The sequence below is a fragment of the Rhodococcus sp. NPDC049939 genome, from assembly GCF_040656415.1.
Classification (GTDB): Bacteria; Actinomycetota; Actinomycetes; order Mycobacteriales; family Mycobacteriaceae; genus Rhodococcus_F.
In genome coordinates, this window is the sequence record NZ_JBFAMC010000005.1 from 1 (window position 1) to 115343 (window position 115343).

The window sequence follows — 115343 nt, forward strand, 5'->3', positions numbered from 1 at the left end:
TTCATCTCATGGTCAGCTTTCGTCAGACCCCGACAGGGGTAGGAGAATTCGGCCTCATCACCGGCACCACACAACCCGTACCGCTACTGCACCAGTCCCTTAATCCCCGCCGGCACCTCCGCCGACTCCGGATCGGCCGCGGCCTTCTCCCAGCCCCCGGACGCGGAGACCAGGAACAACTCACCGGCATCGGCGAGCCAGAACTCTTCGGCATCGGCCGCCCACTGCACCGCCGCCTTGTCACCGACCGGCATGCTCGACAGCACCGAACCCGACTCGTCCGTGATCACCACCTGCGACGAAGACACCGTCGCCACAAAGCTTCCCGACGGCGACACATTCTCGATCCCCGAACCACCCGACGACACACCCGCACCAGCATCCGCGCCCGCGTCCGCGTCCGACTCATCGGTGGATTCATCCGCCGACTCATCCGCGCTACCATCCGACGACTCGTCCGTCACATCCTCAACCGACTCATCCGTCGCGTCCGACGACTCGTCCGTAGCGTCCTCGACCGGCTCGTCCGTCGTGTCCTCAGCGGGCTCGTCGGTCCTGCCATCCGTCGGCTCATCCGCTGTGTCCTCGATCGGCTCCTCGATCACCTCTGCGACCGGCTCCTCGGACGCCAGCTTCGCCGACGCCAAGCTCAGGCTCTTGCCAGACGCGCTCTGCTCGTTCTCCCAGGACTCATTGGCGTCGTAGATTTCGCCACCGTCACAGTAGGTGCGAGTAACTGTCTGCGCCCTGACCTTCTGACCGCGATAGCCCGACGAAGTCCTCGGGCCGTTCACGGTGTGTATCTGGACGTGAGTGAGCCTGCCGGTGTCGTCGATGTCGAGTCTGATCGACGTATCTGTGCCAACGTTCTTTCTCATGTAGACGTGGCCACTGTCACTGGAGCGGACCACAACAACCTGGTACTCGTAGTTATCCCCCAAGGGGGTCTTCCCGAGGCTGTCCCAGGAGACTATCGCGTCCCAATCGAAGAAGTTGCCTTCGTCCTTGCAGCTCGTGTCGGTGACCACCGGGGTGGGGTAGAAGTTCGCGTTCGCACCGAACGTGCTCGCCACCGACCCGGTATCGGTGAACGCCGCAGCCGTACCCGAAGTGGTCGCCATCAAAGCCGCCACACCCACCGCACCGAAGGCCATCAACGGCCGCGCCGGCAACGCACGCCCCGACAACATCCGGGACGCCAAAGTCCGGGTCTTGGTCACCGGAGCAACCGGCATCTCGAACTGCTGCGTCGGAGCATCATCGAAATCGAAGTCCCGCACCGACGCCGACACAGGCTCGGCAGGCTTCTCACCCCCGGACGCGCCGGAGTCGTCACCGCCCTGATCCTCGTCATCCTTACGCGCGGCAGGCCGGAACGCGACCACCATCAGGCTGCCCACAAACGCACCGCCGAGGAAGATCGCCGTCGGCGACGACAACCACGCCACCACATACCCGAGCGAGGGAACACTGAAGAACACCCGGTCCGCCTCCGTGACCGTGTACGGCGAGAGGTCCGCATCCTCGTTCGCATCACCCTTGAGGATCAGCACCGACGCGTTCTCATTGGACGAGACGATCTCCTGGACCCGGTGCGTGATCCGGGTGCCCTGCTGATTCAGCACACTGACCACGTCACCGACCGCCAGATTTGAGGCGGGCACACTGCGCGACAACGCCAGCGAACCGGTGGTGATCTCCGGCGACATCGAACCCGACCGGAACACCAACGGCTTGATCCCGAAGAAAAACGACGCCGACGCGGCCAGCACACAAATCAAGCCGGCGATCGCCCCCACGTTCAGTGCGATCTGGCGAACAGAAAATTTATTATCCGATCCAGTCGGATTTGTTTGTGCAGTCATGATTCTCAGGCAGTCGTCGCGTGGAAGTTGAATGCAACGTCCACGGACTTGCCCTCAACACTGTTGTTCGTATCCGCGGTATCCGCCGCGTCCGGGTGCAACCTGATCTGGAAGCACACGTACTCACTCTCCCCGGGCTGCAGCGTCCTCGGCCCGTCTAGCGCCTCCACCTCGCCGCCCTTTACCAGTCGGTCAACCGGCCCGAGATTCTCACCACTGCACTTGTTACCCGACTCACCATTCGGCTCACCATCCTTGAGCACAAACACCATGTGGTCGGCCAAGTCCGACGACGACGCCGACGCCGTAATCGTGTAGTTGAGCGGCGTCGATCCCGTGTTCTGCACCGGCAACTTCGCACTCGACCGCTCGCCCGGGTACAAACCCGACTTCGACCACGACGTGAATGCGTACGCGTCCGGATTCGCTTGCTGACCGTCGATCTGCAGATCGATCGAACCGGTCGAGAACACACCCGACGTCGCCGTCGCGGTATCACTCCACGCCGCCAGCGTCCCGAACGCACCGAGGCCGAGCACGATCCCCAACGACGCAATCGCGCGCGGTCTACCACCCGACATCAACGACCGCGCACGGGCACCGAACCCCGACGCCGAACTCGAAATCTCTTGACGAGACATTGTTGCTGAGCCTTTCCTCATCCATCTAGCAGGCGCCAGTGCGCCGGGGTACTACCCATGTGCAACCAAACCTGGGGTGCGGCCGCCACGGTCCAAACCTCGAGAGCGTCGGTGGCCGACCCTGACCGGGTCGACCACCGACGCGCTGGGTGCCCATCCGAAAATCGTTGGGCGATAACGACTAGCTGTCCTGGCTGTCTCCGGTGACGGAGTTCTGCTCCAGCGTGACGCTGAAGTTACTGAGATCGACGGAAAGTCCCTGAGTGTCGTTGCCCGCATCCTCGAAGCTGACCTCGACGTTGACGCTGACGGTCTTGCCGTTGTCGTCGCTGTCGATGGTGCCGTCTACGAGCTCCTCGTCTCCGATCGTTGCAGTAGTCTCCAGCACCAATGCCTCCTTGAGGGCATTGTCAGGGCTGATCGAGCCCTTGTCCGCCGACAGCGTCGCGGACAGGTTGTCACCCTCGGCACCGATCAGGAACTCAGCGCTGTAGGTGAGGACGTCACCGGGCACGGCCTTGAAGCTCGCGATGTCCTCGATGGCAACGCCGTTGCTGTCCTTCCAACCAGCGTTCTCCCCCTGAGTGAGCGAGAGGGTACCGGACTTGACGGAGCCACCGCCGACCGATTCCGAGGCGTTCCACGCGGCCATGGTGCCCGCTCCACCGGCGAGCAGGATCGCGGCGGCACCGGCGGCGATGGCACCCTTGGTCTGCTTGTTCATGTAGTTGCCCAGCTTTCGTCGAACCCCGTCGCGGGGTGTGGATTATTTCGGTCTCGGATCGGAGTTTCGTTCGCCCAAAAGAATGGGCAGAGTTTCGTGGCATCCGTCTCCGTGGTGTCGCTCATCGCTGTCGGTAACCCGGAGAACCCGAGTACACCGCTTACGATGCGTTGAAGTTCTACCACGGTGAACGGACATTCGCGTACACAATCCGACACTTTCCTGGAAAACACCTGGTCGCTTGTCCAATATTTTTTTCGATCGGATGGTGAGTCGACCATTTTGTGATGGACCAGCGGATCGTGACCGCAACCGCTCACGCGGCACAACGACGGAAAGTGATGCAGGTCGGGATGTCCGGAAGGAAGGCAGGGTGTCGGACAGTGTCGTAATTCACTGTGCGCATTGCCTTGTGGCGGCACGGCCTCGCCTCGCGCTATGTGATGTCGGCTACTGCCGCCCCTGGCGTGTCGTGCCGGTAGCGACGGAAGCGGCCCCGGAGTCGTCAGGTCTCCGGGGCCGCTTCAACATTGTCACGTGACGAGTGGTCTACGTATCAGCTGAGATTCTCGAAGAATCGGGTGATGGTGTCGCCGAGGATATCGGCGATCGAGCCGGTCGAACTGAGCTGGCCCTCCGACGAGCCCAGGCCGCTGTCTTCCAGGCTGCCGCTGACAACCTCGCCGGGGTTCGCGTTGCGTACGGTGAAGCACACGTTCAACGCGTCTTTCAAAGAATGATCCATGCTGAGGGTGCCAGTCGTCTTGATGCCACCGCTGGTGACGGCGGTGCCGACCGGGAGATCGTCGGGGACCTCGTAGGTCATATTCAGCGTCACCGGGTTGCTGGCGTTCATGGACCATCCGGTGCTACTCACCTTGTAGCCGGAGCCGTCCGGCACCGGTGTGAATTCCGCCGTTTCCTGTCCGCCGATCACCCTCCTCTTCACGGTCGCCTTGACCGGCGCTCCGAAGCCGGCAGGCGGGTAGTCAGTGATGCTCTGGAGGTACGGGATGCCGCCGCTGGTGCTGACGACGGTCTCGTAGGTGACCAGGGTGCCGGGGGCGGCGTCCGTCTCGGTAACCGTCTTGACATAGCTGTAGGTGCGGCCCACCGTGGACTTCTTTGTGGCTTGGGCGGACTGTACGCACTCTGCGGCGCTGGCCACGCCCGCTCCGATGCTCGTGGTCAGACCGGTCGCTACCAGTGCGGCGGTAGCAGCCACGACAGTGGCGCGGCGTATCGGGGTTTGGGACACGTGCGATCTCCATTCGATTGCTTGCAGGGCCGATCGCTTCACGCCGAGACGTCAACGATCCACAGGCGCAAGACGATCGGGAGTGTGCAAATGACCGTCGAGAATTGGGAGATGCTATCGCACGAGGGGTTGGTCCGGCATGTATTCAGCGACACAACGTGACTGCGAAGAATCGATCGAGCCAGTCGGAAGTGCGATCTCGATCGCTCGGCCTAGGCCAGCAGCGACGCCAGCTTGCCGGCGAGCACGTCCCACCGCCACTCCGTCCTGACCCACTCGCGGCCCGCCGCGCCCATCGCGGCGGCGCGGTCGCGATCCGACAGCACGTCGATCACCGAACGTGCCACGTCGGCCACCGACGTACCGTCCACGATCAATCCGGTTTCGCCCGGCCGCACCGTTTCCGGAGCACCACCGGATTGTCCCGCGATGACGGGAACACCGGTGGCCGACGCCTCGAGGAACACGATTCCGAGGCCCTCCACGTCCAGTCCCGCACCCCTCGTCCTGCACGGCATCGAGAACACGTCGGCGATCGTGTGGTGGGCAGCCAACTCGGCTGACGGCACGGTACCCGTGAACACGACATGCTCGTCCACGCCCACCGACCGCGCCAGCGACCGCAGTCTGTCTTCGTATGGTCCGCCACCGACTATGACCAGAACGGCACCGTCGATCTGTTCACGGATACCAGGCAGTGCCCGAATCAGGACGTCCTGACCCTTACGCGGCACAAGCCGCGACAGGCACAGAATCGTCGGCCGAGCACCGAGTCGGTACCGGGACCGAAGTTCGGCCCGAGCACCACTGTCCGGAGCGAAACGTGCAGTGTCCACCCCGGGCGGTAGGTGTTCGAGCGCCGCACTCGAGCCGAACGCGGACGCGAATCGACGTCGCGTGTAACGGCTCACATACGTGACGGCATCGGTCTGCGCGCCGATTCTCCCGAGAGCCTGTCTGGCACCGGGCAGCATGGACCAACCGACCTCGTGCCCGTGCGTACTCGCGATCACCCGCTCCGCTCCGGCTCGACGCAAGGTCGGGGCCAGCAGCGCTAGTGGAGCAGCCGCACCGAACCAGACCCCCGTACAGTCGTGTTTCGCGAGCAGTTCGGCCGCACGCCGCGCGACGAACGGGGTGGGCACCATCAGCGTTGTGGGATGGCGCACTACCTGAAACGGTTGTCGCGCATCGAACTTGGTGTGCGAGTCGCCACGCCAGCGCGGCGCATAGACGACGAAATCCTCTGCGGGCAGATACTTTGCGAAAGTGTGCAGGTACGACTGAATCCCGCCGGGGCGCGGTGGAAAATCGTTCGTCACCAACAGGGTTCGGCGCATGTGATCACCGTAGGCGGTTCACCGCAGGGTGGCCGACGCAGGGTCACCCCAACTGAGCGCTCACCCACTGGGACCAGCCGTTCCGGAACTGATCGGCACCCACGGCGAGGACATCCGACAGGCGTTCGTCCAGCGTCTGCGGATCCACCTTCCCCACCGACAGTGCTCGGTACAGCTCGGTCAATCGGGCTTCTCCGAACTCTGCGGCGACGAAGGCGTTGATCGACCACGCGGCCTCGTATGCCTGCGACCCATGCTTGCCGGATACGGCGAAGTCGCTGTCGCCGGGGAAGTCACGCGGGGCACCTTTGGTATCCACCCGAGCGGCCAGCGTCGGAGCAATCTGCCGTTCGGCCGTTCCGGTACCCCGGTGTGCCGCGTACTCGGCGTAGCCCTCGAGCATCCACATCGGCGAACCGTCCACCGTGACCGCCCGCGTCGCCACATGGGTCAGTTCGTGTTGCAGAATCTCGCGCGTGGTGACGCCGGTGAGTCGTTCCGCCGCTTCCGGGCTGAACACGATCCGCTGCCCAGTCACCACGTCGGAATCCGGGTCGACCGCGTCCGAGAGCGCGACGGCGGCGATATTGCGGCCATCGTGTTTCGGACCGACCAGAGCCGTGAACTCCTCTTGCGATCCCGCAACCCAGACAAGCGCGCGTCCCGCCCAGTCCGAACCCCACAGCTGCGAGACGTCGGCGACGGCCGCAGGGAGTTCCTCTGCCAGACGGTCGACCATCTCGGCGTCCCAGGGATGCCCGAGCACCACAGACGTTCGTCCCTCGCCCGTTTCGACGCGCTGTGAGACTAACGGCCCGAAATCCCAAGGGCCGCGCCATGTCCGAAGGTTTGCATCCACCGTGGCGCTGTCACTGACCAGGGTCCAGCTGGCGCCGCGCCGGGCCACGACAAGCGATACCGGCTTGCGCGTGGGACGCTCGTCCACCCCTGCGATCGCGTAGCGGAGTTGAACAGCAGGTGCCCACACCTCATCCGCGCGCAGTGCGGTGACGACACTGGGCGGAACCTCACTCTCGCGTCCGGCGAGAATCTCATAACCCCAATCCGAGAAATCGACTCCCGAAATATTGGCTGCTCGTAGTGTCTGTGCGGCGAGGAAGCCGGGCGTCGCCGACGCGTCTACCAACTCCGCCAATTCGGCGGCGTCATTGCGTTGCAGTGCCGTCGCCCAGCTGTCGAGGAGTGCTTGCACCGCCACCACACGAGAGCGCTGGTCGGCGTTCAACTTTCCGGCGGACGCGTCCGCATCAACATCGCCGCGCACGAGACCGGTCAGTCCGAGGACGGCGACAACGGCGACAACGAGTCCGACCAGCGCTACCCACTCCCACACGCGTACTTGGCGACGTGGAGTCGGATCCGGTGCGGGTCCCGCGGCTCGCGAGTCTGGTTCAGCCACGCGTGCGAGTCTATGGGCACCGCCTCGGCCAGGCGGGTTGATACTCAGTAGCGGCGCGCTCCGTAGAACGGCATCCTTGCCATCGACTCGACCTTGACCGGGACTCCATACGTCGAGGCGTGGATGATGTTGCCGTCCCCTGCGTAGAGGCCGACGTGGGATGCGTCGTTGTAGAAAATGACCAGGTCGCCGGGTTGCAGGTCGTCGCGGGACACCGGCATACCGCCATTGGCCTGCGCTTGACTGGACCTCGGCAGGTTCTTGCCGACTTGTTTGTAGGCCCACACCACCAGTCCCGAACAGTCGAACCGGTCCGGCCCGGTGGCGCCCCACGAATACGGGTCACCGATGCGCGTCATGGCAGCCTGCAGTGCGCTCGAGCCCGCGCCTGGGGTCAGATGGGCGAGGATCGTGGCCGGATCGACTCCGGGCGGGAACGGCGTACCCGCGAGCTGCTGGCGTTCCTCAGCGCTGAGGTTGCCGAACGCTTCCAGCACGCCATCGATTTGGGCCTGAAGATCGCTCTGCTTGCGTTGCAGGTCGTCGCTCACGGCCCTTGCCTGCTCTGCAGCAGCCCGCGCCGCGTCCGCTGACTCCTTGGACGCCTCTGCCGCTCTCGAGGCATCCTCGGTCGCGGACCAGAACTGAGCGACTTGGTTGCTCGTGTCCTTGGAGATGACATCGAGCAGTGACATCTGGTCGAGGAGTTGCTGCGGCGAGTCGCTGCTCATGAGGGCGAACAGGCGACTGGTCCGAGCACCCTGGTACGTGGCCGTGGCCAGCTGGTTCACCGCAGGCCGAAAGACGTCGACCTGCGCCCTCGCGGCATCGAGTAAATCTTGATCTGCCGTCGCCTGTGCTTCGGCCTCACGTTGCGCCGACTGTTTCGCTTCGAGATCGATCTGAGCGTTGAGCAGCGCCTCGTTCGTCTGCTCGGATTGACGAGACAGCTCACCGAGTTCGGCCATCGAGTCGGTCGGATCGGTGAAGACCGGGTCCGCGCCCGCCTGGACCGTGGGCAGTACCACGAGCCCCAAAGACAGCACGGTTGCCGTCAGGACCCTACGCACGGAGCGCTTCATCGTGTGTGTGGCCACGGACGCGTTCTCCGATCGTAGATCTCCACCAGCTGAGTCGACTGTCCCATCGGTTCGGAGGCATCCCCGGTTCGAGCGAACATGGCGTGGCTGAAGCGGCGGCGACCCGCGCTGCCGCCCGATTGCACGACATATCTCCGCAAGGTCTCGTATAGGTTACGAAATGGCATACGCCGCGTCCACCCAGTATTCGGTCTCGACCCTGACGCCTGCGCTTCGCGCAAGGTCAGAAGCGGCGCGCCTCGTCGACGGGCATGGACGCGAGGGGTGCCAGCTTGACTGGCTGGCCCGAGGTGGAGGCATGGATCACGTTGCCGTTGCCTGCGTAGAGACCTGAGTGCGAGCCGCCGTAGAAAGAGATCACGTCGCCGACGCGAAGATCGGACATCGGCACCACCGCGCCGGCTGCGGCTTGCTGATAGCTGGTGCGCGGCACATCCAGGCCTGCCTGCTTGTACGCCCATTGAACGAGCCCGGAGCAGTCGAAGGAGTTGGGACCGGCGGCGCCGTAGGAATACGGGGCACCGAGCTTGGTGTGGGCGGCCTCGACGGCCCTCTCCCCCACAGTGGTGTTCATGGGCGGGGCGACCGGCCCTGTTGGCGCTCCCTGCATCTGCGGGAGCACCAGCCCGGGGATCTCGAAGGTTCCGATTCCGGGGATCTCAATGGGGGCCGCGGCCGCGGGGGCGGCGGTAGCGGTAAGTGCTCCGATTGCAAGTGTGCCCGCAACGACGACGTTCCGTACATTCCGCTTGAGAACTTGTGATTCCACGAAAGGGGTACTCCGTTTCTTCCGCTCTCCGCCGACCGAGTTGGCTGACGGGTTCGGGCTGGGAAGATCAGCCCGGTGACCAGTGGTGCTGCCCAGGAATGGGCTGCAAGTCTCCGCTTGGTCTCAAAAAGGTTACGAACTGGAATACCTACCTGTCGACCAAGCGCAACGGCGCGGGGCCACTTCCAGCCAATTCGCGAGGGCGAAGAAACCGTTGGTAACGGTCGGATAACAAATAGTTCGTTTTCAGCCAGCACTTCAGGTGCTTGGGTTATTAGTCGGCGACTCAACCTGCGTTGGCTGCGACCCTGAGCGATGCGTTTCTCCTGCTCAAAGGACATCTGCACCCGGATCGTTCGGCGCCTGCCCACTCGGCGACCCGAAGCCTCCGCACGAATGGGAGCCGACGCTCGGAGATCGGCTTTCCGACACACGCCGGGCCTCGTCGCCGCCGTCTGAAATCAGTCGGTGTGATCCTCGTCTCTCACAGCTCCGAAACCCCTTCTGTCGGTGCTCGCCCATACGCTCTCGAGCTGTGAGCGTGCCCGGTGCCCCTGTGCAGTTGAGCTTCGACGAGCTCGACACCCCACTGCGAGAGACCACCTTCGTGGTGGTAGATCTCGAGACCACGGGAGCGAGACCGGGCCTCGACGCGATCACCGAGATCGGCGCGGTGAAGATCCGCGGCGGCGAGGTGATCGGAGAAATGGCGACCCTTGTCGACCCGGGACGAGCGATCCCGCCCCACATCGTCGAGATCACGGGCATTACATCCGCGATGCTGATCGAAGCTCCGCGGATCGAGGCGGTTTTGCCCGCTTTCCTCGAGTTCGCGCGGGGGGCAGTGCTGGTCGCACACAACGCCCCGTTCGACACCGGCTTTCTCCGAGCTGCCGCGTCCGACACCGGCACACCGTGGCCGAACTTCACAGTCCTCTGCACGGTCAAACTGGCCCGACGAATTCTCACCCGCGACGAAGCACCATCGATGAAGCTGTCGTCGCTGGCCCGGCTCTTCAAGGTGGGAACCACGCCGACACACCGGGCACTCGACGATGCCCGCGCTACTGTCGACGTCCTGCACGCCCTGATCGAGCGAGTCGGCAACCAGGGAGTGCACAGCCTCACCGAACTTGTCGACTATCTTCCCGACATTTCGTCACATCAACGGGCGAAACGCTCCCTCGCCGGCCAACTCCCCCACTCTCCGGGCGTATACATGTTCCGCGGTTCGTCCGACGAGGTCCTCTATGTCGGGACTGCGACGAATCTGCGACGACGCGTGCGCAACTATTTCACCGGGTCGGAGTCCCGCGGCCGGATGAAAGAAATGATCGCACTGTGCACCCGGATCGACCATGTGGAGTGCGCCCACTCACTCGAAGCCGGGGTCCGCGAGCTCCGACTACTCGCCGCACACACTCCTCCATACAACCGGCGATCGAAGTATCCGAAACGCGGGTGGTGGATCACGCTCACCAAGGAGGCGTTCCCCCGACTGTCGGTGAACCGCACCCCCAATGCCGATTCGCTCGGACCCTTCCGGTCACGCTCGACAGCGGTCGACGTCGCCGACACCCTTGCCGAGTACTGTCCTCTCCGCACCTGCACCAGCCGCATACCGAAGGGGCAGGTACACGGGCCGAAGTGTCCGTCGCGGGAGGTGGGGCGCTGCCCCGCCGCCGTCCACGGCCTCGAAACCGAAACCGCCTACCGCCAAGGTCCCGAACAATTCCGACAGCTTGTACGCGGCCTCGACGACACACCGCTGCGCCGGATGCGTGCGAGGGTGGAGGAACTGGCAGCCCAGGAATTGTTCGAGAATGCCGCACGCCTGCGCGACCGTACGGTTGAGACGGTTCTGATGCTACGAAAGATGCAACGACTCGCTGCTCTGACCGCCCTCGATCAACTAGTCGCCGCGCACCCGGCAGCGACGGGCGGATGGGAATTCGCCGTCATCCGCGCAGGTCGACTCGCATCTGCGGGATGCGCGCCGCATGGAGCGCCTCCGATGCCAGTGGTGGACGCGCTCGTCCTCACCGCGGAAACAGTCGTACCGGACTCGTCGCCCCTGCGGGGCGCGTCCCCCGAGGAGGCGGGCCTCATCGCTCGCTGGCTGGATCGGGAGGGCACACGCATAGTCAGTGCCTCTTCCGGCTGGTGCGAGCCCGCACAGGGGGCCGGCTCCTGGACCGGCTGGTGCGAACTCGCACGGGCCGCGAGCGCCACCGAACACGACGCCGACCACCCGCGCCGAATTCCATCCACCACCACATAGGGTGGCGATCATGATCAACGCCATCGTCCTGATCCACGCCGAAGCTCACCGTATCCCTGAGACTGCACAGGCTGTCGCCGACATCGCCGGTGTGAACAGGGTCTATTCCTGCGCCGGTGATGTGGACCTGATCGCGATCGTGCGAGTCCGCGACCACGCCAAGATCGCCGAAGTCGTCACGGAGGGGATCAACAGGGTCGAGGGTGTGTCCAGGACGGCCACGCACATCGCATTCCAGTCCTACTCGAGCGCCGACGTCGAAGCGGGCTTCTCCATAGGCGAGTGACCTACCCGCAAGCGCTCTCGTTCGGAACCGAATCTATTTGGAGTCCGGTAGCGCGGAGGTCACGTCGACCCACTTGTCGAGCAGCGTCGAAGCGGCGCCGCTGTCGATGGCCTGGGCCGCTGTCGCGAAAGCCTCTGACAGCGCATCTTCGAGTGTGCGGCCACCCAGTCCTCGAAACGCCGCGATCGCTCCGGCGGCGTTGAGCAACACCGCATCGCGCACCGGTCCGGTCTCGCCCGCCAGGAGGCGTCGCGCCACCGCCGCGTTGACCTCCGCATCGCCGCCGCGCAGTTCTTCGAGGGAGACCCGTGCGATCCCTATGTCGCGGGGATCGAACTGCCGGGTTGTCACCGCCCCGTCCGACACGACGTGCACGGTCGACGTGGTCGACGTGGTCAGCTCGTCGAGGCCATCGTCGCCGCGCACCACGAGGGCGGAACTGCCGCGCTGAGCCAGCACGCCGGCCACCACCGAGGTCAGCGCAGGAAAAGAGCACCCGACCAGACCTGCACGCGGACGCGCCGGATTCGTGAGCGGTCCGAGCACGTTGAAGACGGTCGGGATGCCGATCTCCTTGCGCGGCGACCCCGCGAAACGCAGAGCAGGGTGGAACACGGGGGCGAAGCAAAAGCCGATCCCGGTCTCCCGGACACATCGGGCTACCTCGTCGGGACCGAGATCGATCCTCACTCCGAGTGCCTCGAGAACGTCCGCGCCGCCGCTCTTGGAGGACGCTGCCCGGTTCCCGTGCTTGACGACGCGAATTCCGGAGGCTGCAACCACGATGGACGCCATCGTGGAGATGTTGACCGTATTGGACCGATCACCACCGGTTCCGACGACGTCGACGACGTCGGCGTCGATCGGGACCTTGCGTGCGTGTCCAAGCATCGAATCGGCCAAACCGCGCACTTCCTGCGCAGTCGCGCCCTTCATCTTGAGGGCGACACCGAAAGCCGCGATCTGTGCGGAGGTGGCGTTGTCGGACATGATCTCGTCCATCGCCCAGGTCGCATCCTCCACAGAGAGGTCGCGGCCCTCGGTGAGGACGCCGAGAACCAACGGCCACGTGCGCGCCGGTGGCAGTCCGCTCTTCGTCTCCTGAGCAGTCGGGCTCTGCATCGTCGTGTCCTCTTGTCCTAGTGCCGGATCAGATCCATCGCAGCCTAGCTATCGGGCAAATCGGGCTCGCGCGCCGGTTGCATCGCATCCCATCCGACCGCGGAACCACCGAGCCGCTGGGCGAGTCCGACCATCCTCGACCGTTCCTGCGAGCAGTGCAGGGCGTCGAGGATCTGAGTCCGCTGCAGCACCAACTGCACCGGCGCGGTCGCATCCGCGGGCCCTGAGTCGGAAGGCTCCTCGCCCGAACCTTGCGGGCGGTAGCCGTCCTGCGCAGCGATCGACACCGCCTCCGCCACCGCCGAGGCTGGGAGTGTCAGATGATGCCTGAGCACGGCCTCTGCATCGGCAGTCCACCGCGGATGCTCGGCGGCGGCCCGCCCGAGCGTCGTCGAGCACGCCTCCACGTCGTCGAAGCATGACGCGACAACCACGAGATCATGCCTGTCCGGGTCCAACGGGAACTGTCGTCCACCCCCGAACAATCTCCGCAGCCACCCTCGATTGCGCCCAGTTCCCATCCCCCCACCTTTTCACGGTCCGCGACCAGCCAGCCAGCAGGGATAATCGGACACTCCGGACGCCAGAGCGCACCAAGAGCGGACCCGAGTACTCACCTCTTACGACAAGACGTCATACTTCTGTCTGTGACGAGCGCAGTAGGGACTTCAGGATCAGCAATCACCCAACGCGTGCACTCGCTGAACCGACCAAACATGGTCAGCGTTGGCACCATCGTGTGGTTGTCAAGTGAGCTCATGTTCTTCGCAGGGCTCTTTGCCATGTATTTCGTGGCACGAGCACAGTCGTACGGAAACTGGCCGCCGGAGCCGACCCATCTGAATCTGTTCCTGGCCGTTCCGGTGACGCTGGTGCTGATCGCGTCGTCGTTCACCTGCCAGATGGGTGTGTTCGCGGCTGAACGTGGCGACGTCTTCGGTCTGCGCCGGTGGTACCTCCTGACCCTGGCCATGGGCACCTTCTTCGTCCTCGGGCAGGGCTACGAGTACTTCGCCCTGTTCGGCGAAGGCACGACCATCTCGAGCAGTGTGTACGGCTCGGTGTTCTTCATGACCACCGGCTTCCACGGGCTGCACGTTATCGGCGGCCTCATCGCGTTCGTCTTTCTGATCTTCCGCACCAAGGTCAGCAAGTTCACGCCTGCCCAGGCCACCGCAGCCATCGTCGTCTCGTACTACTGGCACTTCGTCGACATCGTATGGATCGCCCTGTTCGCGACGATCTACTTCATCCGATGATCAGCTGAACGCCCCCAGGCAGCCCCCCTGACGTCCAGTCCGTCCCGACATACCAAAGGGATACAGATGAGTCCATCCCCCCCTCCCACATCCGACACCACGGCGTCGGCCGCCCAGGCACGGCGTCGGCGGAAGCTACGCAGGCGCGTCACCGGTGCCCTGGTCCTCATGATGGGTCTGGTCAGCGCCGGTTTCCTCGCGTCCGCGTTGACGCCGACTCCACAGGTCGCCACCGCGAGCGATGATCAGGCAGCACTGATCCGCGAAGGCAAGCAGCTGTACGACACCTCATGCGTCACGTGCCACGGTGTGAACCTTCAGGGTGTCCAGGATCGTGGCCCCAGCTTGATCGGTGTCGGCGAGGCCGCGGTGTACTTCCAGGTGTCGTCGGGACGTATGCCCGCAGTCCGCAACGAGGCGCAGGTCATTCGTAAGCCCGTCAAGTTCGACGCACAGCAGACAGACGCCATCGGTGCCTACATCCAGGCCAATGGAGGCGGACCGACGGTCATCCGCGACGAAAACGGCGAGATCGCGCAGTCCTCGCTGCGCGGTGGCGATATCGCACGCGGCAGCGAACTGTTCCGCCTCAACTGCGCTTCTTGCCACAACTTCACCGGTCGGGGCGGTGCACTGTCGTCCGGCAAGTTCGCTCCGGTACTGGACCCGGCCAACGAGCAGCAGATCTACACGGCAATGGTCACCGGCCCGCAGAACATGCCCAAGTTTTCCGACCGTCAGCTGACCGTCGAGGAAAAGAAGGACATCATCGCCTACGTCAAGTCGGCGAGCGAGGTCAAGCAGCCCGGCGGCTACGGACTCGGCGGTCTCAATACCGCCTCCGAGGGTATCGCCATGTGGATCGTCGGAATTATCGCTGTCGTCGGTGCAGCATTGTGGATCGGAGCAAGGACATGAGCGACGCTGGCCAACCGGACGGCGCCACGCCAAAGAAGGATCACACGGATGAGGAACTCGAGAACCTCAGCCGCGACGAACTAGTAGAACTCGGCACCAATCTCGACGGTGTCGACGTCGCGTTCCGCCGCGACCGCTGGGCGGTTTCGGGGACGAAGGCGGAGAAGCGCGCCGAACGATCGGTTGCCTTCTGGTTCATTCTCGCGGCTGTCTCGGCGATCGCCTTCATCGCGATCTACCTGTTCTGGCCCTGGCAATACGCAGGCGCAGGCGACGAGAACTACTCGGCCTACAGCCTGTACACGCCGCTGATCGGCCTCACAATGGGCCTTTCCATCCTCAGCCTCGGCTTCGGAGCGGTGCAGTTCACCAAGAAGTTCATCCCCGAAGAGGTGTCCATCCAGGACCGCCACGACGGTAAATCGTCCGAGACCGATCGCCAGACGACCGTGGCATCACTCGGTGACTCGTTCGAGACGTCCACGATCGCACGACGCAAGCTCCTCAAGCGCAGCGCCATCTTCGGCGGCGGCGCCCTCGGCATCATGACCCTCATGCCGCTTGGTGGCCTGATCAAGAACCCGTGGGCCGAGGGTGACGATTCGCCGCTGTGGGTGTCCGGCTGGACCCCCCGCTACGAGGGTGAAACCATCTACCTTCGCCGCGACACCGGCCGACCTGAGGACGTCGTCCTCGTCCGGCCGGAAGATCTGGACGCCGGCTCCATGGAGACCGTGTTCCCCTTCCGTGAGTCCGACCGGGGCAACTTCGAAGCCCTGCTCGGCGGACTTCGCGGCGCCCGCAACTCGACCATGCTCATCCGTCTCCGCACGGAGGACACCGCGAAGGTCGTCAAGCGCAAGGGTCAGGAGAGCTTCAACTACGGGGACTACTTCGCGTACTCGAAGATCTGCACCCACCTCGGCTGCCCCACCTCGCTGTACGAACAGCAGACCAACCGAATCCTCTGCCCGTGCCACCAGTCGCAGTTCGACGCGCTGACCTACGGCAAGCCGATTTTCGGTCCCGCTGCTCGTGCCCTTCCGCAGTTGCCCATTACAGTGAACGAAGAGGGCTTCCTTGTCGCCGCAGGTGACTACATCGAAGCTCTCGGCCCGGCATTTTGGGAGCGTCGACCGTGACCGACAAACCATCCAAACTTAACTCGATGGCCGCAGGCCAGGCCGAAGCGATGGACTCTCGGTATCACCTCGCTGCGGGAATGCGACGGCAGATACACAAGGTCTTCCCCACGCACTGGTCCTTCTTGCTCGGCGAGATCGCGCTGTACAGCTTCATCATCCTGCTGATCTCCGGCGTCTACCTGACCCTGTTCTTCGACCCGTCGATGGCGCACGTCGTCTACAACGGTGCGTACGAACCACTTCGTGGCGTCACCATGTCTCGTGCGTACGAGACCACCCTGAACATTTCGTTCGAGGTGCGTGGTGGCTTGTTCGTCCGTCAGATCCACCACTGGGCTGCACTGATGTTCGCGGCGTCGATCGTCGTACACCTGGCGCGCGTCTTCTTCACCGGTGCGTTCCGGCGTCCACGTGAGGCCAACTGGGTCATCGGTAGCCTTCTGCTGATCCTGGCGATGTTCGAGGGCTTCTTCGGATACTCCCTCCCGGACGACCTGCTCTCCGGCACCGGTGTCCGCGCCGCTCTGTCCGGCATCACGATGAGCGTCCCGATCGCAGGCACCTGGTTGCACTGGCTGATCTTCGGTGGCGACTTCCCCGGTGAATTGGTCATTCCGCGCCTGTACGTCGGACACGTCCTGCTGCTTCCCGCCATCATCCTCGCGCTGATCGCAGGGCACCTGGCACTCGTCTGGTACCAGAAGCACACGCAGTTCCCCGGCCCCGGACGCACGGAGCAGAACGTCGTCGGTGTCCGAATCCTGCCGGTCTTCGCTGTCAAGTCCGGCGCGTTCTTCGCCATCACGACCGGCGTTCTCGCCCTGATGGGTGGACTGCTGCAGATCAACGCAGTCTGGACGATCGGCCCGTACAACCCGTCGCAGGTGTCGGCAGGCGTGCAGCCCGACATCTACATGATGTGGACGGACGGCATGGCCCGTCTGTGGCCCGCGTGGGACATCTACCTGTTCAACCGGTACACAATTCCGTCCGTATTCGCTGTGGCTGTGATCATGGGCGTGGTGTTCACCCTCCTGATCTCCTACCCGTGGATCGAGAAGCGTCTGACCAAGGACGACGCTCACCACAACCTGCTCCAGCGTCCACGTGACGTTCCGGTGCGTACGGCGATCGGTGCGATGGCGATCACGTTCTACGTCATCCTGACGCTCTCGTGCATCAACGACATCATCGCGTACCACCTGAACATCTCACTGAACGCCACGACATGGATGGGCCGCATCGGCATGGTGTTGCTGCCTCCGATCGCCTACTTCGTGACCTACCGATTCTGCCTGGGTCTCCAGCGCAGCGACCGTGAGGTGCTCGAGCACGGTATCGAGACCGGCATCATCAAGCGGATGCCGAACGGTCAGTACATCGAGATTCATCAGCCGCTCGGCCCGGTCGACGACCATGGTCACCCGATCCCGCTCGAGTACCAGGGTGCGGCCCTCCCGAAGAAGATGAACAAGCTCGGATCTGCAGGCAAGCCCGGCTCCGGTAGCCTCACCACGGCCGACCCGGTCGAGGAGAGCGCGGCTCTCGAGGCCGCCCTGCACGAGGGCGAACACAAGCAGCTGACCATGCTGCGGGAATACCAGGACCAGGTACACGGCAACGGCTCGTCCGGAAACGGCGAAGCCCACTAGCCTCATCCGAAGTCCATCAGGGGCCCCGAACCAGATCTGGTTCGGGGCCCTGCTCGTTTCTCAGTCCAGGATGTGCACGCCGCTCGAGGACTGAGTAGGCAGCAAGTTTGACCCGATCCTCGACGAGGAACCACAGCAGGGCGTAACCCCAGACGACGGCGACCCAACCCCAGCCCAGCGGAGCCATCAGCAACCCGAATCCGGCGATCAGGGTGGCGATGACTTGGGTGCCGACAACAGCGGCCAACAGTACGCGGGCCGGCGCGGGCCGCGACCAGAACGGGCCACGGGTACGGGTGACGAACACCGTGAGATGGCCCGAGACAGACAGCTTCAGGTAGATGAGGGTGCGGATCACGTCGTGGTCGAGACCGAAGGCTTTGTCGGCGAGCGTGAACAGCAGGAACGTCTCGATCACGCCCAGAATGCCGAGGACGGTCGCGATGGTGAGCACGGTGCGCATGTCCCATGCCGCCGGACTCGGTGAGCCCCGCACACGGTCGAAGGCGATGGCGAGGATCGCACCGTCGTTGAGGATTGCGAGCAGCACGATCATGATCGCGGTGACGGGGAAGAAGTTCATGGTGACGACGGCAAGGGTGACCAGCAGCAACACACGGATGGTCTCGGCTATCCGGTAGGTGGCGTAGTTGGTCATGCGAACGAAGGTCTCCCTGGCCATGCGGATCGCGTGCACGATGACCGACAGTCCGGGGGCAAGCAGCACGACGTCCGATGCAGCCCGAGCCGCCTCGGTGGCCCCGGCTACGGCGATACCGGCATCGGCTTGCTTCAGCGCAGGGGCATCGTTGACACCGTCACCGGTCATCCCGACGATGTGTCCCCGCTGCTGTAGCAGGCGCACGATCCGATACTTGTGCTCCGGGAACACCTGGGCGAACCCGTCGGCGCCTTCCACGAGATCGGCTACCTGCTCGTCAGTGTTGCTGTTGTTCTGCAGGATGTCAGCAGGCAGGATGTGGTCACCGAGACGGAGCTGGCGGGCGATCTCGGCGCCGATGGCCACCTGGTCGCCGGTGACCATCTTCACCTGCACACCCAGGCCACGGGCGTCGCTGACCGTCTTTGCGGAGTCAGCGCGTGGCGGATCCGCCAGCGGCAGCACTCCGAGCAGCCGCCACCGGGAATCGGATGTCGTGCGTGCCACCGACAGCGACCGATCACCGCGGCGAGCGTACTCCTCGACATGCTCCGCGGCGGCTGCACAGGCGGGATCGTCTTCGCAGAGTTCGGCGATAACCTGTGGTGCACCCTTGCTGACGCGGTAAACAGTTCCGTCACCGCCTCGAACTGTGGCCTCGGTCCGTTTCGAAACCGGATCGAACGGCATGAATGCCTCGACCTCGGCACCGGGTACCGGCATGATGTCCCCGGCCGCGGTAAGCACCGCCAGATCGATCGGATCCTGATCCTCGGCGCGTGATGCAAGCGCGGCTGCGGTGAGAAGGTCCGCTCGTGTGGCTCCCGGTGCACGCCAGGGGTCGGCGACCGCAAGCGCGTTCTGTGTAAGGGTGCCGGTCTTGTCCGAGCACAACACATCGATCCCGCCCAGTTCTTCGACGGCGGGTAGGTGGCTGACGACCGCCTTGCGTTGAGCGAGTTGGCGCGCCCCGATGGCCATCGTCACCGACAGCACAGCGGGCAGTGCGACCGGCACGGAGGCGATCGTGACCACGAGCGCGAACTCGAGCGTCTGCAGTGTCGGGTTGCCTCGTAGCAGCGATACCGCCGCGGTCAGCGCTACCAGGGCTACCGCGATCATTATGAGGAAGTTCCCGATACGTAGCACTGCCTTCTGAAAATGGCTGGTCGTGCCTGCGGTCCGGACCAGCGCGGTAGTGCGGCCGAAGAAGGAGTCCTCGCCGGTGGCGAAGACCATTGCGTCCGCCTCGCCGCGGGTAATCACCGCCCCGGAGTACAGGACTCCGCCGTGCGCGCAGGTCACCGGAAGTGACTCGCCGGTCAAAGCTGACTGATCGACCTGCAGCGGACTGTCGTCCAATAGCCGCGCATCGGCGGGGACCACGTCCCCGAGGCGAATGCGGATGATGTCGCCGCGGACCAGCTCCCGGGTAGCCACCGTGACCCATGCACCGTCCCGCAATGCGCGGGCACTCGTGGCCAACTGCTGCTTCAGCGCGGCGATGGCGTTCGCGGCCTGCCGTTCCTCGGTGAAGGCCACCACACCGTTCATGCCCAACAACACGCCGATGATCACGGCGTCGGTCCAGTGCCGAGCTAGCAGCGACAGCAGGAGTGCCGCCTCGATCATCCACGGAATCGGCGCCCAGAAGTAGCCCGCGAAAGTCAGCAGCGGATTTTGTCTCCGCTCGACGACTTCGTTCGGACCCTCCTCCGCGAGCCGCGTGGCCGCATCCTGTGCGGTCAGCCCATCGGCCGGCACACACAACTCGCTCCGCAAGACCTCGAGCGGGACTTTCGACAGATCGACCACCGGTGTCATGAGTGGCTCTTCTTCCGTATGCCTCTCTTCCGTCCGCCTCCATCATGCACACCCGTAGCGATTCGCGGCCCACGGCCACCATTCCCCCTGGAACCGCGTAAGGCGCCGAACCCCTTCGGGGTCCGACGCCTTGCGCTCTCGGTTTGTAGGTGTGGGCCTAGTGCTTCTCAGGGCCTGCGTAGTACTCGAAGACCATTCCCGCGGCCGCGGCGAGTACGGCAACCACCGCAACCACCACCAGCCAGATCTGGAAGAACGCCAACGAGACGGCGGCCAAGGCTGCTGCGGCAGCACACAGGATCGGCCAGTAGCTGCCGGGACTGAAGAAGCCCAAATCGCCTGCACCGTCAGCGATCTCTGCGTCTTCGTAGTCCTCGGGGCGGGTGTCGAGACGCCGGGCCACGAAACGGAAGTACGTTCCGACGATCAGCGTCAATCCCGCCGACAGGCAGATGGCAGTCAGACCCGCCCATTCGATGCCCGTTCGCGATACGGCGGTAAACACGCCGTAGACGATCGCGACGAGAATGAAGAAAACCGTCAGGATCTCGAAGAGCTTCGCTTCGATCTTCATATCAGCACTTGTCCTTGGTCAGTGTGGTACCGGCAGCAGTTTCAGATGCCGTCGACACCGCTCGCCTGCCTGTAGCCGCGATCGGTAGTAAAGGGGGACGTCGACGTGGCAACAGGGGATTCACCGATTTCCTGCAACGCTTGCGCCGTGTTCAGGCCTTGGCCGCCCTCCGCTTCGGGCGTACGCAACTCGATGTACTGCGCGAACTTCTCCGGCGTGACCGCACGTACCTCGAAGTTCATCATCGAGTGGAACGTGCCGCACATCTCGGCGCAGCGTCCGACGAATGCACCTTCCCTCTCGATTTCACTGATCTGGAAGGAATTGTCGGAGTGGTTCTCCGCCGGGTTCGGAAGCACGTCTCGCTTGAAGAGGAACTCCGGCACCCAGAACGCGTGGACGACGTCGGCCGAGGCCAGATCGAACTGGATCCGCTTGCCGGTAGGTAGAACCAGGATCGGGATTTCTTCGCTGGAGCCCACCGTCTCGATCTTGTCGTAACGCAGGTAGGACAGATCCTGAGGAGCCTTGCCGTGAACGGGTCCGGGTGCCTCGCCCTCTTCGCCCGGTGCTGTCGCGGCAGCAGCCTGGGCCTCCGCGTCGACACCGTCATACCTGGGGCCACCTTCACCGAAATCGATGGAGCGGTAGCCGAACTTCCAGTTCCACTGATATGCCGTTACATCCACCACGACATCGGGGTTGTCCTGCTTTTCGAGGACGTGGGTCTGCACCACCACCGTGAAGTAGAACAGGACGGAGATGATGACAAACGGCACCGCCGTGTACGCGAGCTCCAGCGGTACGTTGTATGCCGTCTGACGTGGGAACTCTGGCGAGTCCTTCTTCTTGCGATGGAAAATCACCGCCCAGAATGTGAGCCCCCACACCAGCGCCCCCATGGCGAGGGCGGCGATGACCGACCAGGTCCACAGTTCACGCATGCGAGTCGCCTGCGGGGTAACGCCCGAAGGCCACCCGAAACGAAGCACCTCGTTGTCGATTGAACAACCCGACAGCAGCAAGGCAGCAATGCCCAATGAAACTGCCAGCCCTGCCCGCCGAAGGATCCGACCTTGCACCACGTGCACGCCTTCCTGATCGCCGCAATATTCCACAAGGGCAACCCGATGGGTAAGGCCCAATTACTACGCAGCGTAGACCAGAGGCGCGGACTCTCAATTTTCGGGTCTGACGTCCTGACGCCCCGGAGTCCGGATTGTCTCAGTGGCGAAGTTGGCGGCCCACATCAGACGACTCGGCCATCTGCGGCATACTTTCCGACAATGTTCCCCGACCCCTCCATGCGGTGGGGCCTTCCCAAATTCTGAATCGAGGTACCGGACGCCGTGTGCGGACTGCTCGGGCTACTGACCTCCGGAGAAATCAGCGACGACGCCGTTTCACAAGTCGACCAGGCGATGCATTGCCTACGGCACCGTGGGCCGGACGAGCACGGAACCTGGCACGACGACCAATTGGTGTTCGGGTTCAATCGGCTGTCGATCATCGACATCGAACACTCCCACCAACCGCTGCGCTGGGGGCCGGAGGAGGATCCGGAACGCTATGCGCTGACATTCAACGGGGAGATCTACAACTATCTCGAGATTCGGGCCGAACTCGCCGACGAGTTCGGCGCGCAGTTCAAGACGGAGGGCGACAGTGAGGCCATCGTCGCTGCCTTCCACTATTGGGGCGAGGACGCCGTCCGCCGTCTGCGTGGCATGTTCGCATTCGCGATCTGGGACACGACGACCCGCGAACTGTTCATCGCCCGCGACCCATTCGGCATCAAACCCCTGTTTCTTGCGACAGGAGCCGGTGGCACCGCGTTCGGCAGTGAGAAGAAGAGCCTGCTCGAACTCGCCGGCCTGATCGGCATCGGAACCGAACTCGATCCGCGAGCCGTCGAGCACTACACGGTGCTGCAGTATGTGCCGGAGCCGGAAACCCTGCACCGGCAGATCCGACGACTCGAATCCGGCTGCTTCGCCCGGATACGGCCTGGCCACGAACCCGCCGTCACCCGCTACTTCACCCCCACGTTTCCGGTTCGACCGTTCGCAGCCGGCACGGAGCAGGCGAGGTACCGCGAGATCGCGGAGGCGCTGGAGGATTCGGTCGCCAAGCACATGCGCGCCGACGTAACGGTTGGTTCGTTCCTGTCCGGGGGCATCGACTCGACCGCAATCGCAGCGCTCGCGATGCGGCACAACCCGAACCTGATTACGTTCACCACCGGATTCGAGCGAGCGGGCTACTCCGAGGTCGACGTCGCGGCCGAGTCGGCTGAAGCGATCGGAGCACGGCACGTCGTCAAGGTTGTGAGTCCGTCCGAGTTCGTTGCCGCCATTCCCGAGATCGTGTGGTACCTCGACGACCCGGTCGCCGATCCCGCGCTCGTTCCACTGTGGTTCGTCGCGAAGGAGGCACGCAAGCACGTCAAGGTAGTGCTGTCGGGCGAAGGCGCCGACGAGTTGTTCGGCGGATACACCATCTACCGCGAACCCCTGTCCCTGAAGCCGTTCGAGTACCTGCCACGGGGTCTGCGCAGGGCCGCTGGAAAGCTCTCCGAGCGCATTCCCGAGGGCACACGCGGCAAGAGCCTCCTCAACCGCGGCTCGCTGACCCTCGAGGAGCGCTACTACGGCAATGCGCGCAGCTTCAACGACGCCCAGTTGCGCGCGGTTCTGCGCGACTTCCGGCCCGAATGGACGCACCGAGACGTCACCGATCCGATCTATGCACTCTCACAAGGCTGGGATCCGGTGGCCCGGATGCAGCACCTCGACCTGTTCACCTGGCTGCGCGGTGACATCCTCGTCAAGGCAGACAAGATGACCATGGCCAACTCGCTCGAGTTGCGAGTACCGTTCCTCGATCCCGAGGTCTTCAGAGTCTCCTCCCAGGTGCCCCTGAACCAGAAGATCGCCAACAACACCACCAAGTACGCGCTGCGACAAGCGCTCGAGGGCATCGTGCCCGGGCATGTGCTCCACCGGGCGAAACTGGGATTTCCCGTACCTTTGCGGCACTGGCTGCGCGGGAGCGAACTGTTCGACTGGGCGCACGAGCAGATCGCGGCATCTGGCACCGATCATCTCCTGGACAAGGCTGCCGTCGCCAAGATGTTGAACGACCACCGGGACGGCGTATCCGACCACAGTCGGCGCTTGTGGACGGTGCTGATCTTCATGGTGTGGCACGGAATCTTCGTGGAGAACCGGATCGTTCCTCAGATCGCCGAACCGGCGTACCCGGTGTCGCTCTAGGACCCTGTGATGAAAGTGCCGTGTGGCAACCCACCTGAGGTTGTCACACGGCAAGAGTGTGGGATGCCTACGGCAGGACGGCGGCGATCTCGTCAGCGGCGGTGGCACCGTAGACGTCCGCGAGACGCTTGACGGCCTCGGCGCGATCGAAAGTCCACTCCTGTGTACCCACGGTTTCGAGAATCAGCACGGCAACGAGCGATCCAAGCTGCGCCGAACGCTCGAAGCTCAAGCCGGCGCTTTGCGCGAGGAGGAATCCCGCCCGGAATCCGTCTCCGACACCGGTCGGATCGACCTTGCCCTTCTCCGGGACGACGCCGACACGGGTCCAGTTGCCGTCGGAGTCGGTGATTTCGACACCCTTGGAACCGAGGGTGGTGACCCGGACGCCGACCTGTGCCCTGATCTCCTCCTCGGACAATCCGGTCTTCTGTTGCAGCAGGCCCCACTCGTACTCGTTGGTGAACAGATATTTGGCGCCCCTGATCAATTCGGCCGCCTCGCTCCCGCTGAGTCGGGCCAGCTGCTGCGACGGGTCGGCAGCGAATGGAATGTTCTGCCGCCTGCACTCGTCGGTGTGCTTGATCATCGCCGCCGGGTCGTTGGCCCCGATCAGCACCAGCTCGAGTGGTGCGCAATGCTCTGCGATCACGGCAAGTTCGATCTCGCGGGCCTCGCTCATCGCACCGGGGTAGAACGACGCGATCTGCGCCATGTCCTCGTCCGTGGTGCACACGAAGCGCGCGGTATGAGCGGCCGTCGAGATTCGAACGGCGGTGCAGTCGACACCATTGCTCTCCAGCCACTGACGGTAGTCGGCGAAATCGGCCCCGGCAGCCCCGACCAGCAACGGGTTACCACCTAGAACACCCATGGCATAGGCGATGTTTCCGCCCACTCCACCGCGCCTGACAACGAGATCGTCGACCAGGAAGCTCAACGAGATGTGGCTGAGCTGATCGGCGAGCAACTGCTCGGCGAACCGGCCCGGAAACCGCATCAGGTGGTCGGTGGCGATGGAACCGGTTACCGCAATTGTCACGAGCGGGTGCCTTTCGAGGAGTCGGTCGGAACGTTCTCACCGTACCCCGACCACCACCGGGAAGTTTGTGGCAGCACCTTCAGGCAAGATCGGCACGAAAAAAAGTCTGACGCAGAAGCCGGTGAGCTTTGCGTCAGACTCGTCGACAACGGCCGGAGCGAGAACTCAGTTGAATGAGTCTCCGCAGGCACACGAACCAGTCGCGTTGGGGTTGTCGATCGTGAAACCCTGCTTCTCGATGGTATCGACGAAGTCGATCGAAGCACCCTCGACGTACGGCGCACTCATCCGGTCGACAGCGAGGGCAACTCCACCGAAGTCGACCACCAGGTCGCCATCCAGGTTTCGGTCGTCGAAGAAGAGCTGGTAGCGAAGTCCTGCGCAGCCGCCGGGTTGGACGGCGATCCGCAAAGCGAGGTCGTCACGACCCTCCTGATCGAGCAGCGCCTTCGCCTTGGCGGATGCAGCTTCGGTCATCGTGACACCGTGGACGCCGGCCTCGTTCTGCACAGTCATGGGCACTCCCTGTAGTTCGTAAACAAACCCGTGAACGCTTCAACGGTACTTCGCGCCCGACTTATTCCCGGGGGGTTCCATCCTCTGCGGCAACTCCCGCAGATTTACCCATGCCCATGCTAGCCGACGTTCCAGATCGGCCGTCACAACCCGGTGGCAGAACTCCTCCAACGGAGCGCGGCCGTCGAAGCAAGGTCTCGTAGCTGCAGGTAGGCATCCGTCATCGCACGTTCGACGGACCCGGCGTGAGAGACCAGCGAGAGCGCCTCGTCGATGCCCGCGCCTTCGAATTCCGCCGAGTCCAAAAGGACTTGACCTGCGAGAACGAGTGTCGGGATAGACCGCCTACGCGCGGCCGCGGAGAGTTCGGTCACCAGCTTGCCTTGCAACGACTGGTGGTCGAGTCGCCCTTCCCCGGTGATCACCAGTTGCGCGGACGCCAGTTGCCGATCCCGTCGGGTCCGTTGCGCGACCACCGCCGCGCCGGATTCCCTCGTGGCACCGAGTGCAAGCAGCGCGGCACCGATTCCGCCCGCAGCACCGGCCCCCGGCCACGCCGAGACATCGCGCGAGGTGATCGCCCGCAATCGCCCGGCCCACTCGGCGTTCCGGTCTTCGAGGAACGAGACGGTTTCGGGATCTGCACCCTTCTGCGGTCCGAAGACACTCGCGGCACCGTGCTCCCCGAGCAACGGGTGTACGACATCGGTTGCGGCAATCAGTTCCACTTCTCGCACGCGGGCGACTGCGGCTTCCACGCCCCCGAACTCGTCCGCCAATGCCTCGACAAGCCCACGCCCACCGTCGGTACAACTACTACCACCGAGACCCACGACGATTCTCTGTGCTCCAGCGTCGAGTGCGGCCACCATGAGTTGTCCGACACCACGACTGTGAGCGTCCCGTGCGGTGCTGCGCGTCGGTGGTCCGCCCAAGAGCCCGAGCCCGCATGCCTGGGCCGACTCGAGGTAGGCATCGGTACCGTCGAGGAGCCATCGGGCAGTGACACTGCCGCCGAGGGGCCCTTCCACGACAGCGGTTCGAACGACGCCGCCCGCCGCAGCGATCACATCCACGAAACCGGGTCCCCCGTCGGACTGCGGCGCCTCGATCAACTGGTCGTCGGGGCGCACCTCGGCCCATCCGGCTGATATGGCGGCGGTCGCCTCGATGGCCGTCAGCGTTCCGCCGAAGGAGTCGGGTGCGATCATCACTCGCATCGAAAAAGTCTATTGCGTCTCGATTGCGTCCGCCCGACCCGGCATTTCGATGTGAGGCAGTTTTCCATATGACCGCTTCGTCCCATACTCTGGGAGGGTGAAATTGCTACGCCGCGGTGATTCGGAAAATTCGGACAAGCGGGGCGGTGAGGTCGAGGAGCCGTCCACGGCCTCGGAGATGACCCCCGCCTCGACGCCGGAGTCGATCGATCAGGTAGGCAAAGGCAGACCAACCCCCAAACGACGCGACGCCGAGTCGAAGCGCCGAGGCCCTGTCGCGCCCGCACCACAGACGGCGAAAGAGGCCCGGGCGCGCAAGAAGGCCCGCCGGGGTAACAAAGAAGACCGCAGGATCGCTGCCGCGGAACGGCGGGCCAACGCTGCCGAGCGTCGGGCCAGAATGCTCGCCGGAGAGGACAAGTACCTGCTCCCCCGCGACAAGGGCCCCGTCCGCGCCTACGTTCGCGACATCGTAGATGCTCGGCGCAATCTGGTCGGACTGTTCATGCCGATGGCCCTGGTCCTGATCATGGCGATGTTCGTCAGCCCCGCGCTACAGTCCATCGTCACGCTCGCCATGCTCGTCATGATGGTGTTCATGGTGATAGAAGGCGTCTGGTTGGGGCGCAAGATAAACAACCAGGTGCGCGCACGCTTCCCCGACACCCTGGACGGGGGCTTCAAGCTCGGCTGGTACGCGTTCGTCCGGGCGTCTCAGATCCGCAAGCTTCGTGCCCCCAAGCCGCGAGTCCGCCCCGGCGACGCTATCTGACCGGCCGAAAGAAGTTGTAGCGGTAGCTGCTTCGCAGCCACCGCGGTAGTGCATTCCTGGACCGAGCGGCGCACGACACGGACACGTGGAGTACGGCGGGGAGTGCACAAGAACAACGAACTCGGTCATCGATGGAGCATTCCCGCCATTCTTGACCGACCGACAGTGGCAGCATCGACATTGTTCGTCAGAATTCTGCCACCGTTGCGGGTTGGTAGCGTTCCACCCGTGCCCACCTCCGATCCCTCGGACCGACCGAGTCACCTGAATCAGCGCTCGCGAACTCTGGTGCTCGGCGGCGCGCGGTCCGGAAAGTCCGCCTTCGCGGAGGAACTCACCCAGACCCTCGCTGGGTCCGGGTCGGTACGGTATGTCGCCACCAGCCACGGCGATACCGGAGATCAGGACTGGCAGCAGCGGATCGCCGAGCACCGCGACCGCCGCCCGGACACCTGGGCCACGGTGGAAACCGCCCACAATCTCGACCTCGTCGAGCAGTTGAGTTCGCCTACGGATGCCGTTGCAACCCTCGTCGAGGATCTCGGAACCTGGCTCACCGTCGAACTCGACGGCGCAGCCGCCTGGGACCTACCGCGCGGCACGATCACCCCGCGGGCCGACGCTCTCGTCTCCAGTGTTCGCCACTACCGTGGCATCCTCGTGCTCGTAAGCCCCGAGGTCGGCCTGGGAGTAATCCCCGAGACATCATCGGGACGGCTGTTCCGCGACGAAATCGGCGCCCTCAATGCGCGCCTTGCTCAGGTGTGCGACAGGGTGGTTCTCGTCGTGGCCGGAATGACCATGACTCTGAAAGATGCTCCCGCCCAAGGGCGCGAAACAGAAGTGTCAACTCGAATGAGAGGCCAAGCGTGAGCAGTGAATCCGTGGGCAGTGAGTCCGTGGGCGGGCAACCTACGCTGTTCGAACCAGTCACCCCGCCCGACGAGACCGTGCGCGCCCAAGCCGAGGCACGTCAGTTGCAACTGACCAAACCCGCCGGCTCACTGGGGCGTCTCGAGACCCTCGCATGCTGGGCCGCAGCCTGTCAGGGCGTCTGCCCACCAACACCATTCGGCAGGGTGCGAGTGGTGGTGTTCGCCGGCGACCACGGGATTGCACGGAAGGGAGTCTCGGCATATCCGCCGGAGGTGACAGCTCAGATGGTCGCCAACTTCGTGAACGGTGGAGCAGCCGTCAACGCGCTCGCCAATCGGGTCGGCGCGAGCGTGCGCGTCGTCGACATCTCCGTGGACGGCGACACGGACCCATCGTTGTCCACCTTCAAGATCCGGCGTTCCTCCGGTTCGATCGACCGCGAGGATGCACTCACACACGAGGAGACACTGAGAGCCATCGATGCCGGGCGGGCGATCGCCGATGCCGAAATCGATTCCGGCGCAGACCTGTTGATCGCCGGTGAGATGGGAATCGGCAATACGACACCGGCTACCGTCCTGATCGCGACATTGACGGACACCGAACCTGTGGCCGCTGTCGGCCGCGGTACGGGTGTAGACGACGCAGGCTGGATTCGTAAGACGGCGGCCATCCGCGACGCGATGCGCCGGGCTCGTCCCGTCGTCCGCGACGTCGTGGCGCTCCTACGCACCTCGGGGGGAGCCGATCTCGCGGCAATGGCGGGATTCCTCGCCCAAGCCTCCGCTCGAAGGACGCCGGTGATCCTCGACGGCATCACCGTTACGTCCGCCGCCATGGCAGCGGAGGAACTTGCACGCGGCGCTCGCGCCTGGTGGCTTGCCGGGCACTGCTCCACCGAACCAGCGCACAAGATCGCGCTGAAGCACCTCGACCTCGACCCACTCCTCGACCTGGACATGCGACTCGGCGAGGGATCGGGCGCTCTGACCGCACTGCCCATCCTCCAAGGTGCCGTTGCGGCGCTTGCGGAGATGGCGACATTCGCGGAGGCGGGCGTCAGCACACGTGCCGGCGAGAGCGACACGGAACCCGATGGCGAGGACGACATCGACCAGGCCGGACCCACCTCGGACTGATGGTGTCCGGGGTGCGACTGGCCTTCTCCTGGCTGACGGTCCTACCAGTGCGCGGACCGGACTCCGTCGATCGCGCGGCGGGGCGCCGCGCGATCACCGCCGCGCCGCTGACCGGCCTCGCGCTGGGCGTCCTCGCCGCAGGCCTGCTCTGGGCCCTGGTATCCGCCGGCCAGAATCCTGCCCTCGCAGGACTGTTGACGGTCGGAGCGCACGCCCTTGTGACCCGCGGCATGCACATCGACGGGCTGTCCGACACGTTCGACGGGCTCGGGTGCTACGGACCCCCCGAACGTGCCCGAGCCGTCATGCAAAGCGGCGGCGCCGGACCGTTCGGGGTATGCGCTCTGGTGATCTGCCTAGGCGCCCAGGGGCTTTCCTTCGGAGCTCTCGCTGCCGCCGGACAGTACGGCTGCGTGGCCGTAGCTGTCGCGGCGGGCCGGGTGGCGGTCGTGATTGCCTGCCGACGTGGAATTTCCGCTGCGTCTACAGAAGGGTTCGGCGCGTTGGTGGCGGGAACTCAGTCACCGTGGATCGGTATAGCCTGGACCGTTCCACTACTTTCTGCCGCCGCATGGTGCACCTCGCCGTGGTGGCAGGGGCCAATCGTCGTTGCCGTGGCGCTGGTCCTCACCACTCTTCTGGTGGCGCACTGCGTTCGGCGGTTCGCCGGAATGAATGGCGACGTGCTCGGGGCGGCGCTCGAGGTCACGGTCACCGTCTCGGCGATCGGCCTTGCTTTCTGAATTCCGCAGCCGAATGCGGACTCACCACATCTTCCTCATCCAGCCATGATTGTCGGCGAACGTGCCTCGCTGGATTCCGGTGAGGGTATCGCGCAGGGCCATGCTGACCTCGCCTGGCTCACCATCGCCGATCATGAACTCGCCTTCCGTCGACTTCACACGGGCGACCGGGGTGATCACGGCAGCCGTACCGCACGCGAAAACTTCGGTGATCTCTCCGGCGACGGCCTTCTCGCGCCACTCGTCGGTGCTGATCTTTCGCTCCTCGACGGCATAGCCGGCATCCGTCGCGAGGGTCAGCAGCGAGTCGCGAGTGACTCCCGGCAAGAACGAGTCGGACAGTGACGGCGTCACGAGGCGAGCATCGGAACCGGAGCCGAAGACGAAGAACAAGTTCATCGCGCCCATTTCCTCGACATACCTGTGCTCGATCGCGTCGAGCCAGACGACGTTGTCGCAGCCCTTGGCAGCGGCCTGCCTCTGCACGAGCATCGTCCCTGCGTAGTTGCCTGCGAACTTGGCCGCTCCCGTACCACCGGGTGCCGCACGTATGTAATCGCGGGACAGCCACACGGTCACGGGCTTGACACCGCGCGGGAAATAGGCGCCCGCGGGGCACGCGATCAGCAGGTAGCGGTACTCGTCAGCGGCACGGATACCCAAGCCGGGCTCGGTGGCGAACATGAACGGGCGCAGGTACAGCGACTCCTCACTGCCTGCGGCGGGCACCCACGCGTGATCGAGCTGGAGCAGTTCGGCGATCGACCCGATGAACAGCTCCTCAGGTAGTTCCGGCATCGCGAGTCGGCGTGACGACGCCTGGAGCCTTTGCGCATTCGCCTCGATTCGGAACGTCGAGATATGGCCGTCGGGCTGCCTGTACGCCTTCAAACCCTCGAAAATCGACTGACCGTAGTGCAGAGCCATCGCGGAGGGGTCGAGCTGGATAGGCCCGTACGGCTCGACCTTGGCGTCGTGCCACCCGTGGGTGGTCGAGTACGCGATCGACACCATATGATCAGTGAAGTGTTGGCCGAATCCGGGCGCCGCCAATATCTCTCGCCGTACATCGTCAGAGGCGGGAGAAGGGTGTGGGATGCGAACGAACTCGGAGACACCTGTCATGCCGGTGATCCTAGCGAACGGATTTCTCCGCCCGCCGTCAGATGCGACTTCCGATAGCGAGCGTTTACTCGGCGTTGATCTCGGTAAACGGCGGTGCGAACACCTCATCCCACAACTGAATGCCCCCGCACGTCCCCTCGATCTCGCGCCCGGCCGGCACTCCGGATACGGACTCGAGCAGGGCCGATACCGCCTCCGCCTCGACAGAGGACGAATACGGTGCCAGAGGTGGTCTCATCGATGAATACGCTGCCACTTCGGACGAAACAACCGCCGAGTTCCACGTCAGCGACGTGAACGGGCCCCCGACAAATGCCCCTGCTGCATCTGCACAACCTATTCAATCCCCAACGCCAGGGCACTACCATCAGGTCGGGCCCGGCACCGCACTCCGGCCCGTGCCGATTCAGATCTGCCTCAGGAGACACCGTGAGCACTCGCACAGCTCGACCGCTCGGACCACAACTCGTCCTGGCCGGCTCTGTCGGCAAGAAAGTGGACGTGTTGGTGATCGGACTGACATCGAGTTCGGACGGTCCCGAAATCGCGCTCGACAGCGGCGTCGTCGACGAAGCCGTGCTCTCGAATCTGCTGGATACGCTGATCACCGTAGGAGCCACCGGCAAGGCCGAGGAGACCACTCGGATTCCCTCACCGCCCACCCTCCCGGTCGGCAGCGTCCTGGCGGTCGGACTCGGTTCCGCCTCCAAGCTCGACGCCGAGCAGATCCGGCGATCGGCCGGCGCCGCAGCTGCCTCCCTCGGCGGCGTCGACACCGCCGCAACGACGCTGTCCACCCTCGATCTCGGTGCCGCGGCTGAAGGCTTCTCTCTAGGCGCGTATCGATTCACGGAATTCAAGTCCGCAAAGTCCGCGCCCGGTCCCGACGCACAGCCAGTGTCGAGAGTGGAACTATTGGTGCAGGCCCCGCGCACCAAGGAGGCCAAGGCCACCCTTGCACGCTCCGCAGCGATCGCCGAAGCGGTCTCCACTGCCCGCGAGTTCGTCAACACCCCCCCGAGCCATCTATTTCCCGCCGAGTTCGCCAATCGCGCAAAGGCTCTCGGCACCGATGCCGGACTGAAGGTCGAGGTACTCGACGAGAAAGCTCTCGAAAAGAACGGCTACGGTGGAATTCTCGGCGTCGGCAAGGGATCGTCTCGCCCGCCTCGACTCGTCCGGCTCAGCTACGCGGCAAAGAAGCGGAAGACGCCGAGGGTGGCGCTCGTCGGTAAGGGCATCACATTCGACACCGGTGGTATCTCCATCAAGCCCGCCGCGGGGATGGAGAACATGACCTCTGACATGGGCGGTGCGGCAGCGGTGATCGCCACGGTCGTCCTCGCGGCCAAACTCGGCCTCCCTGTCGACGTGACCGCCACCGTCCCGATGGCCGAGAATATGCCGTCGGCTACCGCCCAGCGTCCCGGCGACGTCCTGACCCAGTACGGCGGAACAACGGTAGAGGTCATCAACACCGATGCGGAGGGACGCCTCATCCTGGCCGACGCCATCGTCCGCGCCTGCGAGGACGATCCCAACTACCTCATCGACGCTGCAACCTTGACCGGTGCACAGGTTGTGGCCCTGGGTAACCGCACGCCGGGCGTCATGGGCACCGATGAGTTCCGCGATCGCGTCGCGGCCATCTCCCAGGAGATCGGTGAGAACGCGTGGGCGATGCCGATGCCCGCAGAACTGCGCCCGGACCTCGACTCGAAGGTCGCCGATCTCGCCAACGTCACCAATCACCGTTCGGGCGGGATGCTCTCGGCGGCACTGTTCCTGAAGGAGTTCGTCCCCGACGAGGTGCATTGGGCGCACATCGACGTCGCCGGGCCTGCCTACAATTCGTCGGCGCCGTGGGGATACACGGGTAAAGGCGGCACCGGCGTGCCAGTGCGCACGATGATCTCTGTGATCGAGGACATCGCGGCCAATAGCTAGACGCGTCAGCGCCTACGGACCCAGCTGGGCACGGAACACCTACAAGTCGCGCTCACGCTCGCGTCGGCGCTCAATGCGCCGCCGCGCGTCGAAGTCACGCATCCGCTTCGGGTATCCGGTCTTGCGAACGTCGTACACGGGAATACGTAGATCTTCGCCTAGTTTGCGGGCGCCACGTTCTCCGCCCACCCTGCGTCGGGTCCATTCACCGTCGGACGCGACGAGAACGACGGTGACTTCGGTCACCGTCGTCTGGGGCTCCACGTACGCCTCGACGCCGACGTGCGTTCGCGTCCAATTCGCGAGATAGGCCTCATCCTCGGTGGGCGCCGAATAGCGGCCGGCCCGAGGCAGTGAGAAACGTCTGAACAAACCCACGTCAGCCTCCTCGAGTACGTGTGCCGGGCCGTGTCGGCAACTGTTCTCCAAGTTTGCCAGGGAACGCCCAGTGACCGCAGAAAGCAAAAACTACTGCCTGGTAGAGCGGCTGTACCCACACATACGAGCCCCTGGCGGGTAGCCCTCGACGGACGTAATTGCCCGATCAATGGAAAGATGATGATCGCCGACACAGCAAACGTGACGACGAACCGGAATTACCTGCAAGTAGCCCGCAAGAGACATTTATCTCGAGCACAATGGGTCACGACCACAAGTCAACCCGAACTCAACAGTCGAGGAGTCAAAAGACATGGCCTTCTCCGTCCAGATGCCAGCGCTTGGTGAGAGTGTCACCGAGGGAACTGTCACGCGGTGGCTCAAGCAGGAAGGAGACACGGTCGAAGTCGACGAACCCCTTCTCGAAGTCTCCACGGACAAGGTCGACACCGAGATCCCCTCCCCCGTGGCCGGCGTTCTCAGCAAGATCGTTGCTCGAGAAGACGACACCGTCGAAATCGGCGGCGAGCTTGCTCTGATCGGCGACGCGGGCGAAGCCCCCACCGCAGATGCTGCCCCCGCTGCGGCACCGGCTGCGCCCGCACCCGAGGAGTCGGCCGAGCCGACGCCCGCAGCGACGCCCGGAACGGGTACCTCCGAGGGCACCGCAGTCACGATGCCCGAACTCGGCGAGTCCGTTACCGAGGGCATCATCACCCGATGGCTCAAGAGCGTCGGTGACGAAATCGCCGTCGACGAACCACTCGTAGAGATTTCGACCGACAAGGTCGACACCGAGATCCCCTCCCCCGTCGCCGGCACACTTCTCGAGATCAGCGCGGCGGAAGACGACACCGTGTCAGTGGGTGGTCAACTCGCGGTCATCGGCTCCGGTTCGCCTGCCGCCAAGCCTGTCGCGCCCGAGCCGACCCCGGCCCCGGCTCCCGCTGCGCCTGAGCCGACCCCAGCCCCGGCCGCGCCGACCCCGAGCCCGACCCCGGCCCCTGCCGCGGCCGAGCCGCCCAAGAGCACCCCAAGTCCCGCGGCGCCTGCCCCGATGGCCACATCTGGAAACAGCACCCCGTACGTCACACCGCTGGTGCGCAAACTCGCCGCCGAGAACAGCGTCGACCTGTCCTCGATCATCGGCACCGGGGTGGGTGGCCGGATTCGTAAGCAGGACGTCCTCGCCGCAGCCGAAGCCAAGAAGGCATCGGCCGCCGCCGCGCCCGCGCCTACCCAGGCAGCAGCAGCCCCGGCGGCATCGGCCCCGGCTGCCACCGCAGGGGTTCGTCCCGAGCTGGCACACTTGCGCGGAACCACGCAGAAGGCCAACCGGATTCGTCAGATCACGGCCACGAAGACCCGCGAGTCCCTTCAGACCACAGCACAGCTCACTCAAACGTTCGAGGTCGACGTCACCAAGATCGCGGCTCTGCGCGAGCAGGCCAAGAGCACCTTCCTGGAACGCGAAGGCGTCAAACTCACGTTCTTGCCCTTCTTCGCGAAGGCCGTCGTCGAGGCGCTGAAGTCGCACCCGAACGTCAACGCCAGCTACGACGAAGCGAACAAGCAGATCACCTACTACGACGCCGAGCATCTCGGTATCGCGGTCGATACCGAACAGGGCCTGCTCTCCCCGGTCATCCACAACGCGGGCGACCTCTCGCTGGCGGGCCTGGCCCGTTCGATCGCGGACATCGCCAAGCGCGCCCGTTCCGGCGGACTCAAGCCAGACGAATTGTCCGGTGGCACCTTCACGATCACAAACATCGGAAGCCAGGGTGCCCTGTTCGATACCCCGATCCTCGTACCCCCGCAAGCCGCGATGCTCGGAACCGGTGCGATAGTCAAACGTCCTGTGGTCGTGACCGACGAGACCGGCAGCGAGTCCATCGGTGTCCGCTCCATGTGTTACCTGCCGCTGACCTATGATCATCGGCTCGTCGACGGTGCCGACGCCGGTCGCTTCCTGACCACGGTCAAACAGCGTCTCGAGGAGGCATCGTTCGAGGCTGATCTCGGCCTGTAGCTCTCTCTGACAGGCGCGTCGGTACGTTCGAATTCGCGCAGGGGCACCATTTCCCGCGGGGATGGTGCCCCTGCTCTGTGAGGAGGTTATTGCACATGCGAGTGGTCGTCGCCGGTTCCTCCGGGCTGATCGGGACTGCTCTCGTCTCGTCACTTCGCGGTGACGGTCACGACGTCATACGGCTCGTGCGCCGGTCACCCGTCGGCCCCGACGAGTCACGCTGGGATCCACAAACAGACCGCCTCGATACGAGGGTCCTCGCCGAAACCGATGCGGTGGTAAATCTGTGCGGAGTCGGAATCGGCAACAAACGGTGGACCGGCGCCTACAAACAAATGATCCGCGACAGCAGGATCGCGGCCACCGATGTCCTCGCCCAGGCGGTTACCGAAGCCGGCGTTCCAGCATTCCTGAACGCGAGCGCGGTCGGTTATTACGGGGACACCGGCGACCGCATTGTCGACGAGAAGTCTGCGTCAGGGACCGGATTCCTTGCAGAGACCTGCCGTGATTGGGAAGCAGCGGCCTCCACCGCAGACACGGCGACGGTCCGAACGGTCCTGCTGCGCAGCGGCATCGTCCTCGCACCGCATGACGGAATACTCGGCCGACTGGCGAGGCTGTATTCACTCGGACTCGGTGGCCGCCTCGGCAACGGCCGCCAGTACCTGTCGTGGATCTCGCTGGAAGACGAGGTCGACGCCATCAAGTTCTTGCTGACGCGGGAAGACGTGTCCGGTCCGGTGAATCTCACTGGTCCGGCCCCAGTCACCAACGCGCAGTTCAGCAGCGCGATGGCGCGGGTGTTGCATCGCCCAGCACCGTGGGTCGTACCCAGATTCGCGCTCAAGGCGCTCGTGGGAGAGTTTGCGCTCGAAGGCGTCCTCACAGGACAACGCGCCATTCCCGCCGTGCTCGAGGACGCCGGATTCCGGTTCCGGCACAACACCGTCGGTGATGCGCTGAGCGCGGCCCTCCTGCAATGACCGCCTCGCTGTGGTCCGTCCTGTATCCCGGCGTAATCTCGAGCACATGAGCAGCGCAGCACGATCCGCCCGCGTCAGCCCAGCTCCGATCGCCGTCGAAGATCTCGGCACGATCAGCTATGTCGCCGCCTGGGACCGCCAACGCGCTCTCGCAGTGGCACGAGCCCAGGACATGGGCGTGGACACCCTGCTCTTGCTCGAACACCCCGCTGTCTACACAGCAGGACGCCGAACCGAGCCCGCGGACCGACCCACCGACGGCACCCCTGTCATCGACGTCGACCGCGGTGGAAAGATCACATGGCACGGTCCGGGGCAGTTGGTCGGATACCCGATCGTGAAATTGGCCGAACCGGTGGACGTCGTGCGCTATGTACGCAGGCTAGAACAGGCACTGATCACCGTTTGCACTGATCTCGGTGTCGAGTGTGGGCGGGTGGACGGACGCTCGGGCGTCTGGTTGCCCGCCTCGCGGAACGGCGAACAGTGGGTGCCCGAGCGGAAGGTTGCGGCGATAGGCGTTCGTGTGCAGCGAGGGGTAGCGCTGCACGGTTTCGCGCTCAATTGCAACTCCATTCTCACCGGATTCGACGCGATCATCCCCTGCGGCATACGCGACGCCGGCGTCACGTCGCTCTCTCGCGAGTTGGGTCGCGATGTCACGGTCGAGGAGGTCAAGCCGGCCGTCACCGCAGCGGTCAGCGCCGCGCTCGATGGCACTCTTCCGGTCACCGAGCACGACATCGAGCGCGTTTCTCTCGATCCCGGTGTCTCCGCGAAGCCCACCTCCGCACCGACCTTCTCCACTGTTCGGTACAGCTGACGTGGCCTCGGCAGCTACTCCCCCCACCCTCAGCGAACACCCGGCCGGAGTACGATCAGTGCCGTGACCGTGGCCCCAGAAGGACGCAAACTGCTCCGCCTCGAGATCCGGAACTCGGAAACTCCGATCGAACGCAAGCCGAACTGGATCAAGACCCGGGCCAAGATGGGACCGGAGTATTCCGAGCTCAAGGGCCTCGTGAGGCGCGAGGGCCTGCACACCGTGTGCGAGGAAGCAGGCTGCCCCAACATCTACGAGTGCTGGGAAGACCGCGAGGCGACGTTCCTCATCGGCGGTCAGCAGTGCACCCGCCGCTGTGACTTCTGTCAGATCGACACGGGCAAGCCCGACGACCTCGATCGCGACGAACCCCGGCGTGTCGCCGAGTCCGTACACGCGATGGGGTTGCGGTACTCGACCGTCACGGGCGTCGCCCGCGACGATCTCCCCGACGGGGGCGCCTGGCTCTACGCCGAAACCGTACGCCTGATCCACGAACTCAATCCTGGAACCGGCGTCGAACTGCTGATCCCCGATTTCAATGCGAAACCGGAACAGCTGGCCGAGGTGTTCGGTGCCCGACCGGAGGTCTTGGCGCACAACGTCGAGACCGTACCCCGCATCTTCAAGCGGATCCGGCCTGCGTTTCGCTATCAGCGCAGTCTGGACGTGATCACCGCGGCGCGTGAGGACAACCTCGTCACCAAGTCCAACCTCATCCTCGGGATGGGAGAGACCCCGGACGAGGTCACGCAGGCGCTTCACGACCTGCACGATGCAGGCTGCGACATCATCACGATCACCCAGTACCTGCGACCCTCCCCTCGGCACCACCCCGTCGAGCGGTGGGTCAAGCCAGAGGAGTTCGTCGAGCACTCACAGACCGCCGAGCAGATCGGGTTCGCCGGTGTGATGGCCGGGCCCCTGGTTCGTTCGTCGTACCGCGCCGGCCGACTCTACGCGCAGGCGATGGCCCACCACGGTCGCGAGTTGCCTGTCGGCCAGGAACATCTGGCCGAAGGCGGCAGCGCATCGCAGGAGGCAAGTTCCGTTCTGTCTCGTCTCGCCAACTGACCGCGCCGCGTACGCGGTGATCGGCTCGGGACGGGTAACTACCGCAAGCGGCTCGGGACGTATCCTGAACAGCATGGCGAACGGTAGGAAATCCGGCAAAGCGGGCAAACCCAGTAAAGAAGCAAAGGCAGCCGCCAAGGCAGCCCGCAAGCAGGCGTCGAAGGAACGCAGGACTCAGCTCTGGCAGGCATTCCAGATGCAGCGCAAGGAAGACAAGCTGCTTCTGCCGATCATGCTCGGCATATTGATCGGACTCACGGCGGTGTTCTTCCTCGTCGGTCTGATCTGGGGCATCCAGTGGTTCCTCCTGCCGATCGGACTCATGCTCGGGGTACTCGGTGCATTCATCATCTTCGGTCGGCGCGTGCAGAAGACGGTCTACGGCAAGGCCGAAGGCCAGGCCGGCGCGGCGGCTTGGGCGCTCGACAACATGCAGGGCTCGTGGCGCGTCACCAACGCCATCGCGGGCACCGCTCAACTCGACGCCGTTCATCGCGTAATCGGACGTCCCGGCATCATCCTCGTCGCCGAGGGATCGCCGCAACGGGTCAAGTCGCTCCTGGCGCAGGAGAAGAAGAAGGCGGCCCGCTTGGTCGGTGACACCCCGATCTACGACTTCGTCGTCGGCAACGACGAGGGCCAGATTCCGCTGTCCCAGTTGCAGAGACGTCTGAACAAGCTTCCGAAGAACATCGACAACAAGCGGATGGACGCGATCGAGTCCCGGCTGGCGGCTCTCAACAGTCGCGGCAGCGGCGGAGGCGCCGCACTGCCGAAGGGTCCGATGCCCGGCGGCGCGAAGATGCGTGGCGTGCAGCGCACCATCCGTCGCCGCTAGTTGCCTTGCGTCGTTCGGGCCGATCGACGCAGGTCAGGTCCAGGTCAGCGTGTTCGCACCAACGCGGTACCGGTGGCCCGGTCCTGCATGCCCCGGCCGTCGACGTCCGTGATGGTTCCCGGAATCACGACCGAGAGCAAGGCTTGTCGGCCCAATGCGCGGACGAAACCCACGCGGGGCGCTAGTCCGTCGACCCGAGCAACGTGTATACCGAGGCAGAACTGGCCCGGTGTGAACGAGAACAGCGTCACGGTCACGATTCCGATGACGAACCACACGGCCAGCGTGACTGTCGAGAACGGGCCTTCGTAGAAGCGGTCACCGATGATCAGCGCGGCGATGCCTGCTGACGACACCCAGTCGATCATCAGCGCCGCAAGCCGTCGACCTGTACTCGCGAGTGCGCCAGGCCCGTCTTCCTGCAAGCCGAGGCGCTCACCCCGATAGGCCTGCTTCATCGAATCGGCGCCGTCCGGCAGCGCAGATGAGGGTCCGGAAAGCCAGGAGCCGGTGATTCGTGCCATGCTGTCAAGGATAGGCGTCTCGTCTCGATGGACTTCAAACCGGAGTTGTGGGCTGTGTACACACTCACATCCGGCCGAGAAGACTCCGGAGGATTCGACGTGTAACACGGGCGAAACACGAGGTTGACCAGCGAGCAACACCAAGTCTCTACGGTTTGGCACAAACGGATTCGCCTGTATTCAGTTGACTGAAGCAACATAAGGAGCGCAAGCGTGGCCTTCACCACGGCCGAAGAGGTCATCAAGTTCATCAAGGAAGAGGAGGTCGAGTACGTCGACATCCGGTTCAGCGATCTGCCTGGCGTTCAGCAGCACTTCTCGATCCCGGCCTCCGCGTTCACCCTCGACACTTTCGAGGACGGTCTCGCTTTCGACGGTTCGTCCGTCCGAGGCTTCCAGTCGATCCACGAGTCGGACATGATGCTGCTCCCCGATGTCGCGACCGCCCAGATCGACCCTTTCCGCTCAGCTAAGACGCTGAACATCAACTTCTTCGTCCACGACCCGTTCACTCGTGAGTCCTACAGCCGCGACCCGCGCAATGTCGCTCGCAAGGCCGAGGAATACCTGAAGTCGACCGGCATCGCGGACACCGCGTACTTCGGCGCCGAAGCGGAGTTCTACATCTTCGACTCGATCCGCTACGACTCGAGCATGAACGGCTCGTTCTACGAAATCGACTCCGTGTCGGCGTCCTGGAACACCGGCTCCGAGTTGAACCCCGATGGCACCCCGAACCTCGGGTACAAGGTCCGCCCCAAGGGCGGCTACTTCCCCGTCGCGCCGTACGACCACTACGTCGACCTCCGCGACGAGATCGCCACCAACCTGCAAAAGGCCGGTTTCGACCTCGAGCGCGGCCACCACGAAGTTGGCACCGCGGGCCAGGCGGAGATCAACTACAAGTTCAACACGCTGCTCGCGGCGGCAGATGACCTGCAGCTGTTCAAGTACATCGTGAAGAACACGGCATGGAAGCACGGCAAGTCCGCGACCTTCATGCCGAAGCCTCTCTTCGGTGACAACGGCTCAGGCATGCACGTGCACCAGTCGCTGTGGAAGGACGGAAAGCCGTTGTTCCACGACGAGGCCGGCTATGCGGGCCTGTCCGACACGGCACGCCACTACATCGGCGGCATCCTGCACCACGCACCGTCGCTGTTGGCCTTCACCAACCCGACGATCAACTCGTACCACCGTCTCGTGCCCGGCTTCGAAGCCCCCATCAACCTGGTGTACAGCCAGCGCAACCGCTCCGCGGCCGTGCGCATCCCGATCACCGGAAACAACCCGAAGGCCAAGCGCCTCGAGTTCCGCGCCCCCGACTCCTCAGGAAACCCGTACCTGAACTTCGCGGCGCAGATGATGGCGGGCTTGGACGGCATCAAGAACAAGATCGAGCCGCAGGCGCCGGTCGACAAGGACCTCTACGAACTCCCGCCGGAGGAGGCCCGCAACATCCCGCAGGCACCCACGAGCCTGGCGGCTGTCATCGACCGGCTCGAGGCAGACCACGACTACCTCACCGAGGGTGGCGTGTTCACGACCGACCTGATCGAGACCTGGATCTCGCTCAAGCGCGAGCAGGAAATCGCTCCGGTCAACCTGCGTCCGCACCCGTACGAGTTCCAGCTGTACTACGACGTGTGAGCCGTAGAGCGCTCTGAGCTGCGGCACTTCGCCACAGCGCAATAGCTTGACCCGAGTCCACCCGCACCGCGATCACTACCCATCGCAGTGCGGGTGGACTCGTCTGCGTCTGGCGACAAGTCCCCCCGTCGATCAACCACGACACGGCAGACTCTTCGGACCCGTTGGTGGCCGACTTCGTGATCTACTGACCATCAGCAACAATACCGACCCGTCTTGCGGCTACCAGTTGAAACCGACACCCGGACACCCGCTCGACAACAGAACAGGACACTCACGCGATGACGACCGCACCGCAGCCGTTCGACAAGGACGCCGACAAGACTCTGACACCGCAACCGGAGATCCAGCCGAACCCTGCGCAGGACCAGCCGCAGTATGGACCGCCGAACACCGGGTACCCGTACCCCCAGCCTCAGCAGCAACCGCAGGCATTCGATCAAAACGGGCAGGCCCAGGCCTACGCGCAGGCTGGTGGGCAGCCGCCCCAGTTCCCTGGGTATCAGTACCCTCAGCATCCGCAGCAGGGGTACCAGTACCCACCTGGGCAGTTCGGGCAGCACCCGCAAGGGCATTTCCCGCCGCAGGGCTACTACCCACCGCAGGGCGCGCCGACGTCCGTCGCTCAGGCTGTCACCGTGAACAACGTGATCCGTGGTGCGGGTCCGCGCACCCCGCACCTGATTCACTTCATCCTGACGATTCTGACGGCTGGGCTGTGGCTGCCGATTTGGATCATCCACGCACTGATCAACTCGTCCCGTCGATGATCTCTCACGCCGTACTGGTGTAGGAAAGAGCCGAATGACGCCGCCGTCTCCATAGTCGGAGTGGCGGCGTCATTGGCTGGAACACCCTCGACACGGCCGAGCGGCGCTATACCCGGGTGTTGGCAGGAACTGCCCTGGGCTCCCTCGATGCACTCTGCTCGGCGCGCAGCGCCAGGGTCGCATCCGTGTCGACCAGACCATCCGCGGAGAGGGCTACCAGGTAGACCTCCTCGGCCTGCTGCAGTGAGACATATCCGGCCAGGACATCGGCGGCTACCGCCTCGGGCGGACGCTTGGACGGGTCACCCCAGCCACCGCCCCCAGCGGTGCACTGCGACAGGACCTCACCGGCTCCGAGCGCCAGGTTGTAGACCTTGCTGCCGAATTCCGTTGCAGCAGGCCGTTGTTCGGGTTCTCCCGGATCGATGGTGTAAGACGCGGGAGCTCCGGCCAACCCGTCCTCGAAGCCCCACGGTGGCACCCGCACCCGGTCACCCATGATCGAAACCGTGGCCTCGTGCCCGATAACACGGATGTCGCGCCTGATCCCGAGACCGCCGCGGTGGATACCCGGCCCCCCACTGTCGGTACGCAATTCGTAGCGCTCCACACGCACCGGGTACTGGTCTTCGATGACCTCCACCGGCACGTTCGTGATGTTGCCGACGATCGACCAGACCGCGTTGTGACCGTCGCGGTCACGGTTGGCGCCCCACCCGCCCTCTGGGTATTCGTACAGCACATACTTACGGCCGGAACGCGGGTCCATGCCACTGATGATTTTGTTGTTCCCCGATCCCTGATCGCAGGTCATCACTCGCGGCCCGCCGTCTTCGCATCGTGGGATGCTTGCCAGTGCCCGGAACATGGTGTTGTGGACGACGATCGCGGTCTCGACGCCTCCGGTGCACGGTGCGGGGAATCGCGGATTCACGATCGTGCCCTCGGGCGCGAAGATCTTGATCGGTTGGTAGCAGCCGGCGTTGGGTTCGATATCCGGGTCGGTGGCCGCCTGGAACACCATGTACACCCCCGCGCAAGTGCAGCCCAGCACGCTGTTGAGCGGGCCCTCGACTTGCTCGGAGGACCCGGTGAAGTCGACCTCGGCCTCATCGCCGTCGATACGCACGGTGATGTTGATGACGCGGGGGACGTCGGTGATGCCGTTATTGTCTATGAAGTCCTGCGCGCGGTATTCACCGTCGGGCAACCGCCTGATCGCCTGGCGGGTGCGACGCTCGGACTGGTCGAGGATCAGCGTCATTGCGACCTGCACCCCGATCGCGCCGTAGCGTTCTGCGAGCTCGGTAAGCCGACGGATGGCGGTGCGGTTGGCCGACATCTGGGCCTCGAAGTCCACCCGCAGTTCGTCGGGTAGCCGGGTGTTGCCGACGATGAAATCGAGCAGGTGCTCGTCGAGCACGCCGCGGTGTACCAGCTTGACTGGCTCGATCCGCAGCCCCTCCTGATAGTTTTCGCGCGCTTCGGAATAGAAGCTCCCCGCGCTGGTGCCCCCGATGTCCAGTTGATGCGCGCGGTTCACGGCGTAGCCGAGCAACTTGTCGTCGCAAAAAACCGGTGCCACGAAAGTGACGTCGGGCAGATGGGTTCCACCCAGGTAAGGGTCATTGAAGACCACCATGTCACCGGGCTCGAGTCCTTCGACGCCGAACGCATCGGTCACCACCTTGGTGGCGAACACCATGGATCCGAGGTGGATGGGCAGGAACTCACCGTGGGTCACCATCTGGCCGTGTGCGTCGAAGATCGCGCAGGAGTAGTCGTTGCCTTCGTTGAAGATCGGCGAGCACGACGTCCTCGACAGCGTGACCCCCATCTCGCGGGATATCGAAATCAGCGCGTGACCGATTACCTGCAGGGTAAACGGGTCCATCGTCGTAGGGCTCACGGTTCTTCCTTCGTGATCAGCAGGCACCCGCCTGCGTCTCGCCGCGCGGACCAGCCAGGGGCGATCAGCGTTGTCGCGTCCTCCTGGTGCAGCACCGCAGGACCCGAAAGTACCTCCCCTGCAAGCAGAGCCCCGCGGGCGAGCACCCGGGTGTCGGTGAACTGATCGATCGAGTCGAAGTACACCGGGCGCGTCTGCGCATCGTTGCTGCACTCCACCTCGGCCCACGCCCAGGACACGTTGGGGTCGGGCTGGTGGGCGATGCCAGTGACTCGGATGGTGACCAGTTCGACCCCAACATTGTCGAAATGGTGACCGTACTGGCGTTCGTGGGCCGCACTGAACGCGGTTGCAAGCGCGCTGAGGGACTCCTCGCTGACCTGAAGACCGTCATGGCGCACCACCAATTCGTGTGCCTGTCCGGCGTAGTGAAGACTGGCCCATAACGCCAAGTCGACCAGTGGGCGGTCGTAGCCCTCCCCGGCGAGGAAACCAGTCACTTCCTCGACGAGGCGGTTCACCGTCGTACTCAGCACGGCAACATCGAGACCTGCCATGGGCCTGTTGATCGAGCGCAATGCGTCGCGGCGCGGCGGAGCCAAAATCGCGCCGAATGCCGACGTGCAACCGGGAAACGGCGGCACGACAACGGTGGTGATGCCGAGGCCATCGGCGATATCAAGAGCATGGACCGGCCCTCCTCCACCGAACGGCGCCAGCGCATACCGGCGCGGATCGCGTCCGCGCTGCACCGAGATCGTCCGCACCGCGTTGACCATCGCGGCGTTCACCAGCCGCACGATCCCGGCGGCGGCCTTCTCGATACTGATGCCCATTGGCTGGGCGATTTCGCGGTCGATGGCCTCACGCGCGGCAGCCAGCTCGAGAGTCAGGTGACCGCCGAGCGGTGTCTCCTCGTCGTAGCGTCCCAGCACCAGGTTCGCGTCGGTGACGGTGGGTTGGGTTCCGCCCCGGCCGTAGCAGGCCGGTCCGGGTGTGCTGCCAGCCGAGGCGGGTCCCACACGCAGCGCCCCGCCGGTATCGAACCACGCAATCGAGCCACCCCCTGCGCCGATCGTGTGGAGGTCGAGAGTCGGGTAGGCGATGTCCAAGCCGCCCACCCTCAGATCCAGGCGCTCGTCGGGAACACCGCCCTGCACGCCCGACACGTCGCAGCTGGTGCCGCCCATATCGAGTGTCACAACGTCAGGTTTGCCGGCCTGGTCAGCCAGCCAACGCGCCGCCGACACTCCCCCGGCCGGTCCGGACAAGAGAATCGGGATGGGTGATTTCGCGGCAGCGCCCGCACCAATCACCCCACCCCCGTTGGTCATCACGGACAGCCGCTTCGAGGAAACCCCGCGCTGCTCGAGTCCCGCGCTGAGCCGGCTGACGAAGTTTCGCACCACAGGGGCGACAAACGCAGCAGTGACGGTCGTCGACGTCCGCTCGTACTCTCGCAACACCGGTAGCACATCGCTGGAGCAGAACACTGCCTCGGCGCCGCCCTCCTCGAGGACGATCTCGCGCGCCCGCAGCTCGTTGGAAGGGTTCCGGAACGAGAACAGAAAAGAGATCCCCATCGCGGTCACCCCCAGCTCGCGTAGCTCGCGCCACGCGGCACGAACTCCATCTTCATCGAGTTCGGTGATGATCTCGCCGGCGCTGTCGACCCGTTCGTCGACTTCCTTGCGCAGATGGCGGGGCACCAGCGGCGCCGGGATGATCTCGTAGAGGTCGAAAAGTCGCTCACGGTGAGTGCGGCGGATCTCCAAGACGTCCCGGAACCCGGCGGTCGTCAACAATCCCGTGGAGGCCCCACTCCGGGTCAGAATGGCGTTGGCCGCCAGGGTGGTACCCAGCTTGACGTGACCGACATCAGCGCTGTCGACACCGGCAGCGTCGAATGCTGCCATGATGCCCTCAGCCGGTTGACGTAAGTCGGTGGCCGTCTTGAAGCAACGCGCTGATCCGGTCTCCTCGTCTAGGACGACGACATCCGTAAACGTGCCACCGACGTCGATCCCGATTCGATTCACGCTTCACTCACCGACCGTGCTCGGACCAGCCGAAATATGACGCCGCCATCCCACGGTCGGAATGGCGACGCCGAACGCCTCTGCGATACAGGTATAGGTTGCGTCGCTGCGCTACGCCCGAGCGGCTGCCTACCGACCAGCGACTTCGGGGCACTGCGATCGGGTTCACCCGATGCCGATCACCGATATCGAATCGTCGCTCGTGTTGGTGGCGTAAGCATGGGTCCCGTCCGGACTGATCGCCAACGCCCTAGTGGATCTCCCGGCGGGAACGGTATCGATCACTGTGTGTCCGGCGGTCTCGAATATCGACACGGAACCGTCGATACTGTTGGCGACATATGCACGAGTCCCGTCCGGGGTCACGGCCACTTCGTTCGGGCCCCCCTTGGCGGGGACGGTATCGATCACGGTGTTACCAGCGGTCTCGATCACCGACATCGTTTCGTCCACTGCGTTGGTCACGTAAGCGCGCGAGCCGTCAGGGGTCACCGTTACCCCGTTCAAAGGCCCCCCAGTGGGGACGATATCGATCACACTGTTACCGGCGGTCTCGATCACAAGCACGTCGTCACCGGCGGTGACGTAGGCATGAGACCCGTCCGGGGTGATGTCCAACCCCCATGGGGACTCCCCGGCGGGAACGGTATCGATCACGGTGTTACCGGCCGTCTCGATCACCGACACACCGTCACGGGTGGCGACGTAGGCGCGAGACCCGTCCGGGGTGAAGTCCAGCCCCGTGGCAGAACTGCCGACGGGGACGCTGTCGATCACGGTGTTACGGGCCGTCTCGATCACCGTCACCCAACCGGTCTCGTTGGTGACGTAGGCGCGGTCCCCGTCCGGGGTCACCGCCACTCCGAACGGAGAACTGCCGTTTCTGACGGTTGCGGTCACATTGTTGCCGGCGGTCTCGATCACCGACACCGAACCGTCGTTGCGGTTGGCGACGTAGGCACGAGTCCCGTCAGGAGTGAAGGCTACCCCTCTGGGGTAGGCCCCCACCGAGATCGGATCGCGGGCGGAATCCTCCGCATCCTCGGCCGCGGTAGCCACCCCGGTCCCGGCCATGCCCAACACCATCCCGAGAACCGCTGTCAACCCGAGCGCCGAACGCCGAATCCTCTCCCCAACCGTGGCACAACCGCGAAACCCGTTGTAGTACTTCACACTTTCTCCTGCCTCATAGATCGTGCCCGCCGCACTCCGGACAGTCTTTCCGCTCAGGCAGTGCAAAGGCAGACATGCGCAATGAACGCAGCGACTACTTCCTCGAAGACGGCACCAACTCGGTTCCAGCAACACAGTAAAGCGCCTCCCCTGCCACCGCTAGCCGCGTGCACCGGAACATCTTTCGTCGAACCCGCACCGCAGACACCGTCAAGTTTGCGGCGGTTCTCATGCCCGGCAAGCTCTCAACCAGCAAGTACGAACGGTGAAGTCGCGACAGGATTAACCATGTCACTACAGGGCAGCCGGAAGCGTCGACCCCCTTCCCTGAGAATTCTCCAAGAATCCGACAACACCCGAAATGTCTCATTACGGTTTGCATCCACGAATGATCCGACCGAAATACACCTACCCCCGCGCGGATTCCCGTACCACCACGAGACCCATCCCCACCAGATGCACAGACCTGCAACATGACTCGGCGTGGCCAGCTGGACCCGGACACCCCACCGCGGCCTCTGCGCTGTCAAGGGCGACGTCGAGCTGCAGCGATCGGATTCACCTGTCGATGGCGATCACCGATACCGTGTTGTCCTCGCTGTTGGCGACGTAGGCGTGGGCCCCGTCCGGGCTGATCGCGACCGATTGGGGATCCGCCCCGACGGGGACGGTCTCTGTCACGGTGTTGTAGGTGGTCTCGATCACCGACACCGTCGAGTCCACTGCGTTGGTGACGTAAACGCGCGAGCCGTCCGGGGTGACCGCCGCCGCGTTCGTGGTTGCTCCAACCGGAACGATCTCGCTCACGGTGTTGTCGGCGGTCTCGATCACCGACATCGTTGCACCCAATGCATTGGTCACATAGACGTGAGAGTTGTCCGGTGTGACCACCACCCCTACAGGGCGCCCCTCGACGGGAACGGTCTTGATCACGGTGTTGTCGGCGGTCTCGATCACCGAGACCGTTTGTTCATCAGCGTTGGCTACGTAGATGTGAGAGCCGTCCGGGGTGATCGCCAACGCGGTTGGGAGGCGCCCGACCTCGATGGAATCGGTCACGGTGTCGTCGCCAGTGTCGATGACCGACACCGAATCACTCAAGAAGTTGGTGACGTAGATGCTGGACCCATCCGGCGCGATGGCTATGGCGTAAGGCGAGTCTCCGACGGGTATCGCACCGGTCAGGGTGTTAGCACCGGTCTCGATCACCGACATCGTTGCGTCCGCTGCGTTGGTGATATAGACACGGGACCCGTCCGGGGTGACAGCCAATCCAAATGGGAAGTCCCCGACCCCGATGGCATCGGTCACGAGGTTGTTGGCGGTGTCGATCACCGACACCGAACGACTCAAGAAGTTGGTGACGTAGAGGTGGGACCCGTCCGGCGTGATGACCACCTCAGACGGGTCTGCCTCGACGGGGACGGTATCGACAACAGCATCCGCTGTAGCGATGGATGGCTCGAAACCCACTCCAGCGGTGACTAATCCGGCAGCCACGATTGCGCTGGTCAGACGGCGCATATTTCACCTCATAGAGTAGATACTCTTCGGTCGGTGCCAGCTGGAAATCTGGTTGATCCGGCCAACCTGCTCTCGATCCGGACGATCGAACCGACCGCCATGGCTGCTGGCAACAAAGGGTGTCATCCTCCGCGGTTCACCGTAGAGCGCCTTGACGGGAACCGTCTAGTCGCTTGCGCGGGAGCACCTTTCGTTCGGTCACATCGTCCACGTAGCCAAGTTTGCAGCTGCTCACATGCACGATAGTTGCCTCACCAGTGAATGAGGCGGGTGCCGACGTGGAAGTGTTAACCGTGATGCGCATCGTCACCCGGCTGACCCGAGGCGTCGATCGGCGCGCCGGGATTTCTCGCAACATGCTGCACTCGCGAGTGATCCATAGCACCGTAGGAACCAGTACGCGGTATTTTCGAATGCGCACCGAGAGGGGGTCGGTAGTTGAATATCCAGCAACTGTGGGACTTCGTCTTCGCCCGGAGACAGCAACTGCTCACCGACTCCTATCTGCACGTCAGCGCCGTTGTTCAGTCAGTGGCCATCGCCACGGTCATCGCGCTGACGATCGGAATCCTGGTTTACCGCAGCCCGGTCGGTTCCGCAATCGCAACCGCGTTGGCGAGCATGATCCTCACGGTCCCGTCGTTCGCGCTTCTCGGCCTGCTCATCCCGGTCCTCGGACTCGGTGTGGCCCCCACGGTGACAGCCCTCGTGCTGTACGCACTGTTACCGATCATCCGGAATACCATCCTTGGACTCGCCTCGGTCGACCCTGCGATCACAGATGCCGCCCGCGGAGTGGGAATGAGCCGCACCAGGGTCTTGACGCGGATCGAACTACCGCTCGCCTGGCCCGCGATCCTCACGGGGATGCGGTTGAGTACTCAGATGCTGATGGGCATCCTGGCGATCGCCGCATACGCCAAGGGTCCTGGACTCGGCAACTTGATTTTCTCAGGACTCTCCCGGGTCGGGAGTCCAACGGCCGTACCGCAAGCCCTCACCGCCACGGTTCTCATTGTGATCCTTGCGCTCCTACTGGACGGTATCTACATCATCGTCGGCCGCCTCACTACATCCAGGGGTATTCGTGACTGATCTTGACACACCGCACAGCACGGGTCGCAGCGTCTCGGGCGTGGATATCGTCCTCGAGGACGTAGTCAAGAAGTTCCCGGGGCAGGCAGAAGCCGCCGTCGACCAGATGTCGATCCATATTCCCGCAGGCGAGATCGTCGTGTTGGTCGGTCCGTCGGGCTGCGGCAAGACCACCACGATGCGCATGATCAACCGACTCATCGAACCGACGTCGGGGAAGATCACGATCGGCGGCAAAGATGCTCTGTCCATCAACCCGGACACGTTGCGCAGGGGCATCGGCTACTCGATCCAGCAAGCCGGACTGTTTCCGCATCTCACCATCGCGAAGAATGTCGCCACCGTGCCCGGGTTGCTCGGTTGGGGCAAGAAGAAGATCGACGAACGAACCGACGAAATGCTCGACTTGGTCGGACTCGACCCCCGCCTCTACAGGGATCGCTACCCCCGACAACTGTCGGGCGGCGAGCAGCAACGGGTCGGTGTGGCGCGCGCGCTGGCCGCCGATCCCCCGGTACTGCTGATGGACGAGCCGTTCGGCGCGGTCGATCCGATCACGCGCGGCTTGCTGCAGGACGAGTTGATGCGCCTGCAATCCGAACTCGGCAAAACGATCGTATTCGTCACCCACGACTTCAACGAAGCGGTGAAGTTGGGCGACCGAATCGCGGTGTTGGGCAATCAGTCACACATCATGCAATACGACTCCCCCGAGGCGATCCTGGCCAACCCGGCAAACGACACGGTGGCAGGTTTCGTCGGCGCGGATGCATCCCTCAAGCAACTGACGCTGACACGGGTCCGGGACATCGCTCTGGTCGAGTGCCCCACCGCGTACGAAGACGGCTCCGTCGACGAACTGCGCGCGGAAATCGGCCGACGCAAGATCAAGTGGGCACTGATTCTCGACGCCCGAAATCGCCCAATCCGGTGGGTGGCGCAACACCATCTCGCCACGGCTACCTCGCTACGGGATATCGGCGATCCGATCGAAGAACCGGTCTCCTCCCAGTCCACGCTGCAGGACGCCCTCGAGGCACTACTGGTGGAAAGCAGCGCCTCGACGGTGGTCACGGGGCAACGGGGAGAGTACCGAGGTGTCATCACGATCGACACTCTGGTCAAACATCTTTCGTCGATGCGCGAGGAACACTCGACCGGAGTCTTGGAGGCCGACCCGTCCCACAGCACGACACACGAAGCTGGGGCATCATCATGACCGCGGTCGCCGTCGATCCCACCAAGGCCGCTCCCACCGATCGGCGTTCCGAGCGCGGCCGGTTGATCGCCCAGCCGATTCTTGTCATCGTCTTGGTCGCCGGAGTGCTCGGATGGGCCTTCACCCGCGATCTCACTGCAACTCAGAAGGAAAGTATCAACGCGGCCAATATCGCCGAACTGACTTGGGAGCATGTACTCATCACAGTCGTGGTGGTCGCGATTGTCCTTGCCGTCGCCGTTCCCTTGGGCATCATTCTCACTCGTCCGGGGTTCACCAAGTTGGCACCGATCTTCGTCGGCATCGCAAATATCGGCCAAGCCGCCCCTGCCATCGGGTTGCTGGTCCTTTTCTTCCTCGCCACGGACAGGACCGGGTTCTGGATCGGCGTCCTTCCCATCGCGTTCTACTCACTCCTGCCGGTTCTGCGGAACACCATGCTGGGGCTTCAGGAGGTCGATCCGGCTGTCATCGACGCTGGGCGTGGACAGGGCATGACCGCTCGTAGAGTGTTGCGCAAGGTCGAGCTGCCGCTCGCCGTCCCGTACATCCTCGCGGGCTTGCGGACATCGCTCGTCCTGGCTGTCGGAACGGCAACACTGAGCTTCCTCGTCGACGCGGGGGGTCTCGGAATCCTCATCGACACCGGATACAAGTTGCGCGACAACGTCACCCTGGTTGTCGGCGCCGTGCTCGCCGTAGCGCTCGCGCTGGTCGTCGATTGGTGCGGTGCCCTCGCCGAAGAGTTTCTCGGTCCGAAAGGCCTTCGCTGATGGGGAGATTCCGGCGTGCCGCCGCAGCCGCCGCACTCGCAACAACCCTCGCCGTGTCGTCCTGCGGTCTCGAATCCGGCGGAGCGCTACCTCTGGCGGTGGGTCCGGGCAGCATCGCACCGGTTCCGGAGCTGGAGAAGGTGAAAATCACCGTTGGTTCGAAATCCTTCACCGAGCAGGTCATCCTCGGCTACATCATCGAGTTCGCACTCAGTGCCGCCGGTGCGGACATACGCGACCTCACCAACATTCAGGGGTCGAACAGCGTGCGCGACGCCCAACTGCACGGTCAGATCGACATCACCTACGAGTACACCGGGACAGGCTGGATCAACTACCTCGGCCACGAGACTCCGGTCCCCGGAGCCACGGCGCAGTTCGAGGCGGTCCGGGACGAGGACCTCGAACGCAACGGCATGGTGTGGGTCGACCCTGCGCCAATGGACAACACATACGCGCTCGCGACGAGCAGGAAGACCGCTGAAGAGACTGGTGTCACGACGCTGTCCCAGTATGCAGACCTGGTCGAATCCGACCCTGGGGCGGCAACGACCTGCGTCGAAACCGAATTCAATGTCCGGCAGGACGGATTTCCCGGTATGGCCGCCAGATACGGAATCGACCCGGCCCGGGTGAATCGTGAGATCCTGCAGACGGGCATCATCTACCAGGCGACCGCGGACGGAACGGAGTGCAAGTTCGGCGAGGTATACACCACCGACGGGCGCATAGAGGCGCTCGATCTCGTGGTACTCGAGGACGACCTCCATTTCTTCCCGAGCTACAACCCCGCCATCGTGATGCGCAAGGGTTTCGCCGATGCGCACCCGCAGATTGCGAAGGTGATGGCCCCCGTCTCCGACGCACTGACCACCGCGGAGATCACCGAACTGAACCGTCGGGTCGACGTCGACGGTGAAGAGCCGGCGAGCGTCGCCCGTGACTGGATGGTGCACAAGGGATTCGTCACGCTCCCCTGACCGAAGAGGTCTGCCCTCGACTCGGGTCAGCTACCGAGAAGAATCTTCGCGATCAAGCCTCGGTGGTCCGAGCCCTCCAGCACCACCGACTCCACGGACTGCGCGTGCGCCCCACTCGTGAGTATGTGATCGATCGCGATCATCGGCGGGAACGGCGGCCGGTCGGCCGGGTAGGTGTTCTGGATGCCGGCACCGGCTTCATCGGCGGCATCGCGATATCGTCCCGAAACGAGGTTTCTGTACTTCACGTGATCGCGGGTCGCGTTGAAGTCGCCGCTGACCACCACAGGTCCCGAGTCTGCGGGGACAGCATCGAGGATGGCCTCGATGCGGTCCATCTCCCCCGACCAGATCGAGGGATCCGTGGGCCAGGGCGGCACTGGGTGGAACGCATAGAGCACCGCACTCACGTCGTCCGAGAGGTTCACCCGCGCCGACAACGCGGACAGGATGAATTCCGAATGGTGGACTTCGTCGGACAGCGGGTACCGGCTCCAGATCCCGGTTCCCTCCCCACCGAATCCCGGCATCAGGAACGAGAACGGCAGCGACGATTCGATTCCCGCGTCCAACAACCGATCGACGGCCTCCGGCGTCAGCTCGTTGACCGTGAGCACGTCGACGTCGTGGTCGCGGATCTGCCGAACCACAGAAGCGGCATCGGCGTTGCCGAGCCAGATGTTGGCCTGCATCACCGTCAGAACCGGCCCGGACGTGGTGGCCGACTCGTTCGCCACGTACAACGGGCCCTGCGAGAACATGGCTACCACGGCCACTGCCAACGCAACCGTGAAACCGACCCAATGCCGGATCAGACCCAGCAGCACTAGCCCGACCGCGGCACACGCCATCAAATAGGGCGCAGCCGATGCCAGGATGAGCAATCGCTGGTTCTCCACATCGAGAAATCTCAGAGCAACGCCGAACACCCCGACGGCCACCGCGAACCAGCCGAGTACGGCCAGCGCCCGCACTCCCGGAGTGACCGCCGCCCCCGGCCCGGTGGTCACTCCCCGAAGACCCTCTCCACCACGGCCTTGGCCCGTCGGGTCACCCGCAGGTAGTGATCGAGGAACTCGCCGGCATCATCGCCACCCCAACCGGCAATCTGCGCGACGGCGGACAGCACACGCCCGGAGCCGGGAAGTTGATCAGTCGGCTTGCCACGGACGAGAACCAGACAATTGCGGGTCTTCGTCGCGGTGATCCACGCCTCCCGCAGCAGTCCGACATCCGACTCGCTGAGCAACCCGGCTGCACCGATGGCATCGAGGGTCTCGAGTGTGGATGTGTTGTGGAGCGACTGAATCTCGTGGGCATGGCGAAGCTGAATCAGCTGCACGGTCCATTCGATGTCGGCGAGACCACCGCGTCCGAGCTTGGTGTGGGTCGACGGGTCGGCCCCTCGAGGCAATCGCTCGGAGTCGACGCGTGCCTTGATCCGCCGGATCTCACGGACCGCCTGCTCCGATACCCCACCCTCCGGATAACGCGTCTTGTCGATCATGTACAGAAAACGCAGCCCGAGTTCGGGGTCGCCCGCGATGTGATGAGCACGAAGTAGCGCCTGAATCTCCCAGGACTGAGCCCAGTTCGCGTAGTAGGCCTCGTACGAGGCCAACGTTCGCACCACGGGACCGCTACGTCCCTCAGGCCGTAGACCGGTGTCGACCTCGAGGGGTGGGTCGGTGCTGGGTGCGCCGAGCAGCTTGCGGACCCTGTCGGCAATACTGTTGGCCCACTTGACAGCGACGGTCTCGTCGATCCCTTCACGGGGTTCGCAGACGAAGAGGACGTCGGCGTCGGATCCGTATCCGAGTTCGCCGCCACCGAGGCGGCCCATCCCAATCACCGTGAGGATGGCTGGGGCAGGCATACCGAGGTCCTTCTCGCTCGCCTTGATCACCGCGGAGAGAGCGGCGCCCAGCACTGCAGCCCATACGGAAGACAACGCGCGGCACACGCCGGGAACGTCCAACATGCCGAGGACATCGGCGGAAGCGACGCGAGCCAACTCGTACCGGCGCAGGGAACGGGCCGCCGCGATCGCGCGCGTGGGGTCGTCGTGTCGCGCCGAAGCGGTGAGGATACCGCGCGCGACGTCCTCGGGATTCGATTCCAGCAGACGCGGCCCACTCGACGAATCCCCGAAAAGTCGAACCACATCGGGTGCCTTGACCAGCAGGTCGGGGATGTAGGCCGAAGATCCCAGTACGGTCATCAAGCGCTGAGCGACCGAAGCCTCGTCACGCAGCAGACGGAGGAACCAGATCCGGTCGGTCATCGCCTCCGACAGCCGCCTGTACGCAAGCAGTCCGGCATCGGGATCCGATGTGTCACTGAGGTATTCGAGCAGTGTCGGCAACAGCAACGCCTGGATCCGGCCCTTACGGGACCCGCCGCTGGTGAGAGCAGTGAGGTGCCCCAGCGCATTCTCAGGGGCGGTGTAGCCCAGCGCCGCCAACTGGCGGATGGCCGCGTCCGGGCTCAGTCGCAGCGCATCCTTGTCCATACGCGCCACCGATTCGAGCAGCGGCCGGTAGAACAGCCTGGCGTGCAGCCGCCACACCCGATGCGAGTTCCGCTTGATCTCCGCTTTGAGCACTCCGAGCGAATCCTTGCTTCCGTCGGGACGCATGTGCGCTGCCCGCGCCAACCAGCGCAGCGCTTCCTCATCGTCCGCCGGCGGCAGGGTGTGCGTACGCCGCAGCTTCTGCAGCTGCAACCGATGCTCGAGCAACCGCAGGAACTCGTAGGATGCAGCAAGGTTTGCGGCATCGTCACGGCCGACGTAGCCACCCGCCGCGAGGGCCGTCAGGGCGTCGATCGTGCTCTGGACGTGTAGCGCATCGTCTGCGCGCCCGTGCACGAGTTGAAGGAGTTGGACGGCGAACTCGACGTCGCGCAATCCGCCACGGCCCAGCTTCAGTTCGCGTTCTCGGAGTTCGGACGGAACCGTCCGCTCCACCCGGCGACGCATCTCCTGCACCTCGGGAACGAAATCCTCACGCTCGCTTGCAGTCCACACCATCGGACTCAGGGCGTCGATGTACCGCTGACCGAGTTCTGCGTCTCCGACCATCGGGCGAGCCTTGAGCAGGGCCTGAAATTCCCAGGTCTTGGCCCACCGCTTGTAGTACGCGAGGTGGGAGTCGAGCGTGCGGACGAGTTCGCCGCGCTTACCCTCCGGCCGCAGCGCGGCGTCGACGTCGAAGAAGGCCGACGACCCGATACGCATCATCTCGCCCGCGATTCGGCTGGCGGTCGCGTCTGCCGGTTCGGCGACGAACACCACGTCTACGTCGCTGACGTAGTTGAGTTCGCGCGCACCACATTTGCCCATCGCGATAACGGCAAGACGAACAGGGCACGGATCATCCGGGCACACGGTCGCGACAGCCACCGCAAGGGCGGCGTCGAGGGCAGCGTCCGCCAGGTCCGAGAGCTGGCGGCCGACCGTCTGGTACGGCAACACCGGTTCGTTCTCGACCGTTGCTGCGAGATCGCTGGCCGCGAGCAGCATCAACTCGTCACGGTACGCCTTGCGCAGAACTGCAATGGCGTCCGGCCCGGTGACCTTCGCCCGGTACAGATTGGCGTCCGGGTGCGCACCCTTCTCCGGTTCGGCGCCGATCGCGGCCATCAGCGTCGCGGTAGCCTGCTCCTTCGACGCAAGCCTCACATCGCCGGCGAGGATCTTCCACAACTGCGGGTCCGCGACCAGGTGGTCGCCGAACGCACTGGAAGCGCCGACGAGACCGAACAAGCGACCGCGCAGGCCCTTGTCCGTGCGGATCGCTGTGTCGAGTTCGGCCCAGCCGTCGCCGAGTCCGTCCTTCAGCCTTGCCAGGGTACGAAGCGCTAGATCGGCATTCGCAGCCCGGGACAGCGACCACAGCAGTTCGATGCTGTCGGCACCGACCCAGCCAAGATCCTCTAGCTCGGATGGTGCGGTTGGTTCTACCAGGCCCAGGCGACCGGGTCCCGGCACTGCAGAACGCTCAGGCGGAGGCTTGACCATCTTCTCTTTCACAACCCCAGATAGGCCTCGAGTTCGAACGGTGTTACGTGACTCCGGTACTCCGCCCACTCACGGCGCTTGTTGCGGAGAAAGAAGTCGAACACATGCTCGCCGAGTGCCTCGGCGACCAGCTCCGACTTCTCCATCACACGGAGCGCACCGTCGAGGTTACTAGGAAGCTCCCGGTATCCCATGGCGCGGCGCTCGGCCGATGTCAACGCCCACACGTCGTCCTCGGCTTCGGGCGGAAGTTCGTAGCCCTTCTCGATACCACGCAGGCCGGCGGCGAGAAGCACCGCGAACGTGAGATACGGGTTGCACGCCGAGTCAGGGCTGCGGATTTCGACGCGCCGCGACGAAGCCTTGTTACGCGTGTACATCGGCACCCGCACGAGTGCAGAGCGGTTGGACGGCCCCCAGGACGCCGCGGTCGGCGCTTCGCTGCCGTGGATCAATCGCTTGTAGGAGTTCACCCACTGGTTGGTCACGGCGCTGATCTCGTTGGCGTGCTCGAGGATTCCGGCAATGAACGCCTTGCCGGTGCCCGACAGTTGCATCGGATCATCCGGGTCGTGGAAGGCGTTGGTATCGCCTTCGAAAAGACTCATGTGCGTGTGCATCGCTGAGCCGGCCTGATCACTGAACGGCTTCGGCATGAAGGTGGCACGTACACCCTCGGCGATCGCAACCTCTTTGACCAGGTACCGAAAGGTCATGACATTGTCTGCCATCGACAGGGCATCCGCGTACCGCAGGTCGATCTCCTGCTGGCCGGGAGCTGCCTCGTGGTGGCTGAACTCGACGGAGATGCCCATCGATTCGAGCGCATCGATGGCATGCCGCCGGAAGTTGGGGGCGGAATCGTGGACTGCCTGATCGAAGTAGCCGCCGGAATCAGCCGGTGTGGGCGGTGTGCCGTCGATCGGTCCGTTCTCGATGAGGAAGAACTCGATCTCGGGGTGGACGTAGCAACTGAAGCCCAGGTCGCTGGCCTTGTTCAGCTGACGACGCAGCACATGCCTCGAATCCGCCCAGGACGGGGAACCGTCCGGCATCGCGATATCGCAGAACATGCGGGCAGAGTGTTGATGCCCCTTGCTCGAGCTCCACGGCAGCACCTGGAAGGTGGAGGCGTCCGGTTTCGCGACCGTATCGGCCTCGGAGACCCGAGAGAAGCCCTCGATCGCGGACCCGTCGAAGCCGATACCCTCTTCAAAGGCACCTTCGAGTTCTGCAGGTGCGATCGCCACCGATTTCAGGTATCCGAGAACGTCGGTGAACCACAGTCGGACGAACCGAATATCGCGCTCTTCGAGGGTCCGAAGCACGAATTCCTTTTGGCGATCCATGTCCGCGAGCGTAAGCAAAGTTCATTAAATCTGTGTAACTTCGGCAATACGACCCGCCGCAGAATTTACATCGTGCCAGCGTGCGGGCTTCCCGGCTGACCCTGCCGAACACGCGCACGCCGACACGTCAGCACGTCAGATCTGCGGGCGGCACCGCCAGATTCACCAAATAGTCGGTGACGACGTCGTCGATGCAGACTTTCCCGTCGAGGACCACCGTGTGCTGAGTTCCCCGATTGGTGACGAGTACACCGTCCATCTGCTTCGCGAGATCCACACCCGCTTGATAGGGCGTCGCAGGGTCTTCAGTGGTCGAGACCACTACTACCGGCGGGATGCCGGGCGCGTCGATGGTGTGGGGGTAGCCCGTATTCGGGACAGGCCAGAACGCACAGGTATCCAAGGGTGCGTTGCCGGTACCGCGGCCGTCGTCGAGGAAGGGCGCCATTTGCCGGTAGCGCGTGTCTGCCTCGCCGACCTCCGCGCGATCGGTGACCGCCGGATCATCCACGCAGCGGATCGCTGTGAAGGCGTCGTTCAGGTTGGAGTAGGTGCCGTCACTCGAGCGGCCCTCGTACAGATCGGCCAGCATCAACAACGAGTCACCCGTGCCCGATTCCAGGCTCTCCAGCCCTCCACGGAGCGGACCCCACAGAGCCGGCGTGTACAAGGCCTGCTGGACGCCGGTGATCGCGTCGCGGTAGCTGAGGCCACGCGGATCGGTCGTTGCGGCAGGTTTGCTGATCAGCGGGTCGACCAGTGCCCGGAACCTCGCGTTCGCCTGAGCCGGATCGTTGCCGAGGGGACAGTCTTGCTGCTGCATGCACTGGGCGGCAAAAGCGTTGAAGGCATCCTGGAATCCCGCCGCCTGAAGGATCATTTCCTGGGTCGGATCCTGCTCGGGATCGAGCGCTCCGTCGAGAACCATCGCCCTCACGTTGCCCGGGAAGGTCTCCGCGTAGGTGGAACCGAGTCGGGTGCCGTAGGAAAAGCCGAGGTAGTTCAGTTTCTCGTCACCGAGAACCGCGCGAATGACGTCCATGTCGCGCACGACGTCGTACGTACCGACGTGCGCGAGCACATCGACACCTGTCCGCTCGGCGCACTTGTCCGCATAGTCTCGGTTCTCATCCTCTATGCGCGCGATCCCGGCGGGACTCATGTCGATGTCGTTCAGCCGGCGTTTCGCGTCCATCTCCGCTGCTGTCAGGCAGGTGACCTCTGGCGAGGAGGCACCAACGCCGCGAGGGTCGAACCCGATGACATCGAAACTGTCCGCGAGATCCTTGCCGTGGGCCACGGATGCCAGGGCGAGACCGGAAGCTCCCGGCCCACCCGGATTCACCAGGAGTGAACCCACCTTGTCTCCGGTCGCCTTCGACCGAGATATGGCAATCTGCGCCGTCGCACCCTCAGGACTCTCGTAGTCGTTCGGCACCGTCACTTTGGCGCAGTCGAGATGGTCGCCCAGCGGAGGCCCGTCCTTGGAGTACCCATCGCACGAACCCCAGTCGACCTGCTGCGTGTAGAACTTCTCCAACCCCGCGGGAACAGGTCCGGGCGGCAGCGCCGCGGACCGCTCGGCAGTGCCCTGTTCGCCGGATGCGCAGGCGGCGGCAACAAGAACAATGGCAAAACCCCCCGCCAACGCGGCAGGTACCCGGGAACCGATCGACATAGCACGATCCTGCCAGGTTCGTTGCGTGCAAGTCTTCCGGCAGTCGAGAGCCCGGGGTATGTGTGACTTATTGCACCCGTGCGAATGCTTCGCTCGCCCACACACCGGTGGCAAACTCATAACGGTCATCACCCGCACCCGGGGACCCGTCAAGGGCCTCGAGGCCAGAAAGGGACAACGATGTCCGAGCAAAAGTCGTCAGCAGGCGCGCCAGGCGATCAGCTCTACGGATCCGCTCCGGCGCACAATCCCCCCAAACGCAAGACCCGAATCCATCACCTTCAGGCAATGAAGGACTCAGGTGAGCGTTGGTCGATACTCACAGCCTATGACTACTCCAGCGCCCGCATCTTCGAGGAAGCCGGCATTCCGGTCCTCCTCGTCGGCGACTCGGCGGCGAACGTCGTCTACGGCTACGAGACCACCGTTCCGGTCACGATCGACGAACTCCTCCCCCTCGTCCGCGGCGTAGTCCGTGGCGCACCACATTCGCTCGTGGTGGCGGATCTGCCGTTCGGCAGTTACGAGAGTTCTCCACAGAAAGCTCTGGAGTCGGCGACCCGGTTCATGAAGGAAGGACTCGCCCACGCAGTCAAGCTCGAAGGCGGCGAGCGTGTCGCTCCTCAGATCGCAGCGCTCGCAGCCGCAGGCATTCCGGTCATGGCCCACGTCGGATTCACTCCGCAAAGCGTGAACTCCCTCGGTGGATTCCGAGTCCAGGGACGCGGCGACGCCTCGGAACAATTGATCGCAGATGCGATTGCGGTTCAGGAAGCTGGTGCCTTCGCCGTCGTCATGGAGATGGTGCCGGCAGAACTCGCCGGACAGGTCACCCGCAAACTGACGATCCCTACGGTAGGCATCGGAGCAGGTGCCGAATGCGACGCGCAAGTCCTCGTCTGGCAAGACATGTCCGGCTACACCAGCGGCAAGACGCCAAAGTTCGTCAAACGCTTCGGTAACGTCGGCGACGAGTTGCGCAACGCGGCTTCAGCGTATGCGGCCGAGGTACGCTCCGGACAGTTCCCGGCGGCTGAGCACAGCTTCTGAGCTGTCTCTTCCGACCGTTCCAGCAGACGATCGAGGAGATGTTGATGCGACAGCGCGGGGTGCTCCGGACCAATCCTGGTCATCGGCTGGTCGTGCTCGCAGCCGGGACGGTCGCACTTGCTGCGATCGTCGCCGGGTGCGCCGGAGTGGAATCGACGCCCGCGGTCGACTCCACGGTGTCACCGAGTCCCTCCGCTGTCGCAGATCCCGGCATTGCCCTGGTTCCCGGTGAGGTCACCGAGGCGCAGGCGATCCAGCTGTGCACCGACCTCGAGAGCCAATTGCAGAGTTGGCGAACCTATACCCCGACCATCGGCAAGACCGGTCTCAACGGGGTTGTCGGAACGTGGATCGCGAAGAACAACCTCAGTGCGCTCGACTTCCTGCAGGATCGTGCGCGGGTCGACGTAATCACCACGGCAGCCTGCCCCGACATCCGGCAACAAGCGGCAACCGCGCTCGAGATCCCCGACCTCGCATCCGGCCTGATCGGCTTCTAGTGTGTCGATGACACCGCTTCGCACCCTCTACCCTCCACTCGAGCCGTACCAGTTCGGATACCTCGATGTCGGTGACCGGCAGCAGGTCTACTGGGAATCGAGCGGCAATCCGGACGGGAAGCCGGTGGTGTTTCTCCACGGTGGACCGGGTGGCGGCACGGAACCTGTGCAGCGGCAATTCTTCGATCCGCAGCGGTATCGAATCGTGCTGTTCGATCAGCGTGGGTGCGGTCGGTCCACCCCTCACGTTGCCGACGGTGCCGATCTGTCCGTCAACACCACTGACCACCTGATCGACGACATCGAGGTGCTGCGAAACCACCTCGGCATCGACCGCTGGCAGGTCTTCGGTGGGTCGTGGGGGTCCACTCTGGCACTCGCGTACGCGCAGAAGTATCGACATCGGGTGACCGAACTGGTCTTGCGCGGCATCTTCCTGCTGCGTCGCAGCGAGATCGACTGGTACTACAACGGCGGGGCCGGACATCTGTTCCCAGATCTTTGGGAGAAGTTCTTGGCCCCGGTGCCGGAATCGGAGCGCGCTGGCGACCTCGTCGCGGCTTATCACCGGCTCCTTCACGCCGACGACCCCGATGTCGCTACGCGTGCTGCGATCGCATGGTCGACCTGGGAGGGAGCTACGAGTTCGCTACTACCCAAGCCAGAGCATGTCGCGGACACCTCGAGACCGAGATTCGCACTCGCCTTCGCCCGCATCGAGAACCACTACTTCTACAACCGCGGGTTCCTCGACGAAGGCCAGCTTCTGAACGACGCGGCCGCACTGGACAGCATTCCGGGTGTGATGGTGCAGGGCCGCTACGATGTGGTCTGCCCGGCCACGAGTGCGTGGGCACTGCATCGGGCGTGGCCAGGCTCCCGACTCGAAATCGTCGACGACGCAGGGCATTCGGCGATGGAGCCAGGAATCGTCCATCACCTTGTCGAGGCGACGGACCAGTTCAGGGACTGACGTCCCCCCGAGGGCACCGCCGAGCCAGGCCGGACCGTCATCACCCCTAGCGGTTCCACTCCTCGTCCGCCCGATCTGCCTCCTTGTTCCGTTCCGCGGCGATCTCGAGAGCCTTCTCGGCAGAGTCCCGGTCCGGATAGGGCCCCATCCTGGACATGGACGACGGCGTCTTTCCCTGCGTGACGGTGCCGTTCTCGATGTCGTAATACCAAAGATGATCCTCGTCTCTCATGTGTTCAGTGTGACACCGATGCGCCAATACGATGCCGATCACACTCGGGCTGTTATCGTCTTGCTCTGTCCGGTGATCCATTCACCGGGGACGGTGAGTGTGGTGTCAGCGTTCTGTCCTTCCACGTACAGTGCCGGAACAATGAATGGGGCGAGATGTCAACAATCATTTACGACCAGCTACTTCCCTACCTGGGCGCCGAGGGTGCAAGATATTGGGCCCAGTTGCTCGTGGTCGATCCCGTCTGACGGGCGTCGATGCCTGAAAGCCCCTGCCGCGCGCGGCAGGGGCTTGATCGTGCCTGCCAAATTCGTGCAAGTCTCGGACCGCTTCACGCCCCTCGGGGGTTCGGACCTCTCTAGGCTTGAGTAATGGCAGTGAATCCAGAGATCGTGGGTCGTGTCTACCCGCCGACCAGGCCCTATCTCGTCGGTCGCGAGAAGATCCGGGAGTTCGCAAAGGCCGTGTTCGCCAACAACCCGATCTCCTTCGACGTTGTCAGCGCTCGCGCGGCAGGCCATGCAGATCTCGTTGCGCCACCTACGTTTCCCGTCATCGTCCAGGGACGTGCCCTCGCGCAATTGGTTGCCGATCCGACGACGGGGATCAAACCCAACAACCTGGTACACAGCGCCGAACATGCCCGCTCTCAACGCCCAGTTGTCGCGGGCGACGAACTCTCTGCGGTGTTGACCATTGTCGACGTGTCACCGCGAGGCGTGAACGCACTGCTCGTGGCCGATGTCGAAATCGTGGACGCAATAGGCGATAACGTAAGCACGATCACCTCGAACCTTTTCGTCAGAGGTGACCGATGACGTCCCCCGAGCGGATATTGCTTGGCGACACCGTCGCCAAGTCCCGCTACCACCTGACCCGCGAATCACTGGTTCGCTACGCCGGGGCATCGGGTGACTTCAATCCCATCCACTACCGCGACGACGCCGCGAAGTCCATCGGCCTTCCAGGTGTAGTGGCACACGGAATGCTGACCCTAGGGCTGTCGACGCAGAGCGTCGTCGACTGGCTCGGCGATCCTGCGAGGATAACAAGCTATCGGGCCCGCTTCACCAAACCGGTGATCGTCGACCCCGACGAAGGCGCGATCGTCGATGTGGTCGCCGAAGTAGGCCAGGTCGACTACGACTCAGGGGCCGCTAGGATCGACCTGACCGTCACTTTCGACGGACACACCGTGCTCGCGCGTTCAGAAATATGGATTTCACTGCGCTGAGTACCAGCGTGTCCCTGAGGGGAACTCCTCGTATGCCTAACGTCGGCAACATATTTCGCACGGCCAAGCGGACCTGTCGCGGGGAGAGGCGGACGAGTTGGCGTGTAAGCCGGATCCTGTCCCCGTCGCCGAAGCGCCGGGTGGCGACCATCCATCTGGGCACACCGTCGCCGGGTACCTCGAGCGGTTCACCCGCAGGCTCGGGCGAGCAGCCCTCGAACACCTGCGCAACCGCACCGAGACCCCGAAAGATCCGATGCGGTCTTCAACCTTGCTCCGGGCGGGGTTTACCTAGCCACCCCGGTCACCCGGGGTGCTGGTGCGCTCTTACCGCACCGTTTCACCCTGACCGGCGCCCACCCCGAAGAGTGCTGCACCGGCGGTCTATTTTCTGTGGCACTATCCCGCGAGTCACCCCGGGTTGCCGTTAGCAACCGCCCTGCTCTGTGGAGTCCGGACTTTCCTCGGCCCAGGGCCTGTGCACACACGGTGCTGGTTCCCTCTGCCGCGGCCGCCCGGCCAACTCGTCCGCCCGACAAGACTACCTTTCCCTACGCCTGTCACGACACCGCACCTGTCATGACACGGCATTAGGGTCGAGGCATGACTCGATACGTCGTACTCTTGCGCGGTATCAACGTGGGCGGAATCAACATCAAGATGGCTGACCTGCGCAACACCTTCAGCGATTTGGGATTCGAGAACGTCAAGACCGTTCTCGCGTCCGGCAATGTGCTGTTCGATTCCGACCGGACCGACATTTCTGCTCTGAAGAGCGATATCGAAGCGGCTCTACGCGCCGAATTCCGTTACGAAGCCTGGGTCTTCGTGCTCGATGTCGACACGGTCCGGAAGATCGTCGACAGCTACCCGTTCGATCCCGAGCGAGAGGGTTGGCAACCATACGTTCTGGTGACGCCCGAGCGGGAGGTCCTCGACATGCTCGCAAGCGTTCGAAACGATCTCGATCCTGGCGTCGAACGCATCCAGGTCGGTGACGGCGTCTTGTACTGGGAAGTCGAACGGGGCAGGACGCTCGAGAGTACGTTCGGGAAGAAGACTGGTGCTGCCAAGCTCAAAGCTTCTACTACCACCCGAAACCTTCGAACCCTCGTCAAGATTTTGAAATGACCCTGCGGTGACGATCCTGGCAGTCGCGCTCGTCGCCGCGGTCCTCGTCTTCGCGGTCGTCCGGCCACGCCGACTTCCCGAGATCGTCGCCGCCGCACCTGCGGCGCTGATCGTCCTGGCCGTAGGGCTGGTGTCACCGTCCGAGGCGTGGGACGAAGTGACCGACATGGCCCCGACTGTCGGGTTCCTCGCCGCGATTCTCGCCCTCGCGCACCTCGCCGACGCGATGGGGGTCTTCACATGGATCGCGGGCCTACTCAGGATTAGGGCACGCGGTGACCCGAAGAGGCTGCTGACACTCGTTTTCGGGTCCGCAGCACTGACTACCGCCGTGCTCAGTCTCGATGCCACGGTCGTCCTCCTCACTCCGGTCGTAATTGCTACAGCTCGATCCCTTCACATGGATCCGAGGCCGCACGCGTACGCCAGCGCGCACCTATCGAACAGCGCTTCGACCCTGCTCCCCATATCCAACCTGACAAATCTGATCGCCTTCTCCGCAACGGGGCTGAGTTTCCTGCATTTCGCAACCATCATGGCCTTGCCCTGGATGGTGTCGATCGCGGTGGAATTGATCCTGTTTCGGCTGTTCTTCCGACGCCAACTCACTCGGCCCGACGCCGAGTCCACAGCTGACCCTCAAACGGCTGCACCGACAGTCGCCCTGTCGATCATCGCGGCGACGCTCGTCGGCTTCGCGGTGTCGGATCTCGTGGGAGTCGCGCCGGCGTGGGTGGCCGCGGCGGGGGCGGTCGTGCTGGGAATCGTCGCGCTTCGACAGGGCCGGACCAGCTTTGGGCGCATCGTGTATTCGATCGACGTGTGGTTCTGCGGGTTCGTCCTGATCCTCGGGGTCGTCGTCGCAGCAGTCGCGAACGGTCCGATCGGCGACTGGATCGGCTCGAAACTACCCACCGACACGACCTTTCTCGGGTTGCTCCTGATGGCCGTAGTCGCGGCGATCGCGGCGAATCTGGTCAACAATCTTCCCGCGACCCTGCTCCTGCTGGCGGCGCTGGGGACCGGTGCGCCGACAGGGCTGATCCTGGCGATGTTGCTCGGGGTCAACCTCGGCCCCAACCTCACCTACGTAGGCTCGCTCGCAATCATGTTGTGGCGACGAGTGACAGCACGTGCGGGTTCACCCGCAGATCTGAGAACCTTCACCCTTCTCTCACTGCTTACGACGCCCCTGACCCTGCTCTCCGCAGTGACCGCACTGTGGCTCGTCCTCTGAAATTGCTTCACAGGTGAGAAGTGTCGTTGACGAGTCGGACGGACGAGCCGCCGTCGGGATAGAAATCGGCGATGCTCAGTGACGCGAGATCCAGGTGCAACCGGTACAGCAGGGCCGGTCCCGCATCGAGTGCGAGCTGGATCAAGGTCTTGATCGGGGTCACGTGGGTGACCACGAGGATAGTTGCACCTCCATACGACACGGTGAGATCTTCGCGGACGCGGACCATGCGCTCACGCACATCGTCGAAGCTCTCCCCCGACGGCGGCCGGACCGACGTGTCCGACAACCAGCGACGGTGCAGTTCGGGGTCACGATCCGCGGCCTCTCTGAACGTGAGGCCCTCCCATTCGCCGAAGTCGGTCTCGGTGAGGCCGTCGACTACGGTCACGGAAAGCCCGAGTGCTGCCGCGGCCGCGGCAGCGGTCTGTCGTGCGCGATCGAGCGGTGAAGACACGACCGCGGTAATTTCTTCTTGTCCGGCAAGTCGTTTGGCCACCCCGTCCGCCTGTGCGCGTCCAAAGTCGGTGAGAGACGGATTCCCACGGCCCGAATAGCGTCGCTCGACAGACAACGCGGTCTGCGCGTGCCGTAGCAACAGCATCCGGGTCGGGGCACCTTGTGTTTCCATCCAGCCCGGCGCGGGGCGCGTCGCCTGCTTCGCCCTCGGTTCCGGCTCGGCCTCGAGCCCCGCGTCCACGACTCCGTCCATCGCTCGGTTAGCGAGTCGGTCGGCGTGCGAGTTCTGATCGCGTGAAATCCACGTGTACTCGACCTGCTCGAACTGTCGTGCGAGATCAGATGCGCTGCGCTGCAACGGAATCATGTCCGGGTGCTTGACCTTCCATCGCCCGGACATCTGCTCGATCACCAGTTTGGAATCCATCCGCACGTCTACCGACGATGCGCCGAGCTCGGCGGCCGCCGAGAGGCCCGCGATCAGCCCTCGGTATTCGGCGACATTGTTGGTCGCCACACCGAGGCTTTCCCAGCGTTCAGCGAGAACTGTTTCGTGTGCGGCGTCGAACACCACGGCCCCATAGCCTGCCGGGCCCGGGTTGCCGCGGGAACCGCCGTCGGCCTCGACAACTACCCGTCCGATACTCACAGACCGGATTCCTTGGTGCGCACCAGGATCCCTCCGCATTCCGAACAACGTACGACCTCCTCAGCGGAGGTACCCGCGATGCGCGAGATTTCACCGCGGTCGAGTTCGATCCGGCAGGCACCGCATCGACGCGCCTGAAGTAGGGCAGCTCCGACACCGTTTCGGCTGCGTTGCTTCTCGTAAACCGCGATCAGATCGGCCGGGAACTGCTCGGCGAGTTCTTCGCGGTTCCGCGTGCAGCGCTCTTCTGCAGCATCGAGATCCGCGACGGCATCGTCGCGGCGCCGCGACGCCTCGATCAGATCTTCCTCGATCTGCGACAACTGGGCACCCGCGTGATCATGATCCGACTGCGTGGCCTCGCGCCGCTCCATCACCTCGAGCAGCTCATCCTCCAGCAGTCCCTGACGGCGGGTAAGGCTACCGAGTTCGTGCTCGAGCTCGGTGAGCTGCTTGGCCCCCACCGAGCCGCTCTCCAGAAGTTTGCGGTCGCGGTCCTCACGTTGGCGGACCGCGTCGACCTCGCCCTCGAGCTTGCGTATGTCACGGTCGAGATCTTCGATGATGATCTCGACGGCCACCGCAGCGTCCTTGCGTTTGACACGTTCCGCCTCGAGCCGCTCGACCTCCTGACGTTCTGGAAGCGCGGTGCGCCGGTGGGCGATCCTCGACAGCTCCGCATCGACACCGGCGAGGTCGAGAAGCTTGGACTGCACCTGTGGTTCGACGTTCACGCGTGGTAACTCCTGCTGTCTTCTGTTAGCGGTTTTCCGTGCAGATGGCTGAGTGATCAACCGTACCCCGCGTGCGGCCACTTCCGGCGGCACCGGGCTGAGACGACGCGCGCAGCGACCACGGATCAGTTCGGACGGACGACAGCCGCACCTGCCATTGCTCCGTCTGCGCGAATGCGGTGTCCAGCACGCTCTTGGCCTGGCCACACCATGGCTGCTCACTCGCCCAGTGCGCGACATCGATCAACGCCGGTCCGCCGGCGCGCAGGTGCTCGTCGGCGGGATGGTGACGCAGATCGGCGGTTACGTACGCGTCGACTCCGAGCCTGGAAACGGCGCCGAGCAGCCCGTCCCCCGAGCCCCCGCAGACCGCGACTGTGCGGACAGTGGCCTCGGGGTCGCCGGCGGCTCGCACGCCCGTTGCCGTGGCGGGAAGCGCATCCGCCACTCGAGTCGTGAAGTCGCGCAGCGACAAAGGCTCCGGCAGTTCCCCCACCCTCCCAAGGCCTCGTGGACCGGGGAATGTCGCCATCTCCATCACGTCGAATGCAACCTCCTCGAACGGATGGGCGGCGCGCACGGCGGCGAGAACCTTCTCCCGGATGCCTCGTGGCGCGATCACCTCCAGCCGGCACTCCTCGTAACTCTCGAGCGCGCCGACCGCGCCGAGCCGTGGGTTCGCGCTGTCGGTCGGTAAGAACTGGCCCTGCCCGGTGACTGACCAACTGCAGTCGCGGTAGTTTCCGACGTACCCGGCCCCCGCCGCAAACATCGCGGACCGCACCTTGTCCACATCGTCGACGGGAACCAAGACCGCCCATTTGTCGAGGTCCCTGCCTGGCTGCGCCTCGATCGGCCCGGTCACGACCAGTCCGAGGGCCGCCGCCAGTGCGTCGGATACCCCAGGGTCCGCGGAATCGGCGTTGGTGTGGGCCGTGAACAGGGCACACCCCGCTTTGATCAGCCTGTGCACCAACGCGCCCTTCGGCGTGTGGGCTCCGACCGTGTCGACTCCGCGCAGCAACAACGGGTGGTGGACGAGGAGCAGGTCGGCTTCGGCGTCGATGGCCTCGTCGACCACCGCGCTTGTCGGATCCACCGCAACCATCACCTTCGTGACCTCGTCCTGCGGGTCGCCGCACACAAGACCGACCGAGTCCCAGGATTCGGCTATGGCGGGCGGATATGCGGTGTCGAGCGCCGCGACTACATCGGCCAGACGAACCGAACTCACTCAGATCTCCTTCATCGCGTCGATCAAGGCGTCGGTCTGCTGACGAGGACGCACCGCCACCCGGAGCGAGTCCGGACCGAGGCCAGGGAACGTGTCACAACGCCGTACGGCAATTCCCCGGTCACGAAGATGCCGACGCATCAGTTCACCGTCAGGAAAACTTAGCAGCAGAAATGGCGCGGCAGCAGGCAGATGTACCGCGACGCCGATCTCGCTCAACCGCCGAACCATGTAGTCACGCCAGCCACCGAGGACGACTGCGTGATCTCGAGCTGCGGCAACGGCGTCCGGGGCACTGCACGCGGCGATCGCCTCCACCTGCAGGCTTCCCAACGGCCAGTGTGCCCGGCCAACCTGCAGTCGATCGAGAATCTCGGGCGAGCCGAGCGCGTACCCGCAGCGCAACCCTGCGAGCGCCCACGTCTTGGTGAGGCTGCGCAGCACCAGGACATCCGGTAGCGAACGGCCCGCCAGCGACTCGAGCTCTCCCGGCACGGCGTCGGCGAACGCCTCGTCGACCACGACTATCCGGCCCGGTCGTCGCAACGCCAGAATCTCCTCTGCCGGGTGCAGCATCGACGTCGGATTGGTCGGATTGCCGATCACCACCAGATCGGCGGACTCGGGAACGGACGCGGAGCCGAGGCGATACGGATCTTCGAGCAGCACCTGGGTGACCGGCACATGAGCCTCCCGCAGCACCCATTCAGGTTCGGTGAACGACGGATGGATCACCGCAGCCTCACGTGCTCCGAGCCGCGGTAGAAGGGAGAACCCCTCGGCCCCACCCGCGAGTAGCAGCACTTCCTCGGGAATCCGGCCGTGCCGGGATGCCACAGCAGACCGGGCAGCGAGATCGGCAGCAACCGTGGGGTAGGAACCGAGACGTGGCAGCGCATCGGCGAGGCGCTGGCGCAACCATTCCGGTGGTCCGTCACCCTGAACGTTCACGGCGAAATCGAGGAGGCCGGGTCCTACATCCGCGTCCCCGTGATGACGCAAGCTCTCCCGGCTACCGGCGCGCATGTCCACGTCTTTCGACCCTAGGGGACAATGATCAGGTGGCACCTCTCTCCACCTCACAAGCCCTCACCCGTTCGGCTCTGTCTGCCCCGATCCTGCTGTTCGATCTCGATGGCACACTCACCGACTCCGCACCCGGAATCCATGCCGGGTTCCGGCACGCGCTTGCGACGATAGGACAACCGGAACCAACCGACGAGATGATCGGCAACGTCGTCGGTCCGCCGATGATCGACACATTCCGATCACTGGGGCTCGAGGAACACCTCGTACAGCGGGCAGTCGCGGCATACCTGGAGCGCTACGACAGCATCGGCTGGGCCGAGAACTCTCCCTTCACCGGAATCGAAGAGATGCTCGCGCGTACCAGCCAAAGCGGTAGGCGGCTCGCCGTAGCCACATCGAAATCCGAACGTTTCGCTGTTCGTATCCTCGAACACTTCGGGCTCGCGCACTACTTCGAGTTCATCGGCGGCTCCAGCGACGACGGTGTTCGCCGGGCCAAGTCCGACGTGATCGAGCACTCGCTGAAGAACCTCGGTGTCACTGCGGTCGAGGGCGCCACCGGCGACGTCCTGATGATCGGCGACCGCGACCACGACGTGCGGGGTGCCGCACATTGGGGCATTCCAACGGTGTTCGTCGAATGGGGATATGGACGCCCGGCCGAGGCCGATCTCGCACATACTTGCGCACGAACCGTCGCGGACCTCGGGAGGATGCTCGATGACAACGCTTGATCGTTCGTCCTCGCAGCCCGCGCTGCACGTAACTTTCGTGTGCACCGGGAACATCTGCCGCTCCCCCATGGCCGAGAAGATCTTCGCGGAACACCTGCGCCGCGCCGCACTCGACCGCGTCACGGTGAGCAGCGCCGGAACCCACCGCTTTCACGTCGGCAGTGCGGCCGACGCCCGCGCCGTCGAGATCTTGAACCTGCACGGCTACCCGACGGATCACACTGCTACAGCGGTCGGGCCTTACCATCTCGGCGCGGAACTGGTGGTGGCTTTGGCCGCGAACCACGACCGCGAGCTCTCCCGGATGGGCGTTCCGGACGGGCGACGCCGGCTGCTGCGCAGCTTCGACCCGGACGCGGATACCTCTTCCGTGGCAGACCCCTTCTACGGCGACCTAGAGGACTTCGACAGGGTCCGCCGCCAGATCGAGGCTGCGGTTCCCGGACTACTCGATTGGGTGCGCGGCCGGTAGCCGATTCTCACCCGTTGCCGGGAAGCTACCGGTAGGTCTCCCCTGGTGAGAGCCAGGAGAGATCAGAGAGGTTCCCTTCTGCCTGCCTACAACGGAACCGAACAGGAAAGAGGAGATGAACGAGGAGATCGACGAGGAATACTACTGGGAGTACGCTCGCCAGATTGAGGAGATGGAGATCCCCGAGCCCGGGCCGACCGCACTTTACGGCGAAGCCGCCCAGAAGGCCGCCCGCAAGACGCTCGCTAAGGCCCTTGGCATCGGCCAGCCGGGTCTCGACCCGGACACGCCCGGGGACTCCCCGCGAAGACAGGTGCGGCTCCCGCGCGACATCAGCGACAAGGTCGACAGGCTCGCCGAAGAGACGGGGAGAAAGCCTTCTGAGGTCATGCGCGAGGCGATCACCCTCTATGTGAACCTGCTGCCCTGACCCCGCAGGGGGCGCCGCCCGGACTGGGTGCGCGCCCCCTACCCCCTTTGGACCAAGTAGCTGATCTACGTGGGTTCGGCGTGGTTGGATCGATTTGACAGTACATCCCGGGCAGGGGGTCGAGAATGTCGTCGAACGATGCACCGAATCCCTACGGAGGCCGAGCGGGCGGAGGAATCAGCTTGCCGGACTACTACCGTCCGTGGCCGGCCATCACAAACCGAAACATGTTCTTGCCGGGCACGGAGATCCTCCCGAATCATGAGATGCGCGTGACGTTCCTGGGCAGTTCCCCGTGGCCACCCAATGCGCTGCAAAAGGGGACGTCGATGTTGGTCGAACTGGGAAACGGCACGTCCCAACCGCGCCGGTTCTTCTTCGACCTGGGCAATGGCAGCGTGGGACATGCGATCGCACTACAGGTTCCGCCTGCGCTGATCAACGACATCTTCATCAGCCACCTGCATGCGGACCATTTCGCGGACCTGCCCTACATGTACCCGTTCCGCGCCTTCTCGGGCGGCTTCGAAGCACTGCGGGTGTATGGCCCGTCCGGGCGGACCCGCGAGTTGGGTACCACAGCGATGGTCGAGAACATGCGCAAGATGAATCGCTGGCACGAAGAGAACTTCGACTCCTGCCCCATCGGGGATGGATTCGAGATCGAAGTACACGAGTTCGACTGGACCGAACGCAACGGCATCTGTTACCAGCACGACGGCGTGGTGGTACGGCACTGGCCACGCTCACACGTGAAGGATGGTGCGTCTGCCTACCGGCTGGATTGGGAAGACGCCGGGCTCTCGTTCGTCTGGACAGGCGACGGCCGCCCCGACGAGTTGTCGGTCGAGTACGGCCGTGGAGCCGACCTGTTCGTCACCGAAGGCACCATCGACACGCCCTGGCTGACCGGCTTGAAGGTCGGTGCTCCGGCGAAGTTGTGGGAGTACACGATGGACATCTACCACACGCCGTACTACGCGGCCGGGTACATGTTCGCGCAGGCGCAGCCCCGCATGGGCGCGATTTGCCACTTCGAGTGGAGCGACGATCAGCTGATGGCCGAGTCGGTCGCTGAGATTCGCACCCATTGGGACGGTCTGTTCATGTTCGGCCTGGACCTCAACGTGATCAACATCACCAAAGATGCCATCTGGTCACGACAAGCAGTGATCTCCGATGGGGCGGCACCCGCTTCGATGGACCCGCGCTGGTTCGTCAAGCCTGGCGACCCACTTCCGGACTCCATCGACTTCCCCACTCCCCGCAACCCCCGGGAAAACCAGCAAGAGCAGTTCGTGCGGGATCTCGAAATCGATCCGTCGTCGTACTATCCGCAGGACGTGTACCGCACGCCGACGCAGACGTGGCCAGGCGTCACGATCAACCCCCGTGAGATGCTCGCCCAGCGAGGCATCTCGGTCGACCCCGACTGGCGCAAGCCTTGAGCGCGCCCGAACCTCCTCCCCTTGCGCCTGCGCCTGGAATCCGCCCGTCAGTGATGCCGGGCCGAGATCGAGTGCCGATCACCTTGCTCACCGGGTTCCTCGGTGCAGGCAAGACGACGCTGCTGAATCGGGTTCTCAGCGGCGACCACGGGCTGCGTATCGGTGTGCTGGTCAACGACTTCGGAGCGATCAACATCGACGCCGCGCTAGTGCAGAGTGTCGAAGAGAACACGATCAGCTTGACCAACGGATGTGTCTGCTGCGAGATCCGTGACGACCTCGTCGCATCGATCGAGGAACTTCTCGCCCGAACCGACGCCGTCGACCACGTCATCCTCGAAGCCAGTGGAGTCGCCGATCCTGCCGGCATCGTGATGACGTTCCTCGATGCCCGCTACGCCGAGTCGTTGCGCATCGACAGCATCATCTGCCTCATCGACGCCGAGGGCATCTTCCGTGACGGTGACGACGATCAGCTCAGCGCGCTGAAACTACGTCAGGTTGCCTTCGCCGACCTGGTTGTTCTCAACAAGACAGATCTCGTCACGCCCGCTCACGTCGCAGTGATCAAAGACTGGATCGATCTGCACATGAAGCGAATTCGCATCGTCGAGACCGCCCACGGTGATGCGCCACTCGAGGTTCTCCTGGGGGCGGGACGCTTCGACCCCACTCGGGTTCCACCACCCTCCAGCGAAGCAGACTGTCTTGCCGGCACCTCGTTCGAGCGGTGGAGTTACCGCGCAGAGAGTACATTTTCCGCCGATTCCCTGCAAAGAATGGTCAAGCGTGAGCTACCTGCCTCGGTATACCGCTGCAAGGGCATCGTCTTCATCGCGGACTCCAGCCAAGCTCATGCGCTCCAGATCGTAGGCAGGCGCTGCGACCTCACCCCACTCGATCTCGGCCACGGGCCACAGTCCACAACCAGCGAGATCGTTGCCATTGGTCGGCACATAGACAAAGGACACCTCGCCCGCCTCTTCGACACGTGCCTCACCAAGAGTTCAGCACGGGCGGATTGAGGCCCGGACTAGGCGGAAGAGATCGGCCGTGGCTGCCGGATTGCTCTGCTGGTGCACCCGTCCCGGGGGTGTGATGGGCAACCCACGATCTGGGATCCTGCCCACTAGCGGCTACCGTGTAGGCGTGCAAAGGCTGAAATTTCTGCTGCGGCCCGGATGGTTGGTATTGATCTTGGTGGTCGCCGGATTTGCCTTCATGTGTTTCTACGTACTAGCCCCCTGGCAACTCGGCAAGAATACGTCCACGGAACAGCGCAACCAGCTGATCGCCGATTCCGTCGACGCCGATCCGGTCCCGGTGGAGAGCCTGCTTTCCGGGGCTGCGGTGGACCAGGGCGACGAATGGCGGCGAGTCACAGCCACCGGAGAGTACGTCCAGAACAGCGACCTCCTGGTTCGACTGCGATCGTTCGAAGGGCAACCCGCGTATGAAGTCCTCACCCCGCTGCGGCTCTCGAGCGGCAGCACCATCCTGGTCAACCGAGGCTACGTCCGGCCGGTCCAGGGAACGGAGGCACCGCCGGTAGGCGCGCCACCGGTGGGACAGGTGACACTCGACGGCCGTCTTCGCCAGTCGGAAGGCACCGTTGCCGGCAAGGAACCGATCTTCGAGGACGGGCAACGTCAGGTCTACACCATCGATGCCGATCAGATCGGTAGCTTCATCGGCACCGACCTGGTAGACGCGTACGTCCAACTGGAACCGGATCAACCCGGTGGCCTGGGCACGATTCCGCTCCCTCAACTCGATGCGGGCCCATACCTGTCGTACGGGCTCCAGTGGCTGGCGTTCGGAATCATGGCACCGCTGGGGCTGGCGTACTTCATCCGGGCGGAATTGCTCGAACGCCGCAGGGAGAAGCGGGCGAAACCCTCTGACGCCGACGACCCCGTCCTCGCGCCCATCGCACGGAAGAGGCCTTTCACGAAGACCAAGCCGGCCGAATCAGCGCCGAGAACGACGACGGAAATCAAGATGGCCGACCGTTACGGCAAGAGTCGCTGATACGAGCGCCGCACCGCTTTGTACTGCCGCGGAGAGGTGGACGGCACGGTCGAGGTCCGCGAGTTCAGGTGAGCGCCCGGAACCGAGGCGAGGCCGCATTTCCACCCCATGCGCATACTCGGTGCGCCCTCCGAGCGATATTCCCAACGCACCCGCTGCGCTCGCCTCCGCCACACCTGCATTCGGGCTGGGGTGCTCAGCCGCGTCCCGCCGCAACGCTTCCCACGCTTCGTTCCTCGATCCACCGACCGTGGGGGCGGCGGCAACAGTCAATGCGCCCGTCAAGCGGGCAGGAAGCAGGTTGACGATGTCGTCCCAGCGCGCCGCCGACCAACCGAAGTTCCGATACCTCGACGAGCGGTAGCCGACCATCGCGTCGAGAGTGTTGGACGCTCGGTAGACGAACAGGCCAGGGGTGCCGGCCAATGCGCCCCACACGAGCGCCCCCACCGCTGCGTCGGAGGTGTTCTCGGCGACTGACTCCAGAGAGGCCCGTGTCAAGCCGGCGGCATCGAGGGCGCTGGGATCGCGCCCACACAGTGACGGCAGCAAGGCACGGGCGGCGGTGAGATCATCAGCCTCCAGGCGCCGCGCCATCGCGTCCCCGGTCCGCCGCAATGACGTTCCACCGAGGACGACCCAGGTCGCCACGGCGGTCCCGACAGCTTCTCCGGCCCATCCACTCCTGCGAACCGCACGGTCCATCGCCACCCCCAGACCGGCCGCTCCACCGATCAGCACTCCCGTGTGCACGAGTCCGAACAACCGGGAATCGCGGTACGTCACCCTCTCCAATGCCATCGCCGTGCGACCGAATCCGGACACAGGATGCCATCGGGCAGGGTCGGCCAGTGCGCGGTCAGCGATGTAGCCGAGCAATAGACCGGCGGCGCGCGCAGTGCCATGACGGGCAAGTCGATACACACGCCATTTGTATCAACAGGTGTGGCACTCCGTGCGAAGGGAGGTCCGGCACAGCGTGAGGTTGATGGCACACCCAGCGATTCTCGTGGTCGAGAGTGTCGAATCCTGATAGTAGGAGTGCCGAAACCTGATAGTAAGCCAAGAATTTCTTCAACTTCTCTTCTCTGCGCCTACCATGGAAGCGTCGCCTCGTTTCCCCCCATGCAGGGCGACTCAGGATCCCGCCCCGCCCTCATCTCTGGTGCTGACTCAACACACCTTTCACGGCCGGGCGGGTTTCCCGTTCTCAGGTGACAGTCGGGACGAAAGATGTCTGTTTCACGCAAATCGCCTGGCACGATTGAGGTATGGACATCGACACGGCGAATCTCGGCGACGACGAATTGATCATCGCTCTGAGCGAGCAGCGCGCACTGCTCGGGGAATCGATCGCGAACGACTACGGCTGCGACACGGTCGGTGGTGTCACCCGCAAGATCCGGGAACTCGAGTCCGAACTCGATCGTCGCGGCTTGTCCACCTGAGAGCTGCCAGATGCAACTCTTACGAACTGGCCCTCACACGGACCAAACGTCGGACTGACTTCCGTCTTCCTCGTAGCGGTCGATCTTCACGATGCCGGCTCCCGATTCGGAATGGGGTCTGTGCGTCTCATTGACCGCTTGGAAGTCGGATTCGAAGGTCCTGTCGGATGATGTCCCGTTGCGCAGCGTCACCTTGTACGTGGGCATGGACACGAATATACGGCGAATTCCGGGCGACGGACGGGTCCGACACCGCGGCCGGACCGGAAGCACCGGCATGCGAATACACAAAGACGAGCTTCGGATTCGAGTGGGCGCGGAGGGTTTCGAACCCCCGACCGCTGGTGTGTAAAGGCGATCCTAGCCGCTGGTCATACCCCTAACGGGTCGTCGAAGTGCGAAAACACATCACAGTAGTTCACACCATTTATCTGTAACTGTGGGCAAAATGTGGGCACGCGTGTAGGTTCTGAAGTTTGACTGCACTTTCTCAAGTTCGGTTGCACCACCGCCGCATTTGTGCAGTGAGCGTGAGACACGCAGTGCGGGGGTGCGCTGGATCGCGCCGTTGAGATGTCACCCGTTTCCTCAACTCCGCTGAGGGCCCGATTGGTGGTCTAACTGATGCGGCTTGACACACGACCGGGGTACAGACCTTGTGGACCAGTTCAAGGGGTCAGGCGACTTCGGCCAAACAGGTGCAGAAGATTCCGCGCACTGCCCCTGGCTGTATGCTGATCAACAGCATGAAGACGATGGTTACCTGACACACTTGGAGTGCGTAGGCGAGGGCGACACCGGGAAACCCTAACGAAGGGGTAAGGCATCCAACTTATTTCAGTTGCAATCGGAATCTTTGGACTATTTGCAATCATCATCGGAGTTGCGATTCTGATTAGGCCAGCTTTCGGAAAGAAGTTTTTTGGCCACTGGAACAGCTTGAAGTTGGACATTGTTCGTTTGACAGTCGCGACGGTAGTGCTTGCCAGTTCCTGGGAATCCAAACCAAACGCCTTGTTTCTTGTGGGCTGCATATTAGCTGCCGCGACAATTTTTTACGCCATCATGGGCAGATGGCCGCCAGGCGAGAAGTTCGTTCAGTCGTTCCTGGTGGAAAGCAGCGCTGGAATGCGCGCCTATGTGCTTTGCGCTGTATTTCCAATGGGAATTCTACTGATTCTGGCGACCGTCTAGCCTATTACTGACAATAGAAGAAGTTGGGCCGGAGCTGTTCAGCGCGGGGTATCTGTGAAGCTCCTATCGGGCTTCTTGCCGCTGCAACGTCTAGCGGATGGGACCCACGCTCAACACGGGCGCGGTGTTGTCGTTGAGGCCAAGCTACGCCGGAGCAACTTCGCCAAGCGGGTCCTCGGCCCTGCGGCCGACCTCGCTGGGGTAGACGACGCGGTGACCCTCCACAGCCTCCGGCACAGCTTCGCGAGCATCTGCCTGACCAACGGAGTCCCGCCGAAGCAGGTGCAGGCGTGGATGGGGCACCACTCGCTGACGTTGACGGCCGACCTCTACGGGCACTTGTTCGCGAGCGAGACGAACCGCACGCATTCGTTGCTCGACGCGGCGGTCACCGGTGCGGACCAGTCCGCAGGGAGTGAAGGAAGGCAGAGCGCGGCATGACCCTCGCCGGTTTCGTACTGCGGACTGGTTGCGGACTGCCGAGAGGATGCGAATCGCTCACGCCGGGGATGACCGGCGTTGACCTGCAAGCACCTTGGTGGGCGCGGAGGGTTTCGAACCCCCGACCGCTGGTGTGTAAAACCAGAGCTCTACCACTGAGCTACACGCCCTTACACACGGCGAATACTCGCCGTGTGCGCATCAGGACTCTAGCGCGGCAAGCGCATTCTCCCAAAGCCCCTGGTCACGGGGCTCTCCCGGGCCATTCATCTCGGCGAACCGGATGACACCACCCTTGTCGATCACAAAGGTGCCGCGGTTTGCGAAACCCAGCTTCTCGTTGAAGACGCCGTATGCCTGCGCGACCGCACCGTGCGGCCAGAAGTCCGCGAGCAGCGGGAAGGTGTACCCCTGCTCCGCTGACCAGATCTTGTGAGTCGGCGACGCACCGACGGAGAGCGCGAGAATGGCTGTTTCGTCGTTTTCGAACTTCGGCAGTTGGTCCCGAACCCTGCAGAGTTCACCCTGGCAGGTTCCGGTGAACGCGAGCGGATAGAACACGAGCAAGACGTTCTTCTTTCCGCGGTAGTCGGAAAGTGTGACTTCCTGGTTGTTCTGGTCCTTGAGGGTGAAATCGGGGGCAACGTCCCCCACCTCGAGCGGCATGACGTGTCCTTAGCTGACTTGGTTTGAGGGTGACGAATTCAGCGCTTGTTCGCGGGATGAGATTTCGGCTGAACCAGACGGCTTCCCGTCCAGTTCCCGAGATTCGCCGCGGAGGTCTGGGTGAGGCCGGCCGTGGGCGCGGACTCTGCGATCTCGCTGGGCTCCACGTGTCCGACCTGACCAGTCTTGGGCGTGAGGACCCACACGAACCCCTCGTCGGACAGTGGGCCGATAGCGTCCATGAGGGCATCGACCAGATCCCCATCTTCGTCGCGCCACCACAACAGCACGACATCGATCACCTCGTCGGAATCCTCGTCCAGAAGTTCTCCACCGATAGCGTCCTCGACTGCCGCGCGCAGATTGTCGTCGGTGTCCTCGTCCCAGCCCAGTTCCTGAACCGCCATGTCGGCGGTGATACCGAGTTTCTGAGCGAAGTTTTGGGCGTCCGCCGCGGCGACCACGGTGGGGTCCTCCTTTGGTTGACGGTGTTCGAGTGCTCGAACACCTGCCGGATGAAGTTCAATCAAAAGAAAGCGAACATGCTCGAGCGCGTTCGCGCAAGCTGGGCACGCGAATATTCTCCAGAATTTGGTCAAACAATGTCATTGACAGAGCCTACGACGGCGGCGTCAGGACGTGGGACGGGCTGTCTGAATCTCGCCGCCGAGCTGGTCTCCCCCGAACTCAACCTTTCGGGCCACTATCTGCGAAAACGCTACCGAACAGTAACCCTGTGAAGGCGTGCTGACTGGGCAGCAATGGGGAAAGATGAAGGACGCGACGGACCAATCATCGATCGGCGTCGTATTCATCAGGACAAGGGTCGGGCCCAAACGGCCGCGATCGCAGGAGAGGACGCCACCCGCGCGTTCCACCACAGAATGAGGAGCAACGTTGTCAGACCTGACCGAGGCACCCGCGTCTAAATCCGAGAAGACCGCCCACGGCGTTCGAGCGGGCCAGCCTGCCAACCCCGGTGCCGAGGGCCGCGTTCGCGTCATTCGCGAGGGTGTTGCGTCGTATCTGCCGGATATCGATCCAGATGAGACCTCGGAGTGGCTGGAATCGTTCGACGGACTGCTCGATCGGTCCGGGCCCACTCGCGCCCGGTATCTGATGCTGAGGATGCTCGAGCGGGCTGGGGAGAAGCATGTCGCGTTGCCGGCTCTGACATCCACGGACTATGTGAACACCATCCCGACGGAGAGCGAGCCGTGGTTCCCCGGCGACGAGGAGGTCGAACGGCGGTACCGGGCGTTCATCCGGTGGAACGCGGCGATCATGGTGACCCGCGCACAACGTCCGGGTGTCAGCGTCGGCGGCCATATCTCTACCTACGCCTCGTCAGCCGCCCTGTACGAGGTGGGGTTCAACCACTTCTTTCGCGGCAAGGACCACCCCGGTGGCGGGGATCAGATCTTCATTCAGGGCCACGCCTCCCCCGGCATCTATGCGCGCGCGTTCCTGGAGGGGCGGATCCCCGCAGAACAGATGGACGGCTTCCGGCAGGAAGCCTCGCATGCGGACAAGGGCGGTGGACTGCCGTCGTATCCGCACCCTCGCCTGCTGCCAGACTTCTGGGAGTTCCCAACGGTGTCGATGGGCTTGGGCCCGATGAACGCGATCTATCAGGCAAGGTTCAACCACTACCTGCACGACCGCGGCATCAAGGACACCTCCGATCAACACGTGTGGGCGTTCTTGGGGGACGGCGAGATGGACGAGCCCGAGTCCCGGGGCCTGGCCCACGTCGCCGCAACCGAGGGCCTGGACAACCTGACGTTCGTGGTGAACTGCAACTTGCAACGCCTGGACGGCCCTGTCCGAGGCAACGGCAAGATCATCCAGGAACTCGAGTCGTTCTTCCGCGGCGCGGGCTGGAATGTGATCAAGGTCGTCTGGGGCCGCGAGTGGGACAAGTTGTTGCACGCTGACCGGGACGGTGCCCTGGTCAACCTGATGAACGTCACCCCCGACGGGGACTACCAGACCTACAAGGCAAACGACGGCGCGTTCGTGCGCGAGCACTTCTTCGGCCGAGACCCGAGAACGAAGGAGTTGGTGGCGAACCTGTCGGATCGCGACATCTGGAACCTCAAACGCGGCGGGCACGACTACCGCAAGATCTACGCCGCATATGCGGCAGCGACCGCACACAAGGGTCAGCCGACGGTCATCCTGGCGCACACCATCAAGGGCTACTCGCTGGGTAAGCACTTCGAGGGGCGCAACGCCACACATCAGATGAAGAAGCTCACCCTCGATGATCTGAAGAGCTTCCGCGATCTGCAGCGAATTCCGATCTCCGACGCCGAACTCGAGAAGGACCCGAAGCTGCCGCCGTACTACCACCCAGGCATGGACGCGCCTGAAATTCAGTACATGCTCGACCGTCGCCGCGCCCTCGGCGGCTTCCTGCCGGAGCGGCGAACCAGTGCGGCCCCGCTACCGATGCCGCCGGACAAGGCTTACGCCGCAGTGCGGAAGGGTTCGGGAAAGCAGCAGGTCGCCACCACGATGGCGCTGGTGCGGATCATGAAGGAGTTGTTGCGAGACAAGAAGATCGGAAAGCGGATCGTCCCGATCATCCCGGACGAGGCTCGCACCTTCGGAATGGACTCCTGGTTCCCGTCGCTCAAGATCTACAACCCCAACGGGCAGCTGTACACGGCCGTGGACGCGGATCTGATGCTTGCCTACAAAGAATCCGAGCACGGCCAGATCCTGCACGAGGGCATCAACGAGGCCGGCTCGACCGCTTCCTTCACCGCAGTCGGCACCTCCTACGCCACCCACGGCGAGCCGATGATCCCGCTGTACATCTTCTATTCGATGTTCGGATTCCAGCGAACCGGCGACGGCTTCTGGGCGGCCGCCGATCAGATGGCTCGCGGCTTCGTCCTGGGCGCCACCGCCGGCCGGACCACCCTCACCGGAGAAGGCCTGCAACACGCGGACGGGCATTCGCTGCTACTTGCTTCGACGAACCCCGCGGTCGTCGCCTACGACCCAGCGTTCTCGTACGAGATCGCGCATATCGTCAAGGACGGGCTACGGCGAATGTACGGCGGAACCATCGACGCCGACGGCAATATGGAGCCGGGGTTCGGTGGAGAGAACATCTTCTACTACATCACCCTGTACAACGAGCCCTACTCCCAGCCCCCGGAACCGGACAACTTGAACGTCGAAGGTCTGTTGAAGGGCATTTACCTGTTCAAGAAGTCCGAGGCGTCCGTCGCCGGCACCAACGGACGCTCCGCCGATTCCGCGCTCGCCGCGCAGATCCTCGTGTCCGGCGTCGCGATGCCCGAGGGCTTGAGGGCCCAGAAGATTCTCGCCGACGAGTGGGGCGTCGCGGCCGACGTATGGTCGGTGACTTCCTGGGGTGAACTGCGCCGCGACGGCGTCGAATGCGAGAGACTCGCCCTGCGCGACCCTGGTACCGACGCCCCGGTTCCGTATGTCACCAAGGCCCTCTCCGATGCGGCAGGTCCGTTCGTCGCCGCGTCGGACTGGATGCGCGCCGTGCCGGACCAGATCCGCCAGTGGGTGCCCGGGTCGTACACGACCCTCGGCACCGACGGCTTCGGCTTCTCCGACACACGCCCGGCCGCGCGCCGGTACTTCAACGTCGACGCGGAATCGATCGTCGTCGCTGTCCTGGCCGCCCTCGCCGAGCAAGGCGCCCTCGACAGAGCCAAGGCCGTCCAAGCCGCCGACAGGTACCGCATCGACGACATCAGCGCCGCCGCCGTGTCCTACGCCGACACAGGAAGCGCATAACGTCGGATCTTCTCGCCCACCTCGCTCGTGTGTCCGACGGACACAAAGGGCGGGGTGGGCGTAGGTTCTTGAACATGGTCGAGCAGAGCCCGATGGACTCCCGAAGCCGACAACCCAGGGACCCGTTGCCGGATGCACTGCTACGTCGGGTCAAGCAGTTCTCCGGACGCCTCTCGACCGAGGCAGTGACGACAATGCAGGAGCAGCTGCCATTCTTCGGCGACCTCGACGCTGCCCAACGCTCCAACGTGCAACTGGTGGTCCAGACGGCCGTCGTCAACTTCCTGGAGTGGCTCAAGGACCCGGATGACAGCGACATCCTCTTCAGCCTCGACGCCTTCCAAGTGATTCCGGAGGACCTGGCTCGTAGACTCACGCTCCGCCAGACCGTCGACATGGTCCGGGTCGCGATGGAGTTCTTCGAGCAGTGGCTTCCCGCACTGGCGCGAAACGAACAGCAACTGACCGCGCTCACCGAAGCCGTGCTGCGCTACGGGCGCGAACTCGGGTTCGCCGCCGCCTCCGCGTACGCCAGTGCGGCAGAGTCCCGCGGCGCCTGGGACACCAGGCTCGAGGCCCTCGTCGTCGACGCCGTGGTCCGGGGGGACACCGGTTCCGACATGCTTTCGCGCGCGGCAACCCTCAATTGGGACGCCACTGCGCCTGCGACCGTGATAGTTGGTACACCACCTGAAGACGAACGGGTCTCGGTGGTCAGCACTGTCCACACCATCGCGCAGAAGCACGGCCGTGCCGCTCTGGCCGTCGTGCAAGGTTCGCGCCTCGTCATGGTCGTCAGCGGCAAGCTTCAAAACGGGCAGGGCGACTCGAAATTCATGACCGACCTGATCGACAAGTTCGCGGACGAGCCGGTGGTCATCGGCCCGACCACACCAACGCTGGGTGCCGCCCACATCAGTGCTGTCGAGGCACTCGCCGGGATGCAGGCGGTCGCGGGCTGGCGGGGTGCACCTCGACCCGTTCATGCCGCTGAACTGCTCCCCGAGCGTGCACTCATCGGGGACAACGCTGCGGTGACCGCACTGAATGATCATCTGGTCGCCCCGCTCGCGGCTGCGGGAGGCGTGCTCACAGACACTCTGGACGCGTATTTGGACTGTGGAGGTGCGGTTGAGACTTGCGCCCGGCAGCTGTTTGTTCATCCAAATACAGTGCGATACCGACTCAAGCGAATCGCAGAAGTCACCGGCCGCGATCCTACGAACCCACGGGATGCTTACGTCCTCCGAGTGGCCGCGACTGTGGGGCGATTAACACATTCTCATCACGGAACCATAACTAGTTTAACACCAGTCCCACCCTTCCCATTTGGAGAAGTCGGCCTGTAACGAAAGTGTGGCCCGATCCGATGCGATCACCCGACGTGCAATTTTGTGGGAACCCAACAATTCCGCTCACAAAGGTTCATTCGTCACGGCATCTCGCAGCACGCCTTCCACGGTGTTCTCTTGAAGAGTGATTTCGTTGCTTGCCCCGGGTCAGGGCTCTCAGACTCCCGGCATGCTCATCCCATGGTTGGAGCTGCCGGGTACGCAAGATCGCGTCGCGCTGTGGTCGAAGGCTGCTCGCCTCGACCTCATCCGGCTCGGTACAACTGCTACAGCCGAGGAGATCACCGACACGTCGGTCACTCAGCCTCTGGTCGTTGCGACAGCGTTGCTCGCCTTCGAAGAACTCGATGCGCACGGCCTGATTCCAGCGGACACCATCGCCGCCGGACACTCGGTCGGTGAACTCGCCGCTGCCGCCGTCGCCGGCGTCCTGTCGACCGACGACGCCGTCGCCCTCGCCGCCGTGCGGGGAGCGGAGATGGCCAAGGCCTGCGCACTGGAACCAACGGGCATGTCCGCAGTCCTCGGCGGCGACGAGGCCGTCGTACTAGCCCGCCTCGAAGAACTCGGCCTCGAGGCCGCCAACCGCAACGCAGCGGGCCAGATCGTCGCGGCAGGTCTGCTGTCGGCACTCGAAGAACTGGCGGCCAACCCTCCGGAGCGGGCGCGGATCCGCCCTCTCCCTGTCGCGGGTGCATTCCACACCCGGTTCATGGCTCCAGCCCAGGAAGCGGTCAGCGAGGCCGCTTCCAAGATCACACCCAACGAACCCACTCGCACATTGCTGTCCAATTACGACGGCGCGCCGGTCACGTCCGGCGCCGACACACTGACTAAACTTGCCGCGCAGGTCACCCGACCTGTGCGGTGGGACCTGTGCACCGCGAGCCTGCGGGCCGCTCAGGTCTCCGCGATAGCGGAGCTTCCACCAGCCGGAACCTTGGTCGGTATCGCCAAGCGTGAAATGCGCGGTACGCCCACTCTGGCACTCCAGACCCCTGGGGATCTCTCCGCACTGGCCGAACCGGCACGACTCGGCTAGTTTTCTGCGCGTACCGCTGGTGCGCGCAGACTGCAAGCGCGTCCGGTGGGACGTGCACGTACAACTCCAGATACATCTCCAACGAACAAGAAGGGAGCCACTCAGTGGCCGCCACCCAGGAAGACATCATCGCCGGACTCGCCGAAATCATCGAGGAGGTCACCGGCATTGAGCCGTCCGAGGTGACCATCGAAAAGTCCTTCGTCGACGACCTCGACATCGACTCCCTCTCGATGGTTGAGATCGCCGTCCAGACTGAGGACAAGTATGGCGTGAAGATCCCCGACGAGGATCTCGCCGGACTGCGCACAGTCGGTGACGCCGTGGCCTACATCCAGAAGCTCGAAGCCGAGGGTGGCGAAGAGGCCGAGGCTGTCAAGGCCAAGCTCGAAGCAGCCAAGAACGAAGAGGAGTGAGCCCAACCGTGACTTCCGCCTCGCCCAGTGGGAAACAATTCCCCAACATCGTCGTCACCAGCCTCGCGGCCACGACGTCGATCGCCGGTGACGTGGATGGCACGTGGAAGGGCCTGTTGGCCGGAGAGAGCGGCATCGACACCCTTCACGATCCGTTCGTCACTAAGAACGAACTGCCGGTGAAGATCGGTGGCCACCTCAAGGTGTCCCCCGACGAGTTCCTGAAGCGGGTCGAGATCCGCCGGATGAGTTTCGTCGAACGGTTGGCGCTCGTTCTGGGCCGTCAGGTCTGGGAGAACGCCGGTAAGCCGGAAGTCGACGGCGACCGTCTCGGCGTCGTGATCGGCACCGGCCTCGGTGGTGGGGAAGCCCTCATCGAGGCCGTGGACAACATGAAGAAGGGTGGATACCGCAAGGTGTCACCCTTCGCCGTTCAGATGGTGATGCCCAATGGGCCGTCGGCCACGGTTGGGCTCGAGCTCGGAGCGCGCGCCGGGGTGATCACTCCGGTCTCGGCCTGCTCTTCGGGTTCGGAGGCCATTGCCCATGCCTACCGCATGCTCATCATGGGTGATGCCGACATCATCGTCGCAGGCGGTGTCGAGGGGTTCCTCGACTCCGTGCCAATCGCAAGCTTCGCCATGATGCGCGCGTTGAGTACACGCAACGATGATCCGAAGGCGGCGTCACGACCCTTCGACAGGGATCGCGACGGCTTCGTGTTCGGTGAGGCCGGTGCCTTGATGGTTCTCGAGACCGAGGAGCACGCCAAGGCTCGCGGTGCCACGATCCACGCTCGGGTAATGGGCGCGGGCATCACCTCCGACGGCTTCCACATCGTCGCGCCTGATCCCTCTGGGGCCGGCGCTGCGCGGGCCATGACGAGGGCAATCGAAAGTGCTGGACTGACCAAGAAGGACATCCAGCACATCAACGCGCACGCCACAGCTACTCCTATCGGTGACACAGCGGAGGCGAACGCCATCAACGTTGCCGTCGGCAACCATGCCTCGGTATACGCACCGAAGTCCGCGTTGGGGCATTCGATCGGTGCCGTAGGGGCGCTCGAGGCGGTAGTCACGGTCCTGACTCTGCGTGACGGAGCAATTCCGCCCACGCTGAATCTCGACAATCAGGATCCAGAGATCGATCTGGATGTCGTCAAGGGCGAAGCCCGATACGGCGAGGTCGATTTCGCGATCAACAACTCGTTTGGTTTCGGTGGGCACAATGTCGCGCTCGCCTTCGGCCGAGCCTGACAGCCGGTCGTCCTAGATCGGGGGTGGGGGCCCCTGCATTGAGGTCTCCACCCATCGATAGCCCGCTACATGGAGGACGCGATGACAATCCTGGCACCTTCGACAAAGTCTGATTCGTCGATCGACCCGCGCGATCCCCTTGCCCGCCTGGCCAAGCTATTCGACGCCGGAACTGTCGCCCCACTCCACCCGCGTGACAAGTCCGGTGTTCTGGCCGCGGTCGGCAACATCGACGGTGTCCGCACGATCGCCTACTGCTCCGATGCCACCGTCATGGGTGGCGCAATGGGCGTCGAGGGTTGCAAGCACATCGTGGCGGCGATCGACATTGCCCTAGAGGAGGACGCCCCCATCGTCGGGCTCTGGCACTCGGGCGGCGCTCGTCTCGCCGAAGGAGTTGAGGCACTGCACGCTGTCGGCATGGTCTTCGAGGCCATGGTCCGTGCGTCCGGTCGCATCCCGCAGATTTCCGTCGTCCTCGGATTCGCCGCCGGCGGTGCGGCATACGGACCCGCACTGACCGATATCGTCATCATGGCTCCCGAAGCCCGTGTCTTCGTAACCGGACCCGACGTGGTCCGCAGCGTCACGGGCGAGCAGGTCGACATGCTGTCGCTCGGCGGTCCTGACACCCACTCCAAGAAGTCGGGCGTCGCGCACATCGCCGCCCACGATGAGGACGACGCGCTGCATCGGGCACGCCGACTGGTATCGATGTTCTGCGAACAGGGCGAATTCAACCAGTCTGCCGCACAGCACGGCGACACCGATCTCCGTGCCCTCATGCCTGAGTCGGCCAAGCGTGCCTACGATGTGCGCCCGATCGTCCACGAACTGCTCGACAACGTCGAAGGCGAGTCGAGTTTCGAAGAACTGCAGGGTAACTACGCCCGCAGCATCGTCACCGGTCTCGGTCGCCTCGGCGGTCGCACCGTCGGCGTGATCGCCAACAACCCGCTCCGGCTCGGGGGTTGCCTCAACTCCGAGAGTGCCGAGAAGTCGGCTCGCTTCGTCCGCCTGTGCAACGCGTTCGGGATTCCACTCGTGGTACTCGTGGACGTCCCCGGATACCTGCCCGGCGTAAGCATGGAATGGGAAGGCGTGGTTCGCCGCGGGGCCAAGCTGCTCCATGCATTCGCCGAAGCCACAGTTCCTCGCGTCACCGTCGTGACCCGAAAGATATACGGCGGCGCCTATATCGCCATGAACTCCCGCGCTCTCGGCGCCACCGCTGTCTACGCTTGGCCCGGTGCCGAGGTCGCCGTGATGGGCGCCAAGGCCGCCGTCGGCATCCTGCACAAGCGCGCCCTCGCGGCCGCACCCGAAGAAGAACGTGAGGCGCTGCACGAACGTCTCGCAGTCGAGCACGAGAGCATCGCCGGCGGAGTCGACCGCGCCGTCGCAATCGGCGTGGTGGACGAGGAAATCGACCCGTCGAAGACTCGCAGCGTCGTAGCCGCCGCTCTCGCAGCAGCACCCGCTCGACGTGGCAATCACAAGAACATTCCGCTGTGATCGATCTGCGTCCCGCTGGGAACGCCTTCACAACGGGGCTCTCGACTTCGGCGGCACCGCGGCCGCCGAAGGATGAGCGGATCCGCTAGTCAGCCAACGTCTCGACGCAACCAGGTGACCTCAGCGCCTTCGCCGCCGCTACGGAAGGGCTCCAGGGCCTCGTCCCAGGCGGTTCCGAGCGCGTTGTCGATTTCAGTCGCGATATCGCCTTCTGCCTGCATCAGCGCCCTCAGGCGCATCTCGCCGAGAATGACGTCACCGTTGGCGCTCGTCGAGCCGCGCCAAAGGCCCATTCCGGGAACGTAGCTGTACCTTTCGCCGTCAACACCGTCGCTGGCGTCCTCGGTGATCTCGAAGCGCAACATCGGCCACGGGCGGAGGGCGTTGACCAGCCTCGCAGCTGTCCCGACAGGGCCTGCCCAATTCGTGGTCGCTCGCATGACGCCGGCAGAGGCCGGCTGCGAGGTCCACTTGAGGTTGGCCCGGCAATTCAAGGCCGAAGTAAGTGCCCATTCGATATGGGGGCACAGCGCAGACGGCGACGAGTGGATGTATGCAACACCAGTCGTCGCGTCCGCGAACTGATTCAATGCTTGCACTCGAGCCTCCTGCTTCGACGAGGGACGTCTTCCCCAACGACCTCGAGCGATGCAGTCAGCAGGCTCGGTTGACAGTGTGCCTTGTGTTACATGTGTTGCGCCAGTGATTTGAAGAAATCAGTGTGAAATAAACCTGAGATCATTCCTGGCGTTCCGCGAGAATACCGTCGCTCAACTCGGTCCATAGTGGTTTTGCCCAGTCGCCGAACTCCCGGTCCGTCAGCGTGACACATGCCAGGCCGGCAACCGGATCGACCCACAGGAACGTGCCCGACTGGCCGAAATGACCGAAGGTCTGCGACGAATTACGTAGGCCCGTCCAATGCGGACTCTTCGCCGAGCGAATCTCGAAGCCAAGGCCCCAGTCGTTCGGACGCTGGGAGCCGTATCCGGGCAGAATCCCGGCCAGACCGGGAAATTGTACCGATGTGGCATCCGCGAACATCCGAGACGAAATGAGCGCCGGATTGAACAGTTCAGCAACGAAACGGCCGAGATCGCTCGCCGAGGATCGTGCGCCGTGACCAGCTGGACCCACCAGCGCCGACGCACCCATCGAAAGCGGCGTGAAGACAGCTTCGGCGAGATAGTCGGCGAATTCGATCGACGTCTCGGCCACAAGGAAGTCGGCGAGCACCTCGTAGCCCGCACTCGAGTAGATCCGCTTGAGTCCGGGCGCCGTCTGCACACGGTTGACGCCGAACGCGAGCCCCGACGCGTGTGCCAGCAGATGCCGTACGGTCGAGCCTTCGGGACCAGCAGGTTGGTCGAGCTCGACGGCGCCTTCCTCGGCTGCCACCAGGACGGCGTAAGCGCACAGCAGCTTCGTCACCGACGCCAGCGGGAAAACACGCTGCTGGTCGCCGTACTCACCGATGACTCCGTCCTCACGCGACAGAACCACCGCCGCCGCGTTGTCCACCGGCCACCCGGCAATCCGCTCTAGACTCTGCACCAAGTCAGACTACGAGGGCCGGCGGCGGTGAGCTTCAGCGAGTCCTCACCAGTCTGCTTCGGTGTACCGGACGACGCCGCGAATGTTCTTGCCGTCGAGCATGTCCTGGTACCCGTCGTTGATGCCCTCCAGGTTGTATGTACGAGTGACCATGTCGTCGAGGTTCAACTGTCCGGACTTGTACATGGCCAGCAGGTTCGGGATCTCTACCCGAGCATTTCCACCACCGAAGATGGTGCCCTTCAGATCCTTCTGCAGCATGGAGAAAAGGAACAGGTTCAACTTGACGTCCATGTCGGTCATCGAACCCATGGCGGTGACGACGCAGATGCCGAACTTGCTGGTGAGCAGCATGGCCTCTTCGACATATTCGCCGTGCATCTCCCCGACCGTGATGATCGACTTCTGTGCCATCAGACCATTCGTAAGAGACATGATCGGCTCGATTGCGGCGGCGGCGCTCTCGAAGGCATGCGTAGCCCCGAACTTCAACGCCTGCTCCCGCTTCCACGGCACAGGGTCGATGGCAAAGATCTGGCGGGCCCCGGACGCAACCGCGCCCTGCAGCGCACTCATTCCGACGCCGCCGACACCCATGATCACGACAGACTCGCCCGGCTTCACTTCGGCCATTCGCGTCGCCGAACCCCAACCGGTGGGTACGCCGCAGCCGACTAGAGCGGCGACTTCGAATGGGACGTCTTTGTCGATCTTCACGACCGAGGTCTCGTGCACGACCATGTACGGCGAGAACGTACCGAGCAGGCACATCGGGATCACGTTCTCACCGCGCGCATGGATTCGGAACGTGCCGTCACTGATGGCCAAACCGTTCAGCAACCCCATGCCGAGATCACACAGGTTCTGGTGTCCTGCCGAACACGCCGGACACCTGCCACAGGCGGGGACGTACGAGAGCACCACGTGATCGCCGACCTCGAGGTCTTTCACCTCGGGACCCACCTTCGTGATCACTCCGGACCCTTCGTGGCCACCCATCACCGGGAAGGATGGCATGGGCGTCGCCCCTGTGACGATGTGATGGTCGGAGTGGCACATTCCGGCGGCTTCCATGCGAATCTGAACCTCACCCGCAACTGGTTCACCGATCTCGATTTCCTCGACCGACCACGGTTCGTTCAGGCCCCACAGGATCGCACCTTTGGTCTTCATGTGACTTCCAACCCTTCAGTCATGTCTGCATGTCTGCTGATGTGACCATAGACACAAACGGTCTGGATTGGAACATGTTCTACCGAATCGCGTCGGAGGAATCCGGAACCGCTACTCGGGAACGTCCCGGAAACCATGGATCGGATGAGTGACGACGAACGGTCGTGCTTCATCACGAGTTGATGGCTGCGCACAGTTGCGGGACCAGGCGGGTCCGCGCCCCGGCGGGTCGTGTCGATCCGGATAGGTTGTCCGCAATTCCCGTATAGTCCGCACCGGCGAGGGAGACCAGTCGGTTTCTTGTTTGTGCCCTGCGGGCGGTGCGCCCGCAGAGATGTCGTGCATATCCATCTCCTCTTTGGTCGAAGGAGTCCGATCACGATGCCTCACAACGCTATTGACCTGTTTTTCTCTGGGCGTGACGCCGGAGCAGGCCCCCGAATCCGACGACGGCGCACGGCGGGATTCGTCGCCACCCTCGCCGCGGGACTCACGCTCACGGCCGCCCCGGTGGCGCAGGCCGACACCGTCGAGACCACGATCCCGGTCGGCGGGGAGTCGTTCGAGGTTGCGATCACCCCGGACGGAACCCACGCCTATGTCACGAACCCCTACGCCAGAAGGGTTTCGGTGATCGACACCATCACCGACACCGTCACCGGCACAATCGAGGTCGGCGGCGGGCCGTACGGGGTCACGATCACCACTGACGGAACCCGCGCCTACGTCGCCAATACTTCCGACGACACCCTTTCAGTGATCGACACCGCTACCGACACCGTCACCGACACCATCGACGTCGACCCCTTCCCGTTCACAATGTCGATCACCCCCGACGGAACCCGCGCCTACGTCACCCACCGCCTCGACCACACAGTGTCGGTGATCGACACCGCCACCAGGACCGTCACCGACACCATTGACGTCGGGCTCTACCCGTACGACGTGGAGATGACCCCAGACGGTACCCACGCTTACGTCACCAACGAGGGCGACAATTCGGTGTCGGTGATCGAGACTGCAAGCAACACCGTCAAGACCACGGTCCCGGTCCCCGGGGCGCCGAACGGAGTGGCGATCAACCAGGACGGCACCAGTGCCTACGTCGCCAGCTACGACGCGGTGTCGGTAATCGACACCATCACCGGCACAGTGACCGGCACCATCGACGTCGATGGTGGGCCGAACGACGTGGCGATCAACCCAGAAGGCACCCGCGCCTACGTCACCGACTCCGCCAACACGGTGTCGGTGATCGACACCATCACCGGCACAGTGACCGGCACTATCGACGTCGGCGGCAATCCGTCCGGGGTGGCGATCACACACGACGGCACCCGCGCCTACGTCACCAACGAAGGCGGCGACACGGTGTCGGTGATCGCGATCGAGCGGGCACCGACCGTGGCCGGCACACCCCCGGCCGGTGCTGTCGGACAGCCCTACGAATACGCCTTCACCCTCACCGGGCAGCCCGCCCCTGTCACCAAGCTCACCCTGGGTACCCTGCCCGACGGGCTGACCCTCAGTGGTGATGGTGTTCTGTCCGGTACCCCCACCACCGCAGGACAATTCGAGTTCACCGTCACCGCCGGCAACGGCATCGGCGACGACGCCAACCTGCCCGTCGTCCTCGACATCACCGAGGAGCCATCGGACGGGTCCTTGGGACTGCTCGGACCCTTGGGGTTGCTCGGGGCCTTGGGATCGCTCGTGTCCCTGGGGTCGTAGATCCTGAGACGACGACGCCCCCACCTCATCCGGCGGCTACAAGTGTCGACGCAACACCTGTCGGTCTAGTTGGGGGTCAGTAGATCACGCAGGCGCTCGGCTGGAGAGTCCCAGCCGAGCGTCTTGCGTGGACGGCCGTTGAGTTCCCGAGTCGACGTACTCGAAATCCTCCGACCCGTACACGGACAGATCGACGCCCCTGGAAAAGTACTGGCACAGCATGCCGTTGGTGTTCTCGCTCGATCCCCGTTGGCACTGCGATGCCGGATCGCAGAGGCGGCAAGGAACTGCCGGCTCAATGCCTCGAGCTCATCAGCTGAAAGCGATACCCGGTGGTCGCGGGGCCAGGCGCGTTCGTGCCCAAACGGGGCGTGTCGATGGGGTGTACCCCTACCCCCATCCCGTATAGTCTGCTCCTTGCACGGGGGACCATACGGTTTCTGTTTTCGCTCTGTGGGGGCAGCCGCAGAGGTGCCGTGCCATCCGTATCTCCTCATAGGTCGAAGGAGCCAGATCACGATGCCTTACAACACGATTGACTTGCCCCGCCCTGGAGGCGGGATCCGCACCCGGCGACGGCGCACGGCGGGGATAGTCGCCGCCCTGTCGGCGGGGCTGATGCTCACAGCCGCACCGGTGGCGCATGCCGATACCGTCATCGACACCATCGACGTCGGCGACGACCCGTCCGGGGTGGCGATCACCCCCGACGGCACCCGCGCCTACGTCACCAACTTCCGCGGCGAGACGGTGTCGGTGATCGACACCACCACCAACAAGGTCACCACCACCATCGCCGTCGGCGACTACCCGCGCGCGGTGGCGATCACCGGCACCCGCGCCTACGTGACCAACAACGACGACGGCACGGTGTCGGTGATCGACACCACCACCAACAAGGTCACCACCACCGTCGACGTCGGCAAAGAGCCGTCCGGGGTGGCGATCACCCGGGACGGCACCCGCGCCTATGTCACCAACGAAGGCGGCACGGTGTCGGTGATCGACACCGCCACCAACAAAGTCACCACCACCATCGCCGTCGGGGGTACGGCAACCGGGGCGACGATCACCCGGGACGGCACCCGCGCCTATGTCACCGATGGGCCGAACGACGTGGTGTCGGTGATCGACACCGCCACCAACAAAGTCACCAGCACCATCGCCGTCGGCGACTTCCCGCGCGGGGTGGCGATCACCGGCACCCGCGCCTACGTCACCAACCGGCGTGACGACACCGTGTCGGTGATCGACACCACCACCAACAAAGTCACCACCACCATCGCCGTCGGCGACTACCCGGGCGCGGTGGCGATCACCCCCGACGGCACCCACGCCTACGTGACCAACAACGACGACGACACCGTGTCGGTGATCGACACCACCACCAACAAAGTCACCACCACCATCGACGTCGGCAACGGCCCGTCCGGGGTGGCGATCACCCCCGACGGCACCCACGCCTACATCAACAACTGGTCGGACGACACGGTGTCGGTGATCGCGATCGACCAGGCACCGACCGTAGTCGGCACACCCCCGGCCGGAGCGGTCGGGCAGCCCTACGAGTACGCCTTCACCCTCACAGGGCAGCCCGCCCCTGTCACCAAGCTCACCCTGGGTACCCTGCCCGACGGGCTGACCCTCAGCGGCGATGGCGTTCTGTCCGGCACCCCCACCACCGCAGGACAATTCGAGTTCACCGTCACCGCCGGCAACGGCATCGGCGACGACGCCAACCTGCCCGTCGTCCTCGAGATCACCGACACACCGCCGACCGGGTCCCTGGGATCGCTCGAGTCCTGGGGTTCGTAGACCCTGAGACGACGACCGCCCCACCTCGAAGAACGAGATGCGCCGCTCCATTTCGCTGCCTTCGTCGCAATCATCTTCGGCGCCAGCGTCTTCCTGGTGAGCAAGCGTGACGCCTGAGCATCTGCGTTGCTCCTCGAGCGCCCGGTCGGGATCCCCGGCCGGGCGCTTTGCACTATCTTCGGCCGATTGAGAGGAGGCCCGAGCTGTGCGGATCGGGGTACTGGCGTACGAAGGCTGCCTGGCGGCGGAGATCTTCGTATTCACCGACCTACTTCGCATCGCCAATCGTGTTGCGCGCGAGACGGGTGCTGCATCGATGGATCCGTTCCGGGTGTCGGTGATCGCGGCGTCGGCCGACCCGGTCCCGGCGGCTGGTGGGTTCCCGATCGGCGTCCGTCGTTGGCATCACCGTTTCGATCAGATCGTGGTGCCGGGATTCGAACTCGTGCCGTCCGAGGATCTCGACCCGCGGCTGACCGCCAGGCGTCATGAGACGGTGTTCCTCGAGTCTGCCGCCGACCGGGGAACCCGCATCGCATCGGTGTGCGTCGGCGCGTTCCTTCTGGGGGAAGCCGGCCTCCTCGACGGGCGCAGATGCACCACGTCGTGGTTGTTCGCGGCGCGCCTGGGCCGACGGTATCCCCGGACGACCGTGTGCCGCGAGGCGTTGGCGGTTACGGACGGACCGATTACCACCACCGCGGCGTTCAGTGCGGCACTCGATCTCGCGTCCGCGCTCGTACGGGAGCACCTCGGCGACGACATCGCCCGCGCCACCGCCCGGATCGCCCTCGTGGCCGAGAACCGGACGAGCCAGGCACCGTACATCGTCGACTCGATGCTGCCGACCGCGAGGGCGCCGTTCGCGGACGACGTGGGCGCCTGGCTGGTGGAGCACCTCGCGGAACCCTACGACCTGAATCGGTTGGCGGGTGCGTTCCACGTCAGTACTCGAACGATGCTGCGCCGCTTCAGCGCCGAGACCGGACAGACGCCTCTCGACTTCCTCCGGCGTGCAAGGGTGCGTGCGGCGCGGAACCTCCTCGAAACCACCGACCTGTCAGTGGGACGCATCGTCGAACGCGTCGGCTACCGGGACACCGGAACGTTCCGGCGCCTGTTCGCGAATCAGGTCGGCGTCGGTCCCGCGGAGTATCGAAGGCAGTTTCGTGGCGAGACGACCACAAAAGGTGGCGATATCGCCTCTCTACTCGAAGACGGGCGCCCGACAGACTGACCGGACACGAAAGACCAGTCAGGGAGGACAACGGTGCCCGATCGAAGCCTGAACGAGGACGATCCGCTCGACGATTTCGAGCGAAGGACAATCGAGCTGGACGGTGTCGCGAAGGCGGTCTACGTTGCCGGACGTGGTCCGGGCGTGATCGTCATGCCGGAGATGCCCGGGATCAGCCCCCACGTCGCACGGTTCGTGCGGTGGGTGCGTGACGCCGGGTTCACCGTCTACCTGCCGTCGCTGTTCGGTCGTGACGGCGCCGTCCCACGCGTCGAGGAGGGTGTGGCGGTGCTGCGCCGGGCCTGCATGAGCGCCGAGTTCCGGGCGCTCGGCAGGAACGGGAGCAGCCCGGCGGTGCGCTGGCTACGCGCGCTCGCGCGATTCGCACACGACGAGTGCGGAGGCCCGGGTGTGGGCGCGATCGGTATGTGTTTCACGGGCAACTTCGCACTGTCGATGATGCTCGAGCCTGCGATGCTGGCGCCGGTGCTCTCACAGCCGTCGCTGCCGCTGGACGATCCGGACGGAATCGACAGCACCCCCGAGGAACTCGCCTTGGTGCGTAAACGCCTGGACGAGGAGGACCTGACGGTGCCGGCCTACCGGTTCTCCGGTGACAAGTTCTGTCGCGCACAGCGGTTCGCGGCGTACGAGCAGGCGCTCGGCGATCGGTTCGTCGCGCGGGTGCTGCCGGACAGTGCCGCGAACACCGAGACATCGCCGTTCTTCGAGCACGTGATCGCGAGCCCGCACAGTGTCGTCACCGCGCATCTGATCGATGAGGCCGGGCAGCCCACCGTCGCGGCACGGGACGAGATCCTGGCGTTCCTGGGCGAACGTCTGACGGGCTGAGAGAACGACCCGGGCTTCGCGCCCCGATACTGATCGACGATGAGGGGCCCGCCCCGAGGATTCGGAAATGGGCTCTGACGTGGGGCGGGCGGGGCTCGAACCCGCGACCAATGGATTATGAGTCCACGGCTCTAACCGACTGAGCTACCGCCCCATCACCGCGCACACTCGCTCGTGCGGCGTGCCGATGTTACCGCGCCGCCTCCACCGGCGCGTAGTCGGGAGGGAAGGTATTGCTCGCCATTCGCCGGTGGAGCGTGCCGACACCGCGTCCGCCGCGTCGAATGCGTGGACTGGTTCGACCACCGCCGGCTCCACAAGCAGGTTGCAGTCCTCAGCGATGCGACGCTTCTTCCGTACCACCACCTCATACCTGCCCTCCATCGTTACCGTTGTGTACGTTCATGGTTCGTCACCAATGCTCCGGCACGACACTTACGTGCGCATCGCGCCACCCCAGCGGATATGCGTCAAACCGCTTGCGAGAGTTCCTCGGAGGTGGCGGGTGAGACTGCCTCAGTTTCAACCTTGCAGTGCCTCAAACGTTTCTCGAGCAATGAAACGTTCTAGGAATCCGAGGATTTCGCATACGCCAAGCCCTTCGTTGGCTCTGCGAGGGACATAGTGGGTTGGTTCGTGACGCCGCACTGGGTGATCGCTTCGAGACGGGACGCGCCGGTGTGACCAGTTCTCCGTGGAGCCGTCACTGGCTGGGACGGTCGACGCTCTCGTTGTGGAGGCAAGTACAAGAAACCGGTCAGTTGGGTTCAGCTTGGGGTTCGAGGCCGAACCCGACTGACCCACCTCAGCGCGCGGGGAAACAGGAAACGGCCCCTCCAGACCAATGCCTGAAAGGGCCGCAAACCTGCCACAACATTCTGCTCCCCCGGCTGGACTCGAACCAGCAACCGTCCGATTAACAGTCGGAAGCTCTGCCAATTGAGCTACAGGGGATTGTCTTGCTGCGCATCGCCGTGCCCGGCGATGCGAGAGAAACTGTAGCGCATAGCCCTACCCCAATGCCAAATCGCCTGCCTATCGACGCATCGGGCAGGATGGGAGTAGGTTGTCGTGCGTCGGGAGGAAGCGGAAATGATGCGGTTGTTGATCGGTGTCGCTGCTGGGTACGTGCTGGGTGCTAAGGCGGGACGTGGGCGCTACGAACAGATCAGCCGGGCATCCAAGGCTGTGGCGAACAGCCCCGCTACAAAAAAGCTGGTGCAAGTGTCGCGCCAAAAGCTGTCCGACTCCCTGAATCCGCAACCCAAGCTCGAGCCGATGAAACCACTCGACGAGAAAACGACCGTCCTCGTTCCCCAGGATCAGCTGAAGAAGAAATAGCCACGCAGGGGCCCGCTACCCCATCACGGGTTGGTGTCGCCGATCGCCTGGTCGAGTAGTCCCCGCCGATACTGTTCGAGGGCGACGAGGTCGCCGAGCAAGGAGTGGAACTCCTCAGACTCCGCCGCAGGTGAGATCCGCTGCAACTTGGACTTGAGTTCAGCGACCTGCTCACCCACCCACACCTCTTGAAGGCGTGCGATCACGCCGGAAATGTACCGGGGGATGGTGTCTTCTTCAGCAGGTAGCGGCTCGACCGCGAGTTCCGACACGAGTGACGCCGCAGTGACGTCCTCGACCCCCCGGCTGACGGCGTCGACCCAATCGACACCACCGAGACCGGCGCTGGCGCCGCCGGCGGCGATCATCGACTCTCGGATCACAATGTATGCGGGGTGGGTGAATGTCTCTACCGGCAGTGAGTCGAACACGGTTCCAGCGATCGATGGGTACTGCAATGCGCCCTTGAGTGCCTCACGCTGAGCCCAGAGTGTCGGATCGTTCGGCCGGGGCCGCGACAGCCCCACCGGCAACTGAGGGGCGTCGCTTTCGTCGACTCGTGCTGCCTTCTTCTTCGGCGGCGGCGGCATCGAACCACGCGTGGAGGCACGCTTGCGCGCCTCCTCCCGCACACGCTGACGCACCGCCGCAATCTCGTCCCAACCGACCCAGCCGGACAGTTGGACCGCGTAGCTGTCACGCAGCGTCGGTTCCTTGATCCGCGCGACGACGGGCACCGCACGTCGGAGGGCTTCGACGCGGCCTTCGGCGGTCTCTAGATCGTGCTCGGCCAGCATCGACTTGACCACGAATTCGAACATCGGGACGCGGCGCGCCACCAAGTCACGAACGGCGACGTCCCCGGACTTCTGCCGGAGTTCACAGGGATCCATCCCCTCCGGCGCAATGGCCACGAAAGTTTGCCCGGCCATCTTCTGATCACCCTCGAACGCCTTCATCGCTGCGGCCTGACCAGCCGAATCGCCGTCGAAGGTGTAAATGATCTCGCCACGAAAGTAGCTGTCGTCCATCAACAGTCGGCGCAACAAGGCCAGGTGGTCGTCGCCGAATGCGGTGCCGCAAGCTGCTACGGCGGTCTTGACTCCCGCCTGGTGCATGGCCATGACGTCGGTGTATCCCTCGACGACCACGGCCTGATGCCCCTTCGCGATCTCCCGCTTGGCAAGATCGAGCCCGAACAGCACCTGGGACTTCTTGTACAGCATTGTTTCCGGAGTATTGACGTACTTTCCGGGCATGGTGTCGTCATCGAACAACTTGCGCGCGCCGAAGCCGATGACGTCGCCGGCCAGGTTGCGGATGGGCCACAGCAATCGCCGATGAAAACGATCGATGTGGCCGCGGCGCCCTGCCTTCGACAGCCCTGCGGCCTCGAGTTCCTTGACGTCGAAGCCCTTGCCCAGCAGATGCTTGGTGAGGGTGTCCCAGCCGTCGGGCGCGTATCCGCAACCGAATTTCTCGGCGGCCTGAGCATCGAAATTGCGTTCGGCCAGATAGTCGCGCGCCGCCTGGGCGTCGGGTTCCTGCAGCCGGGCCGCGTAGAAAGCCTGAGCGGCCGCATTGGCCGCCACAAGACGTGCGCGGGTGCCCCGATCTCGCTGCACCGACGTGCCGCCGCCCTCGTACGAGATGGTGTATTGCAACCGATCGGCGAGCTGCTCGACGGCCTCCACGAAGCTGATGTGATCGATCTTCTGGAGGAACGAGTAGACGTCTCCACCCTCTCCGCACCCGAAGCAGTGGTAGTGCCCGTGGTTGGGCCGGACGTGGAACGACGGCGACTTCTCGTCGTGGAAGGGACACAGCCCCTTCATGGAGTCACCGCCGACTCGCTTCAGGGAAACGTACTCCCCCACGATGTCTTCGATTCGAGTGTGCTCACGAATGGCCGCAATGTCACGATCGGGGATTCTGCCAGCCACGGCAGATAGTGTAGGCGCTATCTGCGCGCCCGGACTTCCGACTCACGGACAGGGGTTCGTCGGGTCTTCGTCGCGCGGTGGGCTCGCTCGTGACCAGCACCTAGCCCCAACTGGCCTGGGCACCCAGGCTGGCCTTGTCCACCCGTTCGAGCCGGCTCTCGGTGTAGGAGGCGATCTGGTCGACCACCACTCGAACGCGTGCGGCGTCGTCGACCGCCGAGTGCCAGGTAGGAACAAACAGTGGGTCGAGACCGGCGGGAGCGGTCGCTAGCAGCCACTCGGCTACCCGGTGCACCCGTTCGCGCTGACGCTCCTGCCTTGCCCTGTGCACCGGATCGGACATCACGTAGTCCAGCGCAAAGGTCTTGAGCAACGCCACCTCGGCTGCGACGACCGGTGGGATCACCAAGTCCGCGCTGTAGCGGGCGAGCGGCCTGTCGCCATGGACGGCACGAGTTCCGACGATCGCTGCGTTCGCGAACCGCCCGACCAACTCGCTGGTCAGGTTCTTCAGCGCGACCGAGCTCGCGAGCGCGCCGTCGTAGTTTCCTTCCACGAGTGCTACGACCGGCAGGCGACTCAACCGCTGCCCTGCTTCGACTAGTTCCTCGACGTCGAGTTCACAGAACTCCTCGGCACCGAACTCGGCGAGCGCCCGGCGATCCTCCGGGTCGGCCAGCGAACGCAGATCGATTCGCCCGTCCATCACACCGTCCTCGACGTCGTGGACGGAATAGGCGACGTCGTCCGCCCAATCCATCACCTGCGCCTCCAGGCATCGACGGCCCTCGGGTGCACCTTGCCGAATCCAGGCCAGCACGTCGGCGTCGTCGTCATAGGCGCCGAACTTCACACCAGGCCCCGACCTCGTCCACGGGTACTTGATCGCCGCGTCCAACGAGGCCCGAGTCAGATTGAGCCCGGCACTGCTGCCGTCTGGGAAGAGCACCTTCGGCTCCAGGCTCGACAGGATGCGCAGATTCTGGGCGTTTCCCTCGAAGCCACCGCAGTCCCCGGCAACCTCGTCGAGCGCCTTCTCACCGTTGTGACCGTAGGGTGGATGGCCGATGTCGTGGGCTAGTCCCGCAAGGTCGACCAGATCGGGATCGCAACCGAGCCCGTCCGCGATTCCACGACCGATCTGCGCGACCTCGATCGAATGCGTCAACCGGGTGCGGGGGGTGTCGCCGTCCCGGGGACCCACCACCTGTGTCTTGTCGGCAAGCCTGCGGAGTGCGGCCGAATGCAGAACGCGCGCACGATCACGGGAGAAGTTCGACCGGTGCTGCGGGGCCGCAGCCCGACCCTCGGGTATCCCTGCCTGTTTCGGTGCCTCGTGAACGCGGCGGGCAACGTCGTTTTCGGTGTAGACACCGCCGAGGGGTGTCGTGTGTGTTGTCATCGAGAAGTTACTGCCCCGTCGGATAAGGGAAGTCGGCCGAGAAGTGGGTGAGCTGATACCAGATCAAAGCTGCCGTCTCCCGAGCGATTCCATGGAACTGAGATTCACGGGTGTACACCGCGGGCCCTTGCCGGGTCGGCGCCGTCCAGGCATCGAGGCCGGCATCGCGTGCCATAGTCCGGGTCCGCAGCGAATGCCAGGGGTCGCTGACGAGAACCGCTGAATTGATGCCCTGATCCTTCATCTCCTCACTGACGGCTTCGATACTCAGCAGGGTGTCGGACCCCTCCTGGACCGCCGTGATGCTGTTTGCAGGCACGCCACGATCTATCAGGTAGTTCTTCCCCGACGCGGCCTCGGTGTACTCGTCGCCCTGTTGCTTACCGCCGACCGTGATGATCTCGGGAGCGACTCCGTCTTCGTACAGTTTGTATGCCTGCTCGAGCCGAGCCTCGAAAACCGAAGAGGGGGTTCCCGAGTATTGCGCGGCACCGAGCACGACGATGGCATCGGCAGCCGATCGGTCGTCGATCCGAGCCACCTGCCACACCCGTACCGCGGTGCCCACAACTAGCACAGCGGGGATCAGGATTGCGCCGGCAATCGCCCGGCGGGTCCATCGGGCCAGCCCGCCCCGAAACCCCGACCACGTGCCGGAAGAACGGCCCTCGAAGTCGGGGTGTTCACGCCTCGGTGCGGAATTCACTCCCCGATTCTGCCAGCTATCGCCACTCCCGCCCCATGAAGACTCGCCATACCCGATAGATTTGCGAGATGGCACTCGCACCAGCCCTCGAGCAGATACCGTCGTCCCGCCCGCGACCGAAGGCTGCCGGTGCTCACAGATTGGCAGCCCTCGGCGCCGTTACCACCCTCCTCGGTCTCGTAGCGATCCTCTTCGGGCCTGCCATCTCTTGGGCGGAAACACCGCTGCGACTCCCCGGCCAGATCACGGATGAAGTCGGGGCCCTCGACGCCACCGAGCAGAGCGACGTTCAGTCCGCGATCAACCGCCTCTATGACGAGCACAGGGTGCGGTTGTGGGTGGTCTACGTCTCCGACTTCAGTGGCCTCGACGCCCAGTCGTGGGCAGCTCAGACCGCGCAACTGTCCGCCTTCGGCGACCGAGACGCTCTACTCGCCGTCGCGACCGTCGACCGCGCGTACGCACTCGACGTGCCGGGCGGACAGGGGGTCACCACCTCCGAGGCCGAGTCCATTCGGGTGAATGCGGTGGAACCCGCACTGCGAGTGCAGGACTGGGCGGGCGGCGCAATCGCTGCGGCAGAAGGGCTCAACAGCGCGATGAGCTCGAGCGGCGGGATGTCGGTGCGAACGTTACTGATCGGCGGCGCAGTGGTGATCGTGGGTGCAGGCGGAGTCGTCTTGTATTCGCGCAAGAAGAAGCAAGACCGAGTCCTCGCCGGAATCGAAGCTGCCCGCAACATCGACCCCGAGGACAAAGCCGGCCTCTTCGCCCTCCCACTACCCACCTTGGACGAACGCGCCAAGGAGATCTTGGTCGAGACCGACAACGCGCTGCGCTCCAGCCAAGAGGAACTCGACTTGGCCAGGGACGAATTCGGCGACCAAACCGTTGAAACGTTCACGGCGGCATTCGAGAAGGCACAATCCGCACTCGCAGCAGCGTTCACCATTCGTCAACGACTCGACGACGCGATTCCCGAGACTCCGGCGCAGCAACGCGAGATGCTCGTCGACATCATTACCTCGTGTGGCCGCGCGGATCGCGAACTCAACGAACGGGTCGAAGAGTTCGACGGTCTCCGGGATCTGCTCATCAACGCCCCCGACCGGCTCGACGCACTCACCAGGAACATGGTCGCGCTGACCGTGCGTATTCCCGATTCCACCCAGACCCTCGCCACTTTGCAGACCGAATTCCCCTCCACTGCAATTGCTTCCATCGCCGACAATGTGACGATGGCGCAGGAGCGGCTCGACTCCGTGGAACAGTCCGTGGCAGAGGGGCGGGAAGCGATCGCGCTGCCGCCCGGTAAGCAGGGACCGGCGGTCTCGGCGATTCGCGCCGCTGAGGGCGCGCTCGAGCAGGCGAGAAGTCTGCTCGACGCAGTTGACCACGCGGCGGACGACATTCGCCACGCCATCGCCACATTGCCGGCGGCGATGACCGACGTGGAGGCCGGAATCGCCGCAGCCGCCAAGTTCACCGAACAAGGCGGTGCCAAACTCGCCGAAGCCCGGGCGGCCGCCGAAGCTGCCCTGGAATCGGCGCGGGCCTCTCAGGACACCGACCCACTCGGGAGCTTCACCCAGATCGTCAAGGCCGACGCCCATCTCGATGCCGTCCTTGCCGAGGCTCAGGAATCGCACCAGCAAGCCGAGCGCGCTCGGCAGCACCTCGAACGGGATCTTGTGGGTGCGCAATCGCAGGTCACTGCGGCTTCGGACTTCATAGGCACCCGCCGTGGAGTTGTAGGCGCGGAGGCTCGCACCCGTCTGACGGAGGCGCGGCGTCACCTCGCGAGCGCGCAGCAGTTGCGCGACACCGACCCCTCTCACGCATTGCAGGAGGCGCAGGCCGCGTCGGCCCTGGCTTCCGACGCCTTGCGGCTTGCTCACAACGACGTCAGCCAGTGGGAGTCGCGCCAGCGCCCCGGGCCCGGAAGCGGAGGCAACAACGCCGCAGGGATGATCCTCGGCGGCATCGTGATCGACAGCATCTTGCGCGGCGGGTTCAGCGGGGGCGGCAACTGGGGAAGCCGAGGCTCGGGCGGCGGCGGCTTCGGCGGCGTCCCGCGGTCGTTCGGTGGACCGAGCAGCTCCGGCCGGATCAGCGGTGGCGGCCGCTTCTGACGCCTTGCCTGTGGCGCAAGACCTCGCACAGCTGGTTCGCCAGTTCGCCTCTCTAACTTGCGTTTGCGGTAGCGTGTCCCGGTCAGTACATGTAACCAGGCGAGGGGTGCGGTTGTGACGGTCAAAGTTGTTTTCCTGCACGGCATCGGGGACGGGGATCCAGAGGCCGGTTGGTTGGAGGGCCTCAATCGGGGACTGACACAGAATGGACACGACCCGATCGACCGCGCGGACACCCTCGCTCCCCGCTACAGTTCCTTCCTCACCACAGAGGGAATCGGCGCGAAGCTGCCACCGAGGACCTATGACCTCAAGGACGATTCCAAGGCCCAATTCGAGTTTGCGCGCCGCCAGGCCAGGATCCAGCGGGGTGTGGATCTGATGCCGACGCCTTCGGGGATGGGTGTGCACCTGGTGCCCGAGGGCCCGCTGAATGCAGCGCAGGGCCTCGCGGTCGGTCACGTTTCCGCATACAACCTCCCCCAGGTGCGGCGATACGTCCGGAACGAACCGCTGCGAGGCGCCGTGCTTCGCTATCTACTGGACCAGGATTTCGGCAACGAGATCATCCTGATCGGTCACAGTCTCGGCAGCGTCATCGCGATCGATCTACTCGACCACCTTCCCGAAAGCGTTCACGTCAGGCGGTTTCTCACGATCGGCAGCCCTGCGAGCGCACCCTCGCTCCACGAAGGCAGCGAGCGACTCTTGAAGAGATTTCCATACGCGCGCGTCGATACCTGGTCCAACTTCTTCAATCCCCGCGACCTGGTGACCGGGGGTCGAGGACTGGCATCGACGTTCCCCGCCGCGCAGGATTTCGCCATCGACATCGGCCCTCTCGAACACGGTGCACGCGCATACCTCGAACACCCGGCGGTATCGAGGCTGGTTGCTCAGATCGTCTATCCCAGCAAGGGGCTCGCGTTGGCCAAGCCCGACATCGCCGTACGTTTAACCGACGCCCAAGCCTCTGTCCTGCTGCTGCTCCGCTACGGTCACGTCGTCGCCAGGTACATCAAGAACAAGGAGGCTGCCGAGCGCTACGCCGGTGCACTACGCGTTCGACAGGATCAGGTCATCGCGGAGATCGAGGAACTGGCGACTGTCGGAGGGCAGCCCCTAGCCGACGAGTTGCTCCAGCTTGCGGACGGGGCCCTGCCTACCGTGCCACACCGTTGGGAACTCGACGAGGCCGTCAATGAACTCGTTGTTCTCGCTCTCACCAATGCGGTCGATCCGTACGAAATCGATGTTGAGCGGGCACCGACTCAGGCAATCCCCGAGATAGCAGCCATGCTCGGTTTCAGCACAAACGTGGGTGCGACGGTGGTTCAAGCAGTCGAGGACGTCCAGAAGTGTCTGGACCGCAGGGGTGGTGTTCCGTGGGGTCGGGTACTGACGGCGGCGGCGGGGATCGCTCTGCTGGCTGCGGGTCCGATCGGATTGATCGCGGCGGCGCCAGCCACTGCCGCCGGTGCAGCCGCGATCACCGGCGGGCTCGCCGCGTTCGGTCCGGGCGGAATGGTGGGCGGGTTGGCCATGCTCGGCGGACTGGCGAGCACGGGTGCGGCAATTGCGACCACCGCGGTCACCGGCAGCGGCGAGGAAAGGCATTCGGCTCTCGACCTGAAGACTCTGATGCTGCGGGTGACCGTCGAACACACACGCAAGATGCTGGACCTCGAGTTCGACTGCAACCTCTGGTATCAACTCGCGGAAGCAGAAACGCAAGCGTCCGCCCAGCTGAACAGCCTCACGGCCTTCAGTAGTCCCAAGTCAGCGCGGGTGGTGGCGCTCCGTGAGCTCAAGGACTCACTCAGTCAGCTGATGAAGTTCGTCATCGACAACGGACTCGCACCCCGAGCGATTGCCGCCGGCGACGAGGTGCGCGTGGACGAAGCATCGGCTCCGATCGAGATCAGCTAGACCCCGAAGCGCCCCGATCCCCGTTATGACTTGGTGGGACCGCTACACGCCTTGATCAAGAACCGATGAGGCGCTGCGCGAGGTAGCCCTCGACCTGATCCAGGGCTACCCGTTCCTGAGCCATCGAGTCGCGCTCACGCACGGTCACGGCGTGATCTTCGAGGGTGTCGAAGTCCACGGTGACGCAGAACGGCGTGCCGATCTCGTCCTGACGGCGGTAGCGGCGGCCGATGGCACCGGCGTCGTCGAACTCGACGTTCCAGTGCTGGCGCAAAGTCGCGGCGAGATCCTTGGCCTTCGGCGTCAAATCCGCGTTCCGTGACAGAGGCAGAACCGCGGCCTTCACCGGGGCGAGACGACGGTCCAGGCGCATGACGGTGCGCTTGTCGACACCTCCCTTTGCATTCGGCGCCTCGTCCTCGGTGTAGGCGTCGACGAGGAACGCCATCAACGAACGGGTGAGTCCGGCGGCCGGCTCGATGACATAGGGCGTGTAGCGCTCGCCGGTTGCTTGGTCGAAGTAGTTCAGTTCGGTACCTGAGTGCTTCGAGTGCGTCGCCAGATCGAAGTCGGTCCGGTTGGCCACCCCTTCGAGCTCACCCCATTCGGAGCCCTGGAAGTGGAAGCGGTACTCGATGTCGACGGTGCGCTTGGAGTAGTGCGACAGCTTGTCCTTCGCGTGCTCGTACAGGCGCAGGTTGTCCTTGTTGATGCCCAGTCCCGTGTACCAGTCCATGCGATAGTCGATCCAGTACTGGTGCCACTCTTCGTCCTCGCCCGGCTTGACGAAGAATTCCATCTCCATCTGCTCGAACTCGCGGGTCCGGAAGATGAAGTTCCCTGGAGTGATCTCGTTGCGAAAGCTCTTGCCGATCTGACCTATGCCGAACGGCGGCTTCTTCCTCGATGTCGTGAGCACGTTCGCGAAGTTCACGAAGATGCCCTGCGCGGTTTCGGGTCGCAGGTAGTGCATACCCTCTTCGCTCTCGACCGGGCCGAGAAACGTCTTGAGCATCATGTTGAAGTCGCGGGGTTCGGTCCACTGGCCGACGGTGCCACAGTCAGGGCACACCACGACGTCCATCGCGACATCGTCGGGGTTGTCCAAGCCCTTCTTGTCCGCGTACGCCTCCTGCAGATGGTCCTGACGGTGACGCTTGTGACAGTTCAGGCACTCGACCAGAGGGTCGTTGAACACGCCGACGTGACCAGACGCGACCCATACCTCACGGGGCAGGATCACCGACGAGTCGAGGCCGACGACATCCTCTCGGCTGGTGACCATGTTCCGCCACCACTGCTTCTTGATGTTCTCCTTGAGTTCGACACCCAAGGGGCCGTAATCCCAGGCCGACTTCGTGCCTCCGTAGATCTCACCGCACGGGTAGACCAGGCCACGACGCTTGGCGAGATTGACGACGGTTTCGACTTTGGACTTCGGTGCCACTCGAGTGCTCTCCATCTGGCTAATAGATGCATGGGTTCACGTGCAAATTTCGACGCCTAGCCTATCTTCCCGATTCTGGGGGTTCACCCACCCGGTTGACATGCATATGTGTGCATATCAAAATGGAATCGCTTTGCAATAAGATGGGCGATTCAACAACACCGACTATGTCGCCGCCCTTTTCGACCATCGTCCGCCACCCCGAAGGAGATCCCGTGAGCATCACGAATACAGGGGATCCATTCGATGCGGCTGCACGGACTCCCCCGCCGCAGACGTCGGTGCAACCGAAGCAGACACCGCCGAGAGAGCCACCGCCGAGAGAGACACTCATCGCTGCCGGTGACCTATTGCGCGCACTCGCCGCACCCGTCCGAATCGCGATCGTCCTCCAGCTCCGCGAATCGGAGCGATGCGTGCACGAACTCGTGGGCGCGTTGGGGGTCGCCCAACCGTTGATCAGCCAGCATCTTCGCGTACTCAAGGCGGCGGGCATCGTCCACGGCGAGCGCAGCGGCCGTGAGGTCCTCTACCGACTGGTGGACGACCACCTTGCCCACATCGTCGTGGACGCCGTCGAACATGCCGAGGAAGGATAGAACCCGTTGACCGAGAAAACCGGCTCGCCCAAGCCTGTCGTCGGCGTGCGTACGACCAAGCAGCGCAGCGCGATCTCCGCCCTTCTCGACGACCTCGACGAGTTCCGGTCCGCGCAGGAGCTTCACGACGAGCTCCGCAAGCGGGGTGAAGGCATCGGGCTGACCACCGTCTATCGCACCCTGCAGACGCTCTCCGACGCCGGAACCGTCGACGTGCTACGAATCGACAACGGCGAATCCGTGTACCGGCGGTGCTCTACCGGGCACCACCATCACCTCGTCTGCCGCTCGTGCGGCTACACGGTCGAGGTGGAAGGACCTACCGTCGAGCGTTGGTCTCAGTCGGTCGCCGACGCCAACGGGTTCTCCGATATCAGTCACACCGTCGAAATCTTCGGCGTCTGCCGCGATTGTCGTACCGCCTAGAAGCGGAAATGCGACGGTAAGCGCTGGTCCGTGAGGTACTGGTACCCCGGGGTCGATACAGTGGCCGACCGTCATCTCTCAGGTGTCCCCGGGAGACGGGCTCGTCCCCCGATCGGAGGACAAACGGTCGACTGTACGTAGGACAGACGCAAGCCGTAGACGCGGCGATACTGCTTCGCGATAGTGGTTCCGATCATGGTCCGCCGCTCATCGGCCGATAGTGCATGCACTGGCGTAGCCGTACCGCTGGACCGATCCGGGCACATAAGGAGATGAATGTGAACCGGGACAACCGTTCTCGTGGCGACCGCACGGCCCGAATGAAGTTCCGAGGTCTGGGACTCGGGCTGGCAGCCATCGTTGCCATGTGGGCCGGCATCACCGGTACGGCGACCGCGACAGCCGACACTGTGGACGAGACCATCGACGTGGGGGGCAGCCCCTCGGCAGTGGTGGTCGCCCCGGATGGGACCCGCATCTACGTCACCCTCCCCACGGCGAATGCGGTGTCGGTGATCGACGCCTCCGACAACACGGTGGTCGACACCATCCGTTTCGGGCACTACCCGCAGTACGCGACAGTCTCCCCGGACGGGACCCGCCTCTACGTCACAAACTTCTCGAACCATACGGTGACGGTGATCGACACCTCCACCAACACCGTCACCGACACCATCGACGTCGGGGATGCCCCCCAGGGGGCGGCGGTTTCCCTGGACGGGACCCGCGTCTACACCGGCACCACATACGACGACGCAGACGGCAACGTCAACCCTGCGTTGGACGTGATCGACACCTCCAACAACACCGTCGAGTCAATCCCGGTCGAGAATAGGGTTCAGGACGTGACCGTCTCCGCGGACGGGACCCGCCTCTACGCCACCAGCTTCCAGAACAATTCGGTGGACGTGTTCGACACCTCCGACAACACCCTGGTCACGACCGTGCCAGTGGAGAACGGCCCGGAAGGTGTAGCGGTCACCCAGGACGGGTCCCGCGTCCTCGTCGTCAACAACGGTGCCGACACCGTGTCCGTGATCGACGCCTCCACCAACAGGGTGGTCGAGACCATCGGCGCCGGAAATTACCCCCGGGAGGTGGCGGTCACCCCGGACGGAACCCATGCCTATGCCACCAACTCCATCGACGGGTCCGTATCGGTGATCAACACGTCCGACAACACCGTGGCCGAGACCATCTCCGTCGGAAATTGGCCAGTAGGCGTGGCGATCGCTCATGACGGATCTCGCGTCTACGTCGCCAACGAGAACAGCGACGCGGTATCGGTCATCAGCCGTTGATCCGTTCGCAGATCTACCCCGGTAACACTTCGCTGGACGACGTGCTGATCGCCGATAAGCACCTGCTGGATGAGATTCATTCGAGGTTCAAGGTAGTAGACCCTGCCGGGACGTGTCGGCACCACCGAGAACCAAGAGCAGCATCGTCGTCAACGCCTCGTCCCCGAGTCCGCCCGCCGGGAAGGTATACCGCAGGATGACATCGGCCAGCCTGCCGTGTCCGAATACCGCGATCGAACCGAACTGCAGCGCACTATTGCGCTCGGCAGCCTTCTTGTGCAACGACGGACTCACAGGACGATCCCAGGCGAGCACACACGTCATCGACAACACGTCGAGCCCCTCGGTCAGGGTCATAGCACTGATCGAACACAACGCGCCCGCATACTCGAAGCTCAACGAGTCGCCGTCTGAACGGTCGACAGTGGTGAAATTTGCGAGGGCGTTCGCCGTGCGCTCGAGTAGAGCGCGCGCTCCGTCGACGGTCATGCGACCCGGCCCCCTCCAGCGCTCATTTCACTCCGCCGAATCTGCGGTCGCGGGAAGCGTATTCGACGCACGCCGCCCACAAGTCTCGCCGATCGAAGTCGGGAAAGAGCTTCTCCTGGTACACCATCTCGGCATAGGCCGACTGCCAGAGCATGAAGTTGGACGTGCGCTGCTCACCGGATGGACGAAGGAACAGGTCGACGTCCGGCATGTCCGGCTCGTCGAGGTACCTGGCGACGGTTGCCTCGGTGATCTTCTCCGGGTCGAGCTGCCCCGCCGCCACTCGGCGGGCGATCTCCCTGGTGGCGTCCGCGATCTCCGCACGGCCGCCGTAGTTGACGCACATGGTCAGGTTCATCACCGTATTGTGCTTGGTCAACTCCTCGGCGATCTCGAGTTCTTTGATGACGCTGCGCCACAACCTCGGACGGCGCCCGGCCCAGCGCACACGCACGCCCATCTCGTTCATCTCGTCGCGTCGACGGCGGATCACATCCCGGTTGAATCCCATCAGGAAGCGCACCTCTTCCGGGCTGCGTTTCCAGTTCTCGGTGGAGAAGGCATACGCCGACAACCACTCGACACCCATCTCGATGCAGCCGCAGACGACATCCATCAACACGGCCTCGCCGCGCTCGTGACCTGCGGTACGTGGCAATCCTCTCTCCTGGGCCCAACGACCGTTGCCGTCCATCACCAGCGCAATGTGCCGGGGCACGAGTTCGGCCTGCAGGCCGGGCGGTCGGGCGCCCGACGGGTGTGGGTCGGGGGGCCGAATCTGGTGCTCGGCCCGGGCGTTAGCCAGAGCTTGCGGTTCGCGTCGTCGAATCACGGTCACCATCCTGCCCGACCGAACCCTGGGCACCTACCGGCGCATGCGGGCGTGCACGTTCGATCAGCGGAAGGGTGCGCAGCTGTCGTTCCAGGTGCCATTGCAGGTGGGCCGCGACCAGGCCGCTGGCCTGACCACGCAGAGGCTGGGACACGCCCTCGGTGGCCGCCCAGTCACCACGGAACAGGGCATCCATCAGGTCGAGGACCCCCGGTGACGGCGTGGCTGCACCCGGAGGTCGGCAATGAACACATACCGCTCCCCCGGCCGCCACGTGGAACGCGCGGTGCGGGCCGGGTGCGCTACAACGTGCACACTCCCCCAAGGCTGGGGCCCAGCCTGCAAAACCCATGGCCCGCAACAGGAATGCATCGAGAACCAACTCACATGGACGATGTTGTTCCGCGACGGCCCGTAGAGCTCCGACCGTGAGCCGGTGCAGTTGCGGGGCCGGTGCACGTTCCTCACCGGCGAGACGCTCGGCGGTTTCGAGAATCGCGCACGCCGTGGTGTACCGGGGGTAGTCGTCGACGATATCGGTCGCGAACGCGTCGACCGTCTCGACCTGGGTGACCACGTCGAGATTGCGACCGGGATAGAGCTGCACGTCGATGTGCGTAAACGGCTCTAGTCGGGCCCCGAACTTGGATCGTGTGCGACGAACCCCCTTGGCTACCGCCCGCACCAAACCTTGCTGACGAGTGAGGAGCGTGACGATACGGTCGGCCTCGCCCAGCTTGTGCTGGCGCAGCACAACCGCATTGTCTCGATACAACCTCACCCGTTCAGTCTTTCACGTCGCGGCGACGGGCCGGCGCAAGACAATCGCGCCGCGTCACCTCGAGAGCCAAGTCATGGCGTCATCGCGCTTCCTCTGCGACTGGGCTATTCGGCTCGTCTCCAGGTTCCGCCGTCGTCAAAAAAGTTCGATACGCAGAATAGGTCCCGACCTTCAGGTGAGACTGCGATACCGGTCACTGGCGGATAGCACGGGTCACCATCCGATGCCGTTCCTATGATCGGCTCCGACCGAACCCAGCGCGCCCGGGGGCCTCCGGCGTATGTGCATTTGAGGAACGTCCCGTCCGGGGCAGTCGCATGGTTGTCGACTGAGGGATCACAGTCCCCGTCCAACATCGGCACAGGCGCCGGGGCCTCTGTGACTTCGGACGCGTCGAAGGTGGTGATCTCGTCAACGGTAGTGTTCGGTGCTGCGGTTGCCGGTGGGGGCGAGGTGATGGTGGGCAAGTCTGCCGGCATCGAAGAGTCCTTCGATGCCGTGGCAGTCCCAGGGACCGTGAACGCGATGCTCCCCGAATACACGATCGCAGCGACGGCGAGCGCTTCGACTATCCCGAGGACCAACCCCGCGATTGCGATGCCTCGGCCACCAGGGCGCGTGAACGCGAGGACGGCGAACACGATCGCCACAGGAAACAGGCCCAGAAGGGCCGCAACAAGCGAGATCACGGCATACAGATTGCTCGGATCAAGCGGCGGCCGGGTGACGTCTTTCGACAAGTCCACTGCGGTCATCGACTACACCGCCCACGCCGAAAATAGCCCCACACCGACAGCGACCACGTGATAGGCGTCCCGCATTGATATCCCACTTCCATCATGAGGCCTCGAGCGAAGCCAGCGTCGGTGATCTTAGATCAGCGACACAAACCGGTAGATCGTTGTGGCCACCATGGATTCATGTGGGCGAACCTTCCCCTTCTACACAGCAGGTGACTTCGAAGACCATCGCCGTCATTCGAATCCCTCAGATTCCCGCCCTCCAAGCGAGCTGTTTGTCCTCCCTAGCGGACTCGACGAGTCGTGACACCGACGCGGGCACCGGTGTGCCGGGCGCCACCCACGGTGCGGGTACGGGCAAACCGGCGACCGAGCGCATGGGAACCACTCCGGCCCACGCGCTGTTGGATTCGGTGGGTTCGCTCGGTGGCGCATCTCGCACCTTGACAGTCCATTGACCCGGCGAGATCGGAAGGGCGAGGGCCAGCGTCGCGGCGAGTTCCTTGCGCCTGTGTTCTCGGACCTCCCTGCTGCGGCCGGGGATCAACCCATCCGAGAGCACACTCAACGCGCCGGCGGAGTCGTCCTCGTCCAGCGTGACGAGGTTGCCCCGCACGACGGCGGATCGGTAGTTGGCGGACGAATCGAACAGGGTGTCCGCTACGACGATTCCGTCAAGCATGGCGACACACAGCACCGCCGGCGCACCTGCGGCCACGTGCCGTAGGGCACCGGCCCCGGTGGATCCGTGCAGCAGGATCCTGTCACCGTCCCGGGCGTAGAGCAGTGGTACCGCCCACGGCATACCGTCGACGACGGTGGCGAGTGTTCCCATCGCTGCGGCATCGAGGACGGCGTCGAGCTGGGCTCGTTCGGTTCGGGCACGCTCCGGATGTCTCTTGATCTTGTCCACGAGACCATGATCGATTCCATCTGGATCTGGTACAAGATCCACAATCGGGGATACTTGCAGACCAGTATTGTCTGGGGCCATGCCCCGAATCAGGCCTGAACTGCACCTGGCATTGCGGCTTCCCGACACCGATGCACCGATTCGGCACCGCATTGCGGAGTCGATCGTCGACGAAATCCGGGTAGGTCGTCTCCGCCCCGGCGACCCCCTTCCATCGACGCGGGCGCTGGCCGAAAATCTGATGGTAGCCCGGGCATCGGTGGTCGACGCCTACGACGAACTGTGCTCGTCCGGATACGCCCACGCCCGCGCCGGTTCCGGCACTCGGATCGCACCGGACGCCGATACCGCTGCCCGAGCCCACGTCGCCTCTCACGCGATCACCCCGGCGTCGCAGAGGCCGTCACCCACCACACTCGAGAATTCGAAAACCGTGTGGGACCTCACTCCTGGCCACCCCGACCCCAGCCTGATCTCCACAACCGACTGGCGCAGGGCGTGGCGTCTTGCCGCCACCGCCGGAGTGACCTCCGACTTCGACGGCCCTGACGCGCACCCGGAGTTGCGGCGTTCCCTCGCGGAACATCTGCGCCGCACGCGAGGGATCGCCGCGCACGCCGACGAACTGGTGATCGTGCCCGGAGTCGGCTCAGCGCTCCGGATGCTCTCCGCCGCAGCGGGATTCGGTAACCGAGAAGTGGCGTTCGAAGAACCCGGCTACAGCCGCGCTCGTAGAGTTCTCGAAAGCTCCGGTGTGCGGGCGCGGTCGGTCCCCGTGGATTCGGACGGTCTCGATCCCGAACTGTTGCGCGCCACCGATGTTGCGGCCTACTGCACGCCTGCCCATCAGTATCCGATGGGTGCACGGATGCCCGTGAGCCGCAGAGCCCAACTCGTCGCCCACGCAACAGCTTCGAACACGCTTCTCATCGAGGACGACTACGACGGCGAGTTCCGCTACGACGTGTCGGC

104 protein-coding genes, 3 tRNA genes, 1 other RNA gene and 1 pseudogene (1 of these 109 running past the window's edge) are annotated in these 115343 nt (G+C 64.1%); 55 read left to right on the forward strand and 54 right to left on the reverse strand.

Going from position 1 to position 115343, the window contains the following annotated elements; all coding sequences use genetic code 11:
- Window positions 1-83 precede the first annotated feature (83 nt).
- From AB0I57_RS16905 to AB0I57_RS16940, 8 genes are all read right to left on the reverse strand, one after another.
- Window positions 84-1865: a signal peptidase I gene (locus AB0I57_RS16905; RefSeq protein WP_358337583.1), complete on the reverse strand. Its 1782-nt coding sequence runs from the start codon at window positions 1863-1865 to the stop codon at window positions 84-86.
- A 5-nt stretch (window positions 1866-1870) separates the two neighbouring features.
- The gene (locus AB0I57_RS16910) at window positions 1871-2506 is read right to left on the reverse strand and encodes a SipW-dependent-type signal peptide-containing protein (protein ID WP_358337586.1); all 636 of its coding nucleotides are present in this window, start codon (window positions 2504-2506) and stop codon (window positions 1871-1873) included.
- Window positions 2507-2687: 181 nt separating this feature from the next.
- Window positions 2688-3230 carry an alternate-type signal peptide domain-containing protein gene (locus AB0I57_RS16915; protein WP_358337589.1) on the reverse strand — a complete coding sequence of 181 codons (543 nt, stop codon included), beginning with the start codon at window positions 3228-3230 and terminating at the stop codon, window positions 2688-2690.
- Between the two features lie 556 nt (window positions 3231-3786).
- Window positions 3787-4488: a hypothetical protein gene (locus tag AB0I57_RS16920; RefSeq protein ID WP_358337591.1), complete on the reverse strand. Its 702-nt coding sequence runs from the start codon at window positions 4486-4488 to the stop codon at window positions 3787-3789.
- Between the two features lie 212 nt (window positions 4489-4700).
- Entirely contained in the window at window positions 4701-5828 is a 1128-nt protein-coding gene (locus tag AB0I57_RS16925; RefSeq protein WP_358337594.1) for a glycosyltransferase family 4 protein, read from the reverse strand.
- A gap of 43 nt (window positions 5829-5871) precedes the next feature.
- The gene (locus tag AB0I57_RS16930; protein WP_358337597.1) at window positions 5872-7248 is read right to left on the reverse strand and encodes a hypothetical protein; all 1377 of its coding nucleotides are present in this window, start codon (window positions 7246-7248) and stop codon (window positions 5872-5874) included.
- Between the two features lie 44 nt (window positions 7249-7292).
- Window positions 7293-8345 carry an NlpC/P60 family protein gene (locus tag AB0I57_RS16935; protein WP_358337600.1) on the reverse strand — a complete coding sequence of 351 codons (1053 nt, stop codon included), beginning with the start codon at window positions 8343-8345 and terminating at the stop codon, window positions 7293-7295.
- A gap of 226 nt (window positions 8346-8571) precedes the next feature.
- The gene (locus AB0I57_RS16940; protein WP_358337603.1) at window positions 8572-9117 is read right to left on the reverse strand and encodes a C40 family peptidase; all 546 of its coding nucleotides are present in this window, start codon (window positions 9115-9117) and stop codon (window positions 8572-8574) included.
- A gap of 535 nt (window positions 9118-9652) precedes the next feature.
- On the opposite strand from AB0I57_RS16940, the gene AB0I57_RS16945 reads away from it, so the two are divergent.
- A complete protein-coding gene (locus tag AB0I57_RS16945) occupies window positions 9653-11398 on the forward strand; it encodes a DEDD exonuclease domain-containing protein (protein WP_358337606.1) in 1746 nt (581 codons plus the stop codon).
- A gap of 10 nt (window positions 11399-11408) precedes the next feature.
- On the forward strand, window positions 11409-11684 hold the full coding sequence (locus AB0I57_RS16950; protein WP_358337608.1) for an Lrp/AsnC ligand binding domain-containing protein: 276 nt from the start codon (window positions 11409-11411) through the stop codon (window positions 11682-11684).
- A gap of 33 nt (window positions 11685-11717) precedes the next feature.
- Here AB0I57_RS16950 and trpD read toward each other — a convergent pair whose 3' ends face one another.
- The gene (trpD, locus tag AB0I57_RS16955) at window positions 11718-12806 is read right to left on the reverse strand and encodes an anthranilate phosphoribosyltransferase (RefSeq protein ID WP_358337610.1); all 1089 of its coding nucleotides are present in this window, start codon (window positions 12804-12806) and stop codon (window positions 11718-11720) included.
- A 44-nt stretch (window positions 12807-12850) separates the two neighbouring features.
- Window positions 12851-13327, reverse strand: a complete 477-nt coding sequence (locus tag AB0I57_RS16960; RefSeq protein ID WP_358337613.1) for a hypothetical protein — start codon at window positions 13325-13327, stop codon at window positions 12851-12853.
- Window positions 13328-13453: 126 nt separating this feature from the next.
- Here AB0I57_RS16960 and AB0I57_RS16965 point away from each other — a divergent pair, with 126 nt between their 5' ends.
- The 4 genes from AB0I57_RS16965 to AB0I57_RS16980 all read left to right on the forward strand — a co-directional run bounded on the left by AB0I57_RS16965 (window position 13454) and on the right by AB0I57_RS16980 (window position 17780).
- Window positions 13454-14065: a heme-copper oxidase subunit III gene (locus AB0I57_RS16965; RefSeq protein ID WP_358337616.1), complete on the forward strand. Its 612-nt coding sequence runs from the start codon at window positions 13454-13456 to the stop codon at window positions 14063-14065.
- A gap of 66 nt (window positions 14066-14131) precedes the next feature.
- The gene (locus AB0I57_RS16970) at window positions 14132-14983 is read left to right on the forward strand and encodes a cytochrome c (RefSeq protein ID WP_358337619.1); all 852 of its coding nucleotides are present in this window, start codon (window positions 14132-14134) and stop codon (window positions 14981-14983) included.
- Window positions 14980-16125 carry a ubiquinol-cytochrome c reductase iron-sulfur subunit gene (locus AB0I57_RS16975; protein WP_358337622.1) on the forward strand — a complete coding sequence of 382 codons (1146 nt, stop codon included), beginning with the start codon at window positions 14980-14982 and terminating at the stop codon, window positions 16123-16125. The genes AB0I57_RS16970 and AB0I57_RS16975 overlap by 4 nt, the downstream gene beginning before the upstream one ends.
- Before the next feature lie 26 nt (window positions 16126-16151).
- On the forward strand, window positions 16152-17780 hold the full coding sequence (locus AB0I57_RS16980; RefSeq protein ID WP_358338295.1) for a cytochrome bc complex cytochrome b subunit: 1629 nt from the start codon (window positions 16152-16154) through the stop codon (window positions 17778-17780).
- Between the two features lie 16 nt (window positions 17781-17796).
- Here the strand turns inward: AB0I57_RS16980 and AB0I57_RS16985 are convergent, their stop codons facing one another.
- From AB0I57_RS16985 to AB0I57_RS16995, 3 genes are all read right to left on the reverse strand, one after another.
- The gene (locus AB0I57_RS16985) at window positions 17797-20265 is read right to left on the reverse strand and encodes a plasma-membrane proton-efflux P-type ATPase (RefSeq protein ID WP_358337625.1); all 2469 of its coding nucleotides are present in this window, start codon (window positions 20263-20265) and stop codon (window positions 17797-17799) included.
- Window positions 20266-20422: 157 nt separating this feature from the next.
- Window positions 20423-20839 carry a cytochrome c oxidase subunit 4 gene (locus AB0I57_RS16990; RefSeq protein WP_358337627.1) on the reverse strand — a complete coding sequence of 139 codons (417 nt, stop codon included), beginning with the start codon at window positions 20837-20839 and terminating at the stop codon, window positions 20423-20425.
- A gap of 41 nt (window positions 20840-20880) precedes the next feature.
- Window positions 20881-21930 carry a cytochrome c oxidase subunit II gene (locus AB0I57_RS16995; protein ID WP_358338298.1) on the reverse strand — a complete coding sequence of 350 codons (1050 nt, stop codon included), beginning with the start codon at window positions 21928-21930 and terminating at the stop codon, window positions 20881-20883.
- 258 nt (window positions 21931-22188) lie between these two features.
- On the opposite strand from AB0I57_RS16995, the gene asnB reads away from it, so the two are divergent.
- Window positions 22189-24114, forward strand: a complete 1926-nt coding sequence (asnB, locus tag AB0I57_RS17000) for an asparagine synthase (glutamine-hydrolyzing) (protein ID WP_358337630.1) — start codon at window positions 22189-22191, stop codon at window positions 24112-24114.
- A gap of 67 nt (window positions 24115-24181) precedes the next feature.
- Here the strand turns inward: asnB and AB0I57_RS17005 are convergent, their stop codons facing one another.
- The 3 genes from AB0I57_RS17005 to AB0I57_RS17015 form a co-directional block, all read right to left on the reverse strand.
- On the reverse strand, window positions 24182-25156 hold the full coding sequence (locus AB0I57_RS17005) for a carbohydrate kinase family protein (protein WP_358337633.1): 975 nt from the start codon (window positions 25154-25156) through the stop codon (window positions 24182-24184).
- A 165-nt stretch (window positions 25157-25321) separates the two neighbouring features.
- Window positions 25322-25672, reverse strand: a complete 351-nt coding sequence (locus AB0I57_RS17010) for an iron-sulfur cluster assembly accessory protein (RefSeq protein ID WP_358337636.1) — start codon at window positions 25670-25672, stop codon at window positions 25322-25324.
- Window positions 25673-25815: 143 nt separating this feature from the next.
- Window positions 25816-26892 (reverse strand): glycerate kinase, encoded by a 1077-nt coding sequence (locus tag AB0I57_RS17015; RefSeq protein ID WP_358337638.1) that lies wholly within the window; start codon window positions 26890-26892, stop codon window positions 25816-25818.
- A 97-nt stretch (window positions 26893-26989) separates the two neighbouring features.
- Between AB0I57_RS17015 and AB0I57_RS17020 the strand changes: the two genes are divergently transcribed.
- The 4 genes from AB0I57_RS17020 (at window position 26990) to AB0I57_RS17035 (ending at window position 30422) form a co-directional block, all read left to right on the forward strand.
- The gene (locus AB0I57_RS17020) at window positions 26990-27664 is read left to right on the forward strand and encodes a DUF3043 domain-containing protein (protein ID WP_358337640.1); all 675 of its coding nucleotides are present in this window, start codon (window positions 26990-26992) and stop codon (window positions 27662-27664) included.
- A 228-nt stretch (window positions 27665-27892) separates the two neighbouring features.
- Window positions 27893-28537 (forward strand): bifunctional adenosylcobinamide kinase/adenosylcobinamide-phosphate guanylyltransferase, encoded by a 645-nt coding sequence (cobU, locus tag AB0I57_RS17025; protein WP_358337643.1) that lies wholly within the window; start codon window positions 27893-27895, stop codon window positions 28535-28537.
- Between the two features lie 11 nt (window positions 28538-28548).
- A complete protein-coding gene (gene cobT / locus AB0I57_RS17030) occupies window positions 28549-29679 on the forward strand; it encodes a nicotinate-nucleotide--dimethylbenzimidazole phosphoribosyltransferase (RefSeq protein ID WP_358338301.1) in 1131 nt (376 codons plus the stop codon).
- A 2-nt stretch (window positions 29680-29681) separates the two neighbouring features.
- A complete protein-coding gene (locus tag AB0I57_RS17035; protein WP_358338304.1) occupies window positions 29682-30422 on the forward strand; it encodes an adenosylcobinamide-GDP ribazoletransferase in 741 nt (246 codons plus the stop codon).
- 21 nt (window positions 30423-30443) lie between these two features.
- Here AB0I57_RS17035 and AB0I57_RS17040 read toward each other — a convergent pair whose 3' ends face one another.
- Both AB0I57_RS17040 and AB0I57_RS17045 read right to left on the reverse strand, forming a co-directional pair.
- Window positions 30444-31547, reverse strand: a complete 1104-nt coding sequence (locus AB0I57_RS17040) for a branched-chain amino acid aminotransferase (RefSeq protein ID WP_358337646.1) — start codon at window positions 31545-31547, stop codon at window positions 30444-30446.
- Window positions 31548-31611: 64 nt separating this feature from the next.
- Window positions 31612-31785, reverse strand: a complete 174-nt coding sequence (locus tag AB0I57_RS17045) for a hypothetical protein (protein WP_358337649.1) — start codon at window positions 31783-31785, stop codon at window positions 31612-31614.
- 191 nt (window positions 31786-31976) lie between these two features.
- Between AB0I57_RS17045 and AB0I57_RS17050 the strand changes: the two genes are divergently transcribed.
- Window positions 31977-33494: a leucyl aminopeptidase gene (locus tag AB0I57_RS17050; protein ID WP_358337652.1), complete on the forward strand. Its 1518-nt coding sequence runs from the start codon at window positions 31977-31979 to the stop codon at window positions 33492-33494.
- Window positions 33495-33533: 39 nt separating this feature from the next.
- Here the strand turns inward: AB0I57_RS17050 and AB0I57_RS17055 are convergent, their stop codons facing one another.
- Complete coding sequence (locus AB0I57_RS17055; RefSeq protein WP_358337655.1) at window positions 33534-33872, reverse strand: oxidoreductase; 339 nt, start codon at window positions 33870-33872, stop codon at window positions 33534-33536.
- 313 nt (window positions 33873-34185) lie between these two features.
- On the opposite strand from AB0I57_RS17055, the gene sucB reads away from it, so the two are divergent.
- From sucB to AB0I57_RS17080, 5 genes are all read left to right on the forward strand, one after another.
- On the forward strand, window positions 34186-35904 hold the full coding sequence (sucB, locus tag AB0I57_RS17060; RefSeq protein ID WP_358337658.1) for a 2-oxoglutarate dehydrogenase, E2 component, dihydrolipoamide succinyltransferase: 1719 nt from the start codon (window positions 34186-34188) through the stop codon (window positions 35902-35904).
- A 95-nt stretch (window positions 35905-35999) separates the two neighbouring features.
- Window positions 36000-36890, forward strand: coding sequence for a TIGR01777 family oxidoreductase (locus AB0I57_RS17065; protein WP_358337661.1), 891 nt, complete (start codon window positions 36000-36002; stop codon window positions 36888-36890).
- Between the two features lie 46 nt (window positions 36891-36936).
- A complete protein-coding gene (gene lipB, locus AB0I57_RS17070; protein WP_358337663.1) occupies window positions 36937-37713 on the forward strand; it encodes a lipoyl(octanoyl) transferase LipB in 777 nt (258 codons plus the stop codon).
- Between the two features lie 63 nt (window positions 37714-37776).
- Window positions 37777-38787, forward strand: coding sequence for a lipoyl synthase (gene lipA, locus AB0I57_RS17075; protein WP_358337666.1), 1011 nt, complete (start codon window positions 37777-37779; stop codon window positions 38785-38787).
- 73 nt (window positions 38788-38860) lie between these two features.
- A complete protein-coding gene (locus AB0I57_RS17080) occupies window positions 38861-39625 on the forward strand; it encodes a DUF4191 domain-containing protein (protein WP_358337669.1) in 765 nt (254 codons plus the stop codon).
- A gap of 44 nt (window positions 39626-39669) precedes the next feature.
- Here AB0I57_RS17080 and AB0I57_RS17085 read toward each other — a convergent pair whose 3' ends face one another.
- Window positions 39670-40149, reverse strand: a complete 480-nt coding sequence (locus AB0I57_RS17085; protein WP_358337672.1) for an RDD family protein — start codon at window positions 40147-40149, stop codon at window positions 39670-39672.
- Between the two features lie 213 nt (window positions 40150-40362).
- On the opposite strand from AB0I57_RS17085, the gene glnA (AB0I57_RS17090) reads away from it, so the two are divergent.
- Entirely contained in the window at window positions 40363-41799 is a 1437-nt protein-coding gene (glnA, locus tag AB0I57_RS17090) for a type I glutamate--ammonia ligase (RefSeq protein ID WP_358337675.1), read from the forward strand.
- A gap of 281 nt (window positions 41800-42080) precedes the next feature.
- The gene (locus tag AB0I57_RS17095) at window positions 42081-42569 is read left to right on the forward strand and encodes a hypothetical protein (protein WP_358337678.1); all 489 of its coding nucleotides are present in this window, start codon (window positions 42081-42083) and stop codon (window positions 42567-42569) included.
- Between the two features lie 106 nt (window positions 42570-42675).
- On the opposite strand, the gene AB0I57_RS17100 is transcribed toward AB0I57_RS17095, so the two are convergent.
- From AB0I57_RS17100 to AB0I57_RS17115, 4 genes are all read right to left on the reverse strand, one after another.
- Window positions 42676-44478 (reverse strand): hydantoinase B/oxoprolinase family protein, encoded by a 1803-nt coding sequence (locus AB0I57_RS17100; protein WP_358337681.1) that lies wholly within the window; start codon window positions 44476-44478, stop codon window positions 42676-42678.
- Window positions 44475-46517: a hydantoinase/oxoprolinase family protein gene (locus AB0I57_RS17105; protein WP_358337684.1), complete on the reverse strand. Its 2043-nt coding sequence runs from the start codon at window positions 46515-46517 to the stop codon at window positions 44475-44477. The genes AB0I57_RS17100 and AB0I57_RS17105 overlap by 4 nt, the downstream gene beginning before the upstream one ends.
- A gap of 165 nt (window positions 46518-46682) precedes the next feature.
- Window positions 46683-47690 carry a YncE family protein gene (locus AB0I57_RS17110; RefSeq protein ID WP_358337687.1) on the reverse strand — a complete coding sequence of 336 codons (1008 nt, stop codon included), beginning with the start codon at window positions 47688-47690 and terminating at the stop codon, window positions 46683-46685.
- A 558-nt stretch (window positions 47691-48248) separates the two neighbouring features.
- On the reverse strand, window positions 48249-49214 hold the full coding sequence (locus tag AB0I57_RS17115; RefSeq protein ID WP_358337690.1) for a beta-propeller fold lactonase family protein: 966 nt from the start codon (window positions 49212-49214) through the stop codon (window positions 48249-48251).
- A 444-nt stretch (window positions 49215-49658) separates the two neighbouring features.
- Here AB0I57_RS17115 and AB0I57_RS17120 point away from each other — a divergent pair, with 444 nt between their 5' ends.
- Genes AB0I57_RS17120 through AB0I57_RS17135 form a run of 4 tightly spaced genes read left to right on the forward strand, consistent with a single transcriptional unit; the run spans window position 49659 to window position 53281 of the window.
- On the forward strand, window positions 49659-50309 hold the full coding sequence (locus tag AB0I57_RS17120) for an ABC transporter permease (RefSeq protein ID WP_358338307.1): 651 nt from the start codon (window positions 49659-49661) through the stop codon (window positions 50307-50309).
- Complete coding sequence (locus AB0I57_RS17125) at window positions 50302-51528, forward strand: ATP-binding cassette domain-containing protein (RefSeq protein ID WP_358337693.1); 1227 nt, start codon at window positions 50302-50304, stop codon at window positions 51526-51528. Before AB0I57_RS17120 ends, AB0I57_RS17125 begins: the two co-directional genes overlap by 8 nt.
- On the forward strand, window positions 51525-52301 hold the full coding sequence (locus AB0I57_RS17130; protein WP_358337696.1) for an ABC transporter permease: 777 nt from the start codon (window positions 51525-51527) through the stop codon (window positions 52299-52301). Before AB0I57_RS17125 ends, AB0I57_RS17130 begins: the two co-directional genes overlap by 4 nt.
- Window positions 52301-53281: a glycine betaine ABC transporter substrate-binding protein gene (locus AB0I57_RS17135; RefSeq protein ID WP_358337699.1), complete on the forward strand. Its 981-nt coding sequence runs from the start codon at window positions 52301-52303 to the stop codon at window positions 53279-53281. Before AB0I57_RS17130 ends, AB0I57_RS17135 begins: the two co-directional genes overlap by 1 nt.
- 26 nt (window positions 53282-53307) lie before the next feature.
- Here the strand turns inward: AB0I57_RS17135 and AB0I57_RS17140 are convergent, their stop codons facing one another.
- The 4 genes from AB0I57_RS17140 to AB0I57_RS17155 form a co-directional block, all read right to left on the reverse strand.
- Window positions 53308-54291: an endonuclease/exonuclease/phosphatase family protein gene (locus AB0I57_RS17140; protein ID WP_358337701.1), complete on the reverse strand. Its 984-nt coding sequence runs from the start codon at window positions 54289-54291 to the stop codon at window positions 53308-53310.
- A complete protein-coding gene (locus tag AB0I57_RS17145; RefSeq protein ID WP_358338309.1) occupies window positions 54288-57302 on the reverse strand; it encodes a bifunctional [glutamine synthetase] adenylyltransferase/[glutamine synthetase]-adenylyl-L-tyrosine phosphorylase in 3015 nt (1004 codons plus the stop codon). Before AB0I57_RS17145 ends, AB0I57_RS17140 begins: the two co-directional genes overlap by 4 nt.
- Before the next feature lie 8 nt (window positions 57303-57310).
- Window positions 57311-58651 carry a type I glutamate--ammonia ligase gene (glnA, locus tag AB0I57_RS17150; protein ID WP_358337704.1) on the reverse strand — a complete coding sequence of 447 codons (1341 nt, stop codon included), beginning with the start codon at window positions 58649-58651 and terminating at the stop codon, window positions 57311-57313.
- A gap of 127 nt (window positions 58652-58778) precedes the next feature.
- On the reverse strand, window positions 58779-60329 hold the full coding sequence (locus AB0I57_RS17155; protein WP_358337707.1) for an alpha/beta hydrolase: 1551 nt from the start codon (window positions 60327-60329) through the stop codon (window positions 58779-58781).
- Between the two features lie 180 nt (window positions 60330-60509).
- Here AB0I57_RS17155 and panB point away from each other — a divergent pair, with 180 nt between their 5' ends.
- The 3 genes from panB to pip are packed head-to-tail and all read left to right on the forward strand — an operon-like array spanning window position 60510 to window position 62852.
- Complete coding sequence (gene panB, locus AB0I57_RS17160) at window positions 60510-61379, forward strand: 3-methyl-2-oxobutanoate hydroxymethyltransferase (RefSeq protein WP_358337710.1); 870 nt, start codon at window positions 60510-60512, stop codon at window positions 61377-61379.
- Window positions 61380-61417: 38 nt separating this feature from the next.
- A complete protein-coding gene (locus AB0I57_RS17165; protein ID WP_358337713.1) occupies window positions 61418-61879 on the forward strand; it encodes a hypothetical protein in 462 nt (153 codons plus the stop codon).
- A gap of 7 nt (window positions 61880-61886) precedes the next feature.
- Window positions 61887-62852, forward strand: coding sequence for a prolyl aminopeptidase (pip, locus tag AB0I57_RS17170; protein WP_358337716.1), 966 nt, complete (start codon window positions 61887-61889; stop codon window positions 62850-62852).
- Between the two features lie 46 nt (window positions 62853-62898).
- Here pip and AB0I57_RS17175 read toward each other — a convergent pair whose 3' ends face one another.
- Entirely contained in the window at window positions 62899-63084 is a 186-nt protein-coding gene (locus AB0I57_RS17175) for a hypothetical protein (RefSeq protein WP_358337719.1), read from the reverse strand.
- A gap of 371 nt (window positions 63085-63455) precedes the next feature.
- Here AB0I57_RS17175 and AB0I57_RS17180 point away from each other — a divergent pair, with 371 nt between their 5' ends.
- Together AB0I57_RS17180 and AB0I57_RS17185 are read left to right on the forward strand one after the other, a co-directional pair.
- Complete coding sequence (locus tag AB0I57_RS17180; protein WP_358337722.1) at window positions 63456-63902, forward strand: MaoC family dehydratase N-terminal domain-containing protein; 447 nt, start codon at window positions 63456-63458, stop codon at window positions 63900-63902.
- Window positions 63899-64318, forward strand: a complete 420-nt coding sequence (locus tag AB0I57_RS17185) for a MaoC/PaaZ C-terminal domain-containing protein (RefSeq protein WP_358337725.1) — start codon at window positions 63899-63901, stop codon at window positions 64316-64318. Before AB0I57_RS17180 ends, AB0I57_RS17185 begins: the two co-directional genes overlap by 4 nt.
- A gap of 89 nt (window positions 64319-64407) precedes the next feature.
- Here the strand turns inward: AB0I57_RS17185 and rnpB are convergent.
- Window positions 64408-64845, reverse strand: an RNA gene (rnpB, locus tag AB0I57_RS17190) — RNase P RNA component class A.
- 76 nt (window positions 64846-64921) lie between these two features.
- On the opposite strand from rnpB, the gene AB0I57_RS17195 reads away from it, so the two are divergent.
- Both AB0I57_RS17195 and AB0I57_RS17200 read left to right on the forward strand, forming a co-directional pair.
- Complete coding sequence (locus tag AB0I57_RS17195; protein WP_358337727.1) at window positions 64922-65449, forward strand: DUF1697 domain-containing protein; 528 nt, start codon at window positions 64922-64924, stop codon at window positions 65447-65449.
- 7 nt (window positions 65450-65456) lie between these two features.
- Window positions 65457-66686, forward strand: a complete 1230-nt coding sequence (locus AB0I57_RS17200; RefSeq protein ID WP_358337730.1) for an SLC13 family permease — start codon at window positions 65457-65459, stop codon at window positions 66684-66686.
- Between the two features lie 7 nt (window positions 66687-66693).
- On the opposite strand, the gene AB0I57_RS17205 is transcribed toward AB0I57_RS17200, so the two are convergent.
- The 4 genes from AB0I57_RS17205 to cobC are packed head-to-tail and all read right to left on the reverse strand — an operon-like array spanning window position 66694 to window position 70788.
- Window positions 66694-67794, reverse strand: coding sequence for a bifunctional RNase H/acid phosphatase (locus AB0I57_RS17205; protein ID WP_358337733.1), 1101 nt, complete (start codon window positions 67792-67794; stop codon window positions 66694-66696).
- A complete protein-coding gene (locus AB0I57_RS17210; protein WP_358337736.1) occupies window positions 67791-68528 on the reverse strand; it encodes a C4-type zinc ribbon domain-containing protein in 738 nt (245 codons plus the stop codon). Before AB0I57_RS17210 ends, AB0I57_RS17205 begins: the two co-directional genes overlap by 4 nt.
- A 25-nt stretch (window positions 68529-68553) precedes the next feature.
- Complete coding sequence (locus tag AB0I57_RS17215; RefSeq protein ID WP_358337739.1) at window positions 68554-69762, reverse strand: Nif3-like dinuclear metal center hexameric protein; 1209 nt, start codon at window positions 69760-69762, stop codon at window positions 68554-68556.
- Window positions 69763-70788, reverse strand: coding sequence for an Rv2231c family pyridoxal phosphate-dependent protein CobC (gene cobC, locus AB0I57_RS17220; RefSeq protein WP_358338312.1), 1026 nt, complete (start codon window positions 70786-70788; stop codon window positions 69763-69765).
- Between the two features lie 35 nt (window positions 70789-70823).
- Here cobC and AB0I57_RS17225 point away from each other — a divergent pair, with 35 nt between their 5' ends.
- The 6 genes from AB0I57_RS17225 (at window position 70824) to AB0I57_RS17250 (ending at window position 75906) form a co-directional block, all read left to right on the forward strand.
- Window positions 70824-71525 (forward strand): HAD-IA family hydrolase, encoded by a 702-nt coding sequence (locus tag AB0I57_RS17225; RefSeq protein ID WP_358337742.1) that lies wholly within the window; start codon window positions 70824-70826, stop codon window positions 71523-71525.
- Entirely contained in the window at window positions 71512-71997 is a 486-nt protein-coding gene (locus AB0I57_RS17230) for a low molecular weight protein-tyrosine-phosphatase (RefSeq protein WP_358337745.1), read from the forward strand. The genes AB0I57_RS17225 and AB0I57_RS17230 overlap by 14 nt, the downstream gene beginning before the upstream one ends.
- A gap of 115 nt (window positions 71998-72112) precedes the next feature.
- Window positions 72113-72427, forward strand: a complete 315-nt coding sequence (locus AB0I57_RS17235) for a ribbon-helix-helix protein, CopG family (protein WP_358337748.1) — start codon at window positions 72113-72115, stop codon at window positions 72425-72427.
- Between the two features lie 125 nt (window positions 72428-72552).
- A complete protein-coding gene (gene gntH, locus AB0I57_RS17240; protein WP_358337751.1) occupies window positions 72553-73875 on the forward strand; it encodes a guanitoxin biosynthesis MBL fold metallo-hydrolase GntH in 1323 nt (440 codons plus the stop codon).
- A 71-nt stretch (window positions 73876-73946) separates the two neighbouring features.
- Window positions 73947-74900 (forward strand): CobW family GTP-binding protein, encoded by a 954-nt coding sequence (locus AB0I57_RS17245; protein ID WP_358337754.1) that lies wholly within the window; start codon window positions 73947-73949, stop codon window positions 74898-74900.
- Window positions 74901-75024: 124 nt separating this feature from the next.
- A complete protein-coding gene (locus tag AB0I57_RS17250; protein WP_358337757.1) occupies window positions 75025-75906 on the forward strand; it encodes an SURF1 family protein in 882 nt (293 codons plus the stop codon).
- On the opposite strand, the gene AB0I57_RS17255 is transcribed toward AB0I57_RS17250, so the two are convergent.
- A complete protein-coding gene (locus tag AB0I57_RS17255) occupies window positions 75847-76830 on the reverse strand; it encodes a cobalamin biosynthesis protein (RefSeq protein ID WP_358337760.1) in 984 nt (327 codons plus the stop codon). The two genes, AB0I57_RS17250 and AB0I57_RS17255, sit on opposite strands and share 60 nt — an antisense overlap.
- Before the next feature lie 347 nt (window positions 76831-77177).
- Here AB0I57_RS17255 and AB0I57_RS17260 point away from each other — a divergent pair, with 347 nt between their 5' ends.
- Window positions 77178-77354 carry a hypothetical protein gene (locus AB0I57_RS17260; protein WP_358337762.1) on the forward strand — a complete coding sequence of 59 codons (177 nt, stop codon included), beginning with the start codon at window positions 77178-77180 and terminating at the stop codon, window positions 77352-77354.
- Between the two features lie 33 nt (window positions 77355-77387).
- On the opposite strand, the gene AB0I57_RS17265 is transcribed toward AB0I57_RS17260, so the two are convergent.
- Complete coding sequence (locus AB0I57_RS17265) at window positions 77388-77561, reverse strand: hypothetical protein (protein ID WP_358337764.1); 174 nt, start codon at window positions 77559-77561, stop codon at window positions 77388-77390.
- Window positions 77562-78602: 1041 nt separating this feature from the next.
- Here AB0I57_RS17265 and AB0I57_RS17270 point away from each other — a divergent pair.
- Window positions 78603-78989: a tyrosine-type recombinase/integrase gene (locus tag AB0I57_RS17270; RefSeq protein ID WP_358337767.1), complete on the forward strand. Its 387-nt coding sequence runs from the start codon at window positions 78603-78605 to the stop codon at window positions 78987-78989.
- Between the two features lie 95 nt (window positions 78990-79084).
- Here the strand turns inward: AB0I57_RS17270 and AB0I57_RS17275 are convergent.
- The 3 genes from AB0I57_RS17275 to AB0I57_RS17285 form a co-directional block, all read right to left on the reverse strand.
- Window positions 79085-79159: transfer RNA gene (locus AB0I57_RS17275), tRNA-Val, on the reverse strand.
- A gap of 31 nt (window positions 79160-79190) precedes the next feature.
- Window positions 79191-79655 (reverse strand): peroxiredoxin, encoded by a 465-nt coding sequence (locus AB0I57_RS17280; RefSeq protein ID WP_358337770.1) that lies wholly within the window; start codon window positions 79653-79655, stop codon window positions 79191-79193.
- Between the two features lie 38 nt (window positions 79656-79693).
- Window positions 79694-80119 (reverse strand): DUF3052 domain-containing protein, encoded by a 426-nt coding sequence (locus tag AB0I57_RS17285; RefSeq protein ID WP_358337773.1) that lies wholly within the window; start codon window positions 80117-80119, stop codon window positions 79694-79696.
- 433 nt (window positions 80120-80552) lie between these two features.
- Here AB0I57_RS17285 and aceE point away from each other — a divergent pair, with 433 nt between their 5' ends.
- From aceE to AB0I57_RS17315, 6 genes are all read left to right on the forward strand, one after another.
- The gene (gene aceE / locus AB0I57_RS17290; protein WP_358337776.1) at window positions 80553-83444 is read left to right on the forward strand and encodes a pyruvate dehydrogenase (acetyl-transferring), homodimeric type; all 2892 of its coding nucleotides are present in this window, start codon (window positions 80553-80555) and stop codon (window positions 83442-83444) included.
- 74 nt (window positions 83445-83518) lie between these two features.
- Window positions 83519-84793 (forward strand): helix-turn-helix domain-containing protein, encoded by a 1275-nt coding sequence (locus AB0I57_RS17295; RefSeq protein ID WP_358337779.1) that lies wholly within the window; start codon window positions 83519-83521, stop codon window positions 84791-84793.
- A 127-nt stretch (window positions 84794-84920) separates the two neighbouring features.
- The gene (locus AB0I57_RS17300; RefSeq protein WP_358337782.1) at window positions 84921-85838 is read left to right on the forward strand and encodes an ACP S-malonyltransferase; all 918 of its coding nucleotides are present in this window, start codon (window positions 84921-84923) and stop codon (window positions 85836-85838) included.
- Window positions 85839-85942: 104 nt separating this feature from the next.
- Window positions 85943-86254, forward strand: a complete 312-nt coding sequence (gene acpM, locus AB0I57_RS17305) for a meromycolate extension acyl carrier protein AcpM (protein ID WP_358337785.1) — start codon at window positions 85943-85945, stop codon at window positions 86252-86254.
- A gap of 8 nt (window positions 86255-86262) precedes the next feature.
- Window positions 86263-87513, forward strand: coding sequence for a KasA/KasB family beta-ketoacyl-ACP synthase (locus AB0I57_RS17310; protein ID WP_358337788.1), 1251 nt, complete (start codon window positions 86263-86265; stop codon window positions 87511-87513).
- 81 nt (window positions 87514-87594) lie between these two features.
- Window positions 87595-89028, forward strand: a complete 1434-nt coding sequence (locus AB0I57_RS17315; RefSeq protein ID WP_358337792.1) for a carboxyl transferase domain-containing protein — start codon at window positions 87595-87597, stop codon at window positions 89026-89028.
- Between the two features lie 89 nt (window positions 89029-89117).
- Here the strand turns inward: AB0I57_RS17315 and AB0I57_RS17320 are convergent, their stop codons facing one another.
- From AB0I57_RS17320 to AB0I57_RS17330, 3 genes are all read right to left on the reverse strand, one after another.
- Window positions 89118-89627, reverse strand: a complete 510-nt coding sequence (locus AB0I57_RS17320; RefSeq protein WP_358337795.1) for a DUF3145 domain-containing protein — start codon at window positions 89625-89627, stop codon at window positions 89118-89120.
- 139 nt (window positions 89628-89766) lie between these two features.
- Window positions 89767-90582 carry a serine hydrolase domain-containing protein gene (locus AB0I57_RS17325; RefSeq protein ID WP_358337798.1) on the reverse strand — a complete coding sequence of 272 codons (816 nt, stop codon included), beginning with the start codon at window positions 90580-90582 and terminating at the stop codon, window positions 89767-89769.
- A 45-nt stretch (window positions 90583-90627) separates the two neighbouring features.
- A complete protein-coding gene (locus tag AB0I57_RS17330; RefSeq protein ID WP_358337801.1) occupies window positions 90628-91755 on the reverse strand; it encodes an NDMA-dependent alcohol dehydrogenase in 1128 nt (375 codons plus the stop codon).
- Window positions 91756-92136: 381 nt separating this feature from the next.
- On the opposite strand from AB0I57_RS17330, the gene AB0I57_RS17335 reads away from it, so the two are divergent.
- The gene (locus tag AB0I57_RS17335) at window positions 92137-93486 is read left to right on the forward strand and encodes a YncE family protein (RefSeq protein WP_358337804.1); all 1350 of its coding nucleotides are present in this window, start codon (window positions 92137-92139) and stop codon (window positions 93484-93486) included.
- Window positions 93487-93551: 65 nt separating this feature from the next.
- Here the strand turns inward: AB0I57_RS17335 and AB0I57_RS17340 are convergent.
- Window positions 93552-93759 (reverse strand): annotated as a pseudogene (locus AB0I57_RS17340) (IS30 family transposase); the annotation flags it as partial.
- A gap of 246 nt (window positions 93760-94005) precedes the next feature.
- Here AB0I57_RS17340 and AB0I57_RS17345 point away from each other — a divergent pair.
- The 3 genes from AB0I57_RS17345 (at window position 94006) to AB0I57_RS17355 (ending at window position 97390) form a co-directional block, all read left to right on the forward strand.
- Window positions 94006-95301, forward strand: coding sequence for a YncE family protein (locus tag AB0I57_RS17345; protein WP_358337807.1), 1296 nt, complete (start codon window positions 94006-94008; stop codon window positions 95299-95301).
- A gap of 205 nt (window positions 95302-95506) precedes the next feature.
- Window positions 95507-96538: a helix-turn-helix domain-containing protein gene (locus tag AB0I57_RS17350; RefSeq protein WP_358337810.1), complete on the forward strand. Its 1032-nt coding sequence runs from the start codon at window positions 95507-95509 to the stop codon at window positions 96536-96538.
- A 33-nt stretch (window positions 96539-96571) separates the two neighbouring features.
- Window positions 96572-97390 carry a dienelactone hydrolase family protein gene (locus AB0I57_RS17355; protein WP_358337813.1) on the forward strand — a complete coding sequence of 273 codons (819 nt, stop codon included), beginning with the start codon at window positions 96572-96574 and terminating at the stop codon, window positions 97388-97390.
- A gap of 80 nt (window positions 97391-97470) precedes the next feature.
- Here the strand turns inward: AB0I57_RS17355 and AB0I57_RS17360 are convergent.
- Window positions 97471-97544 (reverse strand) — tRNA-Ile (locus AB0I57_RS17360).
- Window positions 97545-98271: 727 nt separating this feature from the next.
- A tRNA-Asn gene (locus AB0I57_RS17365) sits at window positions 98272-98344 on the reverse strand.
- Between the two features lie 138 nt (window positions 98345-98482).
- Here AB0I57_RS17365 and AB0I57_RS17370 point away from each other — a divergent pair.
- Window positions 98483-98731 (forward strand): hypothetical protein, encoded by a 249-nt coding sequence (locus tag AB0I57_RS17370; protein WP_358337816.1) that lies wholly within the window; start codon window positions 98483-98485, stop codon window positions 98729-98731.
- 23 nt (window positions 98732-98754) lie between these two features.
- On the opposite strand, the gene dnaG is transcribed toward AB0I57_RS17370, so the two are convergent.
- The 3 genes from dnaG to AB0I57_RS17385 form a co-directional block, all read right to left on the reverse strand.
- Entirely contained in the window at window positions 98755-100674 is a 1920-nt protein-coding gene (dnaG, locus tag AB0I57_RS17375; RefSeq protein ID WP_358337819.1) for a DNA primase, read from the reverse strand.
- 100 nt (window positions 100675-100774) lie between these two features.
- Window positions 100775-102076, reverse strand: coding sequence for a deoxyguanosinetriphosphate triphosphohydrolase (locus AB0I57_RS17380; protein WP_358337822.1), 1302 nt, complete (start codon window positions 102074-102076; stop codon window positions 100775-100777).
- 7 nt (window positions 102077-102083) lie between these two features.
- On the reverse strand, window positions 102084-102704 hold the full coding sequence (locus tag AB0I57_RS17385; RefSeq protein WP_358338315.1) for a YdcF family protein: 621 nt from the start codon (window positions 102702-102704) through the stop codon (window positions 102084-102086).
- Between the two features lie 146 nt (window positions 102705-102850).
- On the opposite strand from AB0I57_RS17385, the gene AB0I57_RS17390 reads away from it, so the two are divergent.
- Window positions 102851-104914 (forward strand): TPM domain-containing protein, encoded by a 2064-nt coding sequence (locus tag AB0I57_RS17390; protein ID WP_358337824.1) that lies wholly within the window; start codon window positions 102851-102853, stop codon window positions 104912-104914.
- Window positions 104915-105028: 114 nt separating this feature from the next.
- Window positions 105029-106843, forward strand: a complete 1815-nt coding sequence (locus AB0I57_RS17395; protein ID WP_358337827.1) for a hypothetical protein — start codon at window positions 105029-105031, stop codon at window positions 106841-106843.
- 55 nt (window positions 106844-106898) lie between these two features.
- Here the strand turns inward: AB0I57_RS17395 and AB0I57_RS17400 are convergent, their stop codons facing one another.
- Entirely contained in the window at window positions 106899-108290 is a 1392-nt protein-coding gene (locus AB0I57_RS17400; RefSeq protein ID WP_358337830.1) for a glycine--tRNA ligase, read from the reverse strand.
- Between the two features lie 215 nt (window positions 108291-108505).
- On the opposite strand from AB0I57_RS17400, the gene AB0I57_RS17405 reads away from it, so the two are divergent.
- From AB0I57_RS17405 to AB0I57_RS17415, 3 genes are all read left to right on the forward strand, one after another.
- Window positions 108506-108889, forward strand: a complete 384-nt coding sequence (locus AB0I57_RS17405) for a metalloregulator ArsR/SmtB family transcription factor (RefSeq protein ID WP_358337832.1) — start codon at window positions 108506-108508, stop codon at window positions 108887-108889.
- Between the two features lie 6 nt (window positions 108890-108895).
- Entirely contained in the window at window positions 108896-109315 is a 420-nt protein-coding gene (locus AB0I57_RS17410) for a Fur family transcriptional regulator (RefSeq protein ID WP_358337835.1), read from the forward strand.
- Window positions 109316-109593: 278 nt separating this feature from the next.
- A complete protein-coding gene (locus tag AB0I57_RS17415; RefSeq protein ID WP_358337838.1) occupies window positions 109594-110616 on the forward strand; it encodes a beta-propeller fold lactonase family protein in 1023 nt (340 codons plus the stop codon).
- Window positions 110617-110703: 87 nt separating this feature from the next.
- Here AB0I57_RS17415 and AB0I57_RS17420 read toward each other — a convergent pair whose 3' ends face one another.
- The 5 genes from AB0I57_RS17420 to AB0I57_RS17440 form a co-directional block, all read right to left on the reverse strand.
- Window positions 110704-111105, reverse strand: a complete 402-nt coding sequence (locus AB0I57_RS17420; protein ID WP_358337841.1) for a hypothetical protein — start codon at window positions 111103-111105, stop codon at window positions 110704-110706.
- 22 nt (window positions 111106-111127) lie between these two features.
- Window positions 111128-111937: an isoprenyl transferase gene (locus AB0I57_RS17425; protein ID WP_358337844.1), complete on the reverse strand. Its 810-nt coding sequence runs from the start codon at window positions 111935-111937 to the stop codon at window positions 111128-111130.
- On the reverse strand, window positions 111903-112718 hold the full coding sequence (recO, locus tag AB0I57_RS17430; protein WP_358337847.1) for a DNA repair protein RecO: 816 nt from the start codon (window positions 112716-112718) through the stop codon (window positions 111903-111905). The genes AB0I57_RS17425 and recO overlap by 35 nt, the downstream gene beginning before the upstream one ends.
- A 104-nt stretch (window positions 112719-112822) precedes the next feature.
- Window positions 112823-113473, reverse strand: a complete 651-nt coding sequence (locus AB0I57_RS17435) for a DUF4190 domain-containing protein (RefSeq protein ID WP_358337850.1) — start codon at window positions 113471-113473, stop codon at window positions 112823-112825.
- Window positions 113474-113705: 232 nt separating this feature from the next.
- Window positions 113706-114371, reverse strand: coding sequence for a pyridoxamine 5'-phosphate oxidase family protein (locus AB0I57_RS17440; RefSeq protein ID WP_358338318.1), 666 nt, complete (start codon window positions 114369-114371; stop codon window positions 113706-113708).
- Window positions 114372-114450: 79 nt separating this feature from the next.
- On the opposite strand from AB0I57_RS17440, the gene AB0I57_RS17445 reads away from it, so the two are divergent.
- On the forward strand, window positions 114451-115343 hold the 5' portion of the coding sequence (locus tag AB0I57_RS17445) for a PLP-dependent aminotransferase family protein (protein ID WP_358337853.1). The gene runs 556 nt beyond the window's last position; only the first 893 of its 1449 coding nucleotides appear in the window; the start codon lies at window positions 114451-114453; its stop codon lies beyond the right edge, outside the window.

Coding starts and splice junctions, on each gene's coding strand:
- AB0I57_RS17235 (WP_358337748.1), top strand. CDS start 72,113: ATGAACGAGGAGATCGACGAGGAATACTACTGGGAGTACGCTCGCCAG.
- AB0I57_RS17230 (WP_358337745.1), top strand. CDS start 71,512: ATGACAACGCTTGATCGTTCGTCCTCGCAGCCCGCGCTGCACGTAACT.
- AB0I57_RS17345 (WP_358337807.1), top strand. CDS start 94,006: ATGCCTTACAACACGATTGACTTGCCCCGCCCTGGAGGCGGGATCCGC.
- AB0I57_RS17145 (WP_358338309.1), bottom strand. CDS start 57,302: ATGGTCAAGCCTCCGCCTGAGCGTTCTGCAGTGCCGGGACCCGGTCGC.
- AB0I57_RS17180 (WP_358337722.1), top strand. CDS start 63,456: ATGGCAGTGAATCCAGAGATCGTGGGTCGTGTCTACCCGCCGACCAGG.
- AB0I57_RS16925 (WP_358337594.1), bottom strand. CDS start 5,828: ATGCGCCGAACCCTGTTGGTGACGAACGATTTTCCACCGCGCCCCGGC.
- AB0I57_RS16915 (WP_358337589.1), bottom strand. CDS start 3,230: ATGAACAAGCAGACCAAGGGTGCCATCGCCGCCGGTGCCGCCGCGATC.
- AB0I57_RS17155 (WP_358337707.1), bottom strand. CDS start 60,329: ATGTCGATCGGTTCCCGGGTACCTGCCGCGTTGGCGGGGGGTTTTGCC.
- AB0I57_RS17130 (WP_358337696.1), top strand. CDS start 51,525: ATGACCGCGGTCGCCGTCGATCCCACCAAGGCCGCTCCCACCGATCGG.
- pip (WP_358337716.1), top strand. CDS start 61,887: ATGACACCGCTTCGCACCCTCTACCCTCCACTCGAGCCGTACCAGTTC.
- AB0I57_RS17335 (WP_358337804.1), top strand. CDS start 92,137: ATGCCTCACAACGCTATTGACCTGTTTTTCTCTGGGCGTGACGCCGGA.
- AB0I57_RS17185 (WP_358337725.1), top strand. CDS start 63,899: ATGACGTCCCCCGAGCGGATATTGCTTGGCGACACCGTCGCCAAGTCC.
- AB0I57_RS17390 (WP_358337824.1), top strand. CDS start 102,851: ATGGCACTCGCACCAGCCCTCGAGCAGATACCGTCGTCCCGCCCGCGA.
- AB0I57_RS17080 (WP_358337669.1), top strand. CDS start 38,861: ATGGCGAACGGTAGGAAATCCGGCAAAGCGGGCAAACCCAGTAAAGAA.
- AB0I57_RS17330 (WP_358337801.1), bottom strand. CDS start 91,755: ATGAAGACCAAAGGTGCGATCCTGTGGGGCCTGAACGAACCGTGGTCG.
- AB0I57_RS16950 (WP_358337608.1), top strand. CDS start 11,409: ATGATCAACGCCATCGTCCTGATCCACGCCGAAGCTCACCGTATCCCT.
- AB0I57_RS17165 (WP_358337713.1), top strand. CDS start 61,418: ATGTTGATGCGACAGCGCGGGGTGCTCCGGACCAATCCTGGTCATCGG.
- AB0I57_RS17135 (WP_358337699.1), top strand. CDS start 52,301: ATGGGGAGATTCCGGCGTGCCGCCGCAGCCGCCGCACTCGCAACAACC.
- AB0I57_RS17380 (WP_358337822.1), bottom strand. CDS start 102,076: ATGACAACACACACGACACCCCTCGGCGGTGTCTACACCGAAAACGAC.
- AB0I57_RS17040 (WP_358337646.1), bottom strand. CDS start 31,547: ATGACAGGTGTCTCCGAGTTCGTTCGCATCCCACACCCTTCTCCCGCC.
- AB0I57_RS17095 (WP_358337678.1), top strand. CDS start 42,081: ATGACGACCGCACCGCAGCCGTTCGACAAGGACGCCGACAAGACTCTG.
- AB0I57_RS17010 (WP_358337636.1), bottom strand. CDS start 25,672: ATGACTGTGCAGAACGAGGCCGGCGTCCACGGTGTCACGATGACCGAA.
- AB0I57_RS17265 (WP_358337764.1), bottom strand. CDS start 77,561: ATGCCCACGTACAAGGTGACGCTGCGCAACGGGACATCATCCGACAGG.
- AB0I57_RS17085 (WP_358337672.1), bottom strand. CDS start 40,149: ATGGCACGAATCACCGGCTCCTGGCTTTCCGGACCCTCATCTGCGCTG.
- AB0I57_RS16975 (WP_358337622.1), top strand. CDS start 14,980: ATGAGCGACGCTGGCCAACCGGACGGCGCCACGCCAAAGAAGGATCAC.
- trpD (WP_358337610.1), bottom strand. CDS start 12,806: ATGCAGAGCCCGACTGCTCAGGAGACGAAGAGCGGACTGCCACCGGCG.
- AB0I57_RS16910 (WP_358337586.1), bottom strand. CDS start 2,506: ATGTCTCGTCAAGAGATTTCGAGTTCGGCGTCGGGGTTCGGTGCCCGT.
- AB0I57_RS17280 (WP_358337770.1), bottom strand. CDS start 79,655: ATGCCGCTCGAGGTGGGGGACGTTGCCCCCGATTTCACCCTCAAGGAC.
- AB0I57_RS17045 (WP_358337649.1), bottom strand. CDS start 31,785: ATGAGACCACCTCTGGCACCGTATTCGTCCTCTGTCGAGGCGGAGGCG.
- AB0I57_RS17065 (WP_358337661.1), top strand. CDS start 36,000: ATGCGAGTGGTCGTCGCCGGTTCCTCCGGGCTGATCGGGACTGCTCTC.
- AB0I57_RS16970 (WP_358337619.1), top strand. CDS start 14,132: ATGAGTCCATCCCCCCCTCCCACATCCGACACCACGGCGTCGGCCGCC.
- AB0I57_RS16980 (WP_358338295.1), top strand. CDS start 16,152: ATGGCCGCAGGCCAGGCCGAAGCGATGGACTCTCGGTATCACCTCGCT.
- AB0I57_RS17315 (WP_358337792.1), top strand. CDS start 87,595: ATGACAATCCTGGCACCTTCGACAAAGTCTGATTCGTCGATCGACCCG.
- panB (WP_358337710.1), top strand. CDS start 60,510: ATGTCCGAGCAAAAGTCGTCAGCAGGCGCGCCAGGCGATCAGCTCTAC.
- glnA (WP_358337704.1), bottom strand. CDS start 58,651: ATGGATCGCCAAAAGGAATTCGTGCTTCGGACCCTCGAAGAGCGCGAT.
- AB0I57_RS16905 (WP_358337583.1), bottom strand. CDS start 1,865: ATGACTGCACAAACAAATCCGACTGGATCGGATAATAAATTTTCTGTT.
- AB0I57_RS17015 (WP_358337638.1), bottom strand. CDS start 26,892: ATGCGAGTGATGATCGCACCCGACTCCTTCGGCGGAACGCTGACGGCC.
- AB0I57_RS16960 (WP_358337613.1), bottom strand. CDS start 13,327: ATGGGAACTGGGCGCAATCGAGGGTGGCTGCGGAGATTGTTCGGGGGT.
- AB0I57_RS16985 (WP_358337625.1), bottom strand. CDS start 20,265: ATGACACCGGTGGTCGATCTGTCGAAAGTCCCGCTCGAGGTCTTGCGG.
- AB0I57_RS17260 (WP_358337762.1), top strand. CDS start 77,178: ATGGACATCGACACGGCGAATCTCGGCGACGACGAATTGATCATCGCT.
- AB0I57_RS17435 (WP_358337850.1), bottom strand. CDS start 113,473: ATGACCGCAGTGGACTTGTCGAAAGACGTCACCCGGCCGCCGCTTGAT.
- AB0I57_RS17195 (WP_358337727.1), top strand. CDS start 64,922: ATGACTCGATACGTCGTACTCTTGCGCGGTATCAACGTGGGCGGAATC.
- lipB (WP_358337663.1), top strand. CDS start 36,937: ATGAGCAGCGCAGCACGATCCGCCCGCGTCAGCCCAGCTCCGATCGCC.
- cobC (WP_358338312.1), bottom strand. CDS start 70,788: ATGCGCGCCGGTAGCCGGGAGAGCTTGCGTCATCACGGGGACGCGGAT.
- AB0I57_RS17115 (WP_358337690.1), bottom strand. CDS start 49,214: ATGCGCCGTCTGACCAGCGCAATCGTGGCTGCCGGATTAGTCACCGCT.
- AB0I57_RS17370 (WP_358337816.1), top strand. CDS start 98,483: ATGATGCGGTTGTTGATCGGTGTCGCTGCTGGGTACGTGCTGGGTGCT.
- gntH (WP_358337751.1), top strand. CDS start 72,553: ATGTCGTCGAACGATGCACCGAATCCCTACGGAGGCCGAGCGGGCGGA.
- AB0I57_RS16990 (WP_358337627.1), bottom strand. CDS start 20,839: ATGAAGATCGAAGCGAAGCTCTTCGAGATCCTGACGGTTTTCTTCATT.
- AB0I57_RS17175 (WP_358337719.1), bottom strand. CDS start 63,084: ATGAGAGACGAGGATCATCTTTGGTATTACGACATCGAGAACGGCACC.
- AB0I57_RS17295 (WP_358337779.1), top strand. CDS start 83,519: ATGGTCGAGCAGAGCCCGATGGACTCCCGAAGCCGACAACCCAGGGAC.
- AB0I57_RS17420 (WP_358337841.1), bottom strand. CDS start 111,105: ATGACCGTCGACGGAGCGCGCGCTCTACTCGAGCGCACGGCGAACGCC.
- sucB (WP_358337658.1), top strand. CDS start 34,186: ATGGCCTTCTCCGTCCAGATGCCAGCGCTTGGTGAGAGTGTCACCGAG.